The organism is Indolivaga alginatilytica (assembly GCF_003201355.1).
In the GTDB taxonomy this organism is placed as follows: Bacteria; Bacteroidota; Bacteroidia; order Bacteroidales; family Dysgonomonadaceae; genus Dysgonomonas_A; species Dysgonomonas_A alginatilytica.
This window is the reverse complement of the sequence record NZ_QICL01000002.1, coordinates 115344-230686: the sequence shown is the minus strand read 5'-3', so window position 1 is coordinate 230686 and position 115343 is coordinate 115344. Positions and strand designations below refer to the sequence as shown.

104 protein-coding genes and 2 tRNA genes (2 of these 106 cut by a window edge) are annotated in these 115343 nt (G+C 37.3%); 62 read left to right on the top strand and 44 right to left on the bottom strand.

The features are described 5' to 3' along the window. The 12 genes from ftsA to CLV62_RS03650 form a co-directional block, all read right to left on the bottom strand. Positions 1-426: the 5' end (the start) of a cell division protein FtsA gene (gene ftsA, locus CLV62_RS03705; protein ID WP_110309446.1), read on the bottom strand. Its footprint begins 987 nt before the window's first position; the window shows 426 of its 1413 coding nt (coding positions 1-426); it begins with the start codon at positions 424-426; the stop codon falls past the left edge of the window. A 245-nt stretch (positions 427-671) separates the two neighbouring features. Then, on the bottom strand, positions 672-1406 hold the full coding sequence (locus CLV62_RS03700; protein ID WP_110309445.1) for a cell division protein FtsQ/DivIB: 735 nt from the start codon (positions 1404-1406) through the stop codon (positions 672-674). Between the two features lie 55 nt (positions 1407-1461). Then, positions 1462-2838: a UDP-N-acetylmuramate--L-alanine ligase gene (gene murC / locus CLV62_RS03695; RefSeq protein WP_110309444.1), complete on the bottom strand. Its 1377-nt coding sequence runs from the start codon at positions 2836-2838 to the stop codon at positions 1462-1464. 5 nt (positions 2839-2843) lie between these two features. Further along, a complete protein-coding gene (murG, locus tag CLV62_RS03690) occupies positions 2844-3959 on the bottom strand; it encodes an undecaprenyldiphospho-muramoylpentapeptide beta-N-acetylglucosaminyltransferase (RefSeq protein WP_110309443.1) in 1116 nt (371 codons plus the stop codon). A 13-nt stretch (positions 3960-3972) separates the two neighbouring features. After that, on the bottom strand, positions 3973-5175 hold the full coding sequence (locus CLV62_RS03685) for an FtsW/RodA/SpoVE family cell cycle protein (protein WP_110309442.1): 1203 nt from the start codon (positions 5173-5175) through the stop codon (positions 3973-3975). 68 nt (positions 5176-5243) lie between these two features. Beyond that, a complete protein-coding gene (murD, locus tag CLV62_RS03680; protein ID WP_110309441.1) occupies positions 5244-6578 on the bottom strand; it encodes a UDP-N-acetylmuramoyl-L-alanine--D-glutamate ligase in 1335 nt (444 codons plus the stop codon). Between the two features lie 46 nt (positions 6579-6624). Then, entirely contained in the window at positions 6625-7887 is a 1263-nt protein-coding gene (gene mraY, locus CLV62_RS03675; RefSeq protein ID WP_110309440.1) for a phospho-N-acetylmuramoyl-pentapeptide-transferase, read from the bottom strand. A gap of 56 nt (positions 7888-7943) precedes the next feature. After that, positions 7944-9404: a UDP-N-acetylmuramoyl-L-alanyl-D-glutamate--2,6-diaminopimelate ligase gene (locus CLV62_RS03670; protein ID WP_110309439.1), complete on the bottom strand. Its 1461-nt coding sequence runs from the start codon at positions 9402-9404 to the stop codon at positions 7944-7946. A 37-nt stretch (positions 9405-9441) separates the two neighbouring features. After that, positions 9442-11649: a penicillin-binding protein gene (locus tag CLV62_RS03665; protein WP_110309438.1), complete on the bottom strand. Its 2208-nt coding sequence runs from the start codon at positions 11647-11649 to the stop codon at positions 9442-9444. A gap of 26 nt (positions 11650-11675) precedes the next feature. Then, a complete protein-coding gene (locus tag CLV62_RS03660) occupies positions 11676-12014 on the bottom strand; it encodes an FtsL-like putative cell division protein (RefSeq protein ID WP_245903997.1) in 339 nt (112 codons plus the stop codon). 35 nt (positions 12015-12049) lie between these two features. Then, positions 12050-12985, bottom strand: a complete 936-nt coding sequence (gene rsmH, locus CLV62_RS03655; RefSeq protein ID WP_110309437.1) for a 16S rRNA (cytosine(1402)-N(4))-methyltransferase RsmH — start codon at positions 12983-12985, stop codon at positions 12050-12052. 1 nt (position 12986) lies between these two features. Next, the gene (locus tag CLV62_RS03650) at positions 12987-13436 is read right to left on the bottom strand and encodes a division/cell wall cluster transcriptional repressor MraZ (RefSeq protein ID WP_110309436.1); all 450 of its coding nucleotides are present in this window, start codon (positions 13434-13436) and stop codon (positions 12987-12989) included. Between the two features lie 437 nt (positions 13437-13873). Here CLV62_RS03650 and CLV62_RS03645 point away from each other — a divergent pair, with 437 nt between their 5' ends. The 5 genes from CLV62_RS03645 to CLV62_RS03625 all read left to right on the top strand — a co-directional run bounded on the left by CLV62_RS03645 (position 13874) and on the right by CLV62_RS03625 (position 18487). After that, the gene (locus CLV62_RS03645; RefSeq protein ID WP_110309435.1) at positions 13874-14719 is read left to right on the top strand and encodes a 1-acyl-sn-glycerol-3-phosphate acyltransferase; all 846 of its coding nucleotides are present in this window, start codon (positions 13874-13876) and stop codon (positions 14717-14719) included. Positions 14720-14813: 94 nt separating this feature from the next. Next, a complete protein-coding gene (locus tag CLV62_RS03640) occupies positions 14814-15833 on the top strand; it encodes a GNAT family N-acetyltransferase (protein WP_050711328.1) in 1020 nt (339 codons plus the stop codon). Between the two features lie 163 nt (positions 15834-15996). Further along, entirely contained in the window at positions 15997-17220 is a 1224-nt protein-coding gene (locus CLV62_RS03635) for a 3-phosphoshikimate 1-carboxyvinyltransferase (RefSeq protein WP_110309434.1), read from the top strand. Between the two features lie 7 nt (positions 17221-17227). Next, entirely contained in the window at positions 17228-17656 is a 429-nt protein-coding gene (locus CLV62_RS03630) for a phospholipase (protein ID WP_110309433.1), read from the top strand. Continuing rightward, positions 17657-18487 carry a metal ABC transporter permease gene (locus tag CLV62_RS03625; protein WP_110309432.1) on the top strand — a complete coding sequence of 277 codons (831 nt, stop codon included), beginning with the start codon at positions 17657-17659 and terminating at the stop codon, positions 18485-18487. It abuts the gene before it with no gap. A gap of 148 nt (positions 18488-18635) precedes the next feature. On the opposite strand, the gene CLV62_RS03620 is transcribed toward CLV62_RS03625, so the two are convergent. The 3 genes from CLV62_RS03620 to CLV62_RS03610 all read right to left on the bottom strand — a co-directional run bounded on the left by CLV62_RS03620 (position 18636) and on the right by CLV62_RS03610 (position 24783). Beyond that, a complete protein-coding gene (locus CLV62_RS03620; protein ID WP_110309431.1) occupies positions 18636-20522 on the bottom strand; it encodes a carbohydrate-binding domain-containing protein in 1887 nt (628 codons plus the stop codon). Between the two features lie 174 nt (positions 20523-20696). Beyond that, entirely contained in the window at positions 20697-22820 is a 2124-nt protein-coding gene (locus CLV62_RS03615; protein ID WP_110309430.1) for a S46 family peptidase, read from the bottom strand. Between the two features lie 469 nt (positions 22821-23289). After that, complete coding sequence (locus CLV62_RS03610; protein ID WP_110309429.1) at positions 23290-24783, bottom strand: lipopolysaccharide biosynthesis protein; 1494 nt, start codon at positions 24781-24783, stop codon at positions 23290-23292. 260 nt (positions 24784-25043) lie between these two features. On the opposite strand from CLV62_RS03610, the gene CLV62_RS03605 reads away from it, so the two are divergent. From CLV62_RS03605 to CLV62_RS03595, 3 genes are all read left to right on the top strand, one after another. Next, on the top strand, positions 25044-26858 hold the full coding sequence (locus CLV62_RS03605) for an AMP-dependent synthetase/ligase (protein ID WP_110309428.1): 1815 nt from the start codon (positions 25044-25046) through the stop codon (positions 26856-26858). Continuing rightward, positions 26859-27989 carry a radical SAM family heme chaperone HemW gene (gene hemW, locus CLV62_RS03600; RefSeq protein ID WP_110309427.1) on the top strand — a complete coding sequence of 377 codons (1131 nt, stop codon included), beginning with the start codon at positions 26859-26861 and terminating at the stop codon, positions 27987-27989. A gap of 509 nt (positions 27990-28498) precedes the next feature. Next, positions 28499-29449, top strand: coding sequence for a hypothetical protein (locus CLV62_RS03595; protein ID WP_110309426.1), 951 nt, complete (start codon positions 28499-28501; stop codon positions 29447-29449). Positions 29450-29636: 187 nt separating this feature from the next. Here the strand turns inward: CLV62_RS03595 and CLV62_RS03590 are convergent, their stop codons facing one another. From CLV62_RS03590 to CLV62_RS03565, 6 genes are all read right to left on the bottom strand, one after another. Further along, complete coding sequence (locus CLV62_RS03590; protein ID WP_110309425.1) at positions 29637-30230, bottom strand: hypothetical protein; 594 nt, start codon at positions 30228-30230, stop codon at positions 29637-29639. A gap of 5 nt (positions 30231-30235) precedes the next feature. Continuing rightward, positions 30236-30742, bottom strand: a complete 507-nt coding sequence (locus tag CLV62_RS03585; protein ID WP_110309424.1) for an RNA polymerase sigma factor — start codon at positions 30740-30742, stop codon at positions 30236-30238. A gap of 231 nt (positions 30743-30973) precedes the next feature. Then, positions 30974-34252, bottom strand: coding sequence for a VIT domain-containing protein (locus CLV62_RS03580; protein ID WP_110309423.1), 3279 nt, complete (start codon positions 34250-34252; stop codon positions 30974-30976). A gap of 315 nt (positions 34253-34567) precedes the next feature. Next, positions 34568-35681, bottom strand: a protein-coding gene (gene prfB, locus CLV62_RS03575; protein ID WP_110309422.1) for a peptide chain release factor 2 whose coding sequence is annotated in 2 segments (ribosomal slippage) — positions 34568-35617 and positions 35619-35681 — 1113 coding nt in all. Because the reading frame shifts where the segments join, the coding sequence is not laid out codon by codon here. 114 nt (positions 35682-35795) lie between these two features. Then, the gene (locus CLV62_RS03570) at positions 35796-36374 is read right to left on the bottom strand and encodes a hypothetical protein (protein WP_110309421.1); all 579 of its coding nucleotides are present in this window, start codon (positions 36372-36374) and stop codon (positions 35796-35798) included. Between the two features lie 3 nt (positions 36375-36377). Further along, complete coding sequence (locus tag CLV62_RS03565; protein WP_110309420.1) at positions 36378-38024, bottom strand: alkaline phosphatase; 1647 nt, start codon at positions 38022-38024, stop codon at positions 36378-36380. 410 nt (positions 38025-38434) lie between these two features. On the opposite strand from CLV62_RS03565, the gene surE reads away from it, so the two are divergent. Further along, positions 38435-39217, top strand: coding sequence for a 5'/3'-nucleotidase SurE (gene surE / locus CLV62_RS03560; RefSeq protein ID WP_110309419.1), 783 nt, complete (start codon positions 38435-38437; stop codon positions 39215-39217). 5 nt (positions 39218-39222) lie between these two features. After that, on the top strand, positions 39223-40371 hold the full coding sequence (gene lpxB / locus CLV62_RS03555) for a lipid-A-disaccharide synthase (protein ID WP_110309418.1): 1149 nt from the start codon (positions 39223-39225) through the stop codon (positions 40369-40371). A gap of 22 nt (positions 40372-40393) precedes the next feature. Here the strand turns inward: lpxB and CLV62_RS03550 are convergent, their stop codons facing one another. Then, on the bottom strand, positions 40394-41395 hold the full coding sequence (locus CLV62_RS03550) for a Stealth CR1 domain-containing protein (RefSeq protein WP_110309417.1): 1002 nt from the start codon (positions 41393-41395) through the stop codon (positions 40394-40396). Between the two features lie 153 nt (positions 41396-41548). Here CLV62_RS03550 and CLV62_RS03545 point away from each other — a divergent pair, with 153 nt between their 5' ends. The 3 genes from CLV62_RS03545 (at position 41549) to CLV62_RS03535 (ending at position 44784) form a co-directional block, all read left to right on the top strand. Continuing rightward, the gene (locus tag CLV62_RS03545) at positions 41549-42172 is read left to right on the top strand and encodes a LysE family translocator (RefSeq protein ID WP_110309416.1); all 624 of its coding nucleotides are present in this window, start codon (positions 41549-41551) and stop codon (positions 42170-42172) included. Positions 42173-42323: 151 nt separating this feature from the next. Beyond that, complete coding sequence (locus tag CLV62_RS03540) at positions 42324-43418, top strand: glycosyltransferase (protein WP_110309415.1); 1095 nt, start codon at positions 42324-42326, stop codon at positions 43416-43418. A gap of 169 nt (positions 43419-43587) precedes the next feature. After that, positions 43588-44784 carry a C1 family peptidase gene (locus CLV62_RS03535; protein ID WP_110309414.1) on the top strand — a complete coding sequence of 399 codons (1197 nt, stop codon included), beginning with the start codon at positions 43588-43590 and terminating at the stop codon, positions 44782-44784. 56 nt (positions 44785-44840) lie between these two features. Here CLV62_RS03535 and CLV62_RS03530 read toward each other — a convergent pair whose 3' ends face one another. Beyond that, a complete protein-coding gene (locus CLV62_RS03530) occupies positions 44841-45566 on the bottom strand; it encodes a hypothetical protein (protein WP_110309413.1) in 726 nt (241 codons plus the stop codon). A gap of 200 nt (positions 45567-45766) precedes the next feature. Between CLV62_RS03530 and gltX the strand changes: the two genes are divergently transcribed. Both gltX and CLV62_RS03520 read left to right on the top strand, forming a co-directional pair. After that, complete coding sequence (gene gltX, locus CLV62_RS03525; RefSeq protein ID WP_110309412.1) at positions 45767-47290, top strand: glutamate--tRNA ligase; 1524 nt, start codon at positions 45767-45769, stop codon at positions 47288-47290. Between the two features lie 2 nt (positions 47291-47292). Continuing rightward, complete coding sequence (locus tag CLV62_RS03520; protein WP_110309411.1) at positions 47293-48528, top strand: 3-deoxy-D-manno-octulosonic acid transferase; 1236 nt, start codon at positions 47293-47295, stop codon at positions 48526-48528. Positions 48529-48554: 26 nt separating this feature from the next. Here the strand turns inward: CLV62_RS03520 and CLV62_RS03515 are convergent, their stop codons facing one another. The 3 genes from CLV62_RS03515 to folB are packed head-to-tail and all read right to left on the bottom strand — an operon-like array spanning position 48555 to position 50072. Beyond that, positions 48555-49169 carry a hypothetical protein gene (locus tag CLV62_RS03515; RefSeq protein ID WP_110309410.1) on the bottom strand — a complete coding sequence of 205 codons (615 nt, stop codon included), beginning with the start codon at positions 49167-49169 and terminating at the stop codon, positions 48555-48557. A 12-nt stretch (positions 49170-49181) separates the two neighbouring features. Next, positions 49182-49712, bottom strand: a complete 531-nt coding sequence (locus CLV62_RS03510; protein ID WP_110309409.1) for an RNA methyltransferase — start codon at positions 49710-49712, stop codon at positions 49182-49184. 6 nt (positions 49713-49718) lie between these two features. Then, the gene (gene folB / locus CLV62_RS03505; protein WP_110309408.1) at positions 49719-50072 is read right to left on the bottom strand and encodes a dihydroneopterin aldolase; all 354 of its coding nucleotides are present in this window, start codon (positions 50070-50072) and stop codon (positions 49719-49721) included. A gap of 226 nt (positions 50073-50298) precedes the next feature. Here folB and CLV62_RS03500 point away from each other — a divergent pair, with 226 nt between their 5' ends. The 8 genes from CLV62_RS03500 to CLV62_RS03465 all read left to right on the top strand — a co-directional run bounded on the left by CLV62_RS03500 (position 50299) and on the right by CLV62_RS03465 (position 59998). Continuing rightward, a complete protein-coding gene (locus CLV62_RS03500; protein ID WP_245903995.1) occupies positions 50299-50610 on the top strand; it encodes a bactofilin family protein in 312 nt (103 codons plus the stop codon). A gap of 62 nt (positions 50611-50672) precedes the next feature. Then, positions 50673-52457 carry an aminopeptidase P family protein gene (locus tag CLV62_RS03495; RefSeq protein WP_110309407.1) on the top strand — a complete coding sequence of 595 codons (1785 nt, stop codon included), beginning with the start codon at positions 50673-50675 and terminating at the stop codon, positions 52455-52457. Between the two features lie 59 nt (positions 52458-52516). Beyond that, positions 52517-53038, top strand: a complete 522-nt coding sequence (locus tag CLV62_RS03490) for a gamma carbonic anhydrase family protein (protein WP_050710958.1) — start codon at positions 52517-52519, stop codon at positions 53036-53038. Positions 53039-53184: 146 nt separating this feature from the next. After that, complete coding sequence (locus CLV62_RS21865; protein ID WP_110309406.1) at positions 53185-54045, top strand: endonuclease/exonuclease/phosphatase family protein; 861 nt, start codon at positions 53185-53187, stop codon at positions 54043-54045. A gap of 6 nt (positions 54046-54051) precedes the next feature. Beyond that, complete coding sequence (gene pbpC / locus CLV62_RS03480; protein WP_110309405.1) at positions 54052-56421, top strand: penicillin-binding protein 1C; 2370 nt, start codon at positions 54052-54054, stop codon at positions 56419-56421. 282 nt (positions 56422-56703) lie between these two features. Then, positions 56704-57633 carry a DnaJ C-terminal domain-containing protein gene (locus CLV62_RS03475; RefSeq protein WP_110309404.1) on the top strand — a complete coding sequence of 310 codons (930 nt, stop codon included), beginning with the start codon at positions 56704-56706 and terminating at the stop codon, positions 57631-57633. A gap of 95 nt (positions 57634-57728) precedes the next feature. Next, entirely contained in the window at positions 57729-58043 is a 315-nt protein-coding gene (locus tag CLV62_RS03470) for a chaperone modulator CbpM (RefSeq protein ID WP_110309403.1), read from the top strand. A 191-nt stretch (positions 58044-58234) separates the two neighbouring features. Next, positions 58235-59998: a DUF4091 domain-containing protein gene (locus CLV62_RS03465; protein WP_245903993.1), complete on the top strand. Its 1764-nt coding sequence runs from the start codon at positions 58235-58237 to the stop codon at positions 59996-59998. A gap of 72 nt (positions 59999-60070) precedes the next feature. On the opposite strand, the gene CLV62_RS03460 is transcribed toward CLV62_RS03465, so the two are convergent. The 3 genes from CLV62_RS03460 to pepE all read right to left on the bottom strand — a co-directional run bounded on the left by CLV62_RS03460 (position 60071) and on the right by pepE (position 63335). Next, positions 60071-60439, bottom strand: a complete 369-nt coding sequence (locus tag CLV62_RS03460) for a hypothetical protein (RefSeq protein ID WP_110309402.1) — start codon at positions 60437-60439, stop codon at positions 60071-60073. Positions 60440-60467: 28 nt separating this feature from the next. Beyond that, a complete protein-coding gene (locus tag CLV62_RS03455) occupies positions 60468-62543 on the bottom strand; it encodes an HD family phosphohydrolase (protein WP_110309401.1) in 2076 nt (691 codons plus the stop codon). Positions 62544-62621: 78 nt separating this feature from the next. After that, positions 62622-63335: a dipeptidase PepE gene (gene pepE / locus CLV62_RS03450; protein ID WP_110309400.1), complete on the bottom strand. Its 714-nt coding sequence runs from the start codon at positions 63333-63335 to the stop codon at positions 62622-62624. Positions 63336-63717: 382 nt separating this feature from the next. Here pepE and CLV62_RS03445 point away from each other — a divergent pair, with 382 nt between their 5' ends. Together CLV62_RS03445 and CLV62_RS03440 are read left to right on the top strand one after the other, a co-directional pair. Continuing rightward, positions 63718-64020 (top strand): Dabb family protein, encoded by a 303-nt coding sequence (locus tag CLV62_RS03445; protein WP_110309399.1) that lies wholly within the window; start codon positions 63718-63720, stop codon positions 64018-64020. Next, entirely contained in the window at positions 64020-64682 is a 663-nt protein-coding gene (locus CLV62_RS03440; protein ID WP_110309398.1) for a DNA alkylation repair protein, read from the top strand. Before CLV62_RS03445 ends, CLV62_RS03440 begins: the two co-directional genes overlap by 1 nt. A gap of 30 nt (positions 64683-64712) precedes the next feature. On the opposite strand, the gene CLV62_RS03435 is transcribed toward CLV62_RS03440, so the two are convergent. The 5 genes from CLV62_RS03435 to CLV62_RS03415 form a co-directional block, all read right to left on the bottom strand. Next, the gene (locus tag CLV62_RS03435) at positions 64713-65444 is read right to left on the bottom strand and encodes a biotin--[acetyl-CoA-carboxylase] ligase (RefSeq protein ID WP_110309397.1); all 732 of its coding nucleotides are present in this window, start codon (positions 65442-65444) and stop codon (positions 64713-64715) included. Next, on the bottom strand, positions 65441-65821 hold the full coding sequence (locus tag CLV62_RS03430) for an MmcQ/YjbR family DNA-binding protein (protein ID WP_110309396.1): 381 nt from the start codon (positions 65819-65821) through the stop codon (positions 65441-65443). The genes CLV62_RS03435 and CLV62_RS03430 overlap by 4 nt, the downstream gene beginning before the upstream one ends. A gap of 12 nt (positions 65822-65833) precedes the next feature. After that, positions 65834-66211, bottom strand: a complete 378-nt coding sequence (locus CLV62_RS03425) for an MmcQ/YjbR family DNA-binding protein (RefSeq protein ID WP_110309395.1) — start codon at positions 66209-66211, stop codon at positions 65834-65836. A 63-nt stretch (positions 66212-66274) separates the two neighbouring features. Then, positions 66275-66640 carry a YraN family protein gene (locus tag CLV62_RS03420; RefSeq protein WP_110309394.1) on the bottom strand — a complete coding sequence of 122 codons (366 nt, stop codon included), beginning with the start codon at positions 66638-66640 and terminating at the stop codon, positions 66275-66277. Between the two features lie 115 nt (positions 66641-66755). Next, positions 66756-67514, bottom strand: a complete 759-nt coding sequence (locus CLV62_RS03415; RefSeq protein WP_146212692.1) for a hypothetical protein — start codon at positions 67512-67514, stop codon at positions 66756-66758. A 556-nt stretch (positions 67515-68070) separates the two neighbouring features. On the opposite strand from CLV62_RS03415, the gene pyrH reads away from it, so the two are divergent. From pyrH to CLV62_RS03340, 14 genes are all read left to right on the top strand, one after another. Beyond that, a complete protein-coding gene (gene pyrH / locus CLV62_RS03405; protein WP_110309391.1) occupies positions 68071-68781 on the top strand; it encodes a UMP kinase in 711 nt (236 codons plus the stop codon). Between the two features lie 126 nt (positions 68782-68907). Then, positions 68908-69468 carry a ribosome recycling factor gene (gene frr, locus CLV62_RS03400; RefSeq protein WP_110309390.1) on the top strand — a complete coding sequence of 187 codons (561 nt, stop codon included), beginning with the start codon at positions 68908-68910 and terminating at the stop codon, positions 69466-69468. A 229-nt stretch (positions 69469-69697) separates the two neighbouring features. Beyond that, positions 69698-70942, top strand: a complete 1245-nt coding sequence (locus tag CLV62_RS03395; RefSeq protein WP_110309389.1) for a DUF1015 domain-containing protein — start codon at positions 69698-69700, stop codon at positions 70940-70942. Between the two features lie 165 nt (positions 70943-71107). Continuing rightward, complete coding sequence (gene rsgA, locus CLV62_RS03390; protein ID WP_110309388.1) at positions 71108-72034, top strand: ribosome small subunit-dependent GTPase A; 927 nt, start codon at positions 71108-71110, stop codon at positions 72032-72034. Next, positions 72015-72425, top strand: a complete 411-nt coding sequence (locus tag CLV62_RS03385; protein ID WP_245903991.1) for a ribosomal maturation YjgA family protein — start codon at positions 72015-72017, stop codon at positions 72423-72425. Before rsgA ends, CLV62_RS03385 begins: the two co-directional genes overlap by 20 nt. Before the next feature lie 55 nt (positions 72426-72480). Next, positions 72481-72873: a hypothetical protein gene (locus CLV62_RS03380; RefSeq protein ID WP_110309387.1), complete on the top strand. Its 393-nt coding sequence runs from the start codon at positions 72481-72483 to the stop codon at positions 72871-72873. Next, positions 72870-74312: a cardiolipin synthase gene (gene cls, locus CLV62_RS03375; RefSeq protein ID WP_245903990.1), complete on the top strand. Its 1443-nt coding sequence runs from the start codon at positions 72870-72872 to the stop codon at positions 74310-74312. Before CLV62_RS03380 ends, cls begins: the two co-directional genes overlap by 4 nt. A 2-nt stretch (positions 74313-74314) precedes the next feature. Next, the gene (locus CLV62_RS03370; protein WP_110309386.1) at positions 74315-75601 is read left to right on the top strand and encodes a bifunctional folylpolyglutamate synthase/dihydrofolate synthase; all 1287 of its coding nucleotides are present in this window, start codon (positions 74315-74317) and stop codon (positions 75599-75601) included. A gap of 409 nt (positions 75602-76010) precedes the next feature. Beyond that, positions 76011-77072 carry a phosphate ABC transporter substrate-binding protein PstS gene (gene pstS, locus CLV62_RS03365; RefSeq protein ID WP_110309385.1) on the top strand — a complete coding sequence of 354 codons (1062 nt, stop codon included), beginning with the start codon at positions 76011-76013 and terminating at the stop codon, positions 77070-77072. Between the two features lie 42 nt (positions 77073-77114). Further along, the gene (pstC, locus tag CLV62_RS03360) at positions 77115-77963 is read left to right on the top strand and encodes a phosphate ABC transporter permease subunit PstC (RefSeq protein ID WP_110309384.1); all 849 of its coding nucleotides are present in this window, start codon (positions 77115-77117) and stop codon (positions 77961-77963) included. After that, positions 77960-78838, top strand: coding sequence for a phosphate ABC transporter permease PstA (pstA, locus tag CLV62_RS03355; protein WP_110309383.1), 879 nt, complete (start codon positions 77960-77962; stop codon positions 78836-78838). Before pstC ends, pstA begins: the two co-directional genes overlap by 4 nt. Continuing rightward, positions 78823-79602, top strand: a complete 780-nt coding sequence (gene pstB, locus CLV62_RS03350) for a phosphate ABC transporter ATP-binding protein PstB (protein WP_110309382.1) — start codon at positions 78823-78825, stop codon at positions 79600-79602. Before pstA ends, pstB begins: the two co-directional genes overlap by 16 nt. A gap of 124 nt (positions 79603-79726) precedes the next feature. Then, positions 79727-80407, top strand: coding sequence for a phosphate signaling complex protein PhoU (gene phoU, locus CLV62_RS03345; RefSeq protein WP_110309381.1), 681 nt, complete (start codon positions 79727-79729; stop codon positions 80405-80407). Next, positions 80391-81086 (top strand): response regulator transcription factor, encoded by a 696-nt coding sequence (locus CLV62_RS03340; RefSeq protein ID WP_110309380.1) that lies wholly within the window; start codon positions 80391-80393, stop codon positions 81084-81086. The genes phoU and CLV62_RS03340 overlap by 17 nt, the downstream gene beginning before the upstream one ends. Before the next feature lie 123 nt (positions 81087-81209). Here CLV62_RS03340 and CLV62_RS21655 read toward each other — a convergent pair whose 3' ends face one another. Further along, positions 81210-81419, bottom strand: coding sequence for a hypothetical protein (locus CLV62_RS21655; RefSeq protein WP_170120007.1), 210 nt, complete (start codon positions 81417-81419; stop codon positions 81210-81212). A 413-nt stretch (positions 81420-81832) separates the two neighbouring features. Between CLV62_RS21655 and CLV62_RS03335 the strand changes: the two genes are divergently transcribed. Then, positions 81833-83560 carry a sensor histidine kinase gene (locus CLV62_RS03335; RefSeq protein WP_110309379.1) on the top strand — a complete coding sequence of 576 codons (1728 nt, stop codon included), beginning with the start codon at positions 81833-81835 and terminating at the stop codon, positions 83558-83560. Between the two features lie 154 nt (positions 83561-83714). Then, on the top strand, positions 83715-84476 hold the full coding sequence (gene yaaA / locus CLV62_RS03330) for a peroxide stress protein YaaA (RefSeq protein WP_110309378.1): 762 nt from the start codon (positions 83715-83717) through the stop codon (positions 84474-84476). Positions 84477-84533: 57 nt separating this feature from the next. On the opposite strand, the gene CLV62_RS03325 is transcribed toward yaaA, so the two are convergent. Both CLV62_RS03325 and CLV62_RS03320 read right to left on the bottom strand, forming a co-directional pair. Continuing rightward, positions 84534-84998: a nucleoside deaminase gene (locus tag CLV62_RS03325; RefSeq protein ID WP_110309377.1), complete on the bottom strand. Its 465-nt coding sequence runs from the start codon at positions 84996-84998 to the stop codon at positions 84534-84536. After that, positions 84995-85210, bottom strand: a complete 216-nt coding sequence (locus CLV62_RS03320) for a hypothetical protein (RefSeq protein ID WP_110309376.1) — start codon at positions 85208-85210, stop codon at positions 84995-84997. Before CLV62_RS03320 ends, CLV62_RS03325 begins: the two co-directional genes overlap by 4 nt. 230 nt (positions 85211-85440) lie before the next feature. On the opposite strand from CLV62_RS03320, the gene CLV62_RS03315 reads away from it, so the two are divergent. The 13 genes from CLV62_RS03315 to galA all read left to right on the top strand — a co-directional run bounded on the left by CLV62_RS03315 (position 85441) and on the right by galA (position 101343). Then, positions 85441-86196: a CPBP family intramembrane glutamic endopeptidase gene (locus tag CLV62_RS03315; RefSeq protein ID WP_245903988.1), complete on the top strand. Its 756-nt coding sequence runs from the start codon at positions 85441-85443 to the stop codon at positions 86194-86196. Between the two features lie 4 nt (positions 86197-86200). Continuing rightward, entirely contained in the window at positions 86201-87412 is a 1212-nt protein-coding gene (locus CLV62_RS03310) for a DUF763 domain-containing protein (protein ID WP_110309374.1), read from the top strand. Between the two features lie 118 nt (positions 87413-87530). After that, positions 87531-87606: transfer RNA gene (locus tag CLV62_RS03305), tRNA-His, on the top strand. Positions 87607-87709: 103 nt separating this feature from the next. Then, the gene (locus tag CLV62_RS03300; protein WP_110309373.1) at positions 87710-88192 is read left to right on the top strand and encodes a hypothetical protein; all 483 of its coding nucleotides are present in this window, start codon (positions 87710-87712) and stop codon (positions 88190-88192) included. A 161-nt stretch (positions 88193-88353) separates the two neighbouring features. Then, on the top strand, positions 88354-89274 hold the full coding sequence (locus tag CLV62_RS03295; protein WP_146212691.1) for a hypothetical protein: 921 nt from the start codon (positions 88354-88356) through the stop codon (positions 89272-89274). A gap of 213 nt (positions 89275-89487) precedes the next feature. Beyond that, the gene (locus CLV62_RS03290) at positions 89488-90780 is read left to right on the top strand and encodes a TolC family protein (RefSeq protein WP_110309371.1); all 1293 of its coding nucleotides are present in this window, start codon (positions 89488-89490) and stop codon (positions 90778-90780) included. 30 nt (positions 90781-90810) lie between these two features. Next, positions 90811-91902, top strand: coding sequence for an efflux RND transporter periplasmic adaptor subunit (locus tag CLV62_RS03285; protein WP_110309370.1), 1092 nt, complete (start codon positions 90811-90813; stop codon positions 91900-91902). 97 nt (positions 91903-91999) lie between these two features. Continuing rightward, positions 92000-95098 (top strand): efflux RND transporter permease subunit, encoded by a 3099-nt coding sequence (locus CLV62_RS03280; RefSeq protein WP_110309369.1) that lies wholly within the window; start codon positions 92000-92002, stop codon positions 95096-95098. A gap of 49 nt (positions 95099-95147) precedes the next feature. Continuing rightward, positions 95148-95834, top strand: coding sequence for a response regulator transcription factor (locus CLV62_RS03275; protein WP_110309368.1), 687 nt, complete (start codon positions 95148-95150; stop codon positions 95832-95834). Between the two features lie 4 nt (positions 95835-95838). Continuing rightward, a complete protein-coding gene (locus CLV62_RS03270) occupies positions 95839-97191 on the top strand; it encodes a HAMP domain-containing sensor histidine kinase (protein WP_110309367.1) in 1353 nt (450 codons plus the stop codon). A gap of 37 nt (positions 97192-97228) precedes the next feature. Further along, positions 97229-97798 (top strand): hypothetical protein, encoded by a 570-nt coding sequence (locus CLV62_RS03265; RefSeq protein ID WP_110309366.1) that lies wholly within the window; start codon positions 97229-97231, stop codon positions 97796-97798. 43 nt (positions 97799-97841) lie between these two features. Then, positions 97842-98375 carry a GNAT family N-acetyltransferase gene (locus tag CLV62_RS03260; protein ID WP_110309365.1) on the top strand — a complete coding sequence of 178 codons (534 nt, stop codon included), beginning with the start codon at positions 97842-97844 and terminating at the stop codon, positions 98373-98375. A 112-nt stretch (positions 98376-98487) separates the two neighbouring features. Then, entirely contained in the window at positions 98488-101343 is a 2856-nt protein-coding gene (gene galA / locus CLV62_RS03255; RefSeq protein WP_245903986.1) for a beta-galactosidase GalA, read from the top strand. Between the two features lie 86 nt (positions 101344-101429). Here the strand turns inward: galA and CLV62_RS03250 are convergent, their stop codons facing one another. Next, positions 101430-102512 carry an acyltransferase gene (locus tag CLV62_RS03250; protein WP_110309363.1) on the bottom strand — a complete coding sequence of 361 codons (1083 nt, stop codon included), beginning with the start codon at positions 102510-102512 and terminating at the stop codon, positions 101430-101432. A gap of 93 nt (positions 102513-102605) precedes the next feature. On the opposite strand from CLV62_RS03250, the gene CLV62_RS03245 reads away from it, so the two are divergent. After that, positions 102606-103379 carry a response regulator transcription factor gene (locus tag CLV62_RS03245; RefSeq protein ID WP_110309362.1) on the top strand — a complete coding sequence of 258 codons (774 nt, stop codon included), beginning with the start codon at positions 102606-102608 and terminating at the stop codon, positions 103377-103379. Here CLV62_RS03245 and CLV62_RS03240 read toward each other — a convergent pair. Next, positions 103374-103832, bottom strand: coding sequence for a cupin domain-containing protein (locus tag CLV62_RS03240; RefSeq protein WP_110309361.1), 459 nt, complete (start codon positions 103830-103832; stop codon positions 103374-103376). The two genes, CLV62_RS03245 and CLV62_RS03240, sit on opposite strands and share 6 nt — an antisense overlap. A gap of 343 nt (positions 103833-104175) precedes the next feature. Further along, entirely contained in the window at positions 104176-104571 is a 396-nt protein-coding gene (locus CLV62_RS03235) for a hypothetical protein (RefSeq protein WP_110309360.1), read from the bottom strand. A 391-nt stretch (positions 104572-104962) separates the two neighbouring features. Between CLV62_RS03235 and CLV62_RS03230 the strand changes: the two genes are divergently transcribed. The 4 genes from CLV62_RS03230 to CLV62_RS03215 all read left to right on the top strand — a co-directional run bounded on the left by CLV62_RS03230 (position 104963) and on the right by CLV62_RS03215 (position 108604). Then, positions 104963-105841 carry a HEPN domain-containing protein gene (locus CLV62_RS03230; protein ID WP_110309359.1) on the top strand — a complete coding sequence of 293 codons (879 nt, stop codon included), beginning with the start codon at positions 104963-104965 and terminating at the stop codon, positions 105839-105841. A gap of 25 nt (positions 105842-105866) precedes the next feature. Next, positions 105867-107048, top strand: coding sequence for a TraB/GumN family protein (locus CLV62_RS03225; protein WP_110309358.1), 1182 nt, complete (start codon positions 105867-105869; stop codon positions 107046-107048). 228 nt (positions 107049-107276) lie between these two features. Then, on the top strand, positions 107277-107951 hold the full coding sequence (locus CLV62_RS03220; protein WP_110309357.1) for a hypothetical protein: 675 nt from the start codon (positions 107277-107279) through the stop codon (positions 107949-107951). A gap of 200 nt (positions 107952-108151) precedes the next feature. Continuing rightward, positions 108152-108604: a GNAT family N-acetyltransferase gene (locus CLV62_RS03215; protein WP_110309356.1), complete on the top strand. Its 453-nt coding sequence runs from the start codon at positions 108152-108154 to the stop codon at positions 108602-108604. Between the two features lie 69 nt (positions 108605-108673). Here the strand turns inward: CLV62_RS03215 and CLV62_RS03210 are convergent. Then, a tRNA-Leu gene (locus tag CLV62_RS03210) sits at positions 108674-108757 on the bottom strand. A gap of 169 nt (positions 108758-108926) precedes the next feature. Here CLV62_RS03210 and CLV62_RS03205 point away from each other — a divergent pair. Together CLV62_RS03205 and CLV62_RS03200 are read left to right on the top strand one after the other, a co-directional pair. Then, the gene (locus CLV62_RS03205; RefSeq protein ID WP_110309355.1) at positions 108927-110009 is read left to right on the top strand and encodes a mannose-1-phosphate guanylyltransferase; all 1083 of its coding nucleotides are present in this window, start codon (positions 108927-108929) and stop codon (positions 110007-110009) included. A gap of 212 nt (positions 110010-110221) precedes the next feature. Beyond that, on the top strand, positions 110222-111019 hold the full coding sequence (locus CLV62_RS03200; protein ID WP_170120006.1) for a glycosyltransferase family 2 protein: 798 nt from the start codon (positions 110222-110224) through the stop codon (positions 111017-111019). Between the two features lie 68 nt (positions 111020-111087). Here CLV62_RS03200 and CLV62_RS03195 read toward each other — a convergent pair whose 3' ends face one another. Beyond that, entirely contained in the window at positions 111088-111885 is a 798-nt protein-coding gene (locus CLV62_RS03195; RefSeq protein WP_110309353.1) for a TIGR02757 family protein, read from the bottom strand. A gap of 105 nt (positions 111886-111990) precedes the next feature. Between CLV62_RS03195 and CLV62_RS03190 the strand changes: the two genes are divergently transcribed. After that, the gene (locus CLV62_RS03190; protein ID WP_110309352.1) at positions 111991-113688 is read left to right on the top strand and encodes a tetratricopeptide repeat protein; all 1698 of its coding nucleotides are present in this window, start codon (positions 111991-111993) and stop codon (positions 113686-113688) included. Between the two features lie 91 nt (positions 113689-113779). Here CLV62_RS03190 and CLV62_RS03185 read toward each other — a convergent pair whose 3' ends face one another. After that, positions 113780-115120 (bottom strand): TolC family protein, encoded by a 1341-nt coding sequence (locus CLV62_RS03185; RefSeq protein ID WP_110309351.1) that lies wholly within the window; start codon positions 115118-115120, stop codon positions 113780-113782. Between the two features lie 52 nt (positions 115121-115172). Further along, a protein-coding gene (locus tag CLV62_RS03180; RefSeq protein ID WP_110309350.1) for an efflux RND transporter periplasmic adaptor subunit crosses the window boundary here: on the bottom strand, positions 115173-115343 show its final stretch. Its footprint extends 984 nt past the window's final position; only the last 171 of its 1155 coding nucleotides appear in the window; its start codon lies beyond the right edge, outside the window — the gene reads right to left on this strand; the stop codon is at positions 115173-115175.

Below are 115343 nucleotides of genomic sequence, written 5' to 3'. Positions count from 1 at the left end.
GTCATCCTCGGGATGTCCATCCAAAAATATTTCGGGTGCAACAACACTATAATTTGTCAAAAAATCAGGTTTATTCTGACGAGCTTGTTGTTCCATTTGGTCTATAACCGCAAATGAAACTTCCGACTCATCTATAAGATCTTTTGTTAAAGTATATTCTATTGCACGCAAAGATTTCCCGGCAACTGACACGTATATTTTTCCTATTTTACGACCCGACTTGTTTTCCAACAAGTTTACCAACTTCTTTATTTTTCCTGCCGCTTCATCTATATTGTAAACCACTCCGTGCTTTACACAATTATCAGATGGGATAGATTCTGATGCGAGAATAGATATTACTCCCTGCTCATTTTTCCGTCCTAACAATCCTACAATTTTCGAAGTCCCTAAGTCGATACCGACAATAAAACCTGATTGTTCCATATCTTCTTTCCTATTAAGGTCTAAGACCTATTATATCATTTCCACAAGCAAAACAATTCTAGTTTGTTTACTTAGATAGATCTCTAAACTCTTTTATTTACTTATATACATACTAAACGCTCTTTTCACAAAAATATTGAAACTCACAGAGCTTTTTATTGCTTCGGTAAACATAATAACAACAAGCTATTATGATTCCGGACCATGTGATAAATACTTTTTGGACACTTAGTATTATCTTACATTCAACGCTTTGTGCCTACAACTTGTTTGTCGTATTTCAAATTTATTTTTGTATACCTGTTCCAGCCCGTACCGGGTAAGGCTTCGGTATAGAATTTTTTCAATCGATCTAGCTTAGCATCAACATCTTCCAGCTTTCCCATCAGTACTTCGTGATTCCCTATTCGGGTTATCAGGACAACTTCATTCGGGGACTGCACCACAATTTGTTCGATCTGAGCATTCCAAAATTCGTTCTTAGACAAAAATAGTGCAAATTTATATAAATCTGTCTTTGCAAACTCATCTTTTATTTCTCCGGTTGCAATTGGCAGGTATGCTGTATTGTGAATAGAGAGAGGCATTTTCTCCCCGTCTTTATCAATATAGTAACTTTGCCCACCTGCTGGCATAACCCTCAGAATGGGGATTCGCTCAATAATTACAGCTCTGATACCACCTCCGCTAGTTAAGAAAACCTCGGCAGACTTGATTAATTTATTAGATAACAAAGCCTCTTGTATAGCCAAAGTATTAACTTCTTTTAGCTGCTTTCCATAAGGATTTAACCCTCGTGAGTCTATATCTTTTTCTAAGTCGGCAACATTTATAAAGCGGTCAGTATCTTCATTGTTTACCACAATCTCAAATTGGTTGCATATCTTATCTTGTGGCTTTTTCTCGAAAAAGAAAGCCGCAAAAATCAGGTAACCACCCAATAAACACAATCCGATAATAACTAATATTTTTTTTACCATTCATTTTAGTTTACAAGTTAACAGGTAAACAAGTAAACGAGACTTGTCTACTCGCCTATCGGTTAACTCTGTTACTAATAATTTCTTTTATTTCGGGTAACAATTGATCTATGTCTCCGGCTCCTATTGTCAAAAGCACCTCAATATCGTCCTTTTTCTCCAGTAAATCTAATAGCTCTTCTTTTTTGCACAACGTTTTTTTGCAGGAAACTTTATCAAAAATAACTTTTGAGGTTATTCCTTCAATCGGTTTTTCGCGGGCAGGATATATATCCAAAAGAATCAACTCATCCAAGAGAGAGAGACTTCTGGCAAACTCATCTACAAAATCCCGGGTTCGTGTATATAAGTGCGGTTGAAAAACTCCCAACACTTTTTTATCCGGATATAATTCTTTGACAGAAGATATACTTGCCGAAAGTTCATCGGGGTGATGAGCATAGTCATCTATCATTACCAGATCATCGGATTTTAGGAGAAAGTCAAAACGACGTTTTGCTCCTTGAAAGGTAGCCATCGCACGGCGTAATTCTTCATCCGTCGCTCCGTTTAACCAAGCCAGAGCCATAGAACCGATTCCGTTCTCGATATTAATTCTAACAGGAACTCCCAATTCTATATTTTTGACAGTGCTTTTAGGTGTCACAAAATCGAAACGAATAGTACCTCCACCTACTTTTATATTTGTAGCATGAAAATCACCTCTATCAATAGAGTATGTATATAGTCTGACTCCTTCGACTAGTTTAGGAGACAGTTTAATATTGTGTTTCATCACTAAAGCCCCTCCGGGTTGGATCAGGCTTGTGAATTTTTCAAAGCTTTTCAAATATTCGGCTTCCGTTCCGTATATATCCAAGTGATCGGGATCAACTGAAGTTATCAGAGCCATATAAGGATGCAGCCAATGGAAAGAACGATCGTACTCGTCAGCTTCTACTACTGTAAATTCACTGGTATCGGACAACATCAGATTACTTCCGTAATTTTTAAGTATTCCTCCCAGAAAAGCATTGCAATCGAGATGAGAACCTTTCAGAATATGAGCAAGCATACTTGAAGTAGTTGTCTTGCCATGAGTACCCGCACAACATAAAGCTTTACTGCTTTTAGTTATCAAGCCTAAAACCTGAGCTCGTTTTTTAAGATCGAAATTGTTTTGTTGGAAATATTGTAACTCAGCACTATCACTCGGCAGAGCTGGAGTATAAACAACTAAAGTTGAATCTTTATCTGTAAAATCAGTAGGAATATTATTTGTATTATCATCGTAATGAATACTTGCACCTTCCTGCACAAGAGTCTGAGTCAGCAAAGTCTCGGTTTTGTCATACCCTGCAACTTTCTTTCCTTTCGAAAGAAAATAGCGAGCCAGGTTACTCATACCAATACCACCTATCCCTAAAAAATATACTGACTTTATATTTTCCATAATCTCTATTTACCTTCTTTATTAACCAGTTTTTCTATTTCGTCCACAATCTGATCTGCCGCATCGGGATGCGCCATTGTCTTTATATTTTTTGCTAACATAGCAAGCATACTATCATCTTTTACTATCTGCAATGCACTACCCAGAAGTTTAGACGCAGCATCTTCGTCGTTGATCATTATGGCCGCATTTTTATCAACCAATGCCATTGCATTTTTGGTTTGATGATCTTCTGCTACATTCGGAGACGGGATCAGAATAGTAGGTTTCGCCAATATGCTAAGTTCCGAGATAGAACCTGCTCCCGCTCTGGAAACCACAATATCGGCAGCCTTATAAGCCAAATCCATTCTGTTTATAAAATCATACAGATGGATATATTGAGCCTGAGATTTATCAGTTAATTCTATTGTCAGATCATATTGATAGCGTTCGCCGCACTGCCAAAGAATCTGTACTCCTGAATTATCCAAGAGTGATAAATTTCTCATTATACTCTGGTTCAAAGTGCGTGCTCCAAGACTTCCTCCCAAAACAAGAATAGTTCTTTTCATAGGGTCAAGCTTGAAGAAACGGTATGCTTCTTCTTTCGACACATCCGATAGCAAATCCTGACGACAAGGGTTACCTGTCAATACTATTTTATCTTTAGGAAAGAATGCTTCCATCCCTTCGTAAGCTACACAAATCTTAGAAGCTTTTTTAGCTAATAACTTATTAGTTACTCCGGCATATGAATTTTGCTCTTGAATAAGAGTCGGTATACCTCTTCTCGAAGCAACCTTTAATAATGGGCCGCTTGCATAACCTCCTACACCAATTGCTATATCAGGATTAAATTTCTTCACAACGCTGTTTGCCTTAAAAAGGCTTGTTATCAGTTTCTTTACAACCGATATATTTTTGAATAATTCTTTTCTATTGAAACCTGCTACCGGAAGACCTACAATATCATATCCTGCTTTTGGGACACGAGTCATTTCCATTCTATCTTCTGCACCTACAAAAAGAATAGCTGCATCCGGATAACGCAATTTTATAGCATTGGCAATAGATATGGCAGGAAAAATATGACCTCCCGTACCTCCTCCACTTATAATAACTCTCATTGGCTGTTTCATCGATCGTTTAATTTTACTCGTATTCTACATTTGCAATATCTTCATCCACATCTTCATGTTGATCTTCTTTTGCATTTGAACACGCTAGTATTATTCCAAAATAAATACACGTTATAATAGTAGATGTTCCTCCACGACTGATAAGTGGTAAAGGTTGCCCCGTAACGGGTATCAAATTCACGGCAACAGCCATATTGGCTAATGCCTGTACTGTTATAATCAATCCCGCACCCAACAAGAGATAACGGGGAAATAATTTCTCACATTTAGATGCCAGAACTCCTGTTCGAATCATTAAGGCTACATACAAAAGTAATGTAAACAGACCACCCAGCAATCCCATTTCTTCGAGAATAATAGCAAAAATAAAATCAGAGTATGCTTGAGGTAAAAAGTCACGTTCGTTTCCACTACCGGGCAGACCTATAATTTCACCGTTAGCTATTGCTATCTTGGCATGTGATACCTGATAGTTGTCATCAGTTATTTTATATTCCTCGGGCGATGAGATATTGCTCTCGTCCTGCTCCGCAGAATGTCGGTCAATACGATTTTGCCAGGTCGCAAAACGATCCGGTAAGTAATCTTTTGCGGTAGATTTAGGTATAAGAGTTAAAGAACCTATTAATAGAACCAAAGCACTGATTCCGCATAACGCAATCAGTCCTAATTTCTTAAAGCTAACCTGACCAATAAACATCATCAAATAACAGACGCCAAAAAGCAGACATGCTGTAGATAGGTTTTCAGTAATAATAAGCGCACAGGTGACTAATATACCACCCATTAATATTTTAAACAGAAACGACTCGTTATCGGGCTTCATTTTACTCAAAAAGAAGGCTACAAAGCCAACTAAAGCCAACTTTGCAAACTCCGACGGTTGTATCGTAAAAGCACCTACGCCCAACCAACGCTGTGCTCCATTAACGTCTGTTCCTATAAACATAGTCATTACCAGCAATATCCACGAAATAGGCAGTAATAGTAATAACGCTGCAAAATAGCGTGTAGGAACCCTTTGAAGGAACATGACAGATCCAAAACCAATCAGAAGGAATACCGCATGACGCAAAATAGGCCCCCAATGGTTGTGCTGGCGATAAACAATGGTACTGGAAGCACTGAATACTTCCAATAATGAGATGATACATAAAGCTATAAATATGCACCAAATTGTTTTATCTCCTTTAAATATTCGCTCAAAGACGTTCATATTCTTTAGTTTACAAATTCACGAGTAAACAAGTAGATAGTCAATTGTTGACTGCTGACTGTTGACTGTTATAATTTTCTTACCCAATATTTAAACTGGTCACCTCTATCCTCATAATTTTTAAATAAATCGAAACTTGCACAGCATGGTGATAAGAGAACCGAGTCTCCTTCTTTCGATAACGAATAAGCTTTTGTTACAGCTTCCTCCATAGAACCTGCATCAACAATAGTTCCGATCTTTCCATCGAAAAATTTATGTAGTTTCGAATTATCCACTCCCAAGAAAACCAGAGCATGTACTTTTGTTTTTACAAGCTCCTCTATTTCCTGATAATCATTTCCCTTATCTGTTCCACCTAATATAAGTACAACTTTTGTTTTCATGCTTTTCAAGGCATACCAACAAGAGTTGACATTAGTAGCCTTAGAGTCATTTATAAATTGTATCCCTCTTACAGTAGCTACTTTTTCTAACCGATGTTCTACACCTTTAAAATCACTCAGCGACTGCCTTATCTTCTCATCCTTGATATCCAATAATTTGGCTGCAATAGCCGAAGCCAAAGAATTATATAAGTTATGAGTACCCGTTAAAGCCAATAAATCCTGCTCCATAGTGAATACTGATTTTGATGTATTAATTACTATCTGATCATTATCTGCATATGCTGAAACATTATCAGCTTTATGCTCCGAGAATGTAAACACCCTAGCTATAGGCTGTTTCTTTGCCACTTCCTTTGTTACAACCGGATCTTCTGCCCAATAAATAAAAGCATCTTCCGGTGTTTGGTTTTGAGTAATACGCATCTTTGCGTCTACATACTTCTGAAAATCATGATCGTACCGATCCAAATGATCGGGTGTTATATTGAGTAGTATGGCAATATCCGCTTTAAAATCATACATATTATCTAATTGAAAACTACTCAATTCCAAGACATAATAATCATAACTATTTTCGGCAACCTGCCTTGCAAAACTTTTTCCGATATTACCTCCCAGACCTACATTCAGTCCGGCAGATTTTAGTAGATGATAAAGCAAACTTGTTGTAGTTGTTTTACCATTGCTACCCGTAATACATATTTTTGTTGCATCGGTATATCTGCCTGCAAATTCTATTTCCGAAATAATAGATATTCCTTTTGCTTTTGCCTGCTGAATCAGAGGTACGCTATCGGGAATACCAGGACTCTTAATTATCTCGCCTGCTGAAAGTATATTCTCTTCGGTATGACCTTTTTCTTCAAAAGGAATATTTCGGCTTGTCAATTCAATCTTGTATTTCTCCTGCAAAGCCCCGTTATCGGACAAAAAGACTTCAAATCCTTTTGCCTGAGCAAGTATAGCAGAACCTACTCCGCTTTCGCCACCTCCGAGTATTACTATCTTTTTCATTTCGTATATATTATAATACCAGGCGAATGTAATTCGCCTCTACATGTTATCTCATTTTCAATGTAGCCAAAGTAACAGCCGCTAATATAATCCCGATAATCCAGAAACGAATCACAATTTTAGACTCAGGCACAGGATTAAACGGTTTTTGTATAAGTGCCTGTATCCCTGAATTTCCCGCTTTCTGAAAATGGTGATGCAGAGGTGTCATTTTGAAAACGCGGCGACCTTCTCCGTATTTCTTTTTGGTAAACTTGAAATAAAACACCTGCATCATTACCGATAAACTTTCCACGAAGAAAACTCCGCAAAGTATAGGTAACAATAGTTCTTTATGTATAATAACAGCAAATACACCTATAATACCTCCTAATGTCAAACTTCCTGTATCTCCCATAAATACCTGAGCAGGATAAGAGTTGTACCAAAGAAATCCGATTGTTGCACCTATAAAGGCGGCAGCAAATACAACCAACTCTTCACTACCGGGAATAAACATTATATTCAGATAAGAAGCAAATTCAACGTGTCCCGATACATATGCCAGAATCCCGAGTGTTACACCTATAATAGCCGAACTACCGGCAGCCAATCCATCGAGACCATCGGTAAGATTAGCTCCATTTGATACAGCGGTTACAATGAATATAACTACAAACACGAATAATATCCATGCAGCAGGAGTTGAGTAATCGCCCAGAAAAGTAACAAACGATTCATAATCCAAGTTATTATTCTTAAGAAAAGGAATAGTTGTCTGCGTTGATTTTACTCCTTCAACTGTATAAGTAACTCTTTCGATTACATTCTCTTGATTACGTATTTCGGTATTTTCACGTACTATAACCGTCGGACTCAGATATAAAGTTAAGCCTACAATCAAGCCAAGACCAACTTGTGCTATGACTTTAAATTTACCATGTAATCCTTCTTTATCTTTTTTGAAAACTTTTATATAATCATCTAAAAAGCCTAACGATCCTAACCATATTGTAGTTATCAACATCAATATGATATAAGTATTCTCCAGACGTGCCAATAATATCACAGGAATTATAATAGCAATGATAATAATGACCCCTCCCATGGTAGGAGTACCCTTTTTACTTAGTTGTCCTTCCAAGCCGAGATTACGTACAGTCTCTCCGATTTGCAATACTTGCAATTTATCAATAATCCGTCGACCTATAATAGTAGATATTCCCATAGAAAGGATAATCGTTATGACTGCTCTGAAAGATACATACCTAAACATACCCGCACCGGGAAAGTCTAAGGAATCCAAATAGTTGAATAGATAGTATAGCATTATATAATTTAATTTTATCGCCTATATCAGGTAGTTTATAATTTCTTAATTTAGGATTACAATCCAAGTATATTTTTGACAATTTCTTTATCGTCAAAATGATGTTTCACGCCTTTTACATCTTGATAATCTTCGTGTCCTTTGCCTGCAATAAGTATCACATCTCCGGGTTTTGCAAAAGTACAAGCTGTTTTTATTGCCTGTTCTCTATCTACAATACACAAAGCTTTTTTCATCTGTACAGGGTCTAAACCTGCAACCATATCATCAACGATAGATTGAGGCTCTTCGAATCGGGGATTATCCGATGTCAAAATCACCTGATCGCTTAATGTTACAGCCTCGCGAGCCATTATAGGGCGTTTGGTTTTATCTCTATTACCACCGCAACCTACTACGGTAATTACACGACCGCCTCCTTCTAAGACATCATGAATAGCACCAAGCACATTAACAAGTGCATCGGGTGTATGTGCATAATCTACAATTGCAGTAAAGCCATCTTTGGAACGAATAGTTTCGAAACGACCTGCAACCGATTTCAAAGTACTCAACACTATCAATATTTTCTCCAGGTCTTCACCGAGCAGTACAGATGCACCATATACTGCCAGTAGGTTATAGACATTGAATACTCCTACAAACTGAACTTCAAGTTCTCTACCATTTATTTCGATAGCAGTTCCATCGAAATGTTTTTCGATAACACGAGCCTTAAAATCGGCAAGAGTTCGTAGTGAATATGTATATTTTTTGGCTTTGGTATTTTGTAACATTACCAAACCATTCTTGTCATCAACATTTGTCAACGTAAAAGCGGTAGCTGGCAGATTATCAAAAAATGCTTTTTTAGCTTTTAAATAATCCTGCATAGTACCGTGATAATCTAAGTGGTCTTGAGTCAAGTTAGAGAATATACCTCCTTTAAACTCTAAGCCACTGATTCGCTTTTGGTGAATAGCGTGCGAACTAACTTCCATGAAAGCATACTCACAACCTGCTTCAACCATCTTAGCCAGAAATTCATTCAACGAAATAGGATCCGGCGTGGTATGAGTTGCCGGAAACTGATCGTCGTTTACATAATTGCAAACGGTAGAAAGCAATCCTGCTCCATATCCTAATTTACGAAAAACATTATACAGAAGAGTTGCAGTAGTTGTTTTACCATTTGTACCGGTAACACCAACCAGATTCAATTTCTGAGAAGGGTTGCCATACCATGCCGAGGCTATTTTCCCAATGGCATCCGCCGCATCTTTTACCTTTATGTAAGTAACTGATGAATTAGATGTATCAGTATCTTCGTCATGAATAATAACTTTTGCTCCCAACTCTATTGCTTTCGCAATAAAATCATGCCCATCCACTTGAACACCTTTCAGTGCTATAAACGCATAACCTGTGGTTACTTTGCGTGAATCGGAAGTAATACCTGTTACATTTACATCTTTAATGCCTAGTATTTCTACTATATCTTCCGATTTTATGTTTGATATCAAAGCCTGCAATTCCATATCCTGTATTTTGTTAAGTCCTCAATTATTAATTGCTTTATTTTAGCCCAAGTGTTACTTGCGAACCTTTAATTACTCTGCTTCCTGCCGGAACAGATTGAGATGTTACAGTTCCGTATCCTTGTAAGACCACCCTTAGACCTGCTCTTTCAAGAAGAAACAAAGCATCTTTAGCACCCATTCCGCGAACATCAGGTACTAATCCGTTCTGAACTACATTTTTACTTAATTCTATCTTATTTTGCAATGTACTAGCCATTACCCATTCAGCCTCACCAACGGGAAGCGTAAATGGAATATTCAACTGAGTAAACACTGTTTGCATATCTTTTAAAGACCCATTTTTAACATAAGGCATCATCGTCATCACAGAATCGGGCTTACATTGATCTGGCGCAACAAAAACATTACGAGCATATACTTCCTCGGCTATACGCTTGAAAACTCCTCCCGGCATAAGCCCTCCCGAAGGAATACCTCTAGGACGTCTGATACCTACAAAACAAGTATATAAAGGTTTATCTGCCGGAAAATATCCACAAAACGACACAAAGTGCCCGTTAGCATAATTACCACCACTTGCAATTTGAGCTGTACCCGTTTTTCCTGCAATCTGAAACGATTTCGATGCAACAGCCTTACCCGTTCCTTCATTCACAACACCTACAAGCATTGCTTTTATCTCTTCTAAGGTTTTAGGAGAACATAAAGAGGGATTAATCACCTCTGTTTCGAACTTCTCCTGAACATCTCCATCTTTTATAAATGCCTTAGTAAGAAATGGTTTTATCATTTTACCACCATTGGCAATACCATTATAAAACATGAGTATATAAATAGGTGGAATTTGAGTTTCGTATCCGAATGACATCCAAGGAAGTGTAGTTTTTGACCAATAACTTGATTTATCATTTGGATGACGAATAACGGCTGTACCTTCTTTTCCGTTCAATGGCACATCCCATTCTATCTTTTTCGTAATTCCTAAATCATATAAACGTTGAACGTATTTCTCCGGATTATTTTCATACCCCTTCAAAATAGTTTTTGCAATAACAATATTAGATGATATATACATACCCTCCGACACTGTCAAATCACCTCTATCCTGCCCCTTTTGCCAGTAGTGATCTCGTATCCAACTTTTACCGTATTGATACAAACCGTTCCCCACATGAAACTTTTCATTAGGAGTAACAACTCCATCTTCTAAGGCAATCATTATAGAGAGTGTCTTAAAGGTCGACCCCGGCTCGTTCATATACGAAAATGCATTTGGATTACCTTCTGCATATACACCATCCGAAATTCGGTCGAGATTCGAAATTGCTTTGATTTCACCCGTTGCAACCTCCATTATAATAGCTGTGCCCGATTCGGCATCCGTTTCTACCAACTTTGCATACAATGCACGTTCGGTTATATCTTGAATATCTACATCAAGAGTTGTTTTTACATCCCAACCATCTTCGGCAGGAACTTCAACTATATCAATCCAACGTCCTTGTACTTTCTGACGGCTCTTCACACCAGGCTTACCTCTCAATATCGAATCGTATTTCATTTCGATACCACTCGCCCCGCCTTTTGCCATATCTTTATAGATAGACCCAACGGTACGTCCGGCAAGTCTGCCAAAAGGTTTAGCACGCATTGTTCTCTCCTCTACAATCAAGCCCGTTTTGTTTGAACGTTGATTCAAGAATGGATAAGTACGCAGTTCTTTTAATTCCAAGTAGTCTATGTCTCGTTTTATGATGCGGACATAACGACTTTTCAACTTCACTTGCTTATCAGAACCACTAGCTTTGTTACGTTCTATTTCAGCTAATTCTCTACGGCTTAATTCCCAGCCATTCAGAATAATATTTTTATATTGAGCAGCCGTTCTATCAGGAAATTTTTTAGATAACCTAACCGACAAATCTCCTACATATTTCATTAAGGTATCTTTTCGTATACCTTCCGACATAAAATCCATATACACCCCATAAAGAGGTTCACTCGTTGCCAACAAACGACCGTCGGCAGCATAAATATTACCTCTATTGGGCTTAATCTCTCTATCTTTTTTCACAGTCTCTTTGAGACCTAATGCGCGCCACTGTTCGCCTTCTACAAACATTATGCGAATGATATAACCGAAGATTACAATAAAAACAGTCAAAAAAAGAATCACGATCAACCCATATCGATTGATTATCGCATTCTTCTTTTTTCTGATATTATTCGCATCTTTTGACATGCTATACTAATATATATGTGTTGTTTTTATTTCTGTTTATCTAATTTAAAAGCCGGAACGGAAGGTGTCATCAACTTAAGATCATTCTGATCGATAAGAGTTTGCACCTGAGTTTGCCTGCTTATACCCGTCAAATCCGAAGAGATAGTTAACGACTCGTATTTAACATCTTTAAGTTCTCTTTTTAAAGATTCTATCTCTGCCATTTTCGAGATACAACTATAACGATTACTGATATACAGCACCATAATAATAAAAACGACAAGCATAAAGCGGGTATTCTTCAAGAAGAAATCTTCAGTGAGAATAGTCCCACCTAATACGTGCATTATATTTTTCTTTATATCCTTGAGCTTCACACGCATGTTCTAATTTATAGGTTTACAACCTCGTTTCAATCTTATTTCTTTTCTGCAATTCTCAGCTTAGCACTTCTTGATCGGGGATTAGCATCCTGTTCTTCAGGAGATGGAGTTATAACTCTATTATTCACCAATACAAAGGGAGTATTTATATTTCCGTAAAAATCTTTATCTACCTCTCCTTCGAAATTACCGGTCTTAAAGAAATTCTTAACCAAACGATCTTCTAACGAATGATATGTGATAACCGACAAGCGTCCGCCTGGGACTAAAACGCTTAAAGCCTGAGTCAACATATCTTTTAGAGTCTGCATCTCCTGATTCACTTCAATACGCAGAGCCTGAAAAGCCTGAGCCAATATCTTTTTCTCTTTAACTCCTTTTGCATACGGAGTCAATATCGCCAATAAATCTTTTACTTTTTCGAATGGCTTTTCTTTGCGTTGACGAGCTATTACCGCAGCAATTTGTCTCGAAGGTTTCAATTCTCCATATAGATAGAGAACATTCGCAATATCTTCTTCCGCATACTCATTCAATATCTTTGCAGCTGTAAGATTCGACTTCTGATTCATTCTCATATCAAGATCACCTTCTTCGAAACGAAACGAGAAACCGCGTTCGCTATCGTCAAAGTGGTGAGAAGATACGCCCAAATCAGCAAGAACAGAATTTACCTCTGTTACATTATGATATTTTAGAAACGTTTTTAGAAAACAAAAATTACTGCGAATAAAAGTTTGTCTCTTATCATCAGTAATATTATGTATTGCATCTTCATCCTGATCGAAAACATACAGGTGACCATCGGAACCTAGTCGAGATAAAATCTCCCGAGAATGTCCTCCTCCACCAAACGTTACATCCACGCAAACATCATTTGCCTGAATATTCATACCATCTACACTTTCTTTTAACAGAACAGGTACATGATAACCATCAGCCGTTACAACCGTATTTTTATTTTTTGCCATATCAATCTTCTCCACTCATTATACGTTGAATCTCAACTCCGAAATCTTCGGGAGCAACCAGAGTTTCATTCAATTGATTTTTACCCCAAATTTCTATTGTATTGTCAACACCAAGGAATTGTATTTCAGAACCAACGCCTATCATTTGCAAATAGCGCTTCGGTATAAGAATACGACCACTGGCATCAATTTCCAAACGCTCGGCATCTACCACAAACTGACGAAACAGTTGCTGTTGAGCTTTATCCCAACGACTCAACCGCAAACGTAGCTTCTGAACCTCAGCATCCCAAACCTCCACTGGATACAAAACAAGACAATCTTGGAAAATATCTTTACGCAGAATAAGTACAGATTGAACTTCTGCTTGCAAAACCTTTCGGAAATTCGCAGGCACAAACACACGCATCTTTGCGTCAATCTTTGCATCTATACTACCTAAAAACTGCATTCTATCCTAAGTTTAGACATTTCAATTTGTTAATATTCCAAACAGAAATGCTGTGATTACATTCTAAAACATTGCTTACACACCTTGTATTCTATACAATAGTGCGTAAAGGTATAAAATTATCCACTTTCCCCCACTTTTAAACACAAAGTTTTAATAAAAAGTTTTCAACACACTCATTTCTATAAAAATCAACTCATTAGAGTTCATAAAAAACAGATAAAACAAATTACTTAAAACAATCTTAAAATATAAAAATGAGAATAAATAGGACTACTAAACCGTGACTTTGTATAAAAAAAATTATCTTTACAGTTTTGGAAAATCAGAACAAGGTCACAGACCTCTTTATTGCTTTAAGAGTATTAAAAAACAGAGAAATAGAGTTAGTAAACCAATAATATAACGGTAGGATTTCTACTGTGCCCGGAAAAGTAATGGATGAAGTAAAAGATAATGCTCCGAACTTAATTGATTTGGACAAGGTGTTTATAGATAAGGCTCCCAAGCTTTATGCCAAGACACCCACTTTTGCTCTAAACTACATAAAAAAGAAAATACACCTTGATGAGCTAAACGAGATATTGACTATCTATTCGGATAAACATGGGGTCGATTTTATGGATTCCGTTGTTCAATATTTCGATTTACACTTAAATGTCAAAGGCTTAGAAAATATACCGAATGACAATCGATATATTTTTGTTTCCAATCATCCTTTAGGTGGGCTCGATGGTATTTGCTTATCATCTATCATTGGAAACAAGTTCGACAAGAAGATAAAATATTTGGTTAACGATGTTTTGTATTTTATAAAAAATCTGAGACCAATATTTATCCCGATCAATAAATACGGATCGCAAGCAAAAGAAAAGGCTGCATTATTGAACGAAGCCTATGCTTCCGACAATCAAATCATTACATTTCCGGCAGGATTATGTTCCCGCAAAACAAACGGAAGAATATATGATCTTAAATGGCAGAAGTCTTTTATACAGAAAGCCATACAAACCGAGAGAGATGTTGTTCCTGTGTATTTTGAAGCGAAAAACTCAAATTTCTTTTATAGATTTGCAAATATTAGAAAGAAACTAGGAGTGAAATTTAACATTGAAACTTTTTTTCTACCCGATGAAATGTTCAAGAATAAGCATCAGACATTTTCTGTTACTTTTGGAGATCCTATACCGTGGGAATCTTTTGATGAAACAAAAACTCATCAACAATGGGCAGAAAAATTAAAAGATATAACATACAGTCTAGCCTCAAGTAATAAGCAATAAGGTCATACACCATACTCCTACTCAGGTTAGCAGAATAACGAAAAATCGTTACAAGTATAAAATACAGAAATAAATATTTGACGTTACTTAAAATATGGAAAGTATTATTCCGGCAATTGATAAGAAACTTTTAAAAGCTGAGCTTACAAGAGATAAATTCTTACGTAAGACCAACAAAGCCAATAATGAGATTTACATTATCACGCATCACAATTCTCCGAATGTAATGCGCGAGATCGCCCGTTTGCGCGAAATTGCTTTCCGTTATTATGGTGGAGGTACAGGCAAAGAAATAGATATAGACGAGTATGATATGATGGATAACCCCTACAAACAACTGATTGTATGGAATCCTGAAGCCGAAGAAATACTAGGCGGTTACCGTTTTATCTGTGGTCCTGATATCAAATTTGATGAGCACGGAGAGCCCGAATTGGCAACCTCTCATCTTTTTCACTTTTCACCTAAATTCATCAACGAATATTTACCCTATACTATTGAACTAGGACGTTCGTTTGTTTCACTCGAATACCAAAGCACTCGCGCTGGATCGAAAGGGATTTTTGCTCTTGACAACCTTTGGGATGGATTGGGTGCCTTATCAGTAGCTGAACCAACGATGAGATATTTCTTCGGAAAGGTTACCATGTACGACACATATGATGCTAAGGCTAGAGATATGATTTTATATTTCATGTTTAAGCACTTCCCCGACCCCGACAAGTTGGTATATCCAAAGAAGAGCCTGCATATAACTACCGAAACTAAAGTTTTGAAGAAGCTTTTTATTGAAGATGATCTTAAAAGTGATTATAAAATATTGAATACAGCTGTCCGCAGATTAGGAATCAATATCCCACCTCTTGTAAATGCTTACATGGGTCTTTCTCCACAGATGAAAGTGTTTGGAACAGCCGTAAATGACTTGTTTGGAAACGTAGAAGAAACCGGAATACTTATCGACAAAGACGAAATTCTGGAAGAAAAGCGTAAACGTCATATAGAGTCGTATATACTTGACAAACCCTCTAAACGTTTCTTAAAAAGATTACGACAAATGATCAACTGGAACTGGAGTTCGTACCGTACAAAAACCACAAAAAGAACAAAATAGCTATACACATCAAGCTCTTGAAGCAAGGTTAGAATACTGCTTCAAACATTGATAAGTATCAACTTAACTTTAATTTTTATAAACTTTAATTTGGACTGGCTTTTCCAAAGTTGCTTTTTGCTATCTTTGTAATTATTGTAATAAATACATTTTACCAATACTCATGAAATATAAAATAACAGCACCAAAATCTCCGATATATACAAGTATTAAACTTCCTGCGTCGAAAAGTATCAGTAACAGAGCTCTTATATTAAAGGCTCTTAGCAACAGCCCTTTTCCTATCGAAAATCTGTCTGATTGCGATGATACGAAAGTAATGCTGGAAGTATTCAATTCTAAAACAAATACATTTGATATAGGTGCAGCAGGAACTTCGATGCGTTTTCTTACTGCATATCTATCAAAAATACCGGGAGAATGGATAATAACCGGAAGTGAACGGATGCAACAACGACCAATAAACACATTGGTGGAAGCTCTTAACACTCTTGGTGCGCATATTGAATATCTTAAAAATCAAGGATTTCCTCCATTAAAAATTAGAGGTAGTGCATTAGACGGAGGAGACATCTTCTTGTCGGGCGGAATAAGCTCTCAGTTTATTTCGGCTCTATTAATGATTGCACCGACAATGGAGAAAGGTTTGACCCTTCATCTTGAGGGTGATGTCATTTCGATTCCTTATATAAAGCTAACGCTTCGTATGATGGAAAAATTTGGAGTGAAATGCGATTGGGTAGATAATGTTATCAAAATATTTCCGAATGAATATAAGCCAATCCCATATCTGGTTGAATCAGATTGGTCGGCAGCTTCCTATTGGTATTCAATCGCAGCATTGAGCAACGATGCCAAAATTGAGCTAAAAGGCTTATTTCAGGAAAGTGGACAAGGCGATTCTAAGGTTGCCGAATTATTTCAAGACCTAGGTGTTGAAACCGAATTTAAAGAAGACGGCGTTATTCTAACCAAGACCGATAGAATTGCTAAAAAGCTATTCCACAATTTTATAAACGAGCCCGATCTTGCTCAGACATTTGTTGTTGTCTGCTGTATGATGGGTGTACCCTTCCTTTTCACTGGACTTCAAACTCTTAAAATAAAAGAGACAGACAGAATAGAGGCTTTAAAAGCTGAAATGAAAAAATTAGGCTACGTTATAACCGATAGCCACAATAGCATACTTGAATGGGACGGCGAAAGATGCGAGCCTGAACAAACTCCTGTAATAGCTACCTATGAAGACCATCGCATGGCAATGGCTTTCGCACCGGCTGCTCTAAAATTAGACAATCTAACAATAGCCGAGCCTATGGTTGTTACCAAATCTTACCCATATTTTTGGGAAGATTTAAGTAAAGCCGGCTTCTCGGTAGATAAATAAACAATTAATGGAAATACTCTTCATCTTTTTAGGCATTATCATATTCTTTGTGATCGCGTTATTTGTATGGAATTCATACCAGCGGAAACAAGGAAATACTGAACGTGCCGAAATAGTAAATAGTGATCCCACAGATGGTACATGTTGCGGACAACATGCTACTTGTGAGCAAGACAGTCTTCTAAACTGTTTTGTTGAGGAATCGGACTATTTTGATGATGAGGAACTAGATAAGTACAAAGAATATTCGGAGGAAGACTATACTCCTCAAGAAGTGGACGAATTCCGTGAGGTATTCTATACATTGCTTGATGAAGATAAACCACGTTGGGTTAGAAGCCTTCAACAACGAGAAATCCCTATTCCGAATGAATTAAAAGACGAGATACTACTTATAATTAACGATTTGCGTAGTACACAACCAACCAATGCTTAAATGGACTTTTTCGAACTTTTTCGATACGATTTTTTCATCAATGCTCTTTTAGGAGGATTGTTTGCCAGTATTGCCTGTGGCATAATAGGTACATATATTGTAATCAAGCGCCTGGTATTTATTAGTGGAGGTATTACACATGCTTCATTGGGAGGGCTGGGAATAGGTTTCTATTTCGGCTTCAATCCTATACTTTCGGCAATGGTATTTTCTATCCTATCCGCATTCGGGATTGAATGGTTATCCGGAAGAAAAGGTGTTCGCGAAGACTCTGCAATAGCTGCATTCTGGTCATTTGGGATGGCTATCGGGATTATTTGTATATACCTCAAAGCAGGTTTTGCTCCTAATCTTTCTGAGTACTTGTTTGGTAATATACTGACTATAACAACTGCCGATATATATGCCTTTATTGCATTATCAGCAGTATTGGCTGCTATATTTTACTTTTTCAGAAGAGAGATTCTGTATGTAGCATTCGATTCTGATTTTGCTAAGACCCGAAATCTTCCCGTAAAGTTTATAGAATATGCTATGATGTTTTTCATCGCCGTATCTATCGTTCTTACCATACGCTTGGTGGGTGTTGTATTGCTAATGTCTTTATTGACTATGCCTCAAATGACAGCCAATCTATACACAGCCAATTTTTCCAAGATGATTTTTCTTTCTATCATCTTCGGATTAGTAGGATGTATTTCCGGACTTATATTATCTGCATTTATCAATGTACCTTCCGGTGCATTCATTATATTTATTCTTATCGCAATTTACTTCATTTGCAGATTAATAAATACTATATTCAAGATAGATACTCTAACTGCAAAATAAAGAAGGGATATCACCAAGACACCCCTTTCTTCGCACAATTTTATTTGCTAAACACTTTTAAAAAAAACATAAACACAATAAAACTATAATTACTTCTTGTTTCCTTTCGAATAAGATAATAAGTAGTTATCAGCTCACACCCTCTTCTTTAAGGACGCCCTCCACCTCCGCCGGGACCAGTACTTACATTACCGACTGTGGTTACCATCGAGGTTGGAGTAAATGTACCCGATGAGGTTCCTTTGGTATAAGTTGCGCCGGTATATAATCCGTGGAAATCTGTACCTCCCGCAACACTACCTCCTGTATAAATTGTATACACTGTATTGGCTGCCAAATTTGCACTGCTAAACAATAAAGTCATCTGGTTATATGTTCGGGGCACTTTAAATGTAAGGACACCTGTACCGTCAGCCGCTGCAATATGAACAAATTGATTAGCTGTACCTGAACCTCCATAAATAACCGTACGTTGTGTACTAACGCTAGATGTAGGTGTACTGGTAGAACCTCCGACACCAACTAATGTTCCGCCTGTTATTTTGAAAGTATTGTTATCACAATCAAACCCTTCTTCTGGTGCTCCTGCCCCTGCTGTAACAATCGTTCCACCGGTTACAGTTAAAGTTCCGTTAGAATCTATTCCATCATTTGTTTCGCTATAACAATAAATAGAACCTCCATTTATCTGAATATGATTAGTAGCATTGATACAGTCATCGTAAGCCTCTATTTCGATCTTTCCATTATTTATGGTTAGTGTAGTCTTGCTTTCTAAACCCTCTGCTTCAGTTTTCGAAGTCTTAATAGTTATAGTACCATTATTGATAGTCAGATCTCCATCACTTTTTATAGCTTTGGCTGCTGTATCATCATTCCCATATTTAAATTGATCTCCTGTGGTTATTACAGATATAGTTCCATTATCTACAGTCAGAGTTCCATCAACACTGATAGCTTTACCGCCTGCTCCTGAGCTATTGATAGATACAGTACCTTTCTTCATCAGGAAGTTCCCTCCTGCCTTGATACCTGCCGATGAAGATATATCCGCATCGTCCGTATCATAATAAGCACTACCCGTAGTTACCAGAGTCATATCACCATCAGCAATTGTAATATCACCTTTACTTTTTATTGCTTTCGAACCATCGCCTGTTGTAGTAATATCAAGCGTACCTCCATTGATAGTTATATAAGGAACAATAGAAGTATCGGTTCCTTTGTATGAAGTTTTAATTCCGTCTCCTACACTCTTCACTTTTATACTTCCACCATTTACGGCAACATATCCCTCTTCGCATTCTATGGCATCGCCCAAAGCTGTAATATCTACTGTACCGCCATCTATACGAACATAATCATTTGCATGAATACCATCTTTAACAGCGGTTTTCACTGTTATATTTCCGCCTTTTATTCGGATGTAATCGTCACTTGCTATCGCATGTTTATTGTATCCGTAAACTAAAAGACTACCATTCCCATCGAAATTCAATTGTCCTTCACTGAACAGAGTACCTTTCATATCTTCATCGCCACTAGCCGCATAAGTTGCATTATCAACCAGTCTGTTAGAAGTACCTCCAACCAATACTAAGGATACTTTCTTTCCCGATTGAATATTAATTGCAGCTCCGTCGCCGTTTATAATACTGACACCATTGAGACCTACTCCGAATTTATAATCACTATAGATTTTCAGAGAACCGTCTTTAGTTAACCCTGACAATACATAATTCACTTCTGTATCTGTAATAGTAGATGTTACTGTAACATCGCTACCTGTTTTTGTTACAACTATACCTTTATCGGCATAGGGATTTTTTATTTCAACTGCATTATCCGAATACGTAATCAGCACTGAATTTATAAATGTGGTATCCTTTGTGTTAGTCACAAAATCTTCATCAACCACAACATTGCTGCCATCGTCTCCACCTGTTAAATCATCATCGTCATCGTCACTGCTACACGATATGATAACAAAAGACGACACACATAAAAACCCCAGTAAAAACTTGTTTAATCTCATACTCTAAAATTATTATAAACCAGACTCCAATGTTATAAGCTTTTCTTAAAACCCGCAACGACATTCTACATAAGGAGTAATCTGCTCGACAAATCGATCTATTTCATAGATAAAAAAATAGCCTTGTCAGACATGATCTGACAAGACTATCTATATTAATGAAGGAGTTTTCTCTTATCTCTGAATAGTAAGTTCCTCAATCAAGCGAGGGCAATTCATTATTTTGTCGATAGTATAAAGAACATAACGAATATCTACACTGATCGTACGTTGCAGCTCAGGTTCAAATACTACGTCGCCACTCAGAGCTTCCCAGTTACCATCAAATGCAAGACCTATCAATTCAGCCTTACCATTAAACACAGGACTACCTGAGTTACCTCCTGTAATGTCGTTATTCGACAGGAAGCCAACAGACATAGAACCTTTTTCATTGGCATATTCTCCCCATTTCTCAGCACGAAGATTATCTAAGATATAATTCTGTACTGCAAACTCTGGATCATTAGGATTTTCTTTCTCTAAAATACCTTTACTTGTAGAGAAGTAATCGTATTCAATAGCGTCAGCAGGACTATAACCGCCTACCGAACCATAGCTCAGACGTTGAGTAAAATTGGCATCAGGCGAGAAAGCTTTATCAGGTTGCATCTCCATTAGAGCCGCCATATACTTACGGGCGTTTCTATCGATTATAGGATATACAGGCGACAGGTCTTCTACTAATTTCAAACGACCTTCGGCAACCGATTTAGCTAGAATCATAGCAGGATCTTTGTCTAACTCCTTTAAACCTCCGGCACTTATTGCAGAGATAAGGTTGTCTAAGTTGGTAAATTTACTGTTTTTGAAAACCCAATCAGCATATTTATCATAGTCACCTTTAAACTTCTTATCAATAGTTTGATATACACTAGGCAGATATTCTGCTGGAACTCTTTCTCTGTACAATTTAAGCAAAGCAGGCATTACTTGTTTATCTAACTCAGGAACGTAATCCTTATATGTATCGGTTAGTTTTGCCCTAACATAAGCCATTAGCTCTTCTTTATCCGAAACATTCGAAATATTTACGCTATTTGCCAAACGGGCAATTTCTATTCCATTATTAAATGTTTCACCAAAATAGGTACCTATTTCTACAGGTTTCATCGTGTTCTTATAAACGACTTCGAGGCTTGGCAATACATCACCATATTTCTCAGTTGCGGCAGGACTGCTTGCGATCCAATCCGCAAGACGAGATTCCAAAGCTTGCTTCGATTCCACTACATTCAATTTTTTTAGAGCAGCATTCATACCCATCGCATTTTTCCAATAATTGGAACTTCTGCTGAATTTCACCGAATACTTGATACGTACAGCATCATCTGCATTCATAGCCTTTCTCCAAATAGCTTGTTTTACGGTGCGAACCTCAATACGTGGAATATTTTCCGATTCCATCATCTGAGTAATTCCCCAAGAAGACAGATAACGCTCTGTACTTCCGGGATAACCGATTGTCATTGCATAATCTTTGTCTTTATACCCTTTTATTGAAACAGGCACAGAGTATTTAGGTTTATAAGGAACATTGTCGGCACTGTAATGTGATGGCTGATTATCTTTATTGGCATACACTCTGAATACCGAAAAATCTCCTGTATGACGGGGCCATTGCCAGTTATCGGCATCACCTCCGAATTTACCTATTGATGAAGGCGGAGCAAAAACCATTCTCACATCTTTGAATACTTCGTAAACAACCAGATAGAATTTATTTCCTGTATAGAATGGCACAATACGTGCAGTCAAAAACTCATTGTTTTTATATTGAGCCAGAATATCTGTTGATAACGAATCTATTATATGATTTCTTTCCCCTTCCGAAGTAGCATCGGTTATCCCGAGTGTCACCTGATCGGTTACATCTTCCGTCTTTTGAAGAAAAGATACATTTAAACCTTCGGTATATAATTCTTCTGGTTTCGATTGGCTTACAAATCCGTCTTTCAGATAGTCATGTTCTACAGAACTATGCTTTTGGATAGCATCATATCCGCAATGGTGATTGGTGAAAATCAGACCTTCCTGCGATACAGCTACACCTGTACAACCACCTCCGAATATAACAACTGCATCTTTTAGTGACGCATTTTTTTCGCTGTAAATACTATCGATCGGAAATGTAAATCCCAGCTCTTTCATACGAGCTGCACTTTGTCTGTTTAGCTCTTTCAACAGCCACATACCCTCATCTGCTTGGACAGAAGCCAGCGAGAGTAAAACGCCTAGCAATAAAAAGATTTTCTTCATGTTAATTATTTAAATTAAGGTCTAAGACCTATTTGATTATTTCGAAACGTATACTAAAAAAAAGTAACAAAAGGTGACAAAAAACTTCCTGTTAAGTTACAAAGTAAACATTCTGTTGTCACTTTTCCCAATTTGTCAAAAGACTGTAAATCAACAGCTACTATCCAAAAAGGTTACAAAGGTAACAAAAGTGACACTTTCTGACTGTTTTATTTCCTATTGTTTACTGTTTACTTTTTCTCTATTCGGGCAGACACGCAGGTCAGCCCCTACCCCTGTTGACTGATAATTGTTGACTGCTAACTGTTCCAAAAAGTGACACTTTTTTACTGTTTTATTTTTTCTTGTTTACTGTTACTTTTACAAAACTACTACACTCCTGAGTAATCTTATTTATAGATAAATACATCAAAGGCCAAAACCTTTCATCCACTAGTTGGGTGTATAATTATCCCCTTATATTTATTTCTTATTTTCTCTTTACAATTTTACCGATAACAGGAATCTCCGATAGAGGTAAATCCCTTTTGATAAGTACAAAAAAGAAAATAGCAAACAGCACTGTATTGAATATCAAACGCAACGCTTCAGTATCGAACCGCGCATAACAACTTACTCCATAAAGAACGATAGCCAGACCAAAATACAAACCTATCGATTTGAAATCGTACGGCAATGGCCGGTATTTTCGTTCAAAGTAGTATGAAAGTAACATCATTATCAAATTACAAATCAATGTAGCCCATGCACTGGCTATATATCCATAGATAGGAACAAAAATAATATTCAGAACAATGGTTATTACACAACCTGCAATTGAGAATACTGCTCCGAAATAAGTCTTATCGACCATCTTGTACCAAAAAGACAAATTGAAATAGATTCCAAATAAGATATACCCCATCATTACAATAGAAACCACATTCAAGCCCTCATAGAAATCCTTGCCTATAAAGTGTTTTATTATATCCATGTAAAACATTACCCCAAGAAATATAATCAAGGAGAAGATGATAAAATATTTCATCGCTTCGGTATAAGCCTTATCGTTATTCGCATCTTTATTCTTAGCAAAAATAAAAGGTTCATACGCAAAACGAAAAGCTTGTGTAAACATCATCATAATAATAGCTACCCGCGAACATGCCGAATAAATACCCAATTGGCGGAAAGCTTCCACTTTATCATCAAATAAGAAAGGATAAATTATTTTATCGACTGTTTGATTCAGCATACCTGCAATTCCCAGTATCAATAAAGGGAAGCAGTATTTAAGCATACGCTTCAACAGATCGGTATCGATGACGTACTTAAAACCTCTCAGTTCGGGAATCAAGAAGATAAATGTAATTGCAGAACCTATAAGATTGGCTACAAATACGTAACCTTCTTTATATGACGGACTATAAAACCAAGCGATCAATGACGGATTAACAGCATGAATCTTAGGGCAAATAATCAGGAAGAATATAGTAAATACAATGGTTATAAAAATACTCGACAACCGGAGAGTGGCAAATCGAATGGGACGTTTCTTGTATCGTAAATAAGCAAACGGAATAGTCATTATCGTATCAATCCCTACCACAACAGCCATAATGGCAATATAATCGGGGTGATGCGCATAATCTAAAAAGTCGGCTATCGGGTTCAAAAAAGTAAAACAAAAAACCACAAAAAGAATAGAGGTAAGAGCAATAGACAATAGGGTTGTAGAATATACCTTCATCGGTTCATCGTCTCCCTTATTCATAAAGCGAAAAAAGCCGGTCTCCATACCATACGTAAGAATCACCGCCAGCAAAGCAGTATATGCATACACGTTGGTCATTACACCAAACTCACCGGTGGTTAGCACCCGTGTATAGATCGGCACAAGGCACCAACCTATAAATTTCCCTAAGATACTACTCAAACCATAAATGGCGGTATCTTTGGCCAGACTTTTCATTCCTCCTGCCATCTTTCTGATTTTTCGGATGCAAAGATACTATAAATCGTATGTATATTATAGTTAATATGAAGGAAATACAGAACATTTTCAGCACATCGTTACCACAACAACTAATGCATAGACAATTATAAAAATCAGGCGATTAACATCAATTAATGATTTATTCAACTAACTTTGTGAGGTCTCAGACCTTTTATTCTGTATACCCGTCAACTCGTTTACTCAATAAAAACAGGTCTCAGACCTTACCATAAGTAAAAAACATAGAAATGAGTTACTACCATCTAGCCGAATTGGTGCATAAGAGAGCAGCCAAATACAAATCGAGTACAGTTTTTAAGTACAGAGATGCCAGCGAAAAACGTTGGAAAACAATCTCATGGAATCGCTTTTCGGAATATGTCATGAAAACGGCATGGGCTATGGCTGAGGTAGGCATTGACACTCAGGAGAATATCGGAATATATTCTCAGAATATGTGTCAATACTTATTTACAGAGTTCGGAGCTTTTGCCAACAGAGCCGTTGTGGTTCCTATATACGCAACAGCATCGCCCCATCAGGTAGAATACATTGTAAATGATGCTCAAATAAAAACCCTGTTCGTAGGAGAACAATTTCAATATAATAATGCATACAAAGTACAACAGCAATCGGAAACCCTGAAAAAGCTGGTTATATTTGATGCAAACGTAAAACTTCATCCCGAAGACCACACATCTGTATATTTCGATGACTTTATGGCAACCGGAGAAAACTCCGATGCTGAAGTGAAAGTGACCGTCAGAATGAAAACAATCCGTGAAACGGATATTGCCTGTATCATTTATACTTCGGGAACTACAGGAGAGCCTAAAGGGGTTGTTCTTTTACATTCATCCTTTCTTGAAGTTTTCAGAATCCATGATGAAAGATTACCACAACTGTCGAACAGAGATATATCGATGAACTTCCTTCCATTGGCTCATATTTTCGAAAAAGCATGGACGTATTATGCCATCCACAAAGGGATGACTATTGCAATCAACACCGATGCAAAGGAAATTCAGAAATCAATCAAGCAGGTAAGACCAACAGTAATGTGCAGTGTACCTCGATTCTGGGAAAAAGTATTCCAAGGCGTTTCCGAAAAAATCGAAAGCTCTAAAGGTTTAATGAAGTGGCTATATACGGACGCCATTAAGACCGGAAAAAAATACAATCTCGATTATAAGAATAACGATATAAAACCTCCGATTGGGAATGCTATAAAATTCCACTTTTATAACAACACCATATTTCGTATATTGAAGATGGTAATCGGTATCGAAAAAGGATTATTATTTCCTTGTGCGGGTTCCCCTCTATCCGACGAAATAAACATATTCCTCAAATCGGTAAATATACCTATTATAGTAGGTTATGGTCTTACAGAGACTACTGCTACAGTGAGCTTCTATCCTCCCGTTCATTTCAAGATACATTCCGTAGGATCGGTAATGCCGGGCTTGGAAGTAAAAATAGACCCTCTAAACGATGAAATCTTAGTTAAAGGGCGTACTGTCATGAAAGAATATTACAAGAAACCCGAAGAAACAGCCAAAGTATTTACTGAGGACGGATTTTTCAGAACGGGAGATTCCGGTAAAATGATAGAAGGGAATGTGATCGTATTAACTGAACGAATCAAAGACCTTTTCAAAACCTCTAACGGAAAATACATTGCGCCGCAAGCCATTGAAACGATTATTGCAAACGATAAGTTTATCGATATGATAGCTGTTATTGGCGATGAGGTGAAATTTGTAAGTGCACTCATTGTTCCAAACTACGAGGCTATAGTTAAATGGGCTGAGGAGAACCAAATAGTATACAGCAATATGGAAAATCTGCTCCAGAACAAAGATGTAAATTCGATGATATCAGGACGTATAGAAATGCGTCAGGCTGATTTTGCACCTTATGAAAAAGTAAAACGATTCACTCTTCTACCCGAGCCATTCACCATGGAGTCGGGCGAACTAACCAATACTCTCAAAATAAGAAGAAAGGTTGTAGTTGAAAGATACAAAGACCTGATTGACAAAATGTACGCTGAGTCATAAATGGCAGGTATATACATACACGTCCCGTTCTGTAAAACAAGGTGCATATATTGCGACTTTTTCACCAGAACCGACATGAAACAAAAGAATCCGTATGTATCGGCTATCTCCAAGGAAGCCGTTCTTCGTGCTGATTATTTGGATGGAGAAGCTATCGAAACCATCTACTTTGGAGGAGGGACACCTTCTCAGCTCACGATAGAAGATTTACAATCGGTACTCAATACACTTCGGAATACTTTCGAAATAAGTTCTCAAGCAGAGATCACCCTTGAAGCCAACCCCGACGACCTGAATGCGAGCTACATAAATCGGCTCCTGTCATCAGGTTTTAACCGTTTAAGCATGGGTGTACAAAGCTTTGATGATGCACAATTGAAGTTCCTCAACAGACGGCATTCAACCCAAAGAGCAATAGATGCAGTCAAATTAGCTCAGCAAGGCGGCTTTCAGAATATAAGTATCGATCTGATGTATGGTCTTCCCGACCTGACAATGGATATATGGAGAGACACACTTGATAAAGCAATCAATCTGAATATACAACATATTTCATCCTATCACCTCATCTATGAGACTGGTACGAAACTATATCGACTATTACAAAAAGGAGATGTAAGATCGGCAGATGAAGAGCTCAGCCTCGATATGTTCTCTCTATTAATTGAAAAACTGAAAGAAGCCGGATTTATCCACTACGAAACATCCAATTTCGCAAAAGGCGGGCTTTTTTCCCGTCATAACAGCTCGTATTGGCTCGATAAAAAATACCTGGGATTAGGTCCTGCCGCACATTCCTATAACCGGATCAATAGATGTTGGAATGTAGCATCCATACCCAAATTCATTGAAGGAATAAAAACTGAAAAGCCCAATATTCAAGAGGAAATACTGGATACTCAAGCCCGATATAATGATTTTATTTTAACGGGTATGCGTACCATGTGGGGCATCAACATTTCTACTCTGAAAGATAAGTTTGGAGATAAGATGCTTGAGTACTGTGAAAATAATCTGAAAAAGCATCTCGAATCGGGAAATGTAATCCTTACTGATAATCACTACATAATAACCGCACAAGGCATATTTATTTCAGACAGTATCATGAGCGATTTGATGTATGTAGATTAATTTACCGTAGAAATGCATATATTTTTGTGCATTAAAAAAAAAATAGTATATTTGTATCTCTAAGATAACCCTTTACGCTCACAATGGCTAATAAATTAACAAAAATACCAGCGGATAATAATCTAAATTTTAACTGTTTAGATTTGTTTTCTTGCGTTGAAATATTAGAGAGAGAGAGAGAGAGAGAGAGAGAGATTAGCTAGCAGCCACGCTGGTGAAAAAAATATTTTAGACGGATTATTCCGTCTTTTGTTGTTTTTGAGTATTCTTTACACAATAGCATATCTATTACAATACTTCCCCAATAAATATATTAATAATTGCATCGGTAAACTTTTTCTACTAACTGATTTCTGTTGTTGTCGTTTAAAATCAGTAGAAATATCTAGGTTACCTATGAAACAATTATGTCCGGCAGCAGCGTGTAGCGATTACATGCTGCTGCTCTTTTTAGTCAACATCTATCTCGGTCAGCAACAAAATCAAACACATATAAAATAGGTAATATAATGAAAAAAAAGGTTTTATTTTTCGTCTGCCTCATAGCAGCAGCGACATCACAAGCTCAGGTTGGGATTAACAATTCCGACCCTAAAGCATCCCTTCACGTCACACCACAAAATACGGATGGTACTACAGCCGAAGGAATTATTGCTCCAAATTTGACACGCGCTCAATTAATCGAAAAAGATGCACGTTATGACCGTGACCAGAGAGGTGCAATAGTTTATGTAAGCGATTTATCAGGAACTATTACAACGAAAACTGCTCTGGTAACAGCAATCGGGTATTATTTTTTTGATGATACTCTTTGGAGACCGTTTAGCCAACCTGCGGCTGTTACTACTGCCAATAACGGTTTGAATATGAACGGAACAACGACTGAACTGGGCGGAGCTTTAACCAAAGCGACAACCATTTCGGGAACAACAGCTAATACGTTAACAATATCTGCACCCTCTATAATTTCGGGAGCACTTCAGATTAGTAGTGGTACTCCTGGTAGCGGAAAGGTGCTGACATCGGATGCAACAGGTAATGCTACTTGGCAAAATGTCACTGCTGCTCCATATGCTGGCACGATGGGGGGTACCGATCTTTCAATGACATCTAGCTTAAGGTATCTACAAAGCTATATAGATGTGCCCTCTGGAAGGTCTCAGATATTTGTTGGAGGCTTTATTGCTTATGCTTCTGCTAATGGCTATGCGACATTTTCCCTTAGCAGTTCTTCAACAGCACATTATGGAACAGGATACAGTCTGGTTCCGGGACTTGCAGGCTTCACATTCACCACAGAAAGTTCCATTGGGCAATTTTCGTTCTTTACAAACAACACGAGTGGAGGAGTTTTAAGACTGTACCTATGGGGGCTAATTTCCACCGCAGAACCAGCAACAGCAACAGCCACTTGGAAAGTCCAAAGTGTATCTGAGCCTTATATATTTGTAGCGTATTAATCGCCTATAATATAAATGTATAAAAAAGAACCTGAAGTGGCTAGCTCTACTTGGACAAATCAAAAGTCTAAACATTAATCCTTTTGATTTTAATATATTTTTAAACAGGTTCTTTTTTGTATTTTAATATCTGTCTCCTTTGTGTTTTCTGTGTTCTGATACTACTTTTGAGACAACTCTCTTTAAGTTATTCTTTTTCTAGATTTTCTATTTCTTCAATTTCTTTATTCAGTTTCTTAAAGCGCTCAAAAATTGCATATCTAAACCTGTAGTAAGTCGATGCAATAAAAACAAGTACTATTAAAATCAACATCACTATTGATTCGATATTGAATACAAATTTTTGAAACAGCATAAGTAGTGCTGCCAATATAGCAAAAGGCATTAGCAAATGTCGTATTTTCGATGTTTTGATCGTGTATTTTTCAAGCTTAGCAAATTTCTTTTTTAGAGTTAAAGTCTTATCGGAGAAATCAATATTACGAATCAATAGAAAATACTTAATATCCCAGATATAATTAATGACATATATAAATACAAAGAGACTTAAGCCAATATAGAAGTTAACTGTTAAACGAAATTGAAAATCTATAATCACCAACACAATAAAAAGGATTACAGGCGAAAGCACATTGTAAACAACTTTGATTTTCATCCGGTGTAATCGCTTCTCGGGCTTAGACATCAACATCCTTTTCAGAATTTCTTTATTTAAACGAGTATTATCCGCTATCTTTTTATCAGATTCTCTCCAGATATTTTCCAGTTCTGTTAGTTCCATGATTCTTAGATTTTTGAAATTGCTAAATTTTTAATCTGTTCCTTAATTCTACTAATTCGCGTACCGACATTTGTTTTCGAGATGCCCATTATCTCTGATATTTCATCATGCGAATTATCATCAAGATAGAGTAAAATAATTGCCTTATTGATCTCATTTAACTCATCAATACAGTTATATAAGATTTCCAGTTCCGGCGAATTATCTTCTTCCATAAGCCATGAGTAAGTATCTTTCTCCTTCAAATCGTTAAAGTAGGAGAATAGAGAGCCACTGGTCTTTTTCCGTTTATAGTTCATCGAAGTATTCAAGGCGACCCGATAGATCCATGTCGAAATTTTCGAGCCTCCCTTGAAATGCTTAAATGATTTCCACAATTCAAGAGTAATATCATTAATTAAATCCTCACGATCCTGCACGACTTTGGTATAAGCCCTTGAAATTTTTATAATCATCCCGATATTTTCTTCTAAAATAGATAGGAACTGCTCTTGAATATCATTATCTGCCATTCCGTTGTTGCTTTTTTATAAATCAGCCAATTAAGATACACTCTATTCCGATTAGTAACATACCCTATCCAAAAATCACACATGTATGCCTCTTTTTTTTATAATAATACTTGAAAGGGTTATCCAAAAACATGGACAACCCTTTCAAATATTTATTTCATCATTCTCTAACTAACTATAATTATTTTACTTGCCAAAGTAATAAAAAGGTCTGAGACCGTAATCTTTCTCCTATTCAAAATTTACCTCACCTATGTCAATCGTTTCTTTGTTACTCGACAAACGTAAGGTTATTGTTTCTTTCTTTTCTTTTCCGCTCGAATAATAAGTGTAAATATCGAGATAGATAGTCGTTGGACCAACCAGAGTCTGTTCACTACTTCCATAATAGTTTGCCTGTATTTTATATTTACCTCTTATCGCTTCTTTTATCAGGAATTCTTCGGGACCATAGCCACCCGTAAAATCATAGGACATTAAACCTCCTATCCGAGTTTGCTTATGACTATAGAAGCATTTTTCGCCATTAGGGTCTGTTACCCACAAATCCATATCGCTGTTATCGGTGTCCCAGTTGAGTACAACACGTATATTTACGGGCATGTTATATATCAGACGATTGTCTACCGAACTAAGATCCAGTTCAATCTTTTCGCGTTTAGCTTTATCTATTACATTATTTATTTCTTCAACTGCAAACATTTCCACCTGAGGGAAACGAGTGTCCCACCTGCGTTCAAGCATCTTATAAAGTGTATTGACAGCTTGCTGATACTCTTTATTCTGAGCATAAGCCAGTCCTAAATCCCGATAAGTCTGAGGTTCTTCAGGGCGAAGAGTCAATAGCAACTTAAACTGATCGATAGCATAATCATTATACCCCATCTGTTTCAGACGATGAGCCAATACACGCGTCAATCTATAGTTTTCAACTTCCAGTTCAGCCAGATTAGAGAGAATAATAAGTGCTTCGTCTTTTAATCCTCTTTCCTCGAAAAGAGTTGATACTTCCAGAAAAAAAGAGGGTGTCGACTTATATTCATCTCTGATTGACAAATAGGATGCATATAGTTCTTTATCCGATTTAGTTTTCAATTCATTCAGATAAGCAGCATCAGGGCTCCATTTGTTCAATGTTATGCCGGCAGTTAATTTATAATTTAAAGATTCGGAAGGTGAATTATTGGAAGAAACCGATTTAGGGCTTCTTCTCCTGATGTCTTGACTTTCAGATTCGCTTACCTGAATACCTGCTACACGACCCTGCAATTCATCGGCTACAGTTTCGGGAGCCGTAAACTGAGATACCGAGCCTGTGAGATCACTACGTCTTTGAGCACCATAACCTACAACGACAACATCATTCAACGTCGCTTGATCATCGGCAAGAACAACATCCAACTCGCTACCCCGAACAGAGACCTCGATCGAATTCATTCCTACAAAAGAGAATCGCAAAACCTCATTAACTTTAGCATTAATGGAATATTTCCCATCTAAATCGGAAACAGTACCTGTATTGGTTCCTTTTATATTAACAGAGACTCCGATGAGAGGCTCACCCGTTTCATCTTTAATTATTCCACTAACACCCCGTCCATTATATGAATTCGTCTGACGGGCAATCATTGAACGACCCGATGTTGGCTCTGCTCTTTGATTTTGAGCTCTTTCCCTTCTTAAAACCTCTTCCTCCTCAGCCCGTTTTTTTGCTTCTTCCATTTCTTTTCTGAAATCTCTGTTCCACCAGGCTTTCCGTGCTTCAAGCATAGATATTACAGCTTGTATCCGATCCTGCTTTTGTTTTGTGTTCCATATTTCCTGTTCGCTTACTATCCGATTATATTCGTCTAAGAGTTCAGCCGGAGGGGTTATTCTATGAGTGACATAATCTTGTACATCATCCAAAACAATGAGTGACGTATTCCGTGTTACAATATTGTATTTACGTCCCAATGATTCTATTTCGTCTTTATTTTTATCGAACAATAAATCAAGCTCAGCTATCTTCTTTTCAGCCCATACACGTTCCACTATATTACCATAATCCGCAATATTGTTTTGGTCTATGACAAGGGTTTCGGTATATAACACACGACTGCCTATACCAAACGAAAGTGTGATAGAAGCTTTCTGTTTCTTTAGTTTACCGGCCATCGTAAATCCTGCCTTCGGATTGACAACAGTACCGGAAGTTGTCAAATCACTGATTTCGGATTTATCATAATCGGCAGAAATCAACCTGAAACTTTCATTCTTCATCATTTTTGCGGCATCTTGCGGCGTTTGGCTCATCAGATTAATGTAAGTTCCTCCCGATGATATATTGATGTATTTCAGAAGACTGTGATTGGCACTCAGAGATGAAGTTATTACCGATACAGGAGACTTACCCATAATAGGCTGAGATTTACCAAAATTACTCAACCCGTCAGTAAACAGAAGAATCTCATCGACATTCAGTTTCGAAAAATCGAGCAATCCCAATTGAGTAGCTCCATCGTACGGTATATTTTTGAGTACATCCTTTAGATTATCCCAGTTCCCGTTTTTAATCGGGAATGTTTGCGATTTGCCTAAAATACAGTTGAATGTGTACAGTTCAACAGTCAGGTTTCCATTCTCTTTAAAATAGTTATCCAATAATTCTATCTCCAAAGGCAGATTGCGCCCGTTCATAGATGAAGATGCATCCCAGAAAAGAGCTATATTCTTCGGACTCTGTTTGGCTTCTACGGTAAGTGAAGGAAAAACCTGAGCATAAAACACCGGCTGACTACTTATCAGTCCTTTCTCAATATAAATTTGTTTGTTGCTCTTGATAGGTATAGAAAATACCAATTGTCCTTTTGAAGGATATTGTTTTGCCGAATAAGATGCCAGATAAGCTTCTCCCGATTTATCAAACGAAAAACTACCCCAAGGGGTTTTCTCCACTGTTGGCTTTTGTCCATCGGCATGCACAGCTATATTCAGACTGAAATTATCGAGTACATCCCGATATTCAACAGGCAGGAAAAACAGATAATCGTCATTACCTTTGGTTAGTTCCTGCTCATAAGCAATCACAATACGTCGTGTTCCTTTTGCGGGTAAAGGATACACCCGTGTACGAAAATTATTTCCGACTGTTTTTTCGAGCAGTCCGGGATCTACCTTCCTGCGAATTGTAGATTCGAATACTTCCTGTCCTTTTGCCTTTTCAACTACAACGCCCTCTCGCAGGTTGCCGTTTATATCTAAAGCAAAACGCGAGATAGATTGTCCATCGGCAAGAGGGAACTGCAATTCACCCTCAAGAATACGATTATTCGGATTGTAAAAAGTCATGTCGACAGTAGTTACAGCGAGTGACCCGACTACTTTTACATCGATTTTCACATCCGATATCCTTACCGGGCTTTCGTCTTTACTGAGACCGTTAATCTGAATATTAGGCGACCTCTGCTCCTGCGCCCACACTGTAATTGAGAGTAAGCAAAGTAGAATTAGTGTCAGATATTTTTTCATGCTTTCCAGAGTATTTTAAGTAAATAGAATATACGATTATATATATTCTAGAGTCAAAACTTGCCAAAATTTCACATTAAAAAAAGAAATAAATTGAAATATACCCAAAATGCAGTTGAAAGAAGGCATGAATAAAAAAGATTATCTAAATACTACTTTACAATATTAAGGTCTAAGACTGCTTTAACACTTTAGATAAACAAAACAATTAGAGATAGTTATAATGAGAGAACATCGCTTTAGCTATTTATTACAAAAAAGAGGTTGTCCGATTTCTCGGACAACCTCTTTTAAGTTATATTATTAGTCAAAGATTTATACGTCTGCACCGAACTCCATCAGGAAGGCTTTGATGAAACCATCAATATCGCCATCCATAACAGCGTTCACATTCGAAGTCTGATAATTTGTTCTGTGATCTTTCACACGGCGGTCGTCAAAAACATAACTGCGGATTTGTGATCCCCATTCTATTTTTTTCTTTCCGGCTTCCACCGCAGATTGCATGCGGCTTCGTCTTTCCAGCTCCATATCATAAAGTTGCGATTTCAATAAACGTATCGCATTGTCTTTATTACCGAACTGAGAACGGCTTTCCGTATTTTCGATTACAATCTCTTTGTCTTCGCCTGTTTCCTCGTCTTTGTATTTGTAGTGAAGACGAACACCCGTTTCTACTTTATTTACATTTTGACCTCCTGCCCCACTCGAGCGGAAAGTATCCCATGTAATGCTACCCATATTGACTTCGATCTCGATTGTATCGTCAACCAAAGGCACCACAAAAACAGAAGCAAAGGAAGTCATACGTTTACCTTGTGCATTGTATGGAGACACACGCACTAAACGGTGTACGCCATTCTCCGACTTAAGATATCCATAGGCAAAATCTCCCTCAACCTGAATAGTTGCTGTTTTGATTCCTGCCTCATCACCTTCCTGAAAGTTGGTAATGGTTACTTTATATCCTTTCGACTCACACCAGCGTTGATACATACGGAAAAGCATCGAAGCCCAATCCTGACCTTCGGTACCACCTGCACCACTGTTTACTTTGAGTACTGCACCCAGTTTATCTTCCTCACGGCGAAGCATATTCTTAAGCTCCATATCCTCCAATATTTCTATTGTCTGGTTATAGACCTCATCGACTTCTTCTTCCGAAGTAATTCCTTCTTTTTGGAAATCAAATGCCAACTGCAATTCTTCTACAGCCGCTTTCACTTTATTATAACCCGAAAGCCATCCTTTCAGACCTCTGATTATTTTCATTTGCTCTTCGGCAGCTTTGTTATCAGTCCAAAAGTCAGGGTCTTGCGTTCTTATTTCCTCTTCTTCTAATTGGATTATTTTTGCATCGACGTCAAAGGTACCCCCTCAACGCTTGCTCGCGCTCCAACACTTCTTTGAGTTGGTCTACAGTAATCATATTCGTAATTTATTTAGTTACATAAAAAGAATGCGAAGATACTAAAAAAACACAGACCTCCGCACCTTAACGTATATTATGTCAGCCAGCTAACAATCTCTACTTTATTACATTCTACCACAAGGAGATGCCTGTACTATCCGCTGGTTCATAAAATTCTATTTGCACGACTTCGGTTGTGTCGCCAGGCTGCTCGGCAGCCTGATACAGTTCTGCTTGTAAGCTATTCTGATAGTAATTCACCATTCCGTTTATATGCTCCTCACTATTTTGAGATGCATCACTCCAAACTTTGATCAAATAATTATTTTTGACAAGATAGGCAAGATTACTCTGGTTTCTTAACTCCCCCAAATTATTCTTCAGGGCTTCCTCCGACACAAACCGAGAAACAATTACCCCCGCATCATCACGACCATAATCATCTTCTTCCTTCGTTTCATAAATCTCATAATAAAGCTGTAAGATATCGCGATTATCAGAATTAGCCATCATACGAATGGCATGTGTATCTTCGATTACAGCCGGATTATTGATAATTCCTTCTTTTTTATACTCTGCCGGGATTTCAGCAATAACCATTCCGCTTAACAATTTCGGATTCAACTTAAAACTGGCAGGAAATGAAATATTCTCTTGAGCTTTAACTATAAAAACTGAGAACAGGACAAATAGCAATAACTTTTTTTTCATATCTTAATTCAACTGTTCTATCAAATTTGCAGGAAGATAAAACGTATCGTTTTTATCTATATAAACCGTTACCGATCCCAGATCAATTTCTTTTCCATTCATGTAGGCAACCGACTTAAAGGCTGGAACAATCAATGTTTTCTTTCCCTTTTTTACTGTTAATTGGGGGAATGCTGTCGATTTATCAATCGTGCAGTTTAATCCTGAAAAAACCTCCTGATGTTTTGCAAAGACTTCTTTTGTCATTTCGGGAAGACTTTCTTTAAGTCCTAAAACATCTGACAGATAATGATTAATCTGCACATTTGTATTCATACCCAATGGTACATCGCCCTGTGGGTGATAAGCTGCCAGAAAAACCTCTTCGCCCGTATGACCTCCGGTTGTAAAGCCAAAGTAAGTACGGCTATTCATTATATCGACAATGGCATGTCCCATATTCTGACTTTCGGCTTTCTTCATATAATCAGCCTCTTTGTAGTTATTAGAACTTAATAAACTGGCTAATTCTTCCTCAGTAAGATCTATATCTGTATATTTCTTAAATATTGCTTTAAAATCTTCGGGTTTCTCTTGTAGTAAGATGCGCTCTAGTCCTTCGCCTGTTCTTTTGTATTTCGAAACATTGGCAAACAGATCGTGAATAGTTGCTTTATCATAACTCTTTAAATCCCTGCGCCCGATAGTAAATCCGCTATTACCATGATCGGGAAGTACTATAACCGCTGTTTCGCCATCTTTCTTTGCAAACTCAATGGCTGCACCTACCGCCTTATCGAAAGCCAAGTATTCAGTAATGCAACCTACTGCATCATTACCATGTGCTACCCAATCTACTTTACTACCTTCTACCATAAGGAAAAAGCCATTGTCGTTTTCAGATAAATGATCTATTGCTTTTCTGGTCATCTCTTCAATAGAAGGGATCTTCGAATCATCGCGATCTAAATCATAAGGCAATTCCTTCTCCTGAAACAATGCCCACACTTTATTATCGCCATCGAATGAACGGAAAGCGTTTATGTCATCCTGAATCAAGGTTGTGTTGTTCTTCTTGAAATGATTCTTCATATCGTCTGTCACGATAGAATTACCTCCACCAAACATTACATCCAGATTATTATAGGCTATCTGAGGTGCGATATATTCGTATTTGCCACGTGCATAATAGTGAGACGAACAATCGGCAGGCGTAGCATGAGGAAATTCAACAGTTACAACCATTCCGACTGCTTTCTTTTTCTGAATTTTAGCTGCTTCGAGAATAGTCACTAAAGGTTGATAAGCCATCGAAGGGTCGACCTTTACCAGATCATTCTCGGGGTCGGCAACAGGATAAATAGCCACATTACCCGTACGTTGAGGCATACCCGTCATGTATGCAGATGTTGTTGGAGCCGAATCGCCAATAGGAGCATTAGACGAAAAAGTCTTCACCGTGCCACACATATATGGATCGATATTCAGATTTTCACCACCCAGTTTATTGTATATTTGATACCACCGTGCCGCAGAAACTACACCGATAGAAGTACCGTCGGGAATCATTACTATTACGTTTTTGACAGGTTTAACAGGTCTGTGATATTGCTGAGACCAAACCAAACTGCACGAAAGAATTAGAAGTAAGGAACAAATTGTTTTTTTCATAAAAATAATATTTAGCAAAAGCAGGATTTCATTAATAAGATATTTTCAATTCGGGATATCTCTTGTGCTACCCCATTAATAATGCCAATCAGTAGTTAAATTGTCAGTAATTAACGCTCTTTCTTACTGACGCACCCTATCGGGTTTGTCTTTCATTTTGCCTTGATGCAAAACGAAATAAGTAATCTGTGATTGCGCGTAGTATAAATAACTTAAAAGAGCGTTTTGAACAATTCAATGACTCATTCGCATTAATAATAAAAAGATAGGAAACATTAGTTTTTTACAAAAATAGAGATTTTAGATCAATAATCTTGTTACAAAATAGTGAAGAAGTCTTTTTCTATTCATTTAAGCTCACCGAAAATATTTCTGTATCTTTGTAATTCAATGTAAAATATAAATCTGTTATGTCTGCAAAGAAACCATTAATACTCATTACAAACGATGACGGCTACCAAGCCAAAGGTATAAAATCGCTAACCGAATCACTAGTCGGATTAGGTGAAATAGTAGTTGTTGCACCCGATGGTCCACGATCGGGAATGTCTAGCGCCATCACATCGATACAACCGATACGCTATTATTTATTAGAAAAAAACATAGAAAAAGATATAACCATCTACGGATGTACAGGTACACCTGTGGATTGTGTAAAATTGGGAATCAGCGAGATATTAGACAGAAAACCCGATCTTGTGGTTTCGGGAATCAACCACGGCTCTAATGCCTCTATCTGTGTTATCTATTCGGGAACGATGGGTGCTGCCATAGAAGGGTGCTTATATAAAGTGCCATCTATCGGATTCTCGTTGCTGGATCATCATTTCGATGCTGATTTTTCCCACACATACAAAATAACCCGTTCTCTGAGCGAAAGCGTATTAAAAACCGGATTACCTAAAGGTGTTTGTCTGAATGTAAATATACCTCATTCGACAAAGGAATTGAAAGGTCTGAAAGTTTGTAAACAAGCTCCGGGACAATTTGTAAAAGAATTCAAAAAATCGGCAGATGGAGCTGATAACGAAATATACTGGTTAACAGGATATTTTGAAAACGACACCCCCAATGATACTTCTACTGACGAATGGGCATTAGCTAATGGTTACGCTTCGGTTGTTCCAACCAAAGTTGACTTTACCGACCATGAATTTGTGGATCAGATGAAAAACCTGGAAAATCTAATTTAACCGATATGAAATATTTTCTTGTTGCAGGAGAAGCTTCGGGCGATTTGCATGCTTCTAATCTTATGGCTGCTTTAAAAGCATCAGACCCCAAAGCTGATTTCTGCTTCTTGGGTGGTGACTTGATGCAGGCTCAGGGAGGCAAGCTCATCAAACATTACCGGGAAATGGCTTTCATGGGCTTCATTCCCGTCTTGCTGAATCTGAAGACAATTCTCCGCAATATGAAAATGTGTCAACAAGCAATTGTCGATTACCAGCCCGATGTCATTATTCTGATAGACTATCCGGGATTTAATCTGAAGATTGCCAAGTTTGTAAAAACTCAGACTAATATTCCCGTCTATTATTATATCTCGCCCAAAGTATGGGCATGGAAAGAATACAGAGTAAAATCGTTCAAGAAATATGTAGACGAGATGCTTTGTATACTTCCTTTCGAGGTTGATTTCTTTAAGAAACACAACTATCAGGTAAATTATGTAGGCAATCCGACAGTTGATGCAATAGCCGCCTTCAACGAAAAGAACAAAGACGATTCTCGCGAGAAATTCATACAGGATAATAAATTAGATACAAAACCTTTTATCGCTCTATTGGCGGGAAGCCGCAAACAGGAAATAAAAGACAACCTCCCTACAATGCTAGAGGTGGTAAAAAAATTCCCTGATTATCAAGCGGTGATTGCCGGAGCACCGGGAATGGACCCCGATTATTACAAAACATACATAGCAGACAGTAATTGCAAAATTATTTTCGACCAGACTTATCGCCTGCTTTCTTATTCGGATGCCGCACTTGTAACCTCGGGAACAGCAACTCTCGAAACATCATTATTCAGAGTACCGCAAGTCGTTTGTTACAGAATGCCTGTACCATATATTGCACATTGGGCATTCAAGCATATTTTACATACACCTTACATTTCTCTTGTAAATCTGATTGCAAATAAAGAAGTTGTAAAAGAATTGTTTGCAAAGTATTTCACCCGTCAGAATATCGAAGAAGAAGTTGACAGACTACTAAATGACGCCGCTTACAGAAATAAGATGCTGGAAGGATACGATCGGATCATCACTATATTAGGTGAACCGGGAGCATCACGAAAAGCCGCACAAATTATTATACAGAAACTACATGCTAACAAAGAACCTTAGGAACGGATAGGTTTGCGAGACCTCAATACTTCTCAAAAGCTGATTTTAGAGGAAATACTTCTTTAAAGCTCCTCTTTAAAGTATTTTTCGCACGCTTGAAATCCAATATTTCTACACTGTCATTGAGACACATAATATCATACTCCTGACGTCTGATCTGATCGCAGATATGAAGCAGCGAATGATCTGTAATATCCACAAAAGTAGTATCTTTTACAGTATTGTAAGGATGAAATTTTCCGGCTGCCAATTGCCAGTAACGGATCAACCACTGATTAACATCGGAGTTTGATCTGAATCTCGATCTACATGTCAGATGCAATGCAGACGTTGCCTGAGACCACACTTCGTGGTAAGTAGACTTAAGAAATGCATTAGGAAGGTGGGGATCAACAAAGCCCGAAAAATCGCGCCAAGTAAATAAAAAAGCATTACTCAACAGGCTAAACCCATAGTTTAAAGAAAACCACTTTTTCCAGAACTTTCTTATCTGTTGATGTTTATTGAAATAGGAATCAATTATATCCAAGTCATTTATAGCCATATGGATAATAGTACCATCCGAAGGCTTTGAAGTCATCACAGCATAGTCGCAAGGCAAACCCTTCTTAAAAAAACGTGATGGTTTTACAGGATTCAGAACATACAAGTCGTCATTGAAATATATAAAATGCTCGGACAAGGATTCTATACGATGTAGATTCAATTCTATAGCATTTGCACTGAATGTAGGCAGATATTCGTGGGGAATAAAATCTTCATGTTTTACCCAATTCAATTGAGGATGCTCCAGATTGAGCCAATCTGGAATGTGACCCGATGTTACAAAGTGAATTTTATCAATCCAAGGCATAAATTTTTCTATCCCCCTGAACCAATAACGAAGCAAATCCCAATCCCTGAAACGGATTGAACTGGTATCACCTATAGGCGACCGTCCTGCATGCTGCCTGAAACTTTGCTGCCATTCCTTATCCTGTCCATTCACCCAGGGTAATACAATATCGATACCAGATGTATTCATTTAATTTCTGTAATTAATAGAATAAGGTATATTCTACTACAAATATAAACAGTATAATTTTACAAAAGTTTATACCTTTGCTTACACATTCGTACTATTTTTTTTAACCAATCGAAAATTTGGCATAATTTCAGCCAATCAGAAAACAAAACAATGGACTTTTCATTTCTATACAAGGGGTTTATTCTCGGATTTTCGGTTGCCGCCCCCGTAGGCCCTATCGGTGTACTGTGCATCAACAGAACCCTCCATAAAGGGTATGCGTCAGGCTTAACAAGTGGTTTGGGTGCAGCAACAGCTGATCTTATATATGGCTGTATAGCGGGTTTTGGACTTACCATCGTTTCCAATTTCTTGGTCGGGCAGCAAATTTGGTTTCAAGTGATCGGATTAGCATTCTTATTTTATACAGGTATAAAAACTTTGACAAGAAACACCTCTCAAGCCAAATTCAGTACAAGTTATAACAAAGGATTACTGAACGATTATACAACAACATTTTTGCTGACAATAACCAATCCTCTGACCATTTTATTCTTTCTGGCTGTTTTTGCAGGTCTCGGATTATCCAATACCAAACAAGATAAATTTGCATCCATATTGCTTGTTTCGGGCGTATTTATCGGCTCTGCTGCATGGTGGCTCTTATTAAGTGGCTTCACTCACAAATTGAAGAAAATGATCAGTGACAGCATATTGAAACGCATCGATTTATTTTCGGGGTTATTAATCTTATTCTTTGCCTTCATTCTTTTATATGATTTAATTACAGGCTGATACTTTTATAATTATTTTTTTGTTATATCAAGGAGAAATGAAAAACATATCCCAGAGGGTGCGTTAAAAAGATCAAGACATATAAGTTTAACTCCTCCCCTGTATATTTTACAAAAGTTTATACCTTTGTTTACACATCAATCTTTTTTGAATGAAAATTCTTTTATTGGGAGAATATAGCAACCTTCATTGGACTTTAGCACAAGGGCTACGGGCTTTAGGGCATTCGGTTGTGGTAGCCTCCAATGGAGACCGATTCAAGAATTACAGAAGAGATATTGATATTTCCCGAAAGAGCTACAACAGTATCGACACTCTTAAATATACTTACCTTCTCAGCAAAAATTTCAGACAATTCAAAGGATTTGATGTTGTACAGATTATAAATCCACTTTTCCTCGACCTTAAACCCCATAAGAATTTATTGGCTTTCAACCATTTAAAGAAATACAATGGCAAAGTATTCATGGGAGCTTTTGGAAATGATGCTTATTGGCTGAAAGCCTGTTTAGACAAAGAGACTTTTCGCTATTCGGAGTTTGATATACCAAACCGAGCGGACTATCTCGATTCAGCCAAAGAAATAATCAGGGTTTGGACTGATAAAGATAAAGTGGATGTAAACAGGGAAATAGCTGAAAGATCGGACGGTATAATTGCCTGCCTTTATGAGTATTTCGTTTCTTACAAGCCTCAATTCGAGAAAAAACTTACCTATATTCCCGCCCCTATCAATACTTCGGAAATCATTTTCACCCAAAGAGGTAAAGACCAATCTAAGGTGAGATTTTTTATAGGGATACAAAAACAGAGAAACGAAATCAAAGGAACTGATATCCTATATAAATGCTTGCAAGAAGTACAATCAAAATATCCGAATGAATGTATCATCCATAAAGCAGAATCTGTGCCTTACGATAAATACATTGCAATGAGAGATCAATCAGATGTATTGCTGGATCAACTCTATTCGTACACGCCGGGCATGAATGCGCTAACAGCCATGGCACAGGGACTTCTAGCGGTAGGAGGTGGAGAACCCGAAATGTACAACCTGCTAAATGAAAAGGACAATCATCCTATCATAAATGTACTCCCTAGCGAGGAGGATATATTCAACAAACTAGAGAATCTAATCTTAAATAGGGAACAGATTCCTCAACAATCAATCAATAGCCGTTTATTCGTAGAACAACATCACGACTATATAAAAATAGCACAGCAATATTTAGACACATGGTTATAAAGAAAATCACTGATTTATTAAACTTTCGACTAAAACAGAACCTATAATCTGCTATGATTATAAAACAGTCCATTTAAATACTTTTATTTACTTATTAACTCTTTTAGGATAAAAAATATAGTCTTTATACTTATTTCTTTACCTTTGTGATACTAAAAAAACATATAATATGAAGAAACTTTTTGTTGCATCTGTTGCTCTCTTGATAGCTGTATCGGCATGGGCACAAACTGATAACACGAACTCACCCGGTTATCAGTTTTCAGTAGTAAAAGAAAACCCAATCACTTCCATAAAAAATCAGGGAAGCAGTGGTACCTGTTGGTCATTCTCAGGTGTTGGCTTTTTAGAGTCAGAACTATTGAAAATGGGAAAAGGAGAACAGGATATTTCCGAAATGTATATCGTACGCCGCAATTATGAAGACAAAGCGGTAAAATATATCCGCCTGAACGGAAGCCTTAACTTCTCTCAGGGAGGTTCTTTTGCCGATGTTATCGAAACTTTAAACGAATACGGAGTCGCACCCAATGAAGTGATGCCCGGACTTGATTACGGTGAAACCGGACACAAACACGGTGAAATGGCTGACGGTCTTACAGGATACATCAACGGCATCATGAAGAACGGCAACAAAAAGCTTTCAACATCATGGTATAACGGATTCTCAGGTATACTTGATGCTTTTTTAGGACAAAAGCCCGAAAACTTCACATATAAAGGTAAAAACTATACACCACAAAGTTTTGCTAAAGAACTTGGCTTAAACAGCAATAATTATATATCATTCACCTCATTTACACATCACCCATTCTACGCTCCCTTTGCGGTAGAAGTTCCGGACAACTGGCGTTGGGCATTGTCTTACAATGTTCCTTTGGACGATATGATAAAGGTAATGGATAATGCCATCGAAAAAGGATATACTATTGCTTGGGCTTCGGATGTAAGCGAGGTAGGTTTTTCTCGTAACGGAATCGCAGTAGTTCCGGATGATAGTGCTCCCGAGAATGTAGGTTCAGACCAAGCTCATTGGTTAGGATTGTCTGCAACAGAAAAGACTTCAACCCTAAAAAAGAAAATTGAGCAAGGTCCCGTTAAAGAACTTGTAATTACTCAAGAGATGCGCCAAAAAGGATATGATAACTATGAGACAACTGACGATCATGGTATGCAGATTTTTGGCATCGTAAAAGATCAAAACGGAACTAAATACTATTTAGTAAAAAACTCTTGGGGAGAAGCAGGAGCTTACAAAGGTATTTGGTATGCATCGGAGGCTTTCGTAAAATACAAAACAATCAGTTTTGTTGTAAACAAAGAAGCTGTACCTAAAGACGTTGCCGGCAAATTAAATCTTAGATAAGCCATTACTTAGAACAATATATAAAAAGACCCTTTCTTTTAGAGATTGGGTCTTTTTTATTGTTCAATAAATTGCATATACTCTCTTCTTTTCCAGCCATTTTTGGGAACATCCTCTTCTGTCAATGTTAACTTTCTAGTTTGAGGTACTAAATTCTCTGTTAAAATGTTATTCGAGGGATTTTTTTTCATCAGTAGAACAAAAAAGAGACAATCCTGTTCATATATTTCGAATGCTCCGTTTCTCTTTGTCTTATATCTGGCTATCCTGTTGGTGTATCGTCTGCCTTTCCATAGAAACTCATACGTAATCCAATAATATTGGGGAGATATTTCATCCAGCCTAATTATTTTAGCGATAGAGTATACTCCCCGTGCATTTAATAGGAGATGAGGATTTTCTCTTAATTCTTTCTTGCTGATCCTAATCTTTCCTCGATTTATCTCCTCAATCAAGGCAGATACAATATCAGGCAAAATCAGTACCCATCCGATAGCATAAAGCACTTTTGCCGCGATAACAAACCCTCTTTGTTCGCCTACCCATATGGGTATATATATTGAGAAGACTAACAACCCTAAATAGACCAAGAAGACTAGAATAGATAAAGCATTTCTGATAATCTTACTACCAAGTTTTTGTATGATATGATCACACATTACAAAAAAAGAAGATATTCCCCTTATACAAAGCAAAACTCCAATGATCATATAAATTCCGCCTTCTAATAATATCCAGAATATTACATCGATATCGTTTGCAAAAAAATGACTTAGTATCATCTAGAATGAATACATGTATACATAAGTTAATAATTACACTTTACTGATAAAGATATAATTAATTTATGACAAAAATCTTTTTTCAGTAAGATTGAAACTAAAAGATGCTTATTTGATAAATACTTTAGTCTAATATTGAGATTTTTTGCATATTTTTGTAGCCATTTTTCTAAATTCGAGTCACAGATATTTTTATCAATATGAGTTCACAAGTAAGGGTGCGCTTTGCTCCCAGTCCTACAGGTCCATTGCATATCGGAGGAGTACGTACTGCATTATACAATTACCTTTTTGCTAAACAACAAGGTGGAGATTTCATTCTTCGAATTGAGGATACTGACTCGCAACGCTTTGTGCCGGGTGCTGAGGAATATATCATTGAAGCACTTACATGGCTAGGTCTTAACTTTGATGAAGGAACTCACGTTGGTGGTCAATACGGACCATACAGACAATCAGACAGAAAACATATTTATAAAGAATACGTTGATATTCTTCTCAATAAAGGTGCTGCTTATATGGCATTCGACACTCCTGCCGAGTTAGATGCCAAAAGAGCAGAAATTGAGAATTTCCAATATGATGCCTCTACAAGAGGACTTATGAAAAACTCTTTGACTCTTTCGCAAGAAGAGGTTCAGACACTAATTGACAAAGGCGAAAATTACGTTGTCCGCTTCAAGATAGAGCCTAATGAGGATATTACAGTAGACGATCTTATCAGAGGAAAAGTAGTTATTAACTCATCAGAGCTTGACGACAAAGTATTATTCAAATCAGCAGACAATCTGCCTACATATCATCTTGCAAACATTGTAGATGACCATTTAATGGAAATATCGCATGTAATAAGAGGCGAAGAATGGCTACCATCTGCTCCTCTGCATGTATTATTATACAGGGCTTTTGGATGGACAGACATCATGCCAAAATTCACCCACCTTGCACTTCTTTTGAAACCTGACGGAAAAGGCAAGCTAAGTAAACGCGACGGCGACCGTTTAGGTTTCCCCGTATTTCCTTTGCTTTGGACTGATCCTAAGACTCAAGAAGTATCTTCGGGATACAGAGAAAGCGGGTATCTACCAAGTGCAGTTGTTAACTTCTTAGCTTTACTGGGATGGAATCCCGGCAACGACCAGGAGATCATGTCTATGGAGGAGTTAATCAAACTTTTCTCAATTGAAAGATGTAGCAAAAGTGGTGCGAAATTCGACTTCGAAAAAGGAAAATGGTTCAACCATCAATATATTCAAGCTACTTCTAATGAAGAATTAGCAAAACTATTCGAACCTATCTTGCAAAAAGAAGGAGTCAACGCTAAAGTTGAGTATATTGAAACAGTTGTGGGTCTTATAAAAGAGCGTGCTAACTTAATCCCCGACTTATGGGATCAATCCTCTTTCTTCTTCAAAGCTCCCGATAGCTATGATGAGAAAGTAATAAAAAAACGCTGGAAAGAAGATTCATCGGCTCAGATATCCGAATTATCTGATGTATTGAATGCAATATCCGATTTCTCGGCACACAACCAAGAAGAAATTGTAAAACAATGGATCGAAGATAAAGGATACCATTTAGGCAATATAATGAATGCTTTTCGACTGGCTATTGTTGGCGAATCGAAAGGACCTCATATGTTTGACATTACGGCAACAATTGGTAAAGAAGAAACTCTTAATCGATTAAAAACTGCTATTTCTAAAATTGAATACAAAGCTTAAGCATGTATAATTTCATCATAGGTCTTTACGCTTTTATTGTATATATCATATCGCCTTTTCACAAAAAAGCCAGATTGATAGTTAAAGGACACAGAGATGTGTTCAAAAAACTTGAATCAGAAATAGATCCCAATGCTAAATATATTTGGTTACACGCCGCATCATTAGGTGAGTTTGAGCAGGGAAGACCAATTATCGAAAACATAAAGGAGAATCATACATCATACAAAATACTATTGACATTCTTCTCGCCTTCGGGCTACGAAGTACGTAAAGATTATGAGTTGGCAGATATAGTATGTTACCTCCCTTTCGACAGAAAGAGCAAAGTAAAACGCTTTCTGAATCTGGCAAACCCTCACATGGCGATTTTCATAAAGTACGAATTCTGGTACAATTATGTTAATCAACTACATAAAAAAGACATACCCATCTATATGGTATCAGCTATTTTCCGTCCCAATCAGATATTCTTTAGATGGTACGGAAAATTTTACCAAAAGATGCTTCACTTTTACTCCTGTATTTGTGTACAGGATGAAAACTCGAAGCAACTCCTCAATAATATCGGAGTAAAGAATGTGGAAGTTTGTGGTGATACCCGCTTCGATCGGGTTTTAGACATTAAAGCCGGAGCTAAAACACTTCCTCTTGCGGAAGCATTTACCAAAAACGAAAAAGGCGAAAAACAGATAACTCTTGTAGCCGGAAGTTCATGGCCTAAGGATGAAGATATATTTGTAAAGTACTTCAATGGCAACCCTGACCTTAAGCTTATAATAGCACCTCACGAAATACACGAAGCACATTTAAGCTATATAGAAAGCATAGTAAAACGTCCTTCTATCCGCTATTCAAAGGCAACAGTAGAAAACATACAACAATACGACTGTCTTATAGTCGATTCTTTCGGCTTACTATCCTCTCTTTACGAATATGGAGAAATAGCTTACGTAGGTGGTGGATTTGGAGTCGGTATTCATAATATTCTAGAAGCTGCCGTATATGGCATCCCTGTATTCTTTGGACCAAACTTCAAGAAGTTCAGAGAGGCGCATCAACTCATCGAAGAAGGCGGAGGATATCCGATACAAGATGACGAAAACTTCTGGAGTCTTATGAATGAGTTTTTAGAATACCCTCAGGTACTAAGTTCAGCAGGTAATCTTGCAGGAGAATATGTAAGAAACAATGCAGGTGTAGTAGATAAAGTAATGCAGATTATTGATTTGAAGTAAAGGAGCTGAGTAAGAAGTTAGAGCATTTATTTGTCCATCATTAACTTTCCAATGATCTCTATTGATTTAACAACAGCCTCATTCAAATTAAAAATACTTTTCCTTGTTTTTCTTATAGGATTTTCCCAATCTTGATCCTTGATTATAGAAACGATAAATCCTTCACTTGCACCATACCAACCAACATCTAACAAATAACCTTTCGGATAGATAACCTGCAACATATCTTCACGTAAACTGTCTCGTGAAAAATCAGTTTCAATATGGGTTACATATCCATCTTTAAAATCAATATCTTCAAAAGGATTAGTTGGTACTCTCACTTCGATTGGATCTAAATTCTCATCCTGTTGTTCATGCCAGTTTAATATCGCTCGAACATTATGAGTAGAAATAAATTCGTCTGCTATTGGTGAGAAGAAGCAATACAACCCTTTTTTCATCTTATCACTTTTCAGGACTCCTATTTTTGGATGTATAAACTCATCACTGATTTGATTCACTCGATAAACTAAACACAGCTGCTTGTCATCAGAAATGATATGCAAATAGGGTATATCATAATCCTCATCTAATTTCACAAACCAATAAAATAATTGATCTTTATAGATAAGCTTCCGTTTTCCTTTCTCACTTATCATACTCTACATCTATTAAGGATGAAGTTGCTTAAAGAAATCCCAGATTACAATTCCCGTAGTTACGGCTACATTTAAAGAATGCTTCGTTCCATATTGGGGAATCTCGATGCAGCCATTACAAGCATCAACAACGGCTTGTTGTACACCTTTCACTTCGTTACCCATAACAATTGCATATTTCTTATCAGAATCGAGCTGTAAATCATCTAACATCACACTGTTTTCCACTTGTTCAATAGCAAAAACCGTATAGTTATTTTCTTGCAATTTCTCCACAGCTTTTACCGTATCTTCAAAATATTGCCATGTTACAGAATGCTCCGCTCCCAATGCAGTCTTATGTATCTCGGGATTAGGCGGAGTTGCAGTTATTCCGCACAAGTAGATCGCCTCTACAAGAAAAGCATCCGAAGTTCTGAATACAGATCCTACATTATTCAAACTTCTAATATTGTCTAACACAACCACTAAGGGTATTTTCTCAGTCTCTTTAAATTCTTCTGCCGAAATTCTATTCAATTCCGTTATTTTCAGTTTTCTCATAACATTTCAATCTATAATCACCACACTAGCAAACTCGACTTGGCCTCCAACGGGAGGGTTTCTCTTCGAGATTTTCAGTTCTACTTTTTCGATTTTCGGAAATTCACATTTCAATGCTCGAACGATCCTTCCGGCTACATGTTCCAGTAACTTGGACGGTATCATCATTTCTCTTTTTACAACATCAAAAACTGAAGCATAACTTAGAGTTTCATCCAGATCATCCGATACTGAAGCTTTCTCGAAATTAACGTTTAGCTTAAGATTGATAACGAAAAGATTCCCAACTAGAGTCTCCTGAGCAAACACACCGTGATTGGCATATATCTCGACATTTTCAAGTAATATGTATGTTTCCATAACCTGTGATATACATTAAGGTCTCAGACCTTTTTTATTGCTTTGGCAAGTATAAATACAATCGGCTCTTATAGCCGAATAGTATTGTATTATATAGCTGCTGTTACTTAAGTAGAAGAATAGAGCTGCAAAGCTAAGTTTTTTTTTTATATTTGTTATCTGAAAAATCTCAATTATAATTTGACATATGCTAAATCGTAAGGAAGTCGCACCAGCCCCAAGTGGCATGCATAATGTATTATCGACAGGAACCGTCCTGACAGGAAATCTAGTCACGCAAGATGATATTCGAATCGATGGAGTTATTGAAGGAAATATTATCAGCCAGGGAAAAATCATCATCGGTAATAACGGTCACGTTTCGGGTGATGTAGAATGTCAAAATCTTGATTTACTTGGAAAAGTTTCAGGCAACGTGTTGTGCGAAGACACGATAATACTTAGAGTTACAGCAAATCTGATTGGAGATATTACTACTCAAATCATAGAGATAGAACCGGGAGCCCGTTTTACAGGGTCCTGCAAAATGAAAAGTTAAATAGAGTCCTCAACTACTACGCCGGACTCTTATAGTTTCACCATACTTAAATATTGCACGTCATGGCAAACAATATACAACGCCATCTGGGAGCACTAAGAAAGTTTCTGGAAGAAAAACAACTACATGCGTTTATAATCCCCAGCACCGATCCTCATCTGAGTGAGTATCCTGCCGCACATTGGGCTTCAAGAGAATGGATTAGCGGATTCACCGGATCTGCCGGTACTGTAGTTGTTACACGAGATAAAGCCGGCTTATGGACAGACTCGCGTTATTTCCTTCAAGCTGCAAAGCAATTAGAAAATACAAGCATCGATCTTTTCAGAGAAGGCTTGCCCACGACCCCAACTATTGAAGAATGGCTGATTTCTGAATTATCCGAAGGCAATACTGTGGGTATCGATGGAAACGTATATGCAGCAAACGAAGCTTTTCAGCTAAATGTTAGATTGAATCTAAACGGATTACATCTAATAACTGATTACGACCCTTTTGTTGAAATATGGAAAGACAGACCTCAGATACCTCTGAATCCTATTTTTGAACTACCCGTTAAGTACAGCGGACTTGAAGCTTCTAAAAAGATTTCACAAATCTGTACTATTATAGACAAGCATGGTGCTGACTCGCTATTAGTAGCATCGTTGGATACAATTGCATGGCTTTTCAATATCAGGGGGAATGATGTTCAGTGTAATCCTGTAGCAGTTTGCTTTGCTTATGTTTCTAAAAAAGAAACAGTCGTGTTTATCAATCCTAAGAAGCTGACTCAAGAGATGGGTCAATACTTCAAACAGGAAAACATACAAGTAGCCGATTACGATAAGATATTTGATTATATAAGCTCAATTCATCCTCAAACCCGAATTTGCTTACAAAGTTCAAAAGTATCTTTCGCTCTGTATAATAAGATCCCAAAAACTTGCCGCATCATAGATATTCCTTCTCCTGCCGATCTGATGAAAAGCAAGAAGAATGAAACTGAACAAGAAGGCTTCCGCAATGCAATGCAACGCGATGGTGTTGCTTTAGTAAAATTCCTTATGTGGTTTGAAGAAGCTGTACCAACAGGTGAAGTGGAAGAAATGACAATCGTTGAAAAACTAACCGAATACAGGAGTCAACAAGACCTTTATGTAGGAGAAAGTTTCGATACAATAGCAGGTTATGGGCCTAATGGAGCAATTGTTCACTATCATGTAACACCCGAAAGCTCAGCTAAAGTGAAACCCGAAGGGCTTCAACTGATAGATTCGGGCGCTCAATATTTTGATGGCACTACCGACATTACACGTACTGTTGCCGTAGGACCTCTTACCGAGCAAATGAAAAAGGATTATACCATGGTACTCAAAGGTCACATAGGTATAGCAACATGTAAATATCCGGAAGGCACACGAGGCAGCCAGATAGATATATTGGCTAGAAAAGCTTTATGGGATAATGGACTTAATTATCTGCATGGAACTGGGCATGGTATCGGTCATTTTCTCAATGTACACGAAGGTCCTCAAAATATACGGATGAACGAAAATCCGACTACATTGCAGCCGGGAATGGTAACATCTAACGAACCGGGACTTTACCGAGCTAATCAATACGGTATCCGTATTGAGAATCTGATCTTGACAAAAGAAGATTGTGTAACAGAGTTTGGAGCTTTCTATTCTTTCGAAACACTTACTCTTTGCCCGATAGATACAACCCCAATCGTAAAGGAAATGCTTACAGAGGAAGAAATTTCATGGTTCAACAATTATCATCAGTATGTATATGACCGATTGTCATCAAGTCTTTCCGCAGAAGAAAAAGAATGGCTGAAAGATAAGACTAAAGCAATCTAAGGCTATCCCCCTTTTTTGCTGCGCTTCGTATTTACTTTATATTTATATAGAAAAATAAAATGGCTTTAATTAAAGAAGTTAGAGGTTTTACACCTCAAATAGGAAAAAATGCTTTTTTGGCAGATAATGCAACAATAATAGGAGACGTAATCATGGGCGATGATTGCAGCGTTTGGTTTAATGCTGTACTTCGTGGTGATGTAAATTCAATACGTATAGGCAACCGTGTGAATATTCAAGACGGTACTGTTTTACATACACTTTATCAAAAGTCGACTGTTGAGATAGGCGATGATGTTTCGGTAGGTCATAATGTAGTAATACATGGTGCTAAAATAGAAAGCGGAGCTCTAATCGGCATGGGAGCAATAGTTCTCGATCATGCAGTAGTAGGCGAAGGCTCTATTGTTGCTGCCGGATCGGTAGTACTCAGCGGAACAATTATAGAACCCGGAAGCATATATGCCGGAGTACCTGCCAAATTCGTAAAGAAAGTGGATGCCGAGCAGGCCAAAGAAATGAATCAGAAAATTGCTAAGAATTATTTGATGTATTCGGGTTGGTTCAAAGATGAAGAATAAAAGGTCGCAAACCTTTTTGCCAACTTTTACTTCGAGAAATAAAAGACAAACAAAAATCATTCATATCCAAAATATAATATAAGACGAAGCTTTTTAATTAAATTAGCTTCGTCTTTATGTTAGAAGAAACACTAAACTAATAAACGATGAAAACAAAATTCTTATTACTACTTTGTATATTAAATTGTTCATATATCGTGAATGCTCAGAGAATAACTGTAGCAACATATAATATTCGTAACGAGAACTCGGATGATATAAAAAATGGTAATGGTTGGCAACAACGTTTGCCCGAAATATGCAATTTGATCAAATACCACAACCTCGATATTATCGGAACACAGGAAGGATTGCATAACCAATTGGAAAACATAAAGGAACAATTACCCGAACTCGATTATATTGGTGTCGGACGAGACGATGGCAAGAAAGCAGGGGAATATTCTGCAATTTTCTACAAAAAAAATAAGTATAAATTGCTGAATTCAGGAAATTTCTGGTTAGCGAATAACTCTTCTAAACCTAATTTGGGATGGGATGCAGTTTGCATTCGTATTTGCACGTGGGGTAAATTTAAAGAACAAGCATCGGGCAAAGTATTCTATCTCTTTAATTTACACACCGATCATGTCGGCATAAAAGCCCGTAAAGAAGGAACTAAACTAGTTCTTGAGAAAATTAAAAAGATAGCCGGAAAAAAACCGGCGATACTAACCGGCGATTTCAACGTAGACCAGAATAATGAAAGCTACGTCTTTTTGGATACATCAGGCTTGCTGAGAGACTCATATGAGTTGTCTCCTGTCAAGTATGCAAATAACGGAACATTCAATGCATTCGACCTGACGAGAAAAACAGATGAGCGTATAGATCATATTTTTCTTACCAAGGATTTCAACGTTATACGTTATGCCATCTTAAACGATAATTATTGGGATACAAACAGTGTACCCCGCCTGCCTTCCGACCATTATCCTGTAGTTACTCAAATTGAGTTCACAAAATAAAGATCAATGAAAGAAAATATCAAAAAGTGGATAAACAGATATAAGAATGCCAAGCTTAAATACAAAATAGCAATTCCTTTGTGCAGTATTTTAGTTATCTGGTATATATTCTGTCTGCCTTCGCCACTTTTTGATGTTCCATATAGTACGGTGGTCTCCGATAGAGAAAACGAATTATTGGGGGCACGTATTGCCAACGATCAGCAATGGCGTTTTCCTTCCGTTGATTCCGTCCCCGAAAAATACAGAGTATGCGTTACTCAGTTCGAAGATCAGTATTTCAGTTATCACTGGGGTATAAATCCGATCTCGCTCTTTAGAGCCATTAAACAGAATATCTCTCAGAAACGAATTGTAAGTGGGGCTAGTACCATTACCATGCAAACCATCCGTTTATCGAGAAAAGAAAAGCGGACTTTCGGAGAGAAGTTTATTGAGATGATTTTAGCTACACGGCTTGAGTTTTCCTATTCGAAAGATGAAATTATAAATCTATATGCTTCACATGCTCCAATGGGCGGTAATGTTGTAGGAATAGAAGCCGCATCATGGCGATATTTCGGGCATCAATCCTCTACCCTATCTTGGGCAGAAGCGGCAACACTGGCTGTACTTCCTAATTCTCCTGCAATTATGCACTTTGGTCGTAACAGAGAGAAACTTTTAAACAAACGAAACAACCTACTCAAGCGTCTGCAAGAAAAGGGAGTTATTGATGAGATAGATTACGAGCTTTCGATAGCCGAGCCCCTACCCTTCGAACCCTATTCACTACCACAAGTTGCACCTCACCTTGTAACTAAGATATATATGGAACAAGGCGGCAAACATATACGCTCTACCATTGATAAACGCCGACAATTATTGATTGAGAATATATTATCGAGATGGAATGCCGAATTTGCACAGAATGAAATAAAGAACATCGCCGCAGTAGTTATCGATATTGAAAAGAACGAGGTTGTTGCTTATTGCGGAAATGTCAATTTCGATAAAAGCGTCTCAGCCAATCAGGTAGATGTTATTCAAGCACCGCGAAGTACGGGTAGTATATTAAAGCCGTTCCTCTATTGTGCCATGCTTCAGGATGGTCAATTACTCCCCAATCAATTACTGGCAGATATACCGATCAATATCAACGGTTTCAGCCCTAAGAATTTCAGTCTCAATTACGATGGTGCAGCTCCTGCTTCCGAAGCATTGGCACGATCTCTCAATATTCCGTTTGTGGTTTCACTCCGAAAATACGGTATACCCAAATTCTACTCCCTATTGAAGGAGGCAGGTATGACAACTTTGTCACGTTCGCCCGATACTTATGGGCTTTCGCTTATTCTGGGTGGAGCTGAAGGTAAATTATGGGACATCACGTCTATGTATGCACATATGGCACAATCTTTGAACGATTATAACGACGAACAACGTTACTGGAAACACAAACCGATCTCGTATATCTACAGCGAGGATAATAACGAACCTATTGAGCGTATTACGAGACCACTGTTTGAAGCGGGTGCTATCTGGCTGACCTTTGATGCTCTGACGAATGTAAATCGTCCGGAGGAGATCGATTGGAGGTCTATCCCATCCATACAAAAAATTGCATGGAAAACAGGCACAAGCTTTGGTTTCCGCGACGGTTGGGCAGTGGGAGTTAATCCTAAATATGCCGTTGGCGTATGGGTGGGTAACTCAGACGGAGAAGGTCGCCCGGGATTGACGGGTGCAAGAACTGCCGGAATGGTAATGTTCGATATCTTCAATTCGCTACCCACATCCAAATGGTTTACACCTCCCACAAGCGATCTTATACAAGCTGAAACATGTAAAGAAAGCGGAATGTTGACGGGCATAAATTGTCCTGAAACATCAGCCGATACAGTATGGATTACTAAAAAAGGTATGGAGACTAACGCCTGCGATTTTCATATAAGGATAAATGTATCCGAAGATTTCAAATACAGAGTGTATGAAAACTGCGCAGGAAGCAGAGGTATAGTACAAACTTCGTGGTTTGTTTTACCGCCTTCGTGGGAATGGTTTTATAAAGAACAACATCCGTCTTATCAGATGTTACCACCATTTTCGCCCGAATGTATGGACGAAGATCAAACCAAAACGATGGAATTCATATATCCGTTTGCAAATGGGGTTGTAAGTATACCGAAGCAATTGGACGGATCGCCCGGAAAGGTCATCTTCGAACTGGCTCACCGCAATCCGCAGACAAAAGTATATTGGCACTTAGATGATACTTATGTTGGCGAGACTCAGAATTTTCATAAGAAAGAATTAGCTCCCGTTGCAGGGAAACACCGATTGACTGTTGTGGATGAAACGGGCAACTCATTAGTTCTTAACTTTACTGTAAAGTAAGGTCGCAGACCTTTTTATTGCTTTGCAGGAAGCTATCTCAAAGGAGATACAGAATATCGAATATACTGTACTTCATCCCAACCTTCTCCTATAGAGAGGGAGCAAAGAATGAGATTTTAGTCTTCGAATAATAAGGAAATAACTTTGCTGCTTGGCGACTTGGCGTTTAATATAAAATCTCTATATTCAGTATGTTTTGTGTGTCTATTCCACCTTTGGGACAAACTCGGCAAATGAACGAATAAGCAGGATAAGATGTTAATAACATAAACTAAATAAAATATGGCATTTATTGATTATTATAGCGTACTTGGGCTAAAAAAGGATGCCTCAGCCGACGACATCAAAAAGGCATATCGAAAATTAGCCAGAAAGTATCATCCCGATTTAAATCCGGATGACAAGGAGTCACATCAAAAATTTCAGCAGATAAACGAAGCTAATGAAGTTTTGAGTGATCCCGAAAAGAGAAAAAAATACGATACATATGGCGAACATTGGCAACATGGCGAAGAATACGAGAAAGCCCGTCAACAACAATCTCAAAGTGGAGGTTTTGGAGGAGGCTTCGGCGGATTTGGAGGCGATGCCAGTTATAGTTATTCTAGCGACGACAGCGAATTTTCGGACTTCTTTGAATCCTTATTCGGAAACAGAGGAAGTAGAGGTTCACGTGGCGGCAGATCGCATGGCTTCAAAGGGCAAGACTATACTGCCGAATTGCATCTCAGCTTAAAAGATGCATCGGAAACACATAAGCAAACTCTTGCCGTTAACGGTAAAAATATACGTATAACCGTTCCCGCCGGTATTGCCGACGGACAAGTTATAAAACTACCCAAACAAGGAGGACCGGGAGTAAACGGAGGTCCTGACGGAGATCTGTATATCACATTTGTAATTGCAGAAGACCCGTTATTCAAAAGATTAGGAGACGATCTGTATGTAAATGAATCGTTAGACTTATATACCGCAGTACTGGGTGGTGAGACTATGATAGATACTCTATCGGGAAAAGTAAAATTGAAAGTAAAACCCGAAACTCAAAATGGAACTAAAGTTCGGTTAAAAGGCAAGGGGTTTCCTGTATATAAAAAAGACGGACAGTTTGGTGACCTATACATCACCTATTCTGTAAAAGTTCCAACAGGTTTGACTGATGAGCAAAAAGACCTCTTCAAGAAACTTGCAAGTTATCAATCGAAGGTCTAATACTTATTTATTACTTTGGTAAGTATAGGTACAATAGACTGATATTACTCGATAATATTGTATTGAATATTTACTGTTACTTAAAGAATATCGTTATGAAAACAGGACTAATTATAATAGAAGAATACTGTAACAGTTCGCAAGTAGAAGCATCTTTCATCGATCTGTTAGAGAACGAAGGATTGATAGAGATAGAGATAGTTGAAGGGGAACATTATATAAGAGAATCGCAGCTACCCGATTTAGAACGTTTTGCAAACTGGTATTACGATCTTTCGATCAACATCGAAGGTATAGATGTTATACAAAATTTATTGAAGAAAGTACAAACTCTGGAACAAGAACTCTACTCATTGCGAAAACTGAAATCGCTTCACCATAAAGATTTGTGGGAAGAGATAGACGAATAAAAAAGAGACATCTGTACAGATGTCTCTTTTCATTTTAATCACAAAAACTTCTTATTAAGAGAGCATTAACAATATTTGGTTTTCTTTACTAATTACTATTTACTACATTTATACCTTATTGCTGTAAAACAGTTTATAACGAAATACTATAATAACCAATCTTTTTAGATGCTATGAAAAAAACCTTGATTTTGGCAAGAAACTTAATCTGCCTGATAATCCTTTGCGGAATATCTGCAAGTTGCGAACAGAAAAGACCCCTAAAAACGTGTGATACCTTTGCTGAGATGGCTGATCCGACAGCAGACACGTTATCTAATTGGAGCCAGACACCTCCGGGACTAAATGCTTCTTTTGTGAGTATAGACGACAAATATCCGAAATCGGTAATGCCCGAAGTTAAAGCCAGCCAATCATATACAGTAACCGGATGGAAAGGTGAAAAACTTTCGGGACAGCTATTACTTTGGAGCGCTGAAGACATTCAACAAGTAGAATGCGAATTCAGCGACTTTACTTCTCCCAACGGAAAACTATCTTCTGATATAGCTCAAGCCAGATTTGTTCGTTATGTTATGACCGATATATTCGAGCCGGGTTGTGGCTATCGTAAACCTGAGGATTTCCCGTCGTCACTAGCTGCCGATATGCTCGATAATTTGGAGTGCTTCAATATCGAAGCTAAAACCGTACGTCCCGTATGGCTTAGTATAAACATTCCTCAATCGGCAACAGCGGGAACTTATAATGGTAAGCTTAAAGTATATGCCAGAGACCAAAAGACTCAGGAATTTGAGATCAGTATAGAGGTTCAAGATAGAACCTTACCCTCTCCCTCTGAATGGACTTATCATCTTGATTTGTGGCAACATCCTTCGGCTGTGGCTCGTGTTCAGAACTTAGAAATGTGGAGCGATAAACATTTTGAAGCTCTTAAACCCCAGATGAAAATGCTTGCCGATGCAGGACAGAAAGTAATTACCGCAAACATCAATAAAGAACCTTGGCACAACCAATGCTTCGACCCATATGCTGATATGATTATATGGACAAAAAACACAGATGGAACATGGACTTACGATTATGCCATATTCGACAAGTGGGTACAACTGATGATGGATTTAGGAATCAATAAAATGATCAATTGTTATTCGATGATTCCCTGGAATAACGAGATACATTATACCGATGCTGCTTCTAAAGAGATTATAAATGTGAAGGCTGATCCAGGAACAAAAATATTCGCTGATATGTGGACTCCTTTTTTAACTGATTTCACCAAACATCTGAAAGAAAAGGGCTGGTTAGAGATAACCAATATTGCTATGGACGAGCGTTCGCCCGAAGCGATGAAAGCAACAGTAGACCTGCTACAAAAAGTAGCTCCCGAACTAGGTATATCATTGGCTGATAATCACAAAAGCTACAAGAAATACCCATTCATAAAAGATATGTGTGTAGCTGCCGGTGCGAAAGTAGATTCGGCTGATATAGCTATGCGTCGCGAAAAAGGTTTGATAACCACGTATTACGTTTGCTGTTCTGATAAGTTCCCTAATATGTTTACATTCTCTAACTCAGCAGAGTCTGTTTATGCCAGCTGGTATGCTATTGCTGCCGATTTCGACGGTTTCTTGCGTTGGGCATACAACTCATGGGTAGAAAATCCATTGACCGATTCTCGATTCAGAACATGGCCCGGTGGTGATACATATATTGTATATCCTGAGGCACGTAGCTCTATACGCTTCGAACGTTTGATAGAAGGTATACAGGATTTTGAAAAGATTCGCATTCTAAGAGAAGACTTGAAGAAAGCCAACACTCCCGAATCTTTAAGCAAGTTGGAAAAACTGAATGCCGAAGTTGCTAAATTCAATACTATTGAACCAGCAGAGCCTATTAATGATATGCTGAATAAGGCGAAAATGACGATTAACGAAATCTCGAAGTAAAGAGAACGAAAAATAAAAAGAGGCGATGTTTGAAATCAAACATCGCCTCTTTTTATTTTAGAACAAATCTGTTTAAGCTTTATCTGCAAAATATTGCTTGATCTTGTCTTCTAAGAATAGAATAGCAATTATGGCACTGAATATAATCAGAGTACCTATGCTATATTCTTTGGAAATTACAAAACTGGCAATCCACGATCCAACCACCGCTACAACTAAAAGGATTCTACCGATTGCTTTACCTTTCAATAATAACAACCCTGAAATCAAGATTAGTGGACCTGCCACAAAATTTTCAATTATAACCTGAGTAATCAGATCGGGATTTTCAGAGAAAAAACCTCGCAATCCTATAAGTCCCAATATGCCTGCAACTATTCTTATAATTCCTAATACTACCAATACAATACTTACAACCCTTAAAGGCTTTGGTATATCCATTTTTTCAGAGAATTTAGTGTGTTTAATTTTACATCGAAGCTTTTTCTTCAGCTTCTTCTATGTTTTTTTCTGCCTCCTTTGATAACTCCGGATAGGCAATACGAGAATGATATATAGTCATCAGTTTCTCCTTGAATATGTTCTTTGCAATCTCAATATCCCTAAAGGTAATAGGTGCATTTCTGAGTAATCCGTCATGCATTTGAGTATCAATCAGCCTATTTACCAATTGAGATATAGATTCTTCTGTATATTCTTTTAGACTTCTCGATGCAGCTTCTACTGTGTCTGCCATCATCAGAATTGCTGTTTCTTTCGTAAACGGATTTGGACCCGGATACGAAAAATCAGCCTCACTTACAGCCTCATCTGCATGTTCGTTTTTATAGGAATTGTAGAAATATTTCACCTTTCCCGTTCCATGATGAGTTGCGATAAAATCGATAATCTGTTGAGGTAGATTATATTTGCGGGCAATCTTAATTCCTTCGGGCACATGATTTATAATTATACGCGCACTTTCTTTATAAGACAGTCCTATATGAGGATTCATTCCCGGAATCTGATTTTCGGTAAAATAAGCAGGATTAATCATTTTTCCGATATCGTGATACAATGCTCCCGTACGCACCAGAGGAGCATTTGCTCCAATACGAGTGGCTACCGCAGCCGCTAAATTAGAGACCTGCATCGAGTGTTGAAACGTACCCGGTGCCACCTCCGACAGTTGCTGCAATAAAGGTTTGTTGATATTCGATAGTTCGATCATACTTACTCCCGATATAAATCCGAATACCTTTTCGCACATATACACCAACAGGTATGCAAACATTACGAACATAAAGTTGATCGCAAAATAAAGGAACATCAATGGGTCAATCTGTTTGATATCACCTTTCAGAGCTAATGTCACACCAATATAAAGAGATGTATAGGTAAGTAAGATAAAGAACGACGATTTTATCAATTGAGACCTTTCCGACAAATCCTTCAAGCTAAAGATACACATAAAGCCTACGGGTATCTGCAACAGAAGAAACTCCTGAGGAAACGGTACCATCAGCGAACAGATTATAGCCGTTATAAGATGTGTAAGCATGGCTGTACGAGAATCGATAAATGTACGTACCATAACCGTTGCCATAGCATATGGGATTATATAGACATTGAATCCCAGCTTTACAAAGAGTCCCGTTAATACACATAGAGCAGTAACCATCATGAGCATAAACACCACATTACGCCTGTCATAATATTCTCTCGGACGGAAAAATATCAGGTAAGTCATAAACGCCATAATGAGGGCTGTTATCAATATAATATCTCCTACAACCATCCAATTCTTACGCGTAGTCGACCCCTCTTTCTGCTCTGTAATTTTTTGCAATGAATTGAGTATATGTACAGTCTTGGGTGTTACAATCTCACCTCTATCGATAATCTTCTGCCCTGCCAGAACGTTTCCTTCTGCAAAGGGGACTTTCATCAACAGTTCATCTTTAGCTTTCTTCGAAAGTTCGCTATCTAAGATGATATTATCATACAAGTAGTTATTCAAGTTGAGAGACTGAATAACATACAATTGCAAATTCTCGGGAAGATCGTTTATCAGCTTTTCATAAGCCAGTTTTGATGTATAAAAGGAATTAATATTCCGGATAGAAGCAACATTATCACCATTAATAAGATATAGTTGTTGCAAGTTACTTTCTTCTATTTTATCATAATCTGTAGCGGCAATTAATCCTGCCTGATAAATTTCGTGCATCTTTCGTTGCACATACTGAATATACCCTTCGGGTATTTCAGCTGCCTGAGCATCATTCGTAAACAGAGTGATTGCCCTTTCCGACCTGAATTTATCTAAGCTATAATAAGGAATATACTCCTTTAAAATACTATCCCTCTCCTGTTCTAATTGCGCCTCCGGCTTATAAATAGGAAAATCCATAGGGGCTGTTACAAGCCCATAGCGCCAAGGCTTACCTTCGCTCTCATTGTAGCTTACCGTAGTCTCGCGTGGAGCAAAGTAAGCTATCAGAATAATAGCAAATATAAAAAAGGTAGGGGTTGGTATTTTCAGCTTTTTATTTAAATATCCCATAGTTGAACAGTTGCAGGTAATTAGTTACGAGTTACAAGAAAGTTACTACGCTTATATAATAACTATTTACATATACTTTTAGTTCAGGCTTACCAAGAAATTGAAATCGTCCTTAGAAGTCAATTCATATGGCTCTTTTCCGAATTTAAATATACGTGCAGAGCGATCGCCGATTAACGATAATTTTCCATTCTCGAAATGCAGGATAGTTGATTCTCTCAAACCTACTACATATATTTCCGGATTTTCTATAATAAACTCATTTATTCTCATTTCTCTGGTTTCTCCGCCATGATTATCAGGATGGGCATCCAGATAATGCGGGTTCAACTGAAAAGGGACTAAATTGAGAGTTTCGAAACTTAAAGGAGCTACAATAGGCATATCATTCGTAGTTCTCAATGTCGGACATGCCACATTAGATCCTGCACTCCATCCGATGTAAGGTGTACCGGCATTCACTTTCTCACGAATAATATCTATCAGATCGTTTTCCTGCAGGGTTCGGGTCAATTTCCAGGTATTACCACCACCGATCATTATAACATCTGCAGTACGTATAGCTTCTTTGGCATTTACGAAAGTATGTATTCCTTTTACCTGAAGACCTACCTCCTGCAAGCTATCGTTTACCTTTCCCGCATATTCCTCATACGAAAAAGTAACCGCTGCATAAGGTATAAACACTATATTGAGAGGCTTATCTCCTAAAAATGATTTTATTGTTTGTTTAGGATAACCTAAATAGGATTCGCCCGGATTAGTTGAATTGCTCAGTAATAATAATTTCATTGTTCTAATTATTGGTAATTTCTATACAAATTTAAGTATAATATGATTGATGCAGTGTATATTGCGAAACAAAGTTTAAGTAAAACACCTGCTCCGGCTATATAAACTTGCTATAAAGGGCTGTTTCAATCCTTGTTTTTTATTTATCTTTGTTCATTGTAAGTAAGAGCCTGTTTAAATTTTAGCGAAAATATTTACTGCAGGCTCTTTCGAATTAGTCTTAGCTATTTTTTTATGCTCTTTATTAGCGTATTTTTCGTTTCTCCCTTTCGATTTAGCCCGCTAAATCAGCAAGCAAGAAACGAAAAATCCATCTAAAAATAGCTATAAAAAAAATTAGCTATAAAATTAAAACGGACTCTAAACAAAAAACAATTACACCATGGTTAAACATATTGTGTTCTGGAAGCTCAAAGAAGAAGCTCATGGAAATGATAAAGCAAAAAACGCTTTATTAATCAAAGAAAAACTGGAAGATCTTAACGGAAAAATAGATGGCTTGGTTAAAGTTGAAGTAGGTATTAATTTTCTTGATTCGGCTGCAAATTACGATGTAGCTCTTTACTCGGAAGTTGCATCTAAGGAAGCATTGGATGCTTATCAGAATCATCCGTTACACCAAGCTATATTACCTTTTGTAAAAGAAGCTGTAAACAGCCGGGTAGCCGTAGATTACGAAATTTGATGCAGGAAGAAATCATAAGAGATATTCGCAAGCGATGCCGAATGGCAATGAATGGTGTTGCTTCTGCGAGCATGAGAGGTTACGGGCTTAACTACAAACTCAATTTTGGCGTATCCATACAAAAGATAAAAGAGATTGCCTCTCGTTACGAATCGGATAAAAATCTGGCTGAAACTCTTTGGTTGGATGGCACTCGTGAGTTAAAGATATTGGCTACATTGTTATATCCTATCGATCAGTTTTCAGAGGAAACTGCAAATGAGTGGGTACATCAGATTCCTAATCAGGAAATAAGGGAACAAGTTTGTGTAAACCTTTTTCAGACTCTCGACTTTTCGGATCAGATAGGTTTAGAATGGATAAACAAAGAGGACGGGAATGTGCGAGCTACAGGATATTGGCTTATCGTAAGACGTTTACTCGCTAAGAAATTTACAGTAAAGATAGAAATAGATACATTTCAATATATCTGGAAAGACATTATTTCCGAAAACATTTCTCTACGTAATGCAGCCATTTTATTTCTGAAAAATGCAGGTAAGTTCTCTCCCGCATTGGCTGAGAATATTTTAGAGAAAGTGACTGTATTCAAAGATTCGGAAGATCCGTTGCAAAAAGAAATTTATGACAGTCTTTCTTTTGAATTCGAATTTCTACGATAATTGAGGGAATAAGCAGCTCTAAAAAACACCTTAAAGAATATATTTGATCTCTTTAAAGGCGAACTTTCGGGTTTCACCAGATTCGAGTTTTAAGACTAGCAATCCGGAGTCTTCAACATCATGAATCTGAGCAAGGAAGGTTATTTCAGTATCAGCAAACAGATAAAGCCCCTCTTTTCTGAATAAAGAGGCTTTATATTCAGCCTTTATTATTTCCGGAGAGTCTAATTTCGCATAGTAAGAAAGCATACGGTCTATTATTTGAGTCAGTATGTTCACTACATTATATGAATCGCCCGTAATCTGTTTCAACGATACAGGATTAGGGGCGTTACTTGTAAAAGTATCTTGATTCAGATTAAGCCCTACCCCTATAATCATTCGGTTGATTTCGTCCCCCATGATATCGTTTTCAATAAGAATACCCGTTATCTTCTTTTCTTTCCAATAAATATCATTCGGCCATTTGATCGAGACATCCGAGGTATAGTTATCCAACACATCTTTTATTGCCAGAGATATAATTTGAGATATAATAAACGGACGATCGGCTTTTAGACCTTTGGGATATAAAATAGTGCTGAACATGAGATTCTCGCCCTTTGCCGATTCCCACGAATTGCCTCTTTGACCTCGCCCTGCACTTTGAAAATCAACATATACAGATGTTCCGTCTTCCAAAGACTTCACATCACTCAGATTTTTCAGATAAGAATTGGTAGATGTTACTTCATCCAAATGAATAAACAAGGGCTCGTTCATATGTTTTTATCCTCCATGACCGCATATTCCGCCTGTCGTTTTTTTGGTAATTTCTTAATTACTTCTTCTACCGAATGCATAATAAGCTCTTTTATTAAATCATCAGGAACATCACTTTCCAGATAAATAGAGTTCCACGTTAAGGTTTTAGTATGCTGACCATTTACAACGCCTTCATATTTCTCTCTCAACTCTACCGACCTTTCGGGAAAACATTTCATACTCACCCTAAACTGTGCATCTTTCGGCTCTATATTCACATAAGCGAACATTTTATCCATTACTTTAAAGACCAATATTCTATCATCAAAGAAAGGAAAAGATTCACTCGCTCCTTTTACAGACAGACAAAATTCTCTCAGATCTTCGATATTCATATTAATCTCTTTTTATAATGAGTCCGACTTCATTTCAGCATATTCCGCCTGTTGTTTCTTGGGTAGTTTTTTTATGACTTCTTCTACCGAATGATTAATCCAGTATTTTAGTTCATCATCCGGCATATTTTGCTCAATGAAAATAGAGTTCCAATATTTTTTATTGGAATGGTAACCAGGTATAACACACTCATACTTTTCTCTGAGCTCTATAGCTTTTTCAGGATCACATTTCAGGTTTAACATAAAACCATCATCACGCCTCTCTAATCCCATATAGGCAAACATTTTACCCATTACCTTAAATACAATTGTAGTTTCATCAAAAGGAAAACATTCTTCCGCTCCCTTTACCGAAAGGCAATATTCTCTTACATCTTCTATATTCATATTATTTGAGTTATAGGTTATGAGTTACAGGTTACGGATTTGCCTCTGCAACTTGTAACTATTTTAGTTTACAGGCGACCAAAAGGCATCTTCTATATGGTCTATTTCCTGAGTTTTCTTATTTATCACGATAGCTATTACATCAAATCGGGCAGGAGTTTCAATATCATATTCTTTCAGATAAAAATCGGCAGCCTGCACTATTCGTTTGATCTTTGTTTTCGAAACAGCCTCTTCGGGATTTCCCCAGTGATCGGATGTGCGTGTTTTCACTTCCACAAAAACAATAAATTCGGAGTTAGACGCAATTATATCTATTTCATATTTTTCGCACCCCCAATTACGCTCCATAATCCGATAACCATTCTTACGAAGATAGTCTTCGGCCAGATCCTCACCTCTTTTACCCAGATCGTTATGTTCTGCCATCTTCCTGGATTTGTTTGATTATTAAGTATTACAAATATAATACTTAGCCCCGTAGCTATTATTATTTTTCAATGTATTCTTTAACCGGTTATATTTTCTGATAAAAGATAAAGCTTCACTTTTTTGAAGGCATAGTAATAGCTATAAAATTGTATTCGCCAGCCCAATCTTCTTCATCAACGGAATATCCGACTCTAAAATAAAGTGTATTATCAACCCAAAACGGGCTAAAGATAAACTCTCTGCGTCCTATATTGGCTTCGTATGGTATCTGCTCAATAATTTCCCACAAATCATCACATAATACTTCATATTGCTGTTTAGCTCCTCTCCATTCAATTCTTAAGTCCGCCGATTCTTGCCCTGTGTGCAATCCCGTTATTCTAAATCGCTTATCAGCAGAAGTTACAGAGTACGCCGGATTGTAAGCATCATCGCCCGTATCTGTAAAAAATGCCTGATCGCTACTATTTCCGCCATAGTACAACATGATACGCTCACGCGGATAGTATCCTTTCAGACCGTCAGTCTCTTGAATCAACAACCTGAATTTGTTGTTCCGTCGAAATTCCTTTATATAGTAGCATGAATCACCGTAAGCAGTAGAGATGTCATAAATTATATCATATTCAGGTCCTAAAATTTTCTGTATTGTTTCCATATCGGTTATGGGTTCCGATGGCGGCACAAAATGAATCGCCCGAAGACTGTCAAATTCAAATCGAGGCACTTGTCTCAAATGAAACTCTTTTTGCTGCACTACAACAACCGTATCTATCAGTCTGATGTTTTGATCGTCCGAATTATTGGCAAAACAATTTCCCGCCGAAACAAGGATGTATATTATAAGAAATAATAAAAACTTACTGTTCATCTTTTCTCTTTTTTTTTGTCGTACTTTTCTGCCTTTATCTCTACCCAATAATTATTAGCTAAAAGATATAATGTATCCCTTACTTATAATTACCGAATCCGTTTTCAGGCTAAAACCTTGTCGTTTATTGTTATAATTATCATCAAAGATTTGCCCGCTCATAGTCGGGAAAAACACAAATATCATTATTAAAACTAAAAGTGCAGTTCTCACATCAACAGAATTTAGTGTATTCTTTCCAAAGATAAAGAATATAAGAAAACGCATCATCTAAAAAAAAGCAATAATGCAGCATAAGTTATATATGATCTTCAATATTAATGGCCTTCAATAAAAACATCAACAAATTTCAGGTTGAAACAAATCGTTATTTTTATAATAATTAGCAGCTTTGATATTCACATTGGCTTGATTGTAACAAAAATTATTTAGTTTTGTATTTATTATTGTATAAATATTTAAGGTTTCGTGCCTGTTTAATATTTTGGCAAGTATAACAGATATTGTCTGTTGTTACCCTAAGATGTATCACTAAACACTTTTATCTACTTAATAAATGGCAAAATATAAGCGAGTACTGCTCAAACTTAGTGGCGAATCTCTCATGGGAGACAAACAATATGGTATCGACGAGAAACGTTTGTCGGAATACGCAGCCCAAATTAAAGAAATAGCAGAAATGGGTGTGCAGGTCGGAATAGTTATCGGAGGTGGAAATATTTTTCGTGGACTGAGTGGTGCATCGAAAGGATATGACCGTGTAAAAGGCGATCAGATGGGTATGCTGGCAACTGTAATCAATAGCCTGGGGCTTAGTTCGGCTCTGACCGCTATTGGACAAAAATCCCGTGTACTGACTGCCATACGAATGGAGCCTATTGGCGAATTGTATTCGAAATGGAAGGCTATCGAAGCATTGGAAAACGGCGAGGTTGTTGTTATCTCATGCGGAACGGGCAATCCATTCTTTACGACCGATACAGGGTCGGCACTTCGAGGTATCGAGATAGAAGCTGATGTTATGCTGAAAGGTACTCGTGTAGATGGCATTTATACTGCCGATCCGGAGAAAGATCCTACTGCAACCAAGTTCGAGAATATATCTTATGACGATGTATACAACAAAGGGCTTAAAGTAATGGACTTAACTGCAACAACAATGTGCAAGGAAAACAATCTTCCGATCATTGTTTTCGACATGGACACTGTTGGTAATCTGGCAAAGGTGATGAGAGGCGAAAACATTGGTACTTACGTTCACGCATAAGAGGTCGCAGACCTTCTTATTGCTTGGCTTGATATAACAAACAAGCAGACAAGCACTAATAGTAAACTCCATACATTCTTATTTAATAAACAAAAAGAATAAACATATTTGTAATTTTCACAACAAATGACAGACATTAAAGACTTCGAAAAAAAAGCTGAAGCCAAAATGCAATCAACAATTGAGTTTTTAGAAGAAACTTTGGCTCACATACGTGCAGGAAAAGCAAATCCTCGTATTTTGGATGGTATCAAACTAGACTATTACGGAAATATTACTCCTCTTACAGGTGTTGCTTCTGTTAATACTCCCGATGCCAGAACTATCGTTATCCAACCTTGGGAAAAGAATATGTTAAGCGAAATAGAAAAAGCGATTATCAACTCCGACCTTGGACTAAATCCCGATAACAATGGAGAAATGATTCGCTTATCTATTCCCCCTCTTACCGAAGAACGTCGTAAAGCACTGGTAAAACAATCGAAACAAGAAGCTGAAGATGCCAAAATCAGTGTCCGCAATGCTCGTCGCGATGTTATAGATGCTGCAAAAAAATCGGTAAAAGAAGGTACACCCGAAGATGTTGCTAAAGATGCAGAAGCTTCTATTCAAAAGATTCACGACAGATATATCAAACAAATAGATGAGTTGTTTGCTGCTAAGGAAAGAGAAATTATGACTGTATAAGTTTCAGTCTTTTCTTAAAAAGAAATAGAGAGTAAAGAATTTAGAGGTATAAAGCTCTTTATTCTTTACTCTTTTGCTATCTTACACACTTTATCAAGATATCAGACCTTATTAAATATAATAACTATAACCTAGGGTTATTTGAAGATGTATCCCTAAATAATTTTGATCAACTTAATATTCTTACATGAAATAAAACCTTTTATCCATCAATCTAAACACATCTCTTATGGCTACCGTAAAACCATTTAAGGGCTTACGCCCTCCTAAAAACATCATCAAAGAAGTTGCATCACGCCCTTATGATGTACTCAATTCTCTTGAAGCCAGACTTGAAGCGGAAGATAACGAGAAGTCATTATACCGAATCATCAAACCGGAAATAGATTTTGAAATAGAAATAGACGAGCATCACCCCGAAGTGTATGAGCGTGCAGTCAAGAATTTTCACAAATTTCAGGAAAGAGGGTGGCTCGTACAAGATGAGCAGGAAAACTACTATGTATATGCTCAAACAATGAATGGAAAAACTCAATACGGTTTAGTGGTTTGCTCTCATGTTGAAGATTACATGACGGGTAAAATAAAGAAACACGAACTGACCCGAAAAGATAAAGAAGAAGATCGTATGTTACACGTTAGCATGAATGATGCTAATATAGAGCCTGTCTTCTTTGCATACCCTGATAACAATGAATTGGATATAATTATAAAGCGAGCCATATCATCGCCTGCCGAATATGATTTTACTACTCCCGATAATGTAGGACATCATTTCTGGATAATAGATGATAAAAAGGATATAAATAATATAACCAATCTCTTTGCCCGAATACCTTATCTATATATTGCAGACGGGCATCACCGATCGGCGGCTGCCGCATTAGTAGGTGCAGAAAAGGCTAAGAAGAATCCCAATCACACAGGAAACGAAGAGTATAATTACTTTATGGCGGTATGTTTTTCGGCAAGCCAACTCAATATCATTGATTATAATCGTTTGGTAAAAGACCTCAATGGACTAACTCCATCTGAGTTTCTAAAAAAGCTAGAAGCTTCTTTCATAGTCGAAGAAAAAGGATCGGATATAATCCGTCCAACAGCATTACACAACTTCTCTATTTATGTAGATCACAAATGTTATAGTATAACTGCTAAGGAAAATACATATAATGATGATGATCCTATTGATATACTCGATGTAACCATTTCCTCAAAATATATTCTGGATGACATTCTTGGTATCAAAGATTTGCGCACCGACAAGAGAATCGATTTTGTTGGGGGAATAAGAGGCTTAAATGAATTGAAACAACGTGTCGACAGTGGAGAAATGGCTCTGGCAATGGTTCTCCATCCTGTTACTATGGAGCAATTGATGAGAATTTCAGATTCAAACAATATTATGCCTCCCAAAACTACCTGGTTCGAGCCAAAGCTTCGATCAGGATTGGTTATTCACAAGCTAAATTGAGGGACGCATTCTTAAATCATACAAGAATAAATCATTATTAGCACTTAATTTATACCTTTACAGACGAAAGAAATGTAGAGGTATAATGTCATACACCTACGGGAGATTAATTAATATCAAAAAGGTCTAAGACCTTAAGAATTAGAAAACAATGAAAAAAGCTTGATGAGAGGATTGGTTATAAAAAATACAGGAAGCTGGTATCTTGTACGAACAGATGAAAACAAAGATGTTGAGTGCAAAATAAGAGGCAGTTTCAGGCTTAAAGATATCAGAAGCACCAACCCGATAACGGTAGGAGATAGGGTATCTATTGTCATGAATGAAGATGGCACCGGTGTTATTACTGAAATTGAAGCCCGTAAGAACTACATCATCAGACGATCGTCTAACCTGTCGAAGCAATCTCATATCATAGCGTCCAATCTCGATCTGTGTTTTCTTATTGTCACCGTTTCAAAACCTGTGACTACGACTGTCTTTATCGATCGTTTTCTAGCCTCAGCCGAAGCTTACCGTATCCCCGTCAATCTATTATTCAATAAGATAGACATTTGCGATGAAGAGGAAATAGAATATATGGAAGCCCTGATCAACTTATATGAATATATAGGTTACCCATGCTTCAAAATTTCAGCAAGAAACAGCACCGGACTGGATATTCTGAATGATAAACTAAAAGACCGGATAACGTTATTCTCCGGACATTCGGGAGTTGGTAAATCAACTCTTATTAATGCCATAGTGCCCAATGCTACTTTGCGGACGGGTGATATTTCTAATTATCACGGAAAGGGAATGCACACAACTACATTCTCCGAAATGCTCGAGCTTCCACAAGGAGGTTTTATTATAGATACCCCCGGTATCAAAGGCTTCGGGACAGTAGACATGAGCCCCGAAGAGATAAGCCACTATTTCCCCGAAATATTCAAATTTTCGCACAATTGCCGCTTCAACAACTGCATGCATACCAACGAACCGGGTTGTGCCGTGAGAGAAGCCGTAGAAAACCACTATATCAGCGAAACCAGATATAAATCATATATTAATATCTTAGAAGACGAGACCAATGACAAATACAGAAAGTAAGGTCGCTATAAAATTTAGATTCGATCTTAAATCTTTTTTATGTTTTTTGCTTATATTTGTTATTGAGGTTATTATAGCTTTATTTGTAAAAGATAGTATTATCCGACCCTATGTAGGCGATATACTGGTGGTTATGTTAATGTACTATTTTTTCAAGACTTTTGTAAAAATGAATCCCCTGCCTTTGGCTATCGGTGTTTTATTTTTTGCATATGCTGTAGAAATCGGACAGTATTTCAATTTGGTTGAAGTTTTAAATATGCAGGACAATACCATCATGCGAGTAGTAATAGGTTCGTCATTCAGTTGGGTTGATATGTTTTGTTATACATTAGGTGCAGCTATCTGTCTGATATTAGACAGAAAAGATTGTGTATCTGTTCGTCCTTAGGGGAGAAGCTATAGGTCTGCGCCTACAAATAAAAGGTAGTAATAAATATTCGCTAATGATTCAACAAAGAAAAAAAGATTATTTACAACGGCTTATCGAAGATTTTTTTGCCAGGTTACATGAATTGATAGACGCAAAAAAAGACTTAGAATCTGTTTCTACCGAAAAGAAGCGGCTTATAAAGGAATGCTTTTTCCTTTTTAATAATGATTTCAACATCAGCCAGGAAGATTCGGCAGAGACTATTACAATAAAAATAGGTGATAATGATCTGATTGAACAATACGCAAAACTCTTACTAACTAAATACGAAATAAGTGATATAAAAGAAGCATATCAACTGCATATAGCTCTCGATCTGATAGAGTATCTCGAAGCTACTGACAAAACATATTCGTGGAACAGAACTATCTTAAAAGAAGATATACTTAGACTACTCGATGTATGAATAATATAATGGAAATTTTTTCGGCAAATAACTTCATTTTAGTATTCCAATTGCTATATGTACTTACGGCAATAGGAGTAGTAATAGTTGTTATTTCCGAGAATAGAAATCCATTGAAAACGATAGCATGGGTGTTAGTGCTTCTTCTGCTACCCTTAGTCGGACTTATTTTTTATTACTTCTTCGGAGAAGATCACCGTAAACAAAGGCTGATCTCCCGTAAGATGCACAAAAAGATAAATAGAAAAACGCTGGAACGAATTGAATTACTAGAAACGCTAAACCCACCCACTGAGTATAAAGGATTAATCAATCTGCTCAACAAGCAGAAAGATACGCCGCTTTACGGAGGCAATAAGATTACCTTTTATACAAATGGCATTGATAAGTTTGACGCCCTTTTCGAAGAAATAAGAAAGGCAAAGAAATATATCCATCTTCAATATTACATCTTTATGGATGATGTAATTGGCAATCAGGTAAAAAGCCTGCTGATGGAAAAAGCCCGGGAAGGCGTTGAAGTTAGAGTCTTATACGACGATGTAGGCTCATGGACTGCCAAAAGGAAATTCTATAAAGAGATGGCAAAAGCAGGAATACAGGTTACTCCATTTCTTAAAGTGGCATTTCCGCTACTTACCAGCCGTGTAAACTACCGTAATCACCGTAAAGTGGTGGTTATTGACGGCGAAGTTGGTTTTATGGGAGGAATGAATATTGCCGACAGATACATCAACGGAGTTAATGGCGGAGTATGGCGAGACAGCCACTTCAAACTCGAAGGAAAGGCGGTGCATGCCTTGCAAACTTCGTTCATTATAGACTGGTATGCTTCCCGCTCCGAATTTTTGGTGGCCAATAAATATTTCCCGCCGTTGACAGCAAAAGGTGATAATCTGATGCAAATTGCAACCAGTGGACCTGTCGGTGAGTTTAAGGAAATACATCAAGGCATATTTCAGGCAATAACCAATGCAAAGGACTATATCTATATACAGACTCCTTATCTGATACCTACCGATGCTATTATGCTGGCCATACAAACGGCTGCCATGAGTGGTGTAGATGTGCGGATTATGATTCCTAAGAAATCCGATACTACATTTGTGAATATCGCATCCCAATCGTTTATCAAGAACTTTTTAGATACTAAGGTTAAGATTTACTTCTTCACCGGAGGATTTATCCATTCTAAAATGATAATTATAGATGATGCCCTTACTATAACCGGATCGGCGAATATGGATGTGAGAAGCTTTGAACATAATTTTGAGATCGATGCCTTTGTCTACAATAATGATACTGCATTGACTGCTAAAAATATATTTCTGGATGATATGGAATCTTCTGAATTGGTCGACCCCGAAGAGTGGGATAAAAGACCGAGACACAGACGATTTTTCGAATCGATTTTCAGACTATTTACACCTCTTTTATAAAAATGAACTATCAAGAAACTCTGGAATATCTATATAGCCGGCTACCCGTTTATCAGCATGTTGGAGGAAGTGCCTACAAGGAAGGCTTAGACAATAGCTTGGCATTAGACAAGTACTTCGGACATCCTCATAAAAAGTATAAAACGGTACATGTCGGAGGTACTAATGGCAAAGGCTCGACTTCGCATCTGCTCGCTGCAATACTTCAACAGGCAGGACATAAGGTAGGGCTTTATACATCGCCTCACCTCGTTGATTTCAGAGAACGGATACGTGTAAATGGCAACAAAATATCAGAACAATATGTAGTCGATTTTGTAGCTAATCACAAAAGCCATTATGAACCGATACACCCCTCATTCTTCGAACTGACTATGATGATGGCTTTCTGCTACTTTGCAGAACAGGAAGTAGATATTGCTATAATTGAAGTCGGTCTTGGCGGACGCTTAGACAGCACAAATATTATAACTCCCGAACTATCGGTTATCACTAATATAAGTCTCGATCATACTCAGTTTTTAGGAGATACAATCGAAAAGATAGCCTACGAGAAAGCAGGCATCATAAAACCTCATATTCCTGTAGTTATAGGCGAAGCCGAGGGAGAAGTACGCAAAATATTCGAATCGAAAGCCGAATCGGTTGATGCTCCTATTATCTTTGCCGAAGATGAGAATCTGATATATGCAGCCGATAAGCTGGACAATGGTTCGTGGTTGTTTCAAACCAATGCTTACCCTAATCTGAAAGGCGAATTAGGAGGTTTACCTCAGATCAAGAATGCGGCAACCGTACTTTGTGCCATTGATGCCCTTCGCAAAAGAGGAATCCACACCACTATGCAATCGGTCTATACAGGCTTTTCACTGGTCACAGAAATTACAGGCCTTATGGGCAGATGGCAGATAATCAAACAGGCTAATCCTAAAATAATTTGCGATACGGGTCATAATGTTGGTGGTATCAAATACGTCTCAGAACAACTCCTTTCCGAGAAATACGACCGTCTCCATATTGTTATAGGAATGGTAAACGATAAAGATATAAGTCATGTACTGGCTCTCCTTCCCAAAGAAGCTATTTATTACTTTACAAGAGCAACAATCTCGCGTGCATTGGACGAAAATGAACTTGCCGATAAAGGTTCAGCTTTTGATCTGCAGGGAAATACTTTCCACACTGTAAAGTCGGCTATTGAAGCAGCACTCACCAATGCTAATCCTGATGATCTTATATTTATAGGAGGAAGCAACTTTGTTGTGGCAGAAGCTTTAGAATGCTTCTGATTAATAGAATCCGCAATTTTTTTTAACGCAAAGACGCAAAGCTTTTTCTTTCTTATCCGACAATTACAAACAAGATAATACTGTCTTGGCGACTTTGCATTTCATATAAAATCTGTAGTATCAGTGCACTCTGTGTTCTGATTTTACACTCTTAGCAGCTACGTCTCACAAACAAAACCCTCCCCTATCTGTTTATAAAATATACAGAACTCAATCTTTAACTATATTCTTAACCATTTCGTAACATTTCCTTGATGCAATTGTTGCAATTCTCCTATAATATTGCAACAAATTAAAAGGAAATAAGCAACAGTTAGTATTTTACTAACATTATTCAATTATAACTATCGGTTGCACTTATTTTTACAAAAACATTAAATAGGTCTGAGACCTTAAAGAAAAAGAAAATATGAAAAAATTACTATTCATTTTAGCAGCAGCTATCTCGTTGACAGCCTGTAATTCCAACAAAGGTGAAACAGCAAAACTATCGGGTGCAGGAGCCACATTTCCCGCTCCATTTTATAACATAGTATTCAAAAAATTCAGCGAAGCATCCGGTAACAATGTTACATACGGAGCTATCGGCAGTGGTGGGGGAATACGAAGCTTAAAAGACAAAACTGTAGACTTTGGGGCAACCGATGTATTTTTATCTGACGAAGAACTTAAAGAAATGGGTTCAGATGTAATACATATACCAACAGCACTTGGAGCAGTGGTTCTATCTTACAACCTTCCGGGAGTAACTGATTTGAAGCTGAGTTCTGAAATCATCTCAGATATTTTCAGAGGTAAGATTACAAACTGGAATGATGCTAAAATCAAAGCTATCAACCCAAACATTACATTCCCCAACAAAGAAATAACAGCAGTTTATCGTTCGGACGGCAGTGGTACAACTTCAGTTTTCTCTGAATATATGGCTAAAACCAACGAGGCTTGGAAAAACGAAATCGGCAGTGGTAAATCGTTGAAATTCCCTGTGGGAGTTGCAGCAAAAGGTAATCCCGGTGTAGCAGGAATTATTTCGGGAACAGAAGGTTCTATCGGATATATCGGTTCTGAATATGCATTGGCTCTGAATATTGCATCAGCATCACTACAAAACAGTTCTGGTAACTTTATCGCAGCTAATGATAAGAGTATCTCAGCATCGGCTGAAGCCGATCTTCCGGATGATACAAGACAAATCATTACCAACTCATCTAATCCTGAAGCTTATCCTATCAGTACTTTCACTTGGATTATTGCTTACAAGGAACAAAACTATAACAAGAAAACCGAAGTTCAGGCTAAAGCATTAGTGGCATTATTCGACTACATTATAAGCAAAGAAGGACAAGAGATTGCAGTGAAAACCCACTACGCTCCGCTACCTGCCAAAGCTTTGGAAAAGACAACGGCAATCATAAAATCAATCACATTTGACGGTAAAGCAATAGAAGTAGCTCAACCTGTTGCGAACTAAATAACAAAAAGGTCTGCGACCTAAAGACATTAATAAGTCGGAATGAAAGACAAGATTTTTAAATCAATATTATTTATAGCGTCATGCCTCATCTTGGTTCTGACAGCAGGGGTTATTTATGCTCTGGTCACCCAGAGCATAAGTGCTTTTTCCTCCTTTGGCTTGTTCAACTTTATAAGTTCAAGCGAATGGGATTCTGTCAATAACAATTTCGGAGCACTCCCTTTTATTACAGGCACACTTATTACAGCACTACTGGCATTATTTTTTTGTATACCCTTTTCATTATCAATTGCATTGTTCAATGGAGAGTATTTCAAACAAACCAAGATAGCAACCATAGTAAGTTCTATAGTCGACCTCCTAGCCGGAATACCTTCCATTGTATTTGGTCTATGGGGATTCTATGTTTTGCGTCCCATACTTATAGATATGGGTGTAAGCGCTCAGGGATTTGGCGTATTGCTGGCTTCAATTGTTCTGGCAATAATGATTATTCCTTACGCATCATCGCTAAGTACAGAGTTTATATCGATGGTTCCCAACGAACTGAAAGAAGCTGCTTACAGCTTGGGTGCTACCAAAATGGAAGTCATCAAAACGGTTAGCTTACCCGTATCTTTATCGGGTATCTTTGCCGCATACATATTGGCATTAGGCAGGGCATTAGGCGAAACAATGGCAGTGACTATGCTGATCGGAAACACCAATAATATACCAACTCATCTGTCGGATACAGGAAATACAATGGCGAGTATCATTGCTAATCAATTTGGTGAAGCTGACGGTTTGAAGCTGAGTTCGCTCATGGCTATCGGATTATTATTATTCCTGATAACAGCAACGATTAACTTTATAGCCAAGTATATATTGAAACTTGTAAATAAATGAAAAAGACAATATTCTCAACATCCCGATACAGACAACTCAAAAGTAAATTGTTCTTTTACGTTGTTTGCACCTTTTGCGGAATCACAATGATTCCACTATTCCTCATCTTGTGGGAACTGGTTAAGAAAGGATATAAACAATTCAATCTAAGTTTATTTACCGAAGTATCGCCTTCGTCAATGGATGCCATGCTGGCTAAAATCAGCAACGAGCCTATACCCGGAGGTATATTAAACGGACTGACAGGTACACTGCTTATCCTTTTACTGGCTATGATTATAGCTATTCCTGTAGGGATTCTTACCGGAATATATCTTGCCGAAAATCAAAAGAAAACTTTCACTAAACTCATAAGAAGCCTTTCCGATCTGTTGCAGGGTATTCCCTCTATCGTAATAGGTATTATAGTATATGTATGGGTAGTAAAACCAATGCACAGCTATTCGGCTCTGGCCGGTAGTATCGCACTTGCTATTATGATGTTACCCATGATTATCCGATCTACTGAGGAAAGTATCAAAATGCTGCCCACTTCGCTCAAAGAAGCAGGTTTAGCATTGGGAGGCTCATACACATCCGTAGTATTACAAATACTTGTACCTTCGGCTTTTGGAGGATTATTCACAGGTTCGCTACTCGCAGTATCGAGGGTTATGGGAGAAACAGCACCTCTGCTTGTTACCGTTTTGGGAGCATCCACTGTAAACTGGCATATAACCGAACCCACAAGTGCAATATCTTTATTGATCTGGGAATTTTACAACGACCCCAATCTTGCACCGCTTGTATGGTCTTCATCCTTATTACTTTTGTTAGTTGTATTAGGTATAAATATATTTGCTAAAAGCATTGCTAAAAAATGGAAAATTCAATAAATAACGATAAATATATTCTGGAGCTTAAAGATGTTTCGGTATCTTACAATCCTGAAAAGAAAGCGATAAAAGACGTAAATGCAACGATTAAGGAGCATACGGTTACGGCAATTATGGGACCTTCGGGATGTGGTAAGAGTACCCTTCTGAGAGCCATAAACAGAATGCACGACTTATATCCTGATATTAAAACTACAGGACAGATATTACTCAAGGGTGAAAATATTTTCGATATGAACCCCATGCGAGTAAGACGTTTGGCAGGCATGGTTTTCCAACGTCCCAACCCTTTCCCGACCATGAGTATTTATGATAATGTTCTGGCAGGATATAAATTAAATAATATAGGACTGAGTAAAGCTGAAAAAGACGAAGTTGTAGAAAACAGTCTGAAAAGTGTTGCTCTTTGGGATGAGGTAAAAGACTCGATGACTCAAAAGGGAAGTTTTCTTTCGGGAGGACAGCAACAACGTTTATGCATTGCACGTGCCATTGCTTTGAAACCTGAGATTTTATTGATGGACGAACCGACATCGGCACTCGACCCTATTTCTACAAACAGAATTGAAGACCTTATTCTGGAACTGAAACAGCAATATACGATAGTAATTGTTACACATAATATGTCGCAGGCCGCTCGTATATCGGACAACTCGATGTTTATGTATCTGGGAGAACTGATAGAATATGGTACAACAAAACAAATGTTTACCAAACCTAAAGATAAACGCACCGAAGATTACTTAACGGGAGTATTCGGATGAACAGTCAACAGCTAGCAGTTAACAATGAGTTGATAACTACTACCTGATAACCGATTGTGAACAACTAATAACTGATAATTAAAAACTGGTAACTGATGACTGTTACCTGATAACTGATAAAATTATGACAACCAATATAAAACTAAAACAACTTAAGGTATTACTTAATGATTTTGAGTTACTCTCGCGGACGGCTTTGTTGCAAATGCAAATTGCTGAAAAGGTATTGCAAGATCAGAGTTTAACAGCACTTTATGAGGAAGCCGAAGCAAATGAAATAATCATGGACAGGCTCGAAATAAAGATACGTGAAGAAGTTGTTTTCTCTATCTTTCAGTTTTCGCCAAAGGCTGCCGATCTAAGATTGATCATTACCTATCAGGATATAACAACAAATCTGGAGAGGGTTGGCGATATGCTATTGAATGTAATTCATTACACTAAAACGACATATCAGAATCAACCAGAATTTGAAGAAGAGAAAAAACAAATATACAAGATGCTGAAATCGGTAGATGAGATGCTTCGCAATGCAATATTCTCATTTTCGAACGAAGACACCCGTCTTGCCTATCAGGTGATAAAAGACGATGACAAGGTAGACCACCTTTTCTACCAAATCAGCGAATCGCTACAAAGTTCTTTTGCAAACAAGAGTTTGACGAAAGAACAGATTATGAACATTATGAATACAAGTGCAATAGCTCAAAACCTCGAACGTATTGGAGATAGCGCAACGAATATTGCCGAAGCAACAATTTATCTAACAGAAGGTAAAGACATTAGACATGGAAACAACGAATAAAGATATTTCGATCTTAATTGTCGACGACGAAATCGATATCAGGGAGATTCTACAGTTTAACCTCGAGAATGAAGGTTATAAGATAGATTTAGCAGAGTCTGCCGAAGAGGCAATTAAAAAATTAACGCCCGATCATAAATTAATACTACTTGATGTGATGATGGGTGGAATATCGGGATTTAAGATGGCAGATCAATTAAGAAAGTCGGGGAATTATACGCCTATTATATTTCTGACAGCCAAAGACACTGAGAATGATATGCTCACTGGATTCTCTATCGGCGGGGACGATTATATATCTAAACCCTTTTCTATAAAGGAAGTTATTGCCCGTGTTAAAACCGTATTGAAGCGTACAGCATTGCCGGTTCAAACAAATCAGGGAGATATTTTAAGTATCGGCAATCTAAGTATAGACATGGACATGAAAATAGTTTCGGTTAGTGGTAAGCCTATAGAGCTGACAAAAACGGAGTTCAATATACTTACTCTTTTAGTGAAAAATACAGGAAAGGTATTTTCTCGATCCGACATTCTGGCTAAAGCTTGGGAAGGAGACGGCATCGTATTAGAAAGAACGGTAGATGTGCACATAGCCCGTTTGAGAAAAAAAATAGGAGCATATGGCGATCATATTGTAAATAGAACAGGATACGGGTATAATTTTGTCTCTGAATAGGAATGTATATTTTTTTATTTATGCGATCAGTTGTTGAATTGTTAGTAATAAACGCTCTTTTTTACTGACGCACCCTATCGGGTTTGTCTTTCATTTTGCCTTGATGCAAAACGAAACAAAAGATCAAGACTGTGCCTTTTGCCCGACCCGATAGGTGCTCCGAAAGCGAAAACAAAAAAATACGTTTGAGTCTGATATCTTTTTGTTTTTTACGCTTTCCTCCCACATCGGGTACCCCGTGCAACCGGCAAGGTCGCTAGCCTGACGGGCGTAAGCAAAGCCGACATTAACTTCGGGGGTGAGGCATCTGTTCGTTGTAGGGGCGTATTGCATACACCCGAAAAGCAAAATATAACGGAAAAATGCCCCTACAACAAACAATCTTTGATTGCGCGTAGGAAATTAATAACTTAAAAGAGCATTTTATATAATAAAACTACTGATTCGAGTTACTTATTTGCATATTTATCTATCTATAAGTAAATGAGAGCATTTAACGTCATATTTTCAAATTACACAGTATCTGAAAAAGAAACAGTTCAAAAAGTGTTACTTTTGTAACTTTTGTAACCTTTTTAGACATTACATACTCATTATCAAACGTTTGAAAAAGTGACAAAAAGTATACAAATGAGGCATAATTGTCACTTTATTGTATAACTTAATGTATAGTAAGTGTAACCAATGTGTACTTATTTTTATAAAATTAACGGGTGGAACAAGCCCTACCCTACAAATAAAACGATATGAAACTAAATTACAAACAACGGATATTCGGATTCATGCTAATCCTTTTTGCCATCTTTTCGATATGTATTATTATATCAGAGCAAAAGCAGGAAAAAAAATACAGAACGGAAGCTCTCGAATCGAAACTCGATGGTTATGTGGAGATTATCCATCAATATATTGCTCTGAATCAATCGGGAGACGGCAATATGGCACATGTCGATGAATTAATTAAAATTCTACCTAAAGACATAAGGGTCACTATTATAAACGGAGAGGGGAATGTGCTTTACGACAAAGATGTTTCCGATCTGAAGACTTTAGACAATCACCTCAACCGTCCCGAAGTCAGAAAAGCCCAATATCAGGATTTCGGAGCAAATATCCGCATGTCGTCTTCTACGCAACACGAATACCTGTATTATGCAAAATACTTTCAAACGTATTTCATTCGGGTTGCTTTGCCTTATAATGTAGAAACTCAAAGTTCGCTTCAAGCTGATAACTTATTTATATACATCGTAATAACACTATTTATTATTATATTGATATTAGTAAATATAGCTGCAACCCGCTTCGAGAATTCCATTATTAAACTAAAAGACTTCACTTCAAGAATAAAAGAGGGTAAACCTTTGCCCGAAGACACTAAATTTCCGGATGATGAGCTGGGAGACATCAGTAAAGAACTGGTACACATATTCAATGAAATAGAAAACAGTAAACGCAATGTAGAAATAGAACGTGAAAAGCTGATCCAGCATTTCCAATATTCGGAAGTCGGCTTGTGTATATTTACGGCTGAATTCCGGAAAATATATGCCAATACACATTTCATTCAATTTGTAAATCTTATAGCCACCCACCCCACGTTTGACGTAAATTCGTTATTCGAGAACGAGGCATTTAAACCCGTATTGGAATTCTTAAACAACAGAAGAAAAGATCAGAATTATTCTGCATCACAGTACGAAGTCGGTGGAAAAATTCTTTCGATACAGGTTATCGTTTTTGATGATAAATCGTTCGAGATTACGATCAGAGATATAACAAGAATAGAGAAAAACCGTCTTTTGAAACAGGAAATGACCAACAACATTGCACACGAGCTGAGAACTCCTGTTACAAGCTTACGTGGTTATCTTGAAACTTTAAACGAACAGCATCTGCCCGAAGATAAGCAAGCCTTCTTTATAAGCCGGGCCTATCTCCAATCGATACGCCTCTCCAATCTGATAGAGGACGTGAGCCTTATCAGTAAAATAGAAGAAGCTCCTGCACAATTTGTGATGGAACCGGTAAACCTTTCCCTTCTATTGGATGAGCTAAGAATAGATATGGCCAGTAAGCTAAAGGAAAATGACATTGCTCTTTCTATTTCCGTAGATAAAGAATTGGTTATACACGGTAATTACACCTTGCTGTACTCGATATTCCGCAATCTGATGGATAACTCCGTAAACTATGGCGGAGCAAATATCGAAATACACATCAACAACTATATGAAAGACGAGAAATATGTGTATTTCTCCTATTATGACACAGGAGTTGGTGTAGGCGAACAGTATCTGGGTCGTTTATTCGAGAGATTCTACCGTGTAAACGAAGGGCGTACCCGAGATTCGGGAGGCTCAGGGCTTGGATTGTCTATTGTAAAAAATGCCGTATTACTTCACAAAGGAGAGATTCAGGTTAAAAACAGATTGGATGGAGGATTGGAATTCTTATTCAGCTTGTTAAAATAAAGAGCATTTATTTGTAGGGGTGAACCTGTGTGTGTTCACCCAATTCGCGGCAGACACACAGGTCTGCCCCTACACAAAAAAATGAAAGGCATGAGACCTACTTGGCTGATAAGAAACAAGAAGTTATATTTGTAGTAAAGAAAAATAGAAACTTATGATAATAACAATCTCCCCAGCCAAGATATTGGACTTTGAGAGTCCGGCAACCATTGAGAAAAAAACAAAACCTTTATTCGAAAAAGATGCCCATTATTTAAACGATATACTGAAAGATTTATCAGCCAATGAAATAGGTACACTAATGAATATCAATCCTAAGATAACACTCGATGTTTATCAGTATGTGCAATCTTTCGGAATCGGAAGGGCACAAAAAAAGCAAGCTGCTTTGGGTTACAACGGAATGGTATATCTTGGCTTAAACAGTAAAACATTTACCGACAGCGATTGGGAGTTCGCACAAAAACACCTCACTATTTTATCGGGATTATATGGAGCTTTAAGACCTCTTGACATTATACATCCTTATCGTTTGGAGATGCACACCAAAGTGGTTAATGACAGAGGAGCCGATCTATATGCTTATTGGAGAAAGACTTTAACCGAATATCTGGCTAGGCAACTTAAAGCCAATGGAAATATCTGGCTCAATCTGGCATCGAATGAATACAGTAAAGTAATCGACAAGAAAGCTCTTGGCAAGAAGGTACGCATTATTACACCATCTTTCAAACAAGACACTCCTAAAGGCTATAAGCAGATAGTAGTATATGCAAAAAAGGCAAGAGGCTTGATGAGTCGTTTTGTAATTCAAAATCAGATTACAACCATCGAAGATTTAAAACATTTCGATACCGAAGGGTATTCGTTCTCTCCTTCCTTATCCAATGGTGATGATTGGGTATTTATAAGGTAAGGGCGGCTCAGCCCCTTTTGTATTATTTCATTGAGTCGCTGGATGCAATGCGGAGCCTCAAAAGGGTCTTCGATCCCGTTTGCTTTTGAAGAAGTCTTGCATCAGTTGGGCACATTCCTTTTCAAGGACACCTGATACGATCGTGGTTTTAGGATGTAATGACTTAGGGGAGATCATCGAATAACCCTTTTTGTGATCGGCTGCCCCGTATACAATTCTCGTAATCTGTGACCACCCCAAAGCACCTGCACACATAGGGCAAGGCTCTACCGTTACATAGAGAGTACAATCAATGAGATATTTTCCGCCTAATACATTAGCGGCGGCTGTTATAGCCTGCATTTCGGCATGGGCAGTTACATCATTCAATGTCTCGGTGAGGTTATGGGCTCTGGCTATAATCCGGTTCTGGCACACTACAACCGCCCCGATAGGCACTTCGTCTTTCTCGTACGCATACTTAGCCTCATTAATAGCCTGACGCATAAAGGACTCATCGTTAAGTATAGCTGTTGCTGTCATCGGCGCATTTCATTTTCACCAAAAAGGGTGGGATAATCCAATTCCAGATTTTTGAGAACATGAGCCAATACAGTCTCTCGCAGCCACCGCGATTTATTGGATATCTTATACTTTTTCATATATAAAGATATCAGATTATACTCTTCATCACTCAATGAAAAGTTTGCTTGTTTGGTGCGAATCGCAGCCGTCAATTTCTGTTTTGGCTTCATTGGTGCAAAAATAACTAGCTTTAAGCGAATATAAAAATAAATTAATCGTTTTTAAAGCCACAGACCTTTTTGAAGCTTTAATAGATATAACAACCATAACTATTTATAGTTGTAAAAGACAGTCGTAAATAGTTAACAATGCCTATGATCTCATATTCTAAGAATATCAGAACAAAGAGATATAATCAGAACGATTTTACTACTATATTTGTATAGGCTATAATTTGAAAATGATGGATAAATCGATACTCAAACCCTTCTGGCGAAACTTCCTTACATACAATTGGAAATTTGGTCTTCTACTGATACTTCTATTCGGTATACCCCGATTTATCATAGTCCTTCAAGCAAATATCTCCGGAAGCTATGGTTTGGTGTCTATCATATTCATGCTTATGTGGATTACACCGTTTATCCTTTTGAACAAAGAGGGAAGAAAATACATCGGCATAAAAAAGCCTCAGAATTATAGATGGCTACTATATTCTTTCCTGATCGGGATAGCCTTTTGTTCCTTTATGTTTATAAGCTCGAATCTATTATTTGGAGACTCCATAAACAATAGCTTTATATACATTTCAAAATCATATACCCTTCCGGCAGGCGAACTAACAGCAACTAATAATCTGATACTATTTCTTACATTCTCACTTACGGGTATGACTTTTAGCCCGATTGGAGAAGAATTTTTATATAGAGGTGTAATCCATGGCAGCTTTGTCGAAAAGTACGGCGAACAAAAAGCTTCCATATTCGATAGTCTGGCATTCGCATTGACACATTTAGCCCATTTCGGCATTATCTATAATTTAGGTAAATGGGATTTCTTATTTATACCTGCCCTGCTTTGGGTAGCAAGCATGTTTATTGCGAGTCAGATATTCTTTAAATGTAAAGAAATGACAGGTTCAATATGGGGAGCCGTAATCTGCCATGCAGGTTATAACTTCGGGATGATGTATTGGATCTTCTATCATATATTTTAAGTCGATGAAAAGAGGACATGCCGATTTACCCCTACACTACGGAACTGTACCGCCTTGGCTTGCACAACGCATGAGCCATCTGGGTGGGGCTATTGTAGAGGCTATCGTCATAGAATATGGACGTACTGCCCTATTACAGAAACTGAGTGATCCGTTTTGGTTTCAGTCCTTAGGTTGTGTGTTAGGTATGGACTGGCACTCTTCGGGCATCACAACATCGGTTATGAATGCTTTAAAAAAAGCCATCAATGTCCGTTCTGCCGAATTAGGTGTATATATTTGCGGCGGAAGAGGAAAAGCCTCACGGCAAACTCCTACTGAATTATTAGCTGTTGCCAACCGAACAGGACTAAATGGTACAGAACTCGTTACTGCCAGTAAGCTATCCGCTAAAGTAGATAATACGGCAATACAAGACGGATTTCAACTGTATCTTCACTCATTTGTAGTCACCGTTGAAGGCGAATGGGCAGTTATACAGCAAGGTATGAATCCTAATGAAAAGATGGCACGCCGTTATCACTGGATGTCCGAAAATGTGAAATCATTTACCGAAGAGCCACATTCTTATATTTATGGGAAGAATCAAGGGTTAATTCTAAATCTCACAGACAAAGACGCCCGACCTCTGAAAACGGGTATACTGGACTTGACAAAGGAAAACCCCGATCAGTTGATGCGTGAAATATCATTGATAATGCCGCGACACCACGAGGTGAAAGCAAAAGATGTTAATCTGAAACGTTTGGGTGCCGCTCTGGCATTGGCTCACGAAACGAATGTACAGGACATAGAATCACTACTACTTTTGGAAGGTGTAGGCCCTCGTACCGTACAATCACTAACATTGGTGAGTGAAGTTATACATGGTTCGCCCTCACGATTTTCAGATCCTGCCAGATTTAGTTTTGCTCATGGAGGTAAAGACGGGCATCCGTTTCCCGTTCCATTGACTATTTATGACGAAACTATTGAGATATTCGATAAGGCTGTTCATCTTTCCAGTTTAGGCGAAAAAGACAAGTCGGATGCTCTTAAAAACTTATCAAAAATTGCTCAGGAGATGGAGCGTGGATTTACTCCAAACAATAATTTTGATGCTATCGTTCAAAAAGAGAGAGACGAATCGTACCTTTACAGAGGTAAAACAGTCTTTGGAGACGCTAAAAAGCCAGATAAGCCCAAAGGAAATATTCAGCTCAATTTATTCGATTAAGCTGAGTTACAACCCTTAGCCCTCAACTAAGAAAGGGATATTCTTTTTTGATGATTTTTTTCGCATAAACGTCTTGTTTGAGTAAAAAATTTATATATCTTTGCACCGCAAACAAAATGGTGATTGTAGCTCAGTTGGTTAGAGCGCCTGATTGTGGTTCAGGAGGTCGCGGGTTCGAGCCCCGTCTTTCACCCTTAAGCACAGGAGCATTCTTGATTCATTTCAAGAATGCTTTTTTATTTCACTATTTTTACATACGTTTGTAATAGTAAGTAAGCTAAACTAAAATTACACTATATGACTAAAAAATTATTAAATCTGACTAAAATCGCATTATTAATATTCTCGATTTCTTTTTTGTTGGGGTCTTGTACTAAGGAAAACACTTATTTTGTAGATCCTCAAGGAGACTTTGCATATGTGTTACTTAAAGACAATATAACAATTAATGCTAATCAATGGAATTGGGATCCTATAACTGGACGGTATAAAGCATCTGTGTCTTTTCCCGAATTACAGAAAAATGATTATGAAGCAGGGATGGCAGTAGGAAATATATACATATTTGATAACGATGGAAAGGAAAACGTATTACCTTTACCTTATATTAGATCATACATAGAAAATGATATCCCATTTACTGAAACTATTTCTTGTGCATTATCATATGATAAAAAGAATGTTGAATTTTACATTGAATCTTCGGATAAATTCGAAGATCCTGCAGCTCGTGTCAAATACGATTTCAAAGTTGCTCTTATCTTCAACTTTACATATTAATAAAGAGACATATTTTATTTAATCATATAGTAACGCCTGTAAATTACAGGCGTTACTTTTTAACACAACCATCATAACAATTAACAAATACATAAAACTATTTTTAACTTAAGTAACTTTCATTATATTTGTAATTATATCAATTTTTTAATGCAAATTTTATGAAGAATCTATTTTTATTGATTTTATGTATTTTTACTTTTTCATCATGTTCGAATGATGGAGAGATTTTCACTAGTACTAGTGTTAGTAATGAATCTGTTGATTCAAAACCAGTGTTGAAAACAATGGAATTTAGCTATAAAGGCAAATTCTATTCTTCTGAATATTATGAAGAAGGTGATTCAGTAATTATTTTGGACTATGAAACACAGATAACCTATAACAAACTTGGTAAGAATGAAAATAAGCTTGTAGTTGTTAGCGATGATAATCAAATTACTTATTTTGATAACGAGTCAGAATATCTAGAATTTGAAAAATCAAAGCCTCAATTAAGAGCTACAGATTCACGAATTTACATGAGAGTAGTTGTAAGATTATATAAGAATTATGATAGCTTTTTAACTCCTACAACTTCTATGCTAATAGAACTTACTTATAATTTTCCTCGTATATCTAGTTCTGATACCACAAAAGATGTAGATCTAGCCTTATATCCCGATTTAAGAGTTTATGGTCATAATGATAACATATCATTAGCAAAAGTCTCTTTGACTATAGGTAACATGACTCCCTCTTGTAATTATAGAGGACAAGCAGCTTTGCATATGTGGGAACACATAAACTATGGAGGTGAAAATATATCAAACTATGCTTCTACTGCTTGGACCGATGGGCAATATGGACCAATGAAACCTGGTGAGGAAAAGAGTATATCTACTGATTTCAAGGTTAAAGCGTACAGAAAATATAACGGAGATGGTTTTAATGATATAATTTCATCATTAAAGATTGTATTGACATATACAAATATGAATGAGGCTACTACTAGAGAACCCACGAGTGGTGGTAGGACTAACACCGAAAATGAAAATTCTACTTCTTCTGAAACAAGTAGACCCACTAATAGTAGAGGCTAAGGCTCTAATTTAATTATATTTTTCTTAAAGTCCTTATAATTTAATTCCCCCCTAAAAGTTGCATCCAACCTTTAGGGGGGGGGGTAATTAAATTTCACAACGTTTCTTTTCTAATCCTATTCTAATCTTGCCTTAACAAACTTCTAATACACCTCAAAAACGCCTCTAATCTTAGGACGATATATTTGCAAAATAAAATATCGACTCCTAAAGATGAAAAAATATCTATTACTTCTGCTGAGTATTTTCAGCCTGACAAATATCAAAGCACAAGAACCACAAGTGCTACAGCTCTCAGCTGAACAGGTTGAAGCATTATTCCTAAAACAAAACCTGCAACTTATAGCCGAGCATCTAAATATCGATATCGCAGATGCCGCTATTGTACAAGCTAAATTATGGGACAACCCCGAAATATCTGTCGGACAAATCAACCTTTGGAGTACTGACAGACAACGTGAAGGTGAGAAAGAAGCTATTCCTCCCCTATTCGGGTCTTTTGCCCGAAACACGCAATTCTCAGTTGAACTAAGCCAACTAATCCAGACAGCAGGAAAAAGAGGTAAACTTGTAAAGCAAGAAAAAATCTCTAAAGAAATAGCCATTCAAGAATTTGAAGAAGTATTCAGAGGACTTAAAGTTGAACTCAGAAAATCAATCAACGAAATAGTTTATCTACAAGCATACCAAAAAGTTTTAGCACAGCAAGAAGAGTCTTTAGGGCAATTAACCATTGCCTATCAAAAACAAGTAGCACAGGGCAATATTGCCAAAAGCGAATTACTCAGGTTACAATCGGCTTTACTTGAATTGGAAAATGAGGCTAATGACACTCAAATAGATCTAAATGAACAGCAGAAAGGTCTTAAAACTCTGCTTAATGTTCCTCCTTCGGTTGTCATCGAAATAATAGATAATACAAAAACGGTTCAAGATCCCACTAACTTATCATTAGCTGAGTTATTAGCTATGGCTTCGGAGTATCGCCCTGATGTGAAAGCATCCAGATTACAAACTCAGTATCACGAAAAGTCATTGGCTTATGAAAAAGCACAGCGCATTCCCGATATTACAGTAAATGCCAATTACGACCGCTATGGTGGTGTATGGAAAGACTTTGTTGGTTTTGGAGTTAGTTTCGATATACCCTTTTTCAATCGTAATCAAGGAAACATAAAAGCCGCCCGCATAAACAGAGACCAAAGTATTCATTTGGCAGAATTACAACAAAATCAAGCACAGCACGAAGTTGCCGAAGCATTCGGAAATTATGCTTTAGCATACCGATTCTATAAACGTGTAAGTGAAAACAGTCTATTATCGGAACTAGACGGAATGCTCACCATATATACAAAGAATCTATTAAACAAAAACATCAGCATGCTTGAATATATAGACTTTATGGATTCTTATAAAACGAATAAAGAAACCCTTCTTTCGGCAAGAAAGAAAGTCGATACACAATTTGAGGAACTACAATACACAGTGGGCTCTGAAATAAAATAAGATTACAAAAAACAGAAAGAACTAAAACATATGATAAAGAGACAGATTACATTTACGATTGCTGCTTTACAAATTCTACTTCTTGCTTCTTGCGGAAGTAAATCAAATGCAGATAACGCAGACGGGAAACCTGAGATCAAGCAAGCTTTTCTTCAGAATGTAAAAACAACCAAAGCCCTATTAAGCAACCAGGAAGAAGAGTTGACTTTGACAGGCAAGGTAGAATATGACCCAGATAAAGTAATAAACTATGTACCTATGATCGGAGGGATTATAGAACGTTCGTATTTTTCTCTTGGTGATAAAGTACAGAAAGGACAGACATTGCTTGACATCAGAAGTACAGAGTTAAGCTCGCTACAATCGGAACGGGTTGGTTTGGAATCGGATGTTAAGATTGCCGAGCGTGAATTAAAGACTGCTCAAACAATGTTCGATGATAATATGCTCTCCGAAAAAGAATTGATGGAAGCAGTAGCCAAACTGAGCCAAGCAAAAGCGGCTTACAGCAAAATACAAACTGATATGGCGGTATTCGGGTCAGACAAAGGAAGTGGTACATTTTCCATTAAAGCCCCTATGAGTGGATATATTGTCAGCAAAAATGCCTCATCAGGAAGCACCGTCTCAGCCGACAGCGATCCCCTTTTTATTATTGCAGATCTGAATACTGTGTGGATTACAGCAAACGTATATGCCAGCAATCTGCTTTTTGTAAAAGAAGGGCAAGATGTGAAAATCACCACCCTTTCCTATCCTGGCGAAATATTTCAGGGTAAAATAAATTCTCTGTCACAGGTATTTGACCCCGAAGAAAAAGTACTGAAAGCTCGAATAGTAATGCCCAATAAAGACTTACGCCTAAAGCCTGAAATGTCTGCAGTAATCAGGTTAAAAAATGAGACCCATAACAAATTAGTATCTGTTCCGTCAGAAGCTTTGGTTTTTGATAACGATCGTTATTATGTTGTAGTTGAAGAATCACCGGATAATTTCAAATCGAAAGAAGTCACTCTCAGCGGACACCATAACAATGTAACCTATATAACCTCAGGGGTATCGGAAGGAGAAAACATTGTTATAAAGAATCAATTACTGATACACTCAGGTCTCAAAGATTAAGGTCTCGTCCCTTTTTCACTATTCTGGTAAGCATAATAACAACAGACTGTTATAGCTTTTAAATATATCATTTAATATTACTAGTTATCTATATAGTATGCACAAGTTTGTCGAAAAAATAATAGCATTTGCCTTACGCAATCATATACTTGTACTATTTCTTACCGGTATACTTTTTATTGCAGGTATCATATGCTACATACACACGCCCATTGAGGCCTATCCGGACGTAACCAATACCCGAGTCAGAATTATTACACAATGGCAGGGACGGAGTGCCGAAGAGGTCGAAAAGTTTATAACGCTCCCCATTATGCGGGAAATGAACACTATTCCGCGCAAAGCAGATGTACGCTCTACCTCGCTTTTCGGATTATCCGTAGTCACAGTAATATTCGAAGATGATGTTGACGATTTCTTTGCTCAGCAATATGCTTCGAATCGTATGCAGGGGTTGGATTTGCCCGATGGAGCCGATCCTTCGATTGAACCACCTTCAGGGGCAACAGGCGAAATTTATCGCTATGTTCTCAAAAGTGACTTACCAATCAGAGAAGTAGCAGCCATCAACGAATGGGTTGTGGAACGCGAGTTATTATCCGTACCCGGTGTAGCAAGTATCGCCAGTTTTGGAGGTGAGGAGAAAATGTTCGAGATTAAAGTGAATCCTGCCGAACTCAACAATTACGATTTGTCTCCTTTGGAAGTATTCGAAGCCGTATCGAACAGCAACATCAACGTTGGTGGAGATATTATACAGAAAGGAAGTCAGGCATTTGTTGTAAGAGGTGTAGGATTACTAGAAAGTGTAGAGGACATAGAAAATATACTTATCGAAGTGAAAGGGGGTACACCCATCCGAGTAAAACAGGTAGCATCAGTAAATATATCATCCAAACCGAGATTGGGGCAAGTAGGTCTTGATGACGATGACGATGTTGTTCAAGGTATTGTGATAATGCTTCGTGGACAAAATCCGAGCGATGTCATTATCAACCTAAAAGAAAAGATAACCGAACTTAACGAGAGAATATTACCCGAAAATGTCAAAATAGAACCATTTCTCGACCGTACAACTTTAGTGGATTCTACTGTGCATACAGTTATCAGAAATTTGCTGGAAGGCATCATCTTGGTTTCTATTGTAGTATTCATTTTCCTATTCAACTGGCGAACAACTCTGATTGTAGCCACAGTGATTCCACTATCGTTTTTATTCGCTATTGTAATGCTCCGTATTCAGGGATTACCCGCCAATCTTATTTCGATGGGGGCACTCGATTTCGGTTTACTTCTGGAAGGAACACTGGTTATAGTGGAGATTGTCTTTGTAGAGATGGAAAAGCGATCCGTCTTACTTCAAGGCAGGTATGAAAATACGCTCAAAAGCGGACTTATCAAAAAGAGTGCAGGAACCGTTGCTTCACATATTTTCTTCGCCCAATTGATTCTGGTTGTAGCCTTATTCCCTATCTTCTCGTTCCAAAAAGTAGAAGGCAAGATGTTCTCTCCTTTAGCATTCACATTAGGATACGCACTTCTGGGATCACTCATCCTTAGCTTAACCTATGTGCCTGTAATGTGTAAAGTTTTACTGACAAAACCATTGAAAGAAAGAACTAATTTCATCAGTAGATTCTTTACATCAACATTGTATAAGATATATGAATTTGGTACACGATACCGTAAAGGAACTATTATTGCTTTCTGCATCTTATTATCTCTATGTGTTGCCAGATTCTGTTATTGGGGTACCGAGTTTATACCTAGTATGAACGAAGGAGCAATTTACATTCGTGCCACTTTACCTAACAGTGTAAATCTGGAAGAGTCGGTAAAAATAACCAAACAGATGAAGAAGAAACTGAGAAATTTTGGCGAAGTTGAGTTTGTTTTATCACAAACAGGTCGACCCAATGATGGTACCGACCCGACAGGATTCTTTAATATAGAATTTCATACTCAATTAAAGCCTGAAAAAGAATGGGATCGAAAGATCACCAAGGATGATCTTATAAACGAAATAAAAGATTCGCTCGATATATATCCCGGTGTAATCTTCGGGTTCAGCCAACCCATACAGGATAATGTTGAAGAATACGTAGCAGGAGTAAAAAGCTCATTGGTTATCAAGATATTCGGAAACGACCTTCACCAATTAGAAGACCTAGCCAATCAAACAGCAGCTTCTATTAAGGACATTAAAGGGATCGAAGATGTAAACGTTTTCAAGAGCATAGGCCTTCCCGAATTACAAATAAAATTAGATGAAACGCGAATGGCTCGCTACGCAGTATCTATGGCAGATGCACAAGCCGTAGTAGAAATGGCGATTGGAGGAAAATCGGCAACTAAATTTTACGAAGAAGAACGAACCTTTGATGTAAATATCCGTTTCCAAAAAGAATACCGAGACAATGAGGATAAAATTGGAAATATACTGATTCCTACAATGGATGGTAAGCAAGTTCCTTTAAAAGAGATTGCAGATATAACATTCATCACAGGACCTACATTTATCTACCGAGATGGAAATAGCCGATATATTGGTGTAGGATTCAGCATACGCGATCGCGATTTAGGATCTACCATCGCCGAAGCTCAGAAAAAGGTAGCTGATAAGGTTCAATTGAAACCTGAAAATAAGATGCAGTGGGCAGGTGAATTCGAAAGTCAACAACGAGCCACCAAACGTTTGATGGTAATTGTTCCTGCCGCGTTACTTCTTATTTTGTTCCTTCTCTATATGAATTTTGGAACCATAAAAGATACTCTTATTGCAGCCAGTGCCATGCCTTACGCCTTTATCGGAGGATTTTTATCGCTATGGATAACGAATACAACCTTCGGCATATCGGCAGGAATCGGCTTTATTATCCTATTCGGTATAACGGCAATTGATAGTATTCTGTTGATCGCATTGATGAAAAGTAAAATGCAGAGAAGCCATAATCTCCGACTGGCTATTGATGAAGCAGTACACAACAGAGTACGCCCCGTACTGATGATTGCCCTTATGGGATCGATGGGATTATTTCCGGCAGCTATGTCAACCGGAATGGGTTCTGAGATACAAAGACCATTGGCAATTATGATCGTAGGAGGAATACTGATTTGTATGCTCTTATCGTTTACTGTCTTGCCACAAGTGTTTTACTTTGCTTACAGACGAGATAAAAGGTTGAAAAGAGATTAAGGTCAATAAAAATTATTATTTTTAGGTCTTACAATAATGCAACTTATTTATGGAGCTACTTCTTGTTGAAGATAACATACGCATTAGTGAGTTCATGGTTAAAGGACTTACAGAGAGTGGATTTTCAGTTGTTCTGGCTGAAAATGGCACGGATGCACGAAGTCTGATAAGCCAACGGGAATGGGATTTGATTTTACTTGATATTATGTTACCCGATATTGATGGGATAGAGCTTCTGCAATACACCCGTTACAAGAAGATAAACACCCCCATTCTCGTAGTCAGTGCTTTGGGAGAACCCGATGATAAAGTAAAGGCTTTAGATTATGGAGCTGACGATTATTTAGCAAAACCTTTTCATTTCAAAGAATTGATTGCGCGCATCAATGCTTTGACTCGCAGAGCTAAGCTGAATTACAATACACCTTCTGAAATTTTGGAATGTGATGATCTGAAACTCTATATAGATGAACATCGTATAGAAAGAGGCGATACAGAAATAAAACTGACCCTTCAGGAATTTAAGCTTCTTAAAATTTTGATGGAGAATAAGAATAAAGTTCTTCCCCGTAGTCAGATTCTCGATTCCGTATGGGGCATCAATTATGATTCGAGCACCAATGTCGTAGATGTATATATATCGTATCTGCGTAACAAAGTAGATATAGAAGGGCATACCAAACTCATAGAAACCATTAAAGGAAGAGGTTATATGATAAGAACACATAACGAATAAGATTATGAAAGTTCAGACTCGTTTAAGCCTATTTTGTTCTATTGTATTTGGAGTGATATTCGCAATCTTATCTCTCCTTATATATGCTTTATATTACAATAATGTAGAAAAATCTATTTATCAAGGCTTGCAAAAAACGGTTCAGATAACAGCTCTTTTTTATCTGGAAGAAGACGAGCTAAGCAGTAGAGATTTTGCTAAAATAAGAAAGCAATTCGAGGAAGCCGTTTCGGATTCGTACTATCAGATATACAACGAAGAAAATAAAGTTAGCTACGGAGCTAAACCCGCAGACATTCCGATTAACATACTCGATCGCATACGTAAGGAAAAACAATTGTCTTTTTCAACTGATGAATTTCTTTGTAACGGCATCTTCTACGAAGACAATCAAGGAGACTTTGTGGTTATCACTAAAAAGAAAAAAGAATATCTCAACGAGCAGATGAATCAGCTTTTATGGGTTCTTTTGGCAGCTTTAATAATAGGTTTACTAACTATCATAGGATTGAGCAGATGGGTGTCGCATGTAGCATATCGCCCATTTAGAAGGATAATAAATCAGGTAAATAACATCTCAACCAAAAATTTAGATGTTCAGATAGAATCTCCTCAAACCAAAGATGAACTGCAAGACCTAACGGATACATTCAATGTCCTTTTGGATAAACTTTCCGAGACATTTATCATTCAAAAGAATTTTGTAAACTATGTATCTCACGAATTCAAAACACCTCTAGCCTCAATACTTGGTAATCTGGAAGTATTCTCGATAAAAGACCGTACAGCAGAAGAATACAAACAATTATCGGACAAACTTATTCAACAAATTTATCAACTAGAGGAAATACTCAATATCCTGATTGTTATTTCCGATCTGAGAGAGGACTCAGATATTAGGGCACAAGTACGGATTGACGACTTGATCTGGGAAATAATAAGTAAGATATCCGACCGGTATCCCGACTCTAAAATAAAAGTCGATGTAGATATTCTACCCGAAGATGAGCAACTGCTATCTGTAAGCAAAGACAAAACTCAATTGCTCATGGCAATGTTCAACCTCATAGAAAATGCAGTTAAATACTCTCAGGGAAACATTGTGGATATTCATTTATCTAAAACAGAAGGTAATCTTTCAATGTCAATTACCGACAAGGGTATAGGAATACCTTCCGACCAATTAGCCAATATTAGCAAACCTTTTTATCGGGCAGATAACACAAATAAAATACAAGGCAGTGGTATAGGTTTATCTATCGCTCTGCGCATTCTTGAAAAGAATAAGATTAAGTACGAAATAGTTTCCGAAGAAAACAAGGGAACCTGCATTATTCTTATACTACCCAGAATCTGACTTCTCTTTTGTATCTTTATATACTAAAAGAAAACATATGGAACTACTACCTTTTAAGGGGCATATGATACCCGGACTCAAGTTTAAAGAGTATTGTGTATGGGTTTTAAACTGGTCTGATACTCCTAATACATTTAAAAGAATGACTGAAATTTGGATACTTGAATATGACGGCAAAAAAGTATGTTACCTATCCCCATACGAAAGTAAATCAGTCTTCCAAAAATACCATCGCTTCGATGAAATAATAGAAGCAGATATAAATATATCCGAGACAAATGATGGAATTACCATACATGTAAATACAGAAGAAAAAGAAACTCTCCTATTAAATCTAAAGTTCAAAAAATCATTGAAATACTACTTCATCAATTTTTTCATTCAACACGGGAATAAAAATAAAATAGGCGAAAAGGGCAAAACCGAAACAGGAGCATTTTATCACAATATTCCGGAGAAAATTATTTCAATAGCAGTAGATAAAGCAGAGTTCAACGGCAATTCGATGAAACTCATAAATAAGCTTCATCTTAAACTAGACCTAGGAGACGGGCAAGCATCTAAAGACCCTATTATTAACTACTGCACACATATGTTAGAAAAGTAACTAACTTTGTTCTCATATAAACGAATCTACATTGACACCAAAAATGGAAAATAGCCCCATTAGCTCTCAAAGAATTTTACTTAGAAGCATCCATGAAACCGACCTCGAAGCCATATATTCGTATCGTTCTTTAGAAGAGGTAGCCCGATATCAATATTGGGAACCTTTTACAAAAGAGCAAACCGCCGATTTTATAGATAAAAATAAAGATTCAGACCTCGATAAAGAAGGAGAATGGATCGGTCTTGCTGTAATAAACAAACAAGACAATAAACTTATAGGAGATTGTGCTGTATGTGTTGCCGAATGTAAAGCTGAGATCGGATTTAATATTTCACCTGACTATCAGCATAAAGGATTTGCAAAGGAAGTATTAAATTTGCTCTGCGATTATTATTTTAACATCTCAGGGATTAATGAAGTATTTGGCATCACCGACTCTGAGAATACAGCCTCTATTCGATTGATGGAATCCATCGGAATGGTTAAATCGTCCGATTTCGAAGAAAGACTTATATGTAAAGGCGTTTGGAGTATTGAGTATAAATATGTCATAACCAAATCTGACTGGAAGTAAACCTTAGCCAAACTAATAAATAATTAACTCCTCACATACGAATTATAGGATAGGATAGATATATGTATTATCTTTAAGCCACAACTCAGAAATTGATAAATACTAAATATCTATGAAAAAAACCTTTTCATTAGTACTCGTTCTTTGCTTTTTCCTAGAGGTCTTCGCTCAACAAGGTAACAATGAAAATTCAGTACTGGCAGTAAAAAACGAGCGTTTATCGTTAGATAAAGGATGGCGCTTTCATCCGGGAGATATTCCCTTTCCAATAATTAAAGGTCATAACGCTACCTATACGAGCACAAAGGCGGCTCGGGCAACAGGAGCAGCAGCTCCCGGCTATGATGATAAAAGCTGGCGTGAACTAGATTTACCTCACGATTGGGCAGTAGAAATGCCTTTCGACTCTACCGAAAACTTGTCACAAGGTTACAAACAACGAGGTTACGGATGGTATCGTCGTCACTTCAAACTGGATAACTCAGACAGAGGCAAACATCTCGAACTTCAATTTGATGGTATTGCAACACATGCCACTATTTGGGTGAATGGCACAGTTGTGCATCGCAATTGGTGCGGATATACCTCATCATACATTGATGTATCTCCTCTTGTAAAATATGGCGATGAAATAAATACAATTGCCATTCGGGTAGATGCAGTAGCACAAGAAGGATGGTGGTACGAGGGTGCAGGTATTTATCGCCACACATGGCTGGTAAAACGTTCGCCACTTCATATTATTACCGATGGAGTATATGCCAACCCTGTAAAAACAGCAAGCGGTAGTTGGGAGATTCCTGCCGAAATAACATTACAGAATTCAGGAAAAGGTAATGTCTCAAACATAGAAGTAGAGGTAAGTGTGTTTGACAAATCGGGAAAGCAAATTGCACAGAACACTAACAAAACCTCGGTAAAGCTTTTCGATCAGGCAATAGCATCATTATCTATCCCTGTAAGCAATCCGCATTTATGGTCAGTGGATGATCCTTATTTATATACAGTAGAAACTAAGGTGAAACAAAATGGAAAGCTATTGGATGAAGCTACCACCAAATGTGGCTTCCGCACCATTCGTTTTGATAAAGACACAGGCTTTTATCTGAATGACCAGCCGATGAAACTTAAAGGGACTTGTAATCATATAGATCATGCAGGTGTAGGCGTTGCTATGCCCAATTCTCTTTGGGAATTTCGCTTACGTAAACTGAAAGAGATGGGATCGAATGCTTATCGCTGTGCACATAATCCGCCATCAAGGGAGTTTCTTGAGGCATGCGACAGCATCGGTATTATGGTTATGGATGAAAACCGCAACTTCAATTCATCACCCGAATATATACGTCAATTGCAATGGCTGATACAACGCGACCGTAACCATCCGAGTGTTATCCTATGGTCGGTTTTCAATGAAGAGCCCATGCAAGGAACAGAAATAGGCTATGAAATGGTACGACGTATGTCGACCGAAGTAAAAAAATTAGATACCACACGCCCCGTTACTGCAGCAATGAATGGTGGGTTATTTTCTGAAATAAATGTATCGCAGGCTGCTGATGTTGTAGGCTTCAACTACCAATCATACGCTTATGACGATTTTCGAAAAGCAAACCCTCATATGTGTCTCACCAGTTCGGAAGATGTATCGTGCGTAATGCAACGAGGACAATACGTGACAGATCACAGTAAAAACCTATTAGATTCGTACGATACACAGCACCCTGATTGGGGCACAACTCACCGAAAATCGTGGAAAGATATTAATGAACGCCCGTTTCTGGCAGGTTGCTTTGTATGGACAGGTTTCGATTATAAAGGAGAACCCACCCCATTTGCATGGCCAACTGTAAGTTCAAACTTCGGAATCATGGATTTATGCGGATTCCCGAAATCGGCTTATTACATTTATCAGGCTTTCTGGTTAGATCGTCCTATTCTTCGCTTAGAGCCTCATTGGAATTGGCCTGCTGACAGTATTGGCAAGAATATAAAAGTAATGGCTATCAGCAATCTTGATAAAGTTAAGCTAATAGTGAATGGCAAAACCATTGCAGAAGAAAATGTAGATAAATACAATTTCAATTCGTGGGATATACCTTATCAACCCGGAAAACTGGAAGCCATCGGTTATCGAAGTGGCAAAGAAGTAATTCGTACGAAAGTAGAGACTACAGACGAACCTGTAAGTATTCAGTTAATTGCTGATCGCTCTTCTATCGACGGAGACGGATGGGATGCTATGCCTATCACTGTACAGGCATTAGATAAAAAAGGAAGACCTGTACCCACAGCAAATATGCTTATCGAGTTTGAAGTATCGGGAGATGGAAAACTGATTGGCGTTGGCAACGGAGATCCGAACTCACATGAATTGGATAAAGCTACAACGAGAAGCCTTTATCACGGGTTAGCTCAGGCAATAATTCAAAGTAACGAGAATACAAACGGTAATGTGATAGTGACAGCTAAGAGCAAAGGTCTGAAATCGGCAACTATAAGTATTCCCGTAAGGCAAGTAGCACAGATTCCATTCGTAGCAAGAGTATCTCCTACTCTGGTACTCGACAAATGGCTGTTGTCTCCCAGTACAACCTCACGTCCCGATCCAAATCTAAAACTTTCGGATAATGACATGAACAGTTGGGAACCAATCCGTAACGGTCAGTTACAGACTTTGGAAAAAGGAAAGTATCAGGTTTACAGATCGACATTTACACCCTATAAACTTCAACAAACCGAAGGCGGCAGAATTCTTTTCAGAAATCTAACAGGCAAGGCTGAAATCTGGCTTAATGGACAGTTGATAGGAACCAAAGATAAAGCGGAAGCTTCCGACTTTGTTGCTGAATTCCCTCCATTAGCAGGAGATTATCAACTAAATGTTCTTATTGAAGGAAATACAGGTGATAAAGTGGGATTAGGAGGAATGGTTTCTATTCTGGACAGAGCTATTACTTCAAAATAATATAGTCTTACAACTAAAAAGGGAAGGTAATCCGATCGGATTACCTTCCCTTTCTGCTATAACTATAATTATATTCTCTTCATTCACTACCCGATTAAGTATTTACTACCCGGCAGGTAAGAAATCAGTTTTGCCAGAATACAGCATCTGGTAAAAGTACTGACGCCCACCAAAGCAATGGTGACCGGAGTCGAAAAATGACCTCCTATGAGATTATAGCTAAAGCCAAGCAGAAATATGTGCATAAGATATATTCCATAACTCAATCCTGAGAGTTGACGAACAATACCATACAACCACTTGCCTTGGAATGTTATTTTTTTCAGTATAACAAAAGCTCCGAAGGTCATAAAAACAACATTGAAAGAACAAAAACGCCAGCTTAATTCAAGCTCCTGTAATTGAGTTGCGGTAAATGTGCGTTGATAGTAAACAATAGCAGTAAAAAGATAACCCACAATAAATAACGTACCACCAATACACAAACTCTTTTTCAAAGACCAATCGATATAAGTACGTATATAATACGCCAATACCAGATAACCGATGAATCCCGAGAAATACCAGAACATGTGAAATTCGTTCCAATAACATTCACCATAAAGATCCCCGACAATCAACTTTGCGTAGTGCCAAAATGTAGTAACAAACCAAACAGCCAGAAACAACTGCAACCCTCGCTTAGAGGCCTCTCTAAGCCAAGGCGATAATACAGGCATAAACATATAAAGCCCGATAAGCATATAGATATACCAAAGATGACCGCTTGCTGCACCAAAATTAGTCAACAACTGTATCAGATTTGATTTTACATCCGCTAATGAAACCGCTCCCCAACATAAAGGAAGAATTGCGTAAAGCAACGACCATACCACAAACGGAATAACAACTCTTACAAAACGACGTTTAAAAAAAACTTCCGTATTATTACCTTTCAATGGTAATAATAGATAAGAAGAAGCCATAACAAAGAGAGGAACAGAGGAACGGAAAAAACTATCGACAACACTCACCCAAAACCCGTCCGAAGCATTCCGTATGCCGATAGAGTCTCCATCTATAAAGAAAAACTCGCACGAATGCACCATGATTACCATAAAACAAGCTATTATTCTGAGGTAATCTAAAAAAACAACTCTCTCCTCCGGATTAATTCCTTTTATTTGCATAATGTTGTACGATTTTCTATTTTTACGTAAATGTATGTATTGGATATCGACAGTACAATACTGAATTATAACCATCTACTATCATGAATCACTATGGACGTATTAAAAGCAGAACTTGAAGAAGCATTTTCCATACAAAGTTTCGATCAGAGCTTATTCGATAATAAGACATTGCAAGATTGCCGGAAGCTTATTCAGTCACTCACAGAAGTAAATAACGGATGTGCTGTACTTACCGATCTGGCGGCAAACAGGAGTTACTTTTCGATCGGTACGTTTGGTGATTTTTTGGGTCTTTCCCCTGAAGATATATCACAAGAGATTATTGAATCTCTGGATGAAGATTGTATATATCACCGTATTCATCCCGAAGATTTAGTGGATAAACGCATGCTGGAATTAAAGTTCTTTCGTTTTTTGTGCAATCAGCCCATTGCTGAACGACTAAGATACCGCTCGAGTTGCAGAATAAGAATGCTTAACGGAGAGGGTGTATATAAGTATATCGCTAATCAGACTCAGATACTGCGAAATTCACCTTGTGAAAATATGTGGCTGGCACTTTGCCAGTATGACCTATCTCCAAATCAGATTCCGGCAATAGGTATTAACAGCCAAATTACAAATAATAAGACCGGCGAAATTATTACTATATCTCTATATGAAGAGCGGGCTTCTATTCTTTCCGAACGCGAAAAAGCGATACTAAAACTTATCAAGGAAGGTCTTCTGAGTAAAGAAATTTCTCCCCGGTTAAACATCAGTATCAATACTGTTAACAGGCACCGACAAAATATTCTTCAAAAACTGAGTGTGAACAACTCTTTGGAAGCTATTCACACTGCGGAAATGATGAAGTTATTATAAACTCCATTTCGATTCATGGTCTACTCGCCTACCATCCTCTGTGGTATATTTCCCCAAAGAGCCTTCTGTTGATTGAATAACCATATATACCATTGGTTCGTCCGAAGAATTGCGCAATCCTCTTACTCCGGAAGGTGAAACCCTTACAACACTTCCTTCTTTTATAGGGAAGCAATCTTCGTCAACCTGAAAATCACCCGAACCCTTTAGAAAGATGTATGTTTCTTCATTGTTCGTATGAATGTGGAAGTATGATAATTCGGTCTTAGGCGGTAGCGTATTAAATGAGATTTCGGTTCCTGTAGATTTTGTTGATTCTTTCAGAAAAACCTTTCCTTCAATCAGTTGTTGTGTCTTGGGATGAATTAATGAGTGGTCTTTTATTTCATCGAGACTTCCCATATTAACAGCTGTATAGTTTGTATTTTCGGCAATTGGTTCAATCTTTTTCATATATTTTATTAAGTTTGATTGCTCAAATATAAGAATTTAAGTCTTTCATAAATCTGTTTGTTTTATGATTTATGCGAAACTGCAATTGTATTATAATTGATTATGCTTTGAAGGAGCAGATTGAGAAGCTCAAAGAGAAATGAGTGATGAATTAAACCAAGGGGGGTGTGTCATAAGATATCCAGCACACAGAATACACTGATATCACAGATTTTTGTATTTCATAAATCACTGTTAAATAGCGAAATAAAAAAAAATCTGTATTTTCTGTTATTTCAGTGTAATTTGTGTTCTGTTCAGACTCTTGACACACCCTCTTAGTTTAAGATTCTGCTTCGTTTTTTTATGAAACCGGCATTTTATAAAAATAGAAGTGTGTGCTTTCACTCTCTTCTATTTTACAATAAATAGAGTCTTTCAATATCCAGCACTTTTTCCTGTAACTGTAATATTTTGAGTATTGACGCAAAAAGATGATAAACAAGGTTTCATCTTTGGGTTCATAGAAATGGATCGATGCTGAACAGCACTTGTCTTCTTTGTCCATAATAAAGGTCAGGGAGACATTCTCTTTGTCAAAACCGACTTCCACATAATCCATGAGATTACCTTTTTCCATATACCTTATCAGACATAGAGGATAGTTGTTGTACTTCTCTTTTATTGCTAAGTGAGACAAAGGAAGGGCTGAACATGCGTGTCCGACCAAGTGTTTGAAATCATTATTTTTCTGATTCATAAACATCCGCTTTTAAGCCTGCTAAGAATAGCAAGCCTTTGTGATTAATAGTTTCAGCTTTGTGCCTCGTCTGCGGGGTCGGTGTTATTTACCTGCAAGTGTGCGTGGGGCAAATAAAAATCACAGCCGGAGTTTAATTATTACAAATATAAAAGTTATTTCTTTTTTTTAAGGTCTAAGACCTTTTTATTACTTGGTTAAGTATAAATCAGTTAACAGTGAGCAGTCAACATTTCCTTGTTTACCTGCCAACTCGTTTACTTAAAGATATATGACATCAAATACTTTCATTTACTTATATCTGCTTTATATTTATATGGAATTATAGGGTCGCTGCAAACTTTTGTTTGCTAATAATTAACTATTTTTGCTCGTAACAAAATACTTTTTCATGAAAAAATCCATATCACATCTGCCCAAGCGTAAACAGGAAGATTTATATTTTCTTGTCAGCAAGATAAGGGAGCGCCTGCCACAAGCCGAAATGATTATTCTTTACGGTAGTTATGCTACAGGGAAATATGTGGAATTTGATGAGCGTGTAGAGTTCGGTATACCTACTTTGTTTATGTCCGATTATGATATACTGGTTGTTACAAGCGGTATACTCAATAAGAAAGCTTCGCATGCTCTGGATAATATAGATAATCTGTATTACAAAAACCCTGAAACGCAAACGCCTGTTCAGTTTATCAACGAGGATATTAAGACGCTTAACAATCAGCTGGAGGAGGGCAGGTATTTCTATACGCAGTTAAAGCAGGAGGGGATAATCCTTTATGACAGCGGTAAATTTAAACTTGCCAGAAGAAGAAAATTAAATTTTAGGGAGATACAGCTACAGGCACAAGAGTACTTTGATGACAAGTTTCAAAATGCGAATAGCTTCTTTAGACTAGCAAAATCAGCTTATGAATATGAAGATTATAAGATGTCATCTTTTCAACTTCACCAAGCCTCTGAAAACTATTATCATGCTATCCGTTTGTCTTTTACGTTGAGAAGTAATAAGCAACATAATTTAGCTAAACTGTCTTCGTCGGTTAAGCATTACTCTGAAGATTTGGCAAAGGTCTTCCCTCAGCATACAGCGGAGGAGAAGCGGTTGTTTACTCTCTTAAAAGACGCTTATGTAGAGGCTCGGTATAATCCTAAGTTCTTGGTTACGAAGGGGGATATTGATGCTTTGTTGGTCAAAGTGGAACTTCTTCGGGATATTACTAAACGTATTTGTGAACAGAGAATAAAAGAATATGGGGAGATGATATAAATTAAAGTCTGAAATTTAAATAAATATGATTAGAAGATATTGCTTAACTCTATTCTGTATTATATATGTTGTTCAATTACAAGGTCAGAACGACAATGAATATTTTAAGTTTATAACAGAGCAAAAGACGTCAGCGAAGGATTATATCATAAAACTGTTCAAAGAAAAAGATATTGTAGTATTCAGCGAAAGAAATCATGCGGAAGTTGAACAATACAACCTATTGTTAGATGTTATTAAAGATCCTTACTTTATCAAAAATGTAGGAGCAATTTATCTGGAAGTCTGCTGTGTGAATAATTCTTCCCCAATAAACAACTTCCTTGTCCACGAAGGATATGACACTATTCAAGCATATAAAGAAACCACTAAACTATATCAATTAGGGAACACCATGCACCTATGGAATTGCTACAGCTATCCTTGGCTGATATATAACCTGTATAATTTAAATCAAAATTTACCAAACAAAAATAAGATACACTTATATGGCTGTGATATAGAATTCGATTGGGCTAATTATAAGACTCCGGAAGAATATGCCACTATCGATCCGATTTTAGCAGTAAGAGATTCGTTAATGGCACAAAACTTTATAGAACAATATACAAATATTCAAACCTACAGAAACGGAAAAAAGAAAGCGCTTGTAATAATGAATTCCAGACATGGATATTTAAAAGACACACATCGTACAGAAACAGAAATACGAAAAAATACAGGTCGCTACCTTTATGATAAATATAAAAACAGGATTGCATCTGTTTTCATTATGAGTCCGGGGCATCCAAACGGATGGGATAAATATGAGCTGATTAAAAACGGGAAGTGGGATGCCATTTTTGAATTAACAGGCAAAACAAACATGGGCTTTGATTTAAAAAATACACCTTTTGGAAAAGAGAAATTTGACTGGACTCCCGAAGGATGGACACTGGATAAATATCGTTACGAAGATGTTTTTACCGGAATCGTCTATTATAAACCTCTAGAAGAGCATATATTAAAAAGAGGTTGGGAAAATTCAATCACAGACGACTTTAAACCTGAATTCATAAGGCGTATGAAAATAATGGATTTTGATGATGAAGAGATTGAAAATGAAGTAAAGATTGAAAAAACGGTAAGATCTCAACAATACCATAACATAGTAGAATTTAGAAATGAAATCGACTCATGGAAAGAAGAACTAAAACATATTTATTGAGTTTATCGGATTAAGTGCGTTTTTGAACCAACTGTCAGTTTTTACACCTTTTTTGCACCCCGCCAAAACGAGAACCTACCATATTTGCCCGTAAACAAATTGCATACAAAGCTTTAACTATTCTATTCTCTAACCGATTTCTTGAAGCTTTAGACTTTATTAATGAGTTGAGGGAGTGGATTCCGAAACCGTAAATTGTATATTTGTGTACACTAAATACTATTTTCTATGAAGAAACTCATATTGTTAATTTTCTTATCTTATTCTATTTTTTCTTTTAGCCAAAATAGTGAGATTGAGAAATTAGTTAATGTAGCATATAAAACGATTGTACCTAAGAATTTTAAATATTACAATTTGATTGATTCAAGTTTTATATTAGACCTTAAACGTACTATTTCTTGCAATCCTCAATTAGAAAAATTCATTCAAGCCAACCCTGATTTTAAATTATCTGAATTTCTATCTTCATCAAATAGTTTGGATAGGATTAGTTGGTATAATTACAAAATAGAAGGAGCAAATTTATATTCTTATAATGACATACCAAAATTTGCAACTCATTTACAAATTGTCAATCTAATACCCTTCAAAACATCGAAATCAGTATTAGATAGTTTAAATCATAACAAAAAACATAATGAAGTCATTGTCCCAGTCAAAAGATGGTGGTCAAAAAGCAGAATAGAAAAAGAAACTAAAAAAAAATGGGATGAACGAGATGAAAGTACAATATTAGAAAACAAAAAATATTTCAAATTTTCTACCCCTATCTTTTCTTTGGATTTTAGATATGCCATTATAGAATTGATTACAGGTGGAGAAACAAGTACAACCTATGTGTTTAAAAAAGTGGATAACAATTGGATTCCCTTTTCTGTAATTGATGGGTATGTCCATTAAAAAAAGCGTGACAGATTTCTCTATTAGGCTTTCGGAGCACCTTTAACCGTTCCATTCTCGAGCCAATCTTTTGAAGATTCAGACTTAATTTATGAATTGAGAGAGTGGATTCCGAAACCGTAAATCAAAAGACCGCCGCCAAGATTGAAATATCATTTATTTACATTAATATTGTTTTTTATTAAAAACATTCTGATAAAATGGAAATTAGAAAAATAATAGAGAATAAAGGACGCTTTATGAACTTGCTTCTATTGGGCGATGAACAGGAAAGCATGATTCACAAATATTTAGAAAGAGGCGAATTATTTGCATTATATGATACTGATTTAAAAACGGTTTGTGTCGTAACACAAGAAAATGAAAATACTTGCGAAATCAAAAATATTGCAACTTACGAAAAAGAACAAGAGAAAGGATACGGAAGCTTAATGATAAAACATATAATTGAATACTATAAAGATAAATGTGATACACTATTACTTGGCACAGGCGAAGACGATAAAATATTATCATTTTACAAAAAGTTCGGATTTGTTTATTCACATACGGTAAAAGACTTTTTCATAGATAATTACGACCATGAAATGTTTGAAAATGGGAAACAATTAAAAGATATGATTTATTTGAAAATAAATACACCTGAGCTGTAACACAATGAGATAAGTTACGACGGGTAAAAACAAAAAGCGGAGAGAGTTTTTCAACTTTCTCCGATGCAGTACCCAGAGCCGGGATCGAACCGGCATGGAAGTGAATCCACTGGTGTTTGAGACCAGCGCGTCTACCAATTCCGCCATCTGGGCATTTTTTGTGAGTGCAAAGATAGATATATTTTCGAAACTACCATACTTCTGCCCTATTTTTTGAAAAAAGAAGTATTTTTTTTTCTATGCATAAAATATATTACATTTGTTTACGTCTTAATTATGTAAGATACACGTATAAATATAAATTCATACCAGATTTTAGACCATGGACAATAAAAATAGTTATTGTGTAATTATGAGTGGCGGTATTGGCAGCCGTTTTTGGCCTTTTAGCCGCGAAGCTCGTCCTAAACAATTTCTTGATTTCTTCGGTACAGGCCGTTCTCTTCTGCAGATGACAGTAGATCGGTTCAAGAAGATTCTGCCAATCGAAAATATATTTATTGTAACTAATGAGAGTTATGCCGAGCTTACGATGCAGGAAGTACCTGAGTTATCTCCCAGCCAGATACTATTAGAACCGCTTCGACGCAACACAGCCCCTTGTATCGCTTATGCAAGCTATCATATAAACTCGATAAACCCCAATGCTAATATTGTAGTAGCTCCTTCCGACCATCTTATATTAAAAGAAGATGAATTTGCAGCTGTTATAAACAAGGCACTAGGCTTTGTGGATAACCATGAAATTCTTTTAACATTAGGTATCAAGCCGAATAGACCCGAAACCGGATATGGATATATACAAATTGACGAGGAGACTGTTGGCGATATTAACAGAGTTAAGGTTTTTACAGAAAAACCGAATCTTGATTTAGCCAAAATATTTTACGAAAGTGGCGAATTCCTTTGGAATTCAGGCCTTTTCATTTGGAGTGTAAAGACAATAATAAAAGCATTCAATGATAATTTATCAGAGGTTGCCACAATCTTTAATCAAGGAAAGGATATTTATACAACAGACAAAGAACAAGCTTTTATAAAAGAGCAATATTCTTATTGTCCAAGTATTTCTATTGATTATGGAATAATGGAAAAAGCTAATAACGTTTGTGTTATAATAGCAGATTTCGGATGGTCTGATCTTGGTACATGGGGTTCCTTACACGATATCTCAGATAAAGACAAAGACGCAAATGCTTCCTTAAAATGTGAAACTCTATTTTATGACAGTTCAGAGAATATTGTAGCTTTGCCCGATGGAAAATTGGCTGTTATTCAGGGCTTGAATAACTACATCGTTGCAGAAGTAGATGACATCCTTCTAATTTGTCAGAAAGATCAAGAACAACGCATCAAACAATTTGTAGCTGACATCAAACTTAAATACGGCGATAATTATATTTAAGGTCGTAAACCTACTTATTTCTTTGGCAAGTAAAATCATAATCAAACTGTTACAAGTCGTAAACAGACAAGTTACGAATAGGCAAATCCTATAAACTGATGACTGGTTTTAAATATAGCAATAAACATTTTGCATTACTTAATAGACAAAGACATACCGATATATAAAGAAAGTGGCAAATAATGCCACTTTTTTTTTTAATTTTGTCAAGAATGAATAAAATATCGATCATAACAGTAAACAGAAATAATGCAGATGGTTTGGAGAAAACTATCAAAAGCGTTATTAAACAAACTTATACTAATTATGAGTTTATTATTATTGATGGCGCTTCAACAGACAATAGTGTAGATATTATAAAACAATATTCTTCAAAGATATCATTTTGGATCAGTGAGAAAGACACTGGTATATTTAATGCAATGAACAAAGGAATCAACCGATCAACGGGTGATTACTGCTATTTTCTTAATTCTGCTGATACTTTCGCCGATGACAATGTATTGAAAGATATTTTTGAGACACAAACATATACTGCCCCTTTTATTAACGGACACCAGATTAACGATTTTGGGAGTTATACTCAAAAGGTCCCCTGTTTGAACAGAAACCTAACTTTATTCGACTTTTATTGGGGTACAATAAAACATCAGGCAACTTTCATCCGTCGGGATTTGTTTGACACCTACGGCTTATATGACGAAAGTTTAAAAATAACCTCTGACTGGAAGTTTTTTCTTCAGACAATAGGTTTACATAATGAACAACCCCTATTTATTGATGTTGATATTGTTCTTTTCGAATGGAACGGACTGAGCACAAACCCTGAATTAACAGCAACCCACAAGAATGAAAGGACTCTTGTTTTAGATGAGTACATCCCTAGATCAATACAGAGTGATTATGAACACTTTCATGAAATGAGCGATTACAAATACATTGTCGATGTGATGAAAAAAAATCGTGTATTTACATTTCTTGTAAAAGTGCTAGTCAAAGTATTTAAATAAAGAGTATGCAACAAATGGCCTGAAACCTTAAATTAACGCCAATCTGCTTAATGACAAGATAATTACATTTAAGATTTAGGACTCATATCCATCACACACTTTTCTTCGATTGAAATACCAAACAATGCAAAATCATATTTAACCGGATCATTTGCATCCAATAACCTCAAATTTTCAGTGAGTTCCATTGCTGCAGCCCAATCAGGCTTATCGCGAGACAGCAACCCTATTTTCTTGGCAGTACGTTCTACATGTAAATCTAAAGGACAAATCAGATCTTTGGGGCGGATAGTTTTCCACAATCCGAAATCAACACCCTGCTCATCATCTCTGACCATCCAACGTAAATACATATTTAATCTTTTACAAGCCGATTTCCGAGAAGGATTAGGGATATGCTTACGTGTACGGGAAGGTGCATCAGGTGCATCAAAAAAAGAATTCTGAAAATGATTCAACCCCTGCTCTACAGTCATATCCTGTCTGGGAAAAAATGCACTTTCTAAAGTCGAATATACAGAATAATGTCTTTTGAAAAAATCGATACAATACAAAAGATCCGTATCATTAAATGTGCGATGTTTAAATCCCAGTAATTGCTTTAAGTCCTTATTTTCGTGCTCTGTAATAAACTCATATGGCGCATTATCCATACGCTGTGAAAGTTCTTTACATTTTTTTATGATAGTTGGGCGTTGCCCCCAGGCAAAAATAGCAGCGAAAAATCCCATAATTTCTATATCTTCGCGTTTACAATAAGCATGCGGAATACAAATAGGGTCATTGTCTATGAATTGAGGACGATTATACAGTAGAACCTTCTGATCTAAAAAATCTTTTAGGTATTCGAAATTAATTACAGCCATTGTTATAGATTAATATATTTATTCGTATCTTTAGTAAACAAGTAATGCATATGATGCGTTATTATATAAATATGAACTAAAATTAATTATAAAAGAACAAAAGACATGAAAAACAAGGTTGAAATTCTATTTCGGTCTACTATGATTGCATTATTTGCCATCATTTTAGTGTCGTGTAGTAGCAAATTAACACCCCTCTCGCCATCACTTTTCAGTGTAACACCTAGTCCGTTAGAAGTTCAAGGCTCTAAAATCCCGGCAACTGTAAATGGCAAATTTCCTGAAAAATGGTTCAACAAGAATGCCGAAATAATTATTACACCGGTATTGAAGTGGGGAGTTTCAGAACAATTAGGTACACCTGTTACTTATCAAGGCGAAAATATAGCAGGAAATGGCATTGTTGTCCTTCAAAAACAAGGCGCCCCTTTTACAATCAAATCTGAGTTCGATTACGATCCGGAAATGGCTAACCCTGCACTCTATTTACGATTTACAACTCTTGTCAAAAACAAACCGGTCACTCTTCCTGACGTAAAAATTGCAGAAGGACTAATTACAACAGCAGCACTGGCAAATGCTTTGACAAATACTCCGGCAGATGCTCCGGATGATTTCCAAAAATTAATAAAAGACGCTTATGATGCTAATATTCTTTTCCTTATCCAACAAGCTGAACTTAGATCAAGCGAATTGAACTCTAACAATCTTGCAGCATGGAAAAGTTTAGTAAAAAGTGCCGATAATAATCCAAGACAAAACGTGAATGTAGAAGTTCTTGCTTATGCATCTCCCGACGGAGGTTACGAGTTAAACTCTAAATTAGCAGCACAACGTGAAAAAAACACGACCGGATATTTGAATAAAGAATTCAAGAAAGACAATGTGAATACAAATGTATACGCAAATTATACAGCTCAAGACTGGGAAGGTTTCAAGAAACTGGTAGAAGCATCAAGCCTTCAGGATAAAGACCTTGTATTGCGTGTACTTTCGATGTATACTGATCCTGCAGATAGAGAACGTGAGATTAAAAACATCTCTGTGATCTATAAAGATCTTGCAGAAACTATACTTCCTCAATTGAGACGTTCACGTTTGGTTGCCAATGTTGAAACAGTGGGAAGAACCGACAGTGAGCTGATACAAGCATTCAATACAAATCCATCTACTTTGACTGCAAACGAATTACTGTATACTGCAACATTAGCAGGCACACCTCAAGAAAGAATATATACTGTTGTGACTCAAAGATTCCCTACAGATTACAGAGGCTGGAACAACTTGGGTGCTTTCTATTTTGCAAACGGTCAGATAGATGCTGCTCAAAAAGCATTTATTAAAGCTCAACAAATAAATAATAGAGCTCCCGAACCAAACATGAATCTTGGTTTGTTAGCTATGGCAGATGGAGATATCGCTAAAGCCGAGCAATTGATTGCTAACGGATCGCAAGCAAATACTTCAAATGAAGCTCTTGGTTTGTTATATCTAAAAAAAGGTGACTATAATAAAGCTATTCAAGCATTTGGTGACACAAAATCGAACAATGCGGCTTTAGCTCAAATATTGACTAAGAATTACAATCAGGCAGAACAAACCTTGAAGAGTATCAGCAACAAAGACGGCATGACTCATTACCTGGAAGCAATAGTAGCTGCCCGTACAAATGATGCAACCGGTGTAGCACAACACTTAGGTGCAGCATTTGAGGTTGACCCTTCTTTGAAACAAAATGCAATCTACGATCTGGAATTTGCCAAGTTTGTAAACAATACAACAGCATCTTTCTTGTTTAAATAATGTAATAATAAAGTTCTTTATTATTGGCTATAAAATAAATAAGGCTACCCTCGGGTAGCCTTATTTATTTTGCAATCATTACTAACATATACTACATAGTGATCTCTCTTCCCTGATAGAAGTCTAATATTTTACTTCTGAATACAAAGTCATATTTAGCCTGTATCTGTTCCGATTTAGTGGTTATGAGCTTAGTTTGGGCCTCATTATACTCAAACACACTGGTTTTTCCTATCTGATAACGTTCCTCTGCATATTTGAATGACTCTGCCGCAGCTTCGTATGCTCTCTCTGTGGATATAAACTTAGCTTGCGACGCAGTAGCATTCTGATATGCCTGCTGTATTTCCTTAAAGAGTGCCAGTTTTACATTCTCCAATATTAACTGCTGATTTTCGATAGTCAAACGAGCCTGACGTACTTTATTGCGAGTGTCGAACCTGTCAAATATAGGAATATTTAAATTTAAACCCAAAGCGATACGATAATTGCCTCTCAGCTGACTACCAATAGACAGTTGAGTAATTGATGAATCGTAAACATGGCTAAACCCGTTACCATAAGATGCACCAAAACTAAGTGTTGGCCAATATCCCGCCTGAGCAACTTTTAAGGCTTTCATAGAGCTTTCGACATTAAACTGAGCCTCTTTCACATGAGGTCTGGTTTGTACCGCCTGATCGTATACCGCATCGGGCTTCACTAAACCTGCCAGTACATCCTCCACCATTAAAGTTTCGGTCAATTTAGGAGCCTCAATATCAAAACCTTCAAAAGTCTGAAGATTTAGAGCCTGAGATAAGTTCAACAAGCTGAGTTGAAGATCATTTTCGGATGTAGTTACATTCAGCTCGTCTTTGGCAAGCTGGGCTTTTATATCATATAGCTGAGACTCTGCAACTTTACCGGTCTCTACCAGAATAGAAGTTCTATCAACTTGCTTTTGGGTTAGATATACTTGTTCTTTAAATACCTTTAGTATTTCTTTTTTAAATAGAACCTCCAGAAAATAAGATGTAATTTGCAACTCCATATTTTCTTTAGCTTTATCCAAACCTGCCATAGCAGCATATAAGCTCAACTCATTTGCTTTTATTTGATTCTGTATACGGAATCCTGTAAAAATAGGAGTATTTGTGGCAAAAGAGAAGTTTGTAATAGATGCTGTTTTTGATTCGTAAATACCCGAAGTTACATTACGAGTCTGCCCAAAACTAAAACTTTGGTCGGCAGCTCCCGTCAAATCGGGCAATCGGGCGTTCTTGCTAGTATTCAAGTCTACTTCAGCTCCTTTAACTTGTAGACCTTGTTGCATTATTTCTATATTGTGCTCAATGGCATAGTCAATACATTTCCTCAAATCCCAAGCCGATTGGCTTTGCATACTAAAGCTCAACAATAGGCAACTTACAGCTATAATATATTTTTTCATAGAGTTATATCGTATTTTTAAGGTCTAAGACCTTTTTGTTACTTTAAAGCGGTTACTTAGGTTGTTCGGGCTTAGGTGCTTTCTCATCTACTTCGTTACCTCTTATCTTCTGACCTTTGGTCAACCCCGATTTAACTTCGATATTGATACCGTTCGATAATCCTACTTTTATAAATTGTTTATCAAATACTTGTTTCGGAGTTTCTTCTTTAAGGATATAGAC

Bases quoted from the DNA above. Each gene is read 5' to 3' on its own strand.
- CLV62_RS03700 (WP_110309445.1), bottom strand. From the start codon at position 1,406: ATGGTAAAAAAAATATTAGTTATTATCGGATTGTGTTTATTGGGTGGT.
- murC (WP_110309444.1), bottom strand. From the start codon at position 2,838: ATGGAAAATATAAAGTCAGTATATTTTTTAGGGATAGGTGGTATTGGT.
- murG (WP_110309443.1), bottom strand. From the start codon at position 3,959: ATGAAACAGCCAATGAGAGTTATTATAAGTGGAGGAGGTACGGGAGGT.
- CLV62_RS03685 (WP_110309442.1), bottom strand. From the start codon at position 5,175: ATGAACGTCTTTGAGCGAATATTTAAAGGAGATAAAACAATTTGGTGC.
- murD (WP_110309441.1), bottom strand. From the start codon at position 6,578: ATGAAAAAGATAGTAATACTCGGAGGTGGCGAAAGCGGAGTAGGTTCT.
- mraY (WP_110309440.1), bottom strand. From the start codon at position 7,887: ATGCTATACTATCTATTCAACTATTTGGATTCCTTAGACTTTCCCGGT.
- CLV62_RS03670 (WP_110309439.1), bottom strand. From the start codon at position 9,404: ATGGAATTGCAGGCTTTGATATCAAACATAAAATCGGAAGATATAGTA.
- CLV62_RS03665 (WP_110309438.1), bottom strand. From the start codon at position 11,649: ATGTCAAAAGATGCGAATAATATCAGAAAAAAGAAGAATGCGATAATC.
- CLV62_RS03660 (WP_245903997.1), bottom strand. From the start codon at position 12,014: ATGCGTGTGAAGCTCAAGGATATAAAGAAAAATATAATGCACGTATTA.
- rsmH (WP_110309437.1), bottom strand. From the start codon at position 12,985: ATGGCAAAAAATAAAAATACGGTTGTAACGGCTGATGGTTATCATGTA.
- CLV62_RS03650 (WP_110309436.1), bottom strand. From the start codon at position 13,436: ATGCAGTTTTTAGGTAGTATAGATGCAAAGATTGACGCAAAGATGCGT.
- CLV62_RS03645 (WP_110309435.1), top strand. From the start codon at position 13,874: ATGGATGAAGTAAAAGATAATGCTCCGAACTTAATTGATTTGGACAAG.
- CLV62_RS03640 (WP_050711328.1), top strand. From the start codon at position 14,814: ATGGAAAGTATTATTCCGGCAATTGATAAGAAACTTTTAAAAGCTGAG.
- CLV62_RS03635 (WP_110309434.1), top strand. From the start codon at position 15,997: ATGAAATATAAAATAACAGCACCAAAATCTCCGATATATACAAGTATT.
- CLV62_RS03630 (WP_110309433.1), top strand. From the start codon at position 17,228: ATGGAAATACTCTTCATCTTTTTAGGCATTATCATATTCTTTGTGATC.
- CLV62_RS03625 (WP_110309432.1), top strand. From the start codon at position 17,657: ATGGACTTTTTCGAACTTTTTCGATACGATTTTTTCATCAATGCTCTT.
- CLV62_RS03620 (WP_110309431.1), bottom strand. From the start codon at position 20,522: ATGAGATTAAACAAGTTTTTACTGGGGTTTTTATGTGTGTCGTCTTTT.
- CLV62_RS03615 (WP_110309430.1), bottom strand. From the start codon at position 22,820: ATGAAGAAAATCTTTTTATTGCTAGGCGTTTTACTCTCGCTGGCTTCT.
- CLV62_RS03610 (WP_110309429.1), bottom strand. From the start codon at position 24,783: ATGGCAGGAGGAATGAAAAGTCTGGCCAAAGATACCGCCATTTATGGT.
- CLV62_RS03605 (WP_110309428.1), top strand. From the start codon at position 25,044: ATGAGTTACTACCATCTAGCCGAATTGGTGCATAAGAGAGCAGCCAAA.
- hemW (WP_110309427.1), top strand. From the start codon at position 26,859: ATGGCAGGTATATACATACACGTCCCGTTCTGTAAAACAAGGTGCATA.
- CLV62_RS03595 (WP_110309426.1), top strand. From the start codon at position 28,499: ATGAAAAAAAAGGTTTTATTTTTCGTCTGCCTCATAGCAGCAGCGACA.
- CLV62_RS03590 (WP_110309425.1), bottom strand. From the start codon at position 30,230: ATGGAACTAACAGAACTGGAAAATATCTGGAGAGAATCTGATAAAAAG.
- CLV62_RS03585 (WP_110309424.1), bottom strand. From the start codon at position 30,742: ATGGCAGATAATGATATTCAAGAGCAGTTCCTATCTATTTTAGAAGAA.
- CLV62_RS03580 (WP_110309423.1), bottom strand. From the start codon at position 34,252: ATGAAAAAATATCTGACACTAATTCTACTTTGCTTACTCTCAATTACA.
- CLV62_RS03570 (WP_110309421.1), bottom strand. From the start codon at position 36,374: ATGAAAAAAAAGTTATTGCTATTTGTCCTGTTCTCAGTTTTTATAGTT.
- CLV62_RS03565 (WP_110309420.1), bottom strand. From the start codon at position 38,024: ATGAAAAAAACAATTTGTTCCTTACTTCTAATTCTTTCGTGCAGTTTG.
- surE (WP_110309419.1), top strand. From the start codon at position 38,435: ATGTCTGCAAAGAAACCATTAATACTCATTACAAACGATGACGGCTAC.
- lpxB (WP_110309418.1), top strand. From the start codon at position 39,223: ATGAAATATTTTCTTGTTGCAGGAGAAGCTTCGGGCGATTTGCATGCT.
- CLV62_RS03550 (WP_110309417.1), bottom strand. From the start codon at position 41,395: ATGAATACATCTGGTATCGATATTGTATTACCCTGGGTGAATGGACAG.
- CLV62_RS03545 (WP_110309416.1), top strand. From the start codon at position 41,549: ATGGACTTTTCATTTCTATACAAGGGGTTTATTCTCGGATTTTCGGTT.
- CLV62_RS03540 (WP_110309415.1), top strand. From the start codon at position 42,324: ATGAAAATTCTTTTATTGGGAGAATATAGCAACCTTCATTGGACTTTA.
- CLV62_RS03535 (WP_110309414.1), top strand. From the start codon at position 43,588: ATGAAGAAACTTTTTGTTGCATCTGTTGCTCTCTTGATAGCTGTATCG.
- CLV62_RS03530 (WP_110309413.1), bottom strand. From the start codon at position 45,566: ATGATACTAAGTCATTTTTTTGCAAACGATATCGATGTAATATTCTGG.
- gltX (WP_110309412.1), top strand. From the start codon at position 45,767: ATGAGTTCACAAGTAAGGGTGCGCTTTGCTCCCAGTCCTACAGGTCCA.
- CLV62_RS03520 (WP_110309411.1), top strand. From the start codon at position 47,293: ATGTATAATTTCATCATAGGTCTTTACGCTTTTATTGTATATATCATA.
- CLV62_RS03515 (WP_110309410.1), bottom strand. From the start codon at position 49,169: ATGATAAGTGAGAAAGGAAAACGGAAGCTTATCTATAAAGATCAATTA.
- CLV62_RS03510 (WP_110309409.1), bottom strand. From the start codon at position 49,712: ATGAGAAAACTGAAAATAACGGAATTGAATAGAATTTCGGCAGAAGAA.
- folB (WP_110309408.1), bottom strand. From the start codon at position 50,072: ATGGAAACATACATATTACTTGAAAATGTCGAGATATATGCCAATCAC.
- CLV62_RS03500 (WP_245903995.1), top strand. From the start codon at position 50,299: ATGCATAATGTATTATCGACAGGAACCGTCCTGACAGGAAATCTAGTC.
- CLV62_RS03495 (WP_110309407.1), top strand. From the start codon at position 50,673: ATGGCAAACAATATACAACGCCATCTGGGAGCACTAAGAAAGTTTCTG.
- CLV62_RS03490 (WP_050710958.1), top strand. From the start codon at position 52,517: ATGGCTTTAATTAAAGAAGTTAGAGGTTTTACACCTCAAATAGGAAAA.
- CLV62_RS21865 (WP_110309406.1), top strand. From the start codon at position 53,185: ATGAAAACAAAATTCTTATTACTACTTTGTATATTAAATTGTTCATAT.
- pbpC (WP_110309405.1), top strand. From the start codon at position 54,052: ATGAAAGAAAATATCAAAAAGTGGATAAACAGATATAAGAATGCCAAG.
- CLV62_RS03475 (WP_110309404.1), top strand. From the start codon at position 56,704: ATGGCATTTATTGATTATTATAGCGTACTTGGGCTAAAAAAGGATGCC.
- CLV62_RS03470 (WP_110309403.1), top strand. From the start codon at position 57,729: ATGAAAACAGGACTAATTATAATAGAAGAATACTGTAACAGTTCGCAA.
- CLV62_RS03460 (WP_110309402.1), bottom strand. From the start codon at position 60,439: ATGGATATACCAAAGCCTTTAAGGGTTGTAAGTATTGTATTGGTAGTA.
- CLV62_RS03455 (WP_110309401.1), bottom strand. From the start codon at position 62,543: ATGGGATATTTAAATAAAAAGCTGAAAATACCAACCCCTACCTTTTTT.
- pepE (WP_110309400.1), bottom strand. From the start codon at position 63,335: ATGAAATTATTATTACTGAGCAATTCAACTAATCCGGGCGAATCCTAT.
- CLV62_RS03445 (WP_110309399.1), top strand. From the start codon at position 63,718: ATGGTTAAACATATTGTGTTCTGGAAGCTCAAAGAAGAAGCTCATGGA.
- CLV62_RS03440 (WP_110309398.1), top strand. From the start codon at position 64,020: ATGCAGGAAGAAATCATAAGAGATATTCGCAAGCGATGCCGAATGGCA.
- CLV62_RS03435 (WP_110309397.1), bottom strand. From the start codon at position 65,444: ATGAACGAGCCCTTGTTTATTCATTTGGATGAAGTAACATCTACCAAT.
- CLV62_RS03430 (WP_110309396.1), bottom strand. From the start codon at position 65,821: ATGAATATCGAAGATCTGAGAGAATTTTGTCTGTCTGTAAAAGGAGCG.
- CLV62_RS03425 (WP_110309395.1), bottom strand. From the start codon at position 66,211: ATGAATATAGAAGATGTAAGAGAATATTGCCTTTCGGTAAAGGGAGCG.
- CLV62_RS03420 (WP_110309394.1), bottom strand. From the start codon at position 66,640: ATGGCAGAACATAACGATCTGGGTAAAAGAGGTGAGGATCTGGCCGAA.
- CLV62_RS03415 (WP_146212692.1), bottom strand. From the start codon at position 67,514: ATGAACAGTAAGTTTTTATTATTTCTTATAATATACATCCTTGTTTCG.
- pyrH (WP_110309391.1), top strand. From the start codon at position 68,071: ATGGCAAAATATAAGCGAGTACTGCTCAAACTTAGTGGCGAATCTCTC.
- frr (WP_110309390.1), top strand. From the start codon at position 68,908: ATGACAGACATTAAAGACTTCGAAAAAAAAGCTGAAGCCAAAATGCAA.
- CLV62_RS03395 (WP_110309389.1), top strand. From the start codon at position 69,698: ATGGCTACCGTAAAACCATTTAAGGGCTTACGCCCTCCTAAAAACATC.
- rsgA (WP_110309388.1), top strand. From the start codon at position 71,108: ATGAGAGGATTGGTTATAAAAAATACAGGAAGCTGGTATCTTGTACGA.
- CLV62_RS03385 (WP_245903991.1), top strand. From the start codon at position 72,015: ATGACAAATACAGAAAGTAAGGTCGCTATAAAATTTAGATTCGATCTT.
- CLV62_RS03380 (WP_110309387.1), top strand. From the start codon at position 72,481: ATGATTCAACAAAGAAAAAAAGATTATTTACAACGGCTTATCGAAGAT.
- cls (WP_245903990.1), top strand. From the start codon at position 72,870: ATGAATAATATAATGGAAATTTTTTCGGCAAATAACTTCATTTTAGTA.
- CLV62_RS03370 (WP_110309386.1), top strand. From the start codon at position 74,315: ATGAACTATCAAGAAACTCTGGAATATCTATATAGCCGGCTACCCGTT.
- pstS (WP_110309385.1), top strand. From the start codon at position 76,011: ATGAAAAAATTACTATTCATTTTAGCAGCAGCTATCTCGTTGACAGCC.
- pstC (WP_110309384.1), top strand. From the start codon at position 77,115: ATGAAAGACAAGATTTTTAAATCAATATTATTTATAGCGTCATGCCTC.
- pstA (WP_110309383.1), top strand. From the start codon at position 77,960: ATGAAAAAGACAATATTCTCAACATCCCGATACAGACAACTCAAAAGT.
- pstB (WP_110309382.1), top strand. From the start codon at position 78,823: ATGGAAAATTCAATAAATAACGATAAATATATTCTGGAGCTTAAAGAT.
- phoU (WP_110309381.1), top strand. From the start codon at position 79,727: ATGACAACCAATATAAAACTAAAACAACTTAAGGTATTACTTAATGAT.
- CLV62_RS03340 (WP_110309380.1), top strand. From the start codon at position 80,391: ATGGAAACAACGAATAAAGATATTTCGATCTTAATTGTCGACGACGAA.
- CLV62_RS21655 (WP_170120007.1), bottom strand. From the start codon at position 81,419: ATGCAATACGCCCCTACAACGAACAGATGCCTCACCCCCGAAGTTAAT.
- CLV62_RS03335 (WP_110309379.1), top strand. From the start codon at position 81,833: ATGAAACTAAATTACAAACAACGGATATTCGGATTCATGCTAATCCTT.
- yaaA (WP_110309378.1), top strand. From the start codon at position 83,715: ATGATAATAACAATCTCCCCAGCCAAGATATTGGACTTTGAGAGTCCG.
- CLV62_RS03325 (WP_110309377.1), bottom strand. From the start codon at position 84,998: ATGACAGCAACAGCTATACTTAACGATGAGTCCTTTATGCGTCAGGCT.
- CLV62_RS03320 (WP_110309376.1), bottom strand. From the start codon at position 85,210: ATGAAGCCAAAACAGAAATTGACGGCTGCGATTCGCACCAAACAAGCA.
- CLV62_RS03315 (WP_245903988.1), top strand. From the start codon at position 85,441: ATGATGGATAAATCGATACTCAAACCCTTCTGGCGAAACTTCCTTACA.
- CLV62_RS03310 (WP_110309374.1), top strand. From the start codon at position 86,201: ATGAAAAGAGGACATGCCGATTTACCCCTACACTACGGAACTGTACCG.
- CLV62_RS03300 (WP_110309373.1), top strand. From the start codon at position 87,710: ATGACTAAAAAATTATTAAATCTGACTAAAATCGCATTATTAATATTC.
- CLV62_RS03295 (WP_146212691.1), top strand. From the start codon at position 88,354: ATGAAGAATCTATTTTTATTGATTTTATGTATTTTTACTTTTTCATCA.
- CLV62_RS03290 (WP_110309371.1), top strand. From the start codon at position 89,488: ATGAAAAAATATCTATTACTTCTGCTGAGTATTTTCAGCCTGACAAAT.
- CLV62_RS03285 (WP_110309370.1), top strand. From the start codon at position 90,811: ATGATAAAGAGACAGATTACATTTACGATTGCTGCTTTACAAATTCTA.
- CLV62_RS03280 (WP_110309369.1), top strand. From the start codon at position 92,000: ATGCACAAGTTTGTCGAAAAAATAATAGCATTTGCCTTACGCAATCAT.
- CLV62_RS03275 (WP_110309368.1), top strand. From the start codon at position 95,148: ATGGAGCTACTTCTTGTTGAAGATAACATACGCATTAGTGAGTTCATG.
- CLV62_RS03270 (WP_110309367.1), top strand. From the start codon at position 95,839: ATGAAAGTTCAGACTCGTTTAAGCCTATTTTGTTCTATTGTATTTGGA.
- CLV62_RS03265 (WP_110309366.1), top strand. From the start codon at position 97,229: ATGGAACTACTACCTTTTAAGGGGCATATGATACCCGGACTCAAGTTT.
- CLV62_RS03260 (WP_110309365.1), top strand. From the start codon at position 97,842: ATGGAAAATAGCCCCATTAGCTCTCAAAGAATTTTACTTAGAAGCATC.
- galA (WP_245903986.1), top strand. From the start codon at position 98,488: ATGAAAAAAACCTTTTCATTAGTACTCGTTCTTTGCTTTTTCCTAGAG.
- CLV62_RS03250 (WP_110309363.1), bottom strand. From the start codon at position 102,512: ATGCAAATAAAAGGAATTAATCCGGAGGAGAGAGTTGTTTTTTTAGAT.
- CLV62_RS03245 (WP_110309362.1), top strand. From the start codon at position 102,606: ATGGACGTATTAAAAGCAGAACTTGAAGAAGCATTTTCCATACAAAGT.
- CLV62_RS03240 (WP_110309361.1), bottom strand. From the start codon at position 103,832: ATGAAAAAGATTGAACCAATTGCCGAAAATACAAACTATACAGCTGTT.
- CLV62_RS03235 (WP_110309360.1), bottom strand. From the start codon at position 104,571: ATGAATCAGAAAAATAATGATTTCAAACACTTGGTCGGACACGCATGT.
- CLV62_RS03230 (WP_110309359.1), top strand. From the start codon at position 104,963: ATGAAAAAATCCATATCACATCTGCCCAAGCGTAAACAGGAAGATTTA.
- CLV62_RS03225 (WP_110309358.1), top strand. From the start codon at position 105,867: ATGATTAGAAGATATTGCTTAACTCTATTCTGTATTATATATGTTGTT.
- CLV62_RS03220 (WP_110309357.1), top strand. From the start codon at position 107,277: ATGAAGAAACTCATATTGTTAATTTTCTTATCTTATTCTATTTTTTCT.
- CLV62_RS03215 (WP_110309356.1), top strand. From the start codon at position 108,152: ATGGAAATTAGAAAAATAATAGAGAATAAAGGACGCTTTATGAACTTG.
- CLV62_RS03205 (WP_110309355.1), top strand. From the start codon at position 108,927: ATGGACAATAAAAATAGTTATTGTGTAATTATGAGTGGCGGTATTGGC.
- CLV62_RS03200 (WP_170120006.1), top strand. From the start codon at position 110,222: ATGAATAAAATATCGATCATAACAGTAAACAGAAATAATGCAGATGGT.
- CLV62_RS03195 (WP_110309353.1), bottom strand. From the start codon at position 111,885: ATGGCTGTAATTAATTTCGAATACCTAAAAGATTTTTTAGATCAGAAG.
- CLV62_RS03190 (WP_110309352.1), top strand. From the start codon at position 111,991: ATGAAAAACAAGGTTGAAATTCTATTTCGGTCTACTATGATTGCATTA.
- CLV62_RS03185 (WP_110309351.1), bottom strand. From the start codon at position 115,120: ATGAAAAAATATATTATAGCTGTAAGTTGCCTATTGTTGAGCTTTAGT.